This is a genomic window from Neobacillus cucumis, assembly GCF_023715505.1.
The window spans coordinates 1-115,343 of sequence record NZ_JAMBOH010000013.1 but is presented as its reverse complement, the minus strand read 5'-3'; the positions used below and the strand labels follow the sequence as shown (position 1 = coordinate 115,343).

Sequence of the window (115,343 nt, the reverse complement as noted above, 5' to 3'; positions counted from 1 at the left end):
TTTAATTTTACCATTCCCATAAGTTAATTCAATCATTTATTTTAGTAGAATTAATGTATTTAAATTTTGTCAATAACCCAGATTGGAGTACAACAGACTGTCGTTATTTCTTGAAAAAAGTGAAAAAAATATAAGACATAAGGCAAAGGGAGTCCTTTCTTATGTCTTATATTCTCGTTAATAATTGTCTGTTCTAATTAAATACGCTTGGTTATAGAAAATTTCCCAATTGTGCCTTATAGTGAATCAGAATATAATCGACATTAAGATAATACTATTTACCTGATCAGATCTTCTTCGAGATAAACATTATTTCCTGATTCGAGTGTGCATTGGCCGTTGGTCAGTTCGGTCATCCATAGCTTGAAGGCTTGGACCTGACCTTCGTCTACATATGTTTCAACCTCGACAGTATCTAAGTAATGAATTTCTTTTATTTTATAATCAGCGGCACGCAATTCTTTTTCAATTTTCCCAAGCCAGGTATAATCAAATTTCACATGGATGATTCGGGAAAGTCTTCTTTCAACAATGCCCACAGCCTCAAGTCCTTCTGAAGTGGCTTTGCCGTAAGCACGGATAAGACCGCCGGCTCCCAATTTAATGCCGCCAAAGTAGCGGGTAACAACAACGACCGTGTCCTTTAACTTTCGTTTTTTTAAAACCTCAAGAATCGGTACCCCGGCTGTCCCGCTTGGTTCACCGTCATCGTTAGCTTTTTGGATTTGGTCGTGCTCGCCAATCAAGTAGGCTGAGCAATTATGAGTAGCATCCCAATGCTGCTTCTTAATGGTTTGTATGAACTCTTGCGCTTCCGTTTCGGTTTCAACGCGTTTTAAATGGGCAATAAATCGGGATCTTTGGATGGCAATCTCGTGTTCGCCTGTCTGTTTAACAGTAAGATAACGAGGCAGCATAGTAGTCTCCTTTCATTTTTAAAAAATATTGTTGTAATATACCTTTAATATGATGGTAACGTTCGAATGATATAATAGTAATAGTTCAATACGTCTTCTTAAAGAGAATGTAACACTATTATTATATTACTTTCACCCCAGTAGAAGGTCAATATGAGTGTTATGGTTCGCTAAATACGTACATTCAATGTAAAATAAGTGTTAAAGGCCTAAAGGGAAAGCCCTGGAGGGAATGAAATGAAACTTAAAAAAGTGAATACGAAGTCTATTGATGAAATTCGTGAAGAAATGATTGATCGGGTTACAAACAGTAAAAGTGATATTTTTCGAATTGGCGAGCAATGCCGTCAAGATTACGAAAGTATGACAACTGAACTCCGAAATATTAAGGAAATGATGGTTAACCTCATCGAAGAGGGGAACCAGCTAGAAGAACAGGTTCACCAAGCACGGCTTATGCTCTCAGAAGTGAGTATGAATTTTAAGAATTACACAGAAGAGGAAGTTCGTGAGGCCTACGAAAAAGCTCACCAGCTCCAAATGGACCTCTCTATCAATTGGCAGTATAAGAAACAGCTTTTGGAAAAAAGAGACGATTTGGAACGCAGATTGATTGGGTTAGATGACACAATTGACCGTGCCGACCAGCTTATTTCCCAAATTTCTGTTGTGATGAATTACTTAACAAGCGATTTGAAACAAGTAGGGGAAGTTATCGAAACCGCGAAGGCCAAACAAGATTTTGGTCTAAAAATTATCGAAGCCCAGGAAGAAGAGCGAAAACGGTTGTCCCGGGAGATTCACGATGGACCCGCCCAGATGCTGGCCAATGTCATTATGAGATCTGATTTGATTGAACGTGTGTACAGGGACAAAGGTCCGGAAGAGGCGTTTGCTGAAGTGCACAGTTATAAAAAAATGGTCCGTGCCGCGCTTTATGAGGTGCGGAGAATTATTTATGATCTTCGTCCAATGGCACTTGATGATTTAGGTCTTGTCCCTACTCTCAGAAAATATTTAAAAACTATTGAAGAATATCATAACCACTCGAGGATTGAATTTGTGAATATTGGTCTGGAGCGCCGCCTTCCAACTAAGTATGAAGTCGCATTGTTCCGGATGATCCAAGAGTCTGTGCAAAATGCGCTCAAGCATGCCAACGCCTGCGAAATCAAAGTCAGATTGGAAATTACCAAAGATGCCGTCACCGTCCTCATTAAGGATAATGGTGTTGGATTTGATCCATCGATTAAGAAACCTGAATCTTTTGGGATGATTGGGATGAGAGAGCGTGTCGACCTGCTTGAAGGCGAAATTACCTATGATTCAAAAATTGGTAAAGGAACATCGGTTTTAATCCGTGTTCCATTAATTAACTAAAGAAATTCTTGCGGCAAATGATAAAATTGTAATAAGGGGGAAATCCAAATGATAACCAAAATTGCTATTATTGATGATCACCAACTATTCAGAGAAGGTGTGAAGAGAATACTAGAATTCGAAAAGTCGTTCCAAGTTGTGGCTGAAGGCGATGACGGCAGCGATGCTTTAGGACTGGTGGAGCAGTACCAGCCTGATGTGGTAATTATGGATATCAATATGCCGGGAATGAATGGTGTCGAGGCAACCCGTGAGCTGATTGAAAAATACCCAAACACCAAAGTCATTATTTTATCGATTCATGATGACGAAAACTATGTGACCCATGCTTTAAAAACTGGAGCATGCGGCTACTTGTTAAAAGAAATGGATGCCGACGCTCTTATTGAGGCGGTTCGTGTAGTGGCTGATGGCGGTTCTTACTTACATCCAAAAGTGACCCACAACCTCGTTAACGAATACCGTAAGCTGGCAGCAACAGTAGGACATACTGGAGGCGGCTATGTGCCAACGCTTGAAATCCGCCGTCCATTGCATTTGTTAACCCGCCGTGAGTGTGAAGTATTACAAATGCTTGCCGATGGTAAAAGCAACCGCGGTATTGGTGAATCTTTATTCATCAGTGAAAAAACAGTTAAAAATCATGTAAGTAATATTTTACAAAAAATGAACGTAAATGACCGGACCCAGGCAGTTGTGTCTGCCATTAAAAATGGCTGGGTAGAAGTAAGATAGATTTGTTAAGGAGCACGCCTTCAATCGGTGTGTTCTTTTTTTGTGGTTTCATATAAAATAAAGCTTAGTTCAAGAGACAAGGATGGTACACTTTTATGAAAACGGCAATTGTCACGGATAGCACCGCGTACATACCGAAACAGTTACGAGAAGAATTAACTATACATATGATTCCCTTAAACGTCATTTTCGAAACGGAAGTCTATCAGGAAGAAATCGACTTAACCGCAAATGCGTTTTATGAAGAGATAAAAACAAAAAAACTGCCGACGACCTCTCAGCCCCCGATTGGGAAATTTGTGGAGTTGTTTGAAGAATTGGCAGCTGACTATGATGCGGTTATTAGCATTCATTTATCAAGCGGCATTAGCGGCACGTATCAAGGGGCGGTTACCGCTGGCTGTATGGTGGAGGGAATTAAGGTTTATCCGTTTGATTCTGAGATCAGCTGCATGGTTCAGGGGTTTTATGCGCTAGAGGCTGCCGCGATGGCGGGCCGCGGGGAATCGGCTGAAGCAATTATGAATCGATTGGACGAGCTAAAGAAAACGGCCGATGCTTATTTTATGGTAGATGATTTGTTGAATCTTCAGAGGGGCGGACGGCTGTCGAGCGCCCAAGCCTTTATTGGCAGCCTTCTGCAGGTGAAGCCGCTGCTGCATTTTGAAGATAAGGTTATTGTTCCGTTTGAAAAAATCCGGACGCGGAAGAAGGCTATCAAACGGATTATGGATTTACTTGGTGAAGTGGTGTCAGGCGGCGGGGAATACCGGGCTGTCATTATTCATGCGAATCGTGAGGCGGAGGCAGAGGAGTGGCAGCAGGAGTTGGGTGCACTGTACCCTAATGTTGAGTTCGTGATCGGTTATTTTGGTGCGGTTATTGGTACCCATCTTGGTGAGGGTGCGATGGGGCTGGGCTGGATGAAAAAATAGAGTTTTAGTTTTGCAGCCATACCGGTTTATGGGCCGGGATGGCTTTTTTTATGTTTTAGCAGAATTTTAAAAATGTAACTGAAAAATAAGTTGGCGGAAATAATGGGAATATCGGCGGAAAAAAGGAAGAAGTGCGCGGAATAAAAGAGAAAACCGGCGGAATTCCGGCCCAAAATGGCGGAAACGGAGCCCTAGTAGGGATTTAAAAAAGGTAACGGAAAAGTAAGATGGCGGAAATAATGGGAATATCGGCGGAAAAAAGGAAGAAGTGCGTGGAATAAATTAGAAGGTCGGCGGAATAAAAGAGAAAACCGGCGGAATTCCGGCCCAAACTGGCGGAAACGGAGCCCTGGTAGGGATTTAAAAAAGGTAACTGAAAAGTAAGATGGCGGAAATAATAGAAAGATAGGCGGAAAAAAGAGAGAAGTACGCGGAATAAATGAAAAAGTCGGCGGAATTCCGGCCCAAAATGGCGGAAACGGAACCCTGGTAGGGATTTAAAAAAGGTAACTGAAAAGTAAGATGGCGGAAATAATAGAAAGATCGACGGAAAAAAGAGAGAAGTACGCGGAATAAATGAAAAAGTTGGCGGAATAAATGAAAAAGTCGGCGGAATAAATTCATAAACAGACGGAATCCTCAAAAAAATCCTCAAAAATATTTTATCAATCATGTAGGAAAATTGTATTTTATGTAGAATTATAGACAAAAAAGGAGTGATATATCTTGGCAATAAAAGAACTAACTCTCCCCCAGAGACTCATCTTGACCGAGATCTTAAAAAAATACTTAAACCGCAGCCACTCAAAGTATCCTATTCTAGAAAAAGACCTAGCCAAAAGATGGGCGGGATATTGGGGCGAACTGGCCTTAGCCAACTACGTAAAAGAACTGCCACAAGAAAAATACCTAATCCTCCACGACCTTCAACTTAACCTTAACGACATCTACTTCCAAATCGACACCCTACTAATCTCCCAAACCCACATTCTAATCATCGAAGCCAAAAATATTATTGGAACCTTGTACTTTGATCATGTCTTTAACCAGCTCATCCGTAATAACCTTGACGGAACAGAAGAATCCTTCGAGGACCCGCGGACCCAATGCCGCAGACTCCAATCCCTTTTAGCTAGATGGCTAATCCAACATAAGCTCATTTTCTTGCCGATTGATTACCTTGTTTTTTTCAAAAGCACCAATAAGACGATATTAAAAGCCACCGGTACAAATACAGACACAACAAGAATTTGTAAAGGAAGAGACCTGTTTAATAAAATTGAGGACTCCGAAAAGCGATACAAACAGGTAAGAATTCAACCTGAAAAATTGAATGAAATAGCTCATTTCCTGTTAAGTAAACATAACCCAAAACCCATAGATATCTTAAAAGAGTACGACCTGACCGAAACAGACCTTCACTATGGAGTCCAGTGTCCATCGTGTACCCACGTCCCCATGAATTATCAAAGAGGAACCTGGATTTGCCCAAAATGCAGCAAGCCCTTCAAAACTGGCCATATCGAAGCAATCAATAACTACTTTCTCTTGATTAAACCAACCATCACCAATCACGAATGCCAGACGATTCTTCATCTCCCGACATCGGACATCACACGAAAAGTACTAATATCCCTTAAACTACCCACAACCGGACATACCAAAAAGCGATTATATCATCAATGGTCAGGTAGCAAAAGTTACTTAATAACAGAAGAAACCATCCGAAAGGAAAGGTGATACCCCCATGCGTTTTATTCAAAAAGACAACCTAATCATCCCAAGCAAAACAAAAGAAGATTCCCTGCCAATCGCACAAATCCTAATGATTCCGAATCCACCGCTTACCCCCTCATTCACCTACAACCCAGAGCTTCAACAGCGGCTTACCGGCAAGCAGCTCCTTCTCGATGATCTCCCATTCCCACTCCCTGACATTCAAGAACATTATCAACATGGCTATCTTACATACCGAAAAGGAATCGAAAAAAACGGAAAACAATCCAGCTGTGTCCGCTGTGGCAACAAGGATCCGCAGTGGTTCGGCGCATACCCTTGCGCGAGATGCGGGGAAAACTGCCTTTATTGCCGAAAGTGTCTCATGATGGGCAGAATCAGTGAATGTACCCCACTCATTGGCTGGAGCGGCCCAGCCCCTGAAATTCAGAACCCAGCCCAAATCATGGCCTGGCAAGGGACACTATCTGAGGGTCAAAAAGTGGCATCGGATCATGTTGTCGAGGCCATCCGCCAAAATCAGGAGCACCTTGTCTGGGCCGTGTGCGGGGCGGGGAAAACGGAAGTCCTATTTGCTGGAATCGAATCCGCACTCGCGGCCAAAAAAAGAATCTGCATCGCCACCCCAAGAACAGATGTCGTCTTAGAACTATCACCAAGATTAAAAGCGGCTTTTCCCGATATCCCGATTGCCTCCCTATACGGCGGGAGTGAGGACCGCCACCTTTTTGCCCCTCTAACCATCGCAACTACCCACCAGCTCCTCCGTTTTTACCATGCCTTCGATGCCATCATATTAGATGAAGTTGACGCCTTTCCGTATACAGTGGAAGAATCGCTCCAGTACGCTGCCGTTCAGGCCAGAAAACCAGCATCCGCCATGATTTACCTAACCGCCACCCCTAATTCCAATTGGCAAAGGGAATGCCGAACCGGTACAAGAGCATACACTACCATTCCGGCCCGGTTCCACCGTAAACCGCTCCCTGTCCCGGAATTCAATTGGTGTGGCAACTGGCAAAAGCAGCTTAAAAAAGGGAACCTTCCCGCAAATGTAATACGTTGGATAAAAACCCGAATCCAAGCGGACAAACAGATATTAGTCTTTTTCCCTCATATCCCGCTGATGGAAAAGGCACTATCAATCTTGCAGCAAATTCATCCCGAGATTGAGGCCGTCCATGCCGAAGATCCTGACCGAAAAAGCAAGGTACAAAAAATGCGGAACAAAGAAATACCTATGCTTCTCACCACTACCATTCTTGAGCGGGGTGTTACCTTTCCAAATATCGACGTAGCCGTAGTAGGAGCAGAGGACACTATTTTTACCGAAAGTGCCCTCGTCCAAATTGCCGGCCGGGCAGGTCGGAGCAAGGATCATCCCACGGGTAATGTCACCTTTTTTCATTATGGAAAAACCGAAGACATGTTAAAAGCAAGAAGGCAGATTGTCACCATGAACCTAGAAGGACTTAAAAAAGGGCTGCTTGATAAACAAGAGGCAGCCAAATGACTATCTTTCAGCAAGACCGTTGTCTCTATTGCCACAATGTTATAGCTCCGAACATCGGATGGATTGCACTTTTCTCTAGAGAAAAAGAACAACTCCTTTGCCCAACTTGTGAAGAAAAGCTGGAAAAAATTAATGGGGAAACCTGCCGCATCTGCAATCGTCCATTCCACCACTTAAATGAACAATTCCGTGATGGTGATTTGTGCCATGATTGCACGCGATGGGAGGAGGACCCTGATTGGCAGGGTTTTCTTGAAAGAAATCACTCTCTCTATCTCTATAATGATTTTTTAAAAGAACTAATTGCCACCTATAAATTCCGAGGTGATTATGTATTAGCAAAGATTTTTGCAGAACTTCTTAAAAAGGAAATCACAAAAATTAATCCAGATTTATTGGTTCCAATTCCTTTAAGCGAAGAGCGCCTATATGAACGCGGCTTTAACCAGGCAACTGTATTGATAACCCTTGCCGGCTTCCCGTCAGCTGGACTCCTTACGCGGGTCCATTCTGAAAAGCAATCGAAAAAATCAAGAGCAGAAAGAATCCACATTCCCCAAGTCTTTAAGGTGGATCCCGACTGTGAATTAGAGGGAAAAAGGGTTTTGTTGGTCGATGATATTTACACAACTGGCTCGACATTGAGACACGCTGCGAAGCTTTTAAAAATGGCGGGGGCAGCGAGCATCCAATCCTTGACAATCGCAAGGTAAAGCCCGCCGTCGCCCCTAAAAAATTAGAATCTCATTCTTAGCGCCTTTTGAGCATTTTCAATGTCATGGCCGAGCAGGCGCCCTAAATCGTATGAAGGATAGTAGCCATGCTTGTGCATATAGTTATATACCCTCTCATGACCTTGGATGGCTCCCATTAACTGATTTGTAAAGGTTCTTCGTAGAGCTGGTGTCGCTGTTTCTGTAATCGCAACAGAAAGATTCCGTACCATTGTCTTTGATAATGCTAAAAGGTCACCGGCAAAAAAGCCGATATCTTCGCGGACCTCTTCCTCTTCCCGGGCTTGATAGCCTTGGGCCGAAGGATAATATTTTAAGAGTTCATTTAGATTTTTTTCAAGATCTTGAATACATAATCGGTATAATTCTCTAAGCTCAGAATCCGTTACTTTTTTAATCGACATTTTTAGTTTCATTAATCCTAATGATTGAAAGGCCACTAACTCATGTAATTCCAAGGTCTCATGCCAGGCCAGCAACTTTCTATTTTCTTGTTCCAAAATTGACATCCTCCATTCCTGTTCACATCAATGTAACGTATTCAATAAGCGTTCTAGTGGCAAATTGTCCTCCAAAATAATACAATAAATATATGAATAACTATTCATTTTAGTAAAAAAAACCTATTAAAGTCAACGAGTGTAACCGCTATTGTCACTATTTCCTTATTGTTTTTGTCAATAATTCGACAAAATTTTAGTTCTGTTTTAGCAGGAATCTCATAGGGTAAAATAGAATTATAATTACATAGCCTTAACAAAAGGAGGAGTCCACATGAAATACAACGTACGTGGCGAAAACATTGAGGTTACTCCAGCAATTAGAGAGTATGTTGAAAAGAAAATTTCTAAATTAGAGCGTTATTTTACTGAAGCACCTGATGCAAAGGTAAACGTGAATCTAAGATTCAATCAAGATAAATCGTCAAAAGTAGAAGTCACTATTCCACTGCAGCAATTAGTCTTACGTGCTGAAGAAACAAACATTGATATGTATGCGGCGATCGATTTAATCACCGACAAGCTTGAGCGTCAAATACGCAAACATAAAACAAAAGTAAACCGTAAATTCCGTGAAAAAGGGGAACTATCTTTCACGTTTACAGCACCTGAAAGCCCTGAAACTCACGATTATGCTGAAGAAGATCTTGAATTAGTCCGGACGAAGCGTTTTGATTTGAAACCAATGGACAGTGAAGAAGCGATCCTGCAAATGAACATGCTTGGCCACAGCTTCTATGTCTTTACAAATTCAGATACTAACCGTACTAATGTTGTCTACAAGCGTAAAGATGGCCGCTACGGCTTAATTGAGGCACAATAATAAAAAACACTGCTCCGGGTGACTGGAGCAGTGTTTTTGTAATAGCAAATTTACGAGAAGACTAAAACTTTCAAAAGAAATAAAGAGTTATCCACATGGGGATAACTCTTTATAATCATGTTTATCCACAAAATTCTGAATAGTTATACACATTAACCACAGGAGTTAATTATATTTTCTGAAGTTTGTGGATAAATTGCGAAAAAGATTGGGGATTGATGGTGTTTTAGAAAACAAAGAGGCCAGCACCACATTGCTGGCCTCTAATAAATATAAGAAATAATAAAAATCTTAGAGGCGTGTCCAGCTCCAGCGCCAAGTCCTCATGGTCTACAGCCAATCCGTCCAATAGGTTAAAAAGCAACCTATCGGCCGGCTCGTGTTATGCTTGTCGCCGATAGGCGGGCGCCTTGCACTTTTCTTGAAAGATAAGAAAGTATAAATGTTTTTGACTTCGAAAATTGTCCAGCTCCAGCGCCTAGCCCCTCGAGGTCACAAGCCAATCCGTCCAAAAGGTTAAAGAGCAACCTTTCGGCCGGCTCGTCTTGTGCTTGTCGGGGCTGACCAAGGCGCTTGCGCTTTTCTTATTATTTCCCCGCTCCACAGCAGTTCTTATACTTCTTTCCGCTGCCGCAGATACATGGGGCATTACGTCCCACATCAAGCTGCTTCACTTTTGGCTTCTGCTTAACAGGTTCGCCATCTTCCTTCGGGTTCACCGCTTGACCTTTAGCCACCTCTTGACGCTCAAGGTTATTGCGAATTTCTGCCTTCATGATATACATCGCCGTTTCATCTTCGATCGATTGTATCATCGCTTCAAACATCGCGAAACCTTCATGCTGGTATTCACGAAGCGGATCAATTTGTCCATAAGCACGCAAATGAATTCCTTGACGAAGCTGATCCATCGCGTCGATATGGTCCGTCCACTTAGAGTCAACCGCTCTTAGCGTGACAACCTTCTCAAATTCACGCATTTGTTCAGGGAACAGAATCTGTTCTTTTTCCTCATAGCGCTCCCTGACTTTTGCAAAAATCGTTTCAACCATCTCTTCCGGCTCTTTGCCTTTTAGGTCATCTATCGTCATATCACCTTCATGAAGAAGGGTGGCCTGCACATATTCGATAATCGCTTGAAGATCCCATTCTTCCTCATCCTCATGGCGAGGGGCATGGACCTCCACATTACGCTGAATCGAATTTAGTATCATTTTTTGAACGATCTCGCGCAGGTCTTCAGATTCTAATACTTCATCACGTTGTGAGTAAATAATTTCACGCTGCTGACGAAGTACATCGTCATATTGTAAAAGCTGTTTACGGGCATCGAAGTTGTTCCCTTCAACCCGTTTTTGTGCAGATTCAACAGCACGGGAGACCATTTTACTTTGAATTGGCTGGGTATCATCCATACCAAGTCTTTGCATCATGGCTTTCATATTGTCAGAGCCAAAGCGGCGCATCAATTCGTCTTCCATTGATAAGTAGAACTGAGTAATACCAGGGTCCCCTTGACGCCCAGAACGTCCACGGAGCTGGTTATCAATCCGCCGGCTTTCGTGACGCTCGGTACCAATCACAGCAAGGCCGCCTAGTTCGATGACACCTTCACCAAGCTTAATGTCCGTACCACGGCCTGCCATGTTGGTCGCAATCGTAACCGCGCCCTTATGGCCTGCTTCAGCAATAATTTCCGCTTCACGTTCATGGTTTTTCGCATTTAAGACATTATGCGGAATCCTTTTTTTAGATAAATAGTTTGAAATCAATTCTGATGTTTCAATGGCCACAGTACCAACCAAAACAGGTTGTCCTTTTTGATGGCGTTCTGCAATATCCTCGACAACCGCACGGAATTTGCCGTCCATAGTAGCGTAAATTAAATCGGCACGGTCATCACGGGCGATTGGCCGGTTCGTTGGGATCACAATAACATTCATATTATAGATGTTACGGAATTCTTCTTCCTCCGTTTTCGCTGTACCGGTCATACCAGCCAATTTTTCATACATACGGAAGTAGTTTTGGAACGTAATGGTTGCCATTGTCATGCTTTCATTTTGAACTTCGAGTCCCTCTTTTGCTTCAATCGCTTGATGCAGGCCTTCGCTATAGCGGCGCCCTTTCATCAAACGGCCAGTAAATTGGTCAACGATGACAATTTCGCCGTCTTGCACGACATAGTCGACATCAAGGTGCATGCTGACATTCGCTTTTAATGCCTGATTAATATGATGGTTTAAGGTAACATGCGCCATATCAAAGAGGTTTTCAATACCAAATGCTTTTTCCGATTTACTAATCCCTTCTTCTGTGAGCATAACGCCCTTCGTTTTCTCATCATAAGTGTAATCCACATCTTTTGTCAGCGTCCTAACAAACGCATTGGCTTGGATATAGAGTGCAGCTGATTTTTGTGCTGAACCTGAGATAATCAAAGGTGTACGGGCTTCATCAATTAAGATGGAGTCAACTTCGTCAATGACCGCATAAAAAAGCGGGCGCTGAACTTTTTGCTCTTTATAAAGGACCATATTGTCACGAAGATAGTCAAAGCCAAATTCGTTGTTGGTTCCATAGGTAATATCAGCAGCATAGGCGGCCTGCTTTTCTTCACTATCCATACTGTTAAGGTTCAAGCCAACAGTAAGACCTAAAAATTCGTATAACTGGCCCATCTCCGTGGCGTCACGGCTAGCCAAGTATTCATTGACGGTAACAACGTGAACACCCTTGCCAGAAAGGGCATTTAAGTAAACGGGCATGGTCGCTGTTAAGGTTTTACCCTCACCAGTCTTCATCTCGGAAATGTTACCTTCATGTAGAGAAATACCACCCATTAACTGAACGTGGTATGGATATAAGCCAAGTACACGGCGGGCACCTTCACGGACAACCGCAAATGCTTCTACAAGCAAGTCATCAAGTGTTTCGCCTTTTTGATAGCGCGCTTTAAATTCTTCTGTTTTTTCGCGAAGCTGATCATCTGTTAATCTTTCTGTTTCGGTTGCAAGCTCGTCAATCTTGGCAGCCAGCTTGTCTAACCGTTTTAGTTCGCGTTTGTTCAAATCAAATACTTTATTTAAAATCCCCATACCTGATGAACGCTCCTTTATCTGAGACTAATTCACAAAAAAAAATTCATGTCAAAATGTTCGATAATTTTCCTTTTCATCTTACCATTTACTCATTACAGTGACAACAATGTTAAAAACAGTGTAAAAATGGTGATTCTACTATTATATATTATCTATCATCGAACTACTAATAAAGCGGTGCCAAGGATTCGATTTTCTGTCAATTATGACAGACTGATGGCATTTAGCTGAAAGGAAAGGTAATTATACCTAATGGTGAATAAAAATTGCATAAAAACAACTATATATTTATAAAAATACATAGATTTATCATTTAACATCACAATCGTAGTATTAATGAAACCTTTAGATAACAACATTTTTATGTTGTTTTTAGGTGTAAACTCAACCTAGGGAAGTATGAAAAAATATTCACAAATTGTACATTGGAATATACTCTTGCAATGTTAGATACTACCTTTAGAGAGGTTAATATGGAAAATAAATAGATAAAAAGTCCGAAATGGGAAGGGTGAGTTAAGTGGCCATTTGGGGGAAAAAGAAAAATAGAGAAACAGATCCCGAATCTAGAGAAAAAAGAAAAAGGACGGGCCTAATACGTAAACTCTGGCAAAAGTTCAGAACCATTGATTGGAAGAACCCAGTTAATAGATGGAAGTTATTATTTGTTTCACTAGTTGGTTGTATAGTTATTTTTGGCGGAGGATATGGGGTGCTTTCCTTTACCAATTCACCGTCATTCTGTTCCAGCTGTCATGAAATGCAGCCTGAATATACATCTTATACAGCTAGTGCCCACAACCAGATTTCCTGTGTTCAATGTCACATTAAACCCGGTACGGTTAATATGCTGACACACAAAATGAAGTCGTTGAAAGAAGTTTACTATCACGTAACAGGAGTACCAACACAAATTGTTCAAACTGAAGAAGAAGCAGTTTCAAGTCAGAACTGTTTACAATGTCACTCTAAAAACCGTCTGGTTACCGCCTCAGGAGACTTAAAGGTTAATCACAAAGGCCATATTGAGGAGGGCATCCCTTGTATTACCTGTCACTCTGGTGTCGTTCACGCGAAAATGGCCTCTCGAGGAATCAATACAGAAGATGTTCGCGGTGATTGGACACAGGCAAGTGCCGAAAAGTTAATGGAAGAAAAATACTTGAGACCTAACATGGGTACCTGTATTAATTGTCATGACCAAGTAAATAACGGGGTGAAACCTTGGAAGGAAGATTCATACAACGTACCACAAAACCCTGAAGAGGTAGAGAAGAAACTTGAGGAAAACAAAAATACATCATCAGGTGAAGCAACAACTGCAACAGATGCCACTGATACGGTAAAAACAGAAACAGCCAATAATGAAACAGATGCAGCTGCATTAGCGGCGCACGATCAAAAAACACAAGACATCATCCTTCAAGCAATTGGTAAGCAGCAAAAAGACGTTAAGCTGTCCATGGCCTGCGAAACTTGTCATAAAAAGATTAAGGTACCAAAGAGTCACAAAGTGGAAGGTTGGAATGGAAACCATGGAAAGACAGCGATTCAACATGTAGATAAGTGTGTGAACTGCCACCAAGATTCTAAGTGGGTAAGAGAAATCCCGAAAGAAGATATTATTTCACTCCTTAAAATGAAAGAGATAAAAACAAAATACGTGCCAAACCTAAATGTGGTTAAAGAGCAAGCACGGATTAATAAGTTCTGCAGCGCCTGCCATTCAGACCGCCCATCCGGACACGGTGAAAGCAATCAATGGTTAACAGGACACGCTAAAAAGGCATTAACAGCAGAGCAAAAATCTGAATGCTTCGTTTGCCATGATAATCAAAAACCTGCCGCAGGTTCAACGACTCCAAAAGCAGCTACAGATGTCTATTGCCAATATTGTCATAGAACCGGCTTTAAGTCTGCAGTAAATAACTAATTAAACCACAAAGGAGGGTCGCTTTTATGGAAGAGGAGCACAAGCAAGAGCTGCCGACCCCTCCAAAACTTCGGTATAAATTGATTAAAATTGCCACTTTAACACTGTTGTTTCTAGTCCTATTATCCTTTGCCGGATTTTTCGGACTAGAAACAACCTCTAGCTCAAAGGTATGCTCATCCTGCCACGAGATGAAACCGGAGTATTATACGTGGAAAGCTTCCACACATAGTGAGGTTGAATGTACTAGTTGTCATACTGACGGAGTGTATACGGATTTAGCGAAAGATAAGACCCAAGAATTAGTGGCGCAATTGAAAAAGCAATCAACAGGCACTTCAGCTGCACCAATACGAATGCCTAATGAGATACCAAATAGTGCATGTGAATCTTGTCATGACGTGCTAACTAGGGACGTAACACCTTCGGGGGATATCATTATTCCCCATGACAAACATGAAAATAAAGGTGTCGAATGTGTCCAATGTCATAGTGGAGTCGCCCACGGAAAAGTGGCTGATCGAAAAATGACTTACTCAACAGACCTTGACAAATGGGATAGCCAAGTCGGAACAGCAGCAATGGCTGATATTAAATTCATCAGGCCAGATATGGATACCTGTATTGAATGTCATAAGGCCCGTAAAGTAACAACAGAATGCAGCGCTTGCCATAAAACGGGAATGGTTCCAAAAAGTCATAAAAAGGAAGATTTTGCAACGAAGATACACGGCAAACAAGCCGCTGCTAATTTACAAAAGTGTAATCAATGCCATAAGGATATGTCATCTGTTCCGCTTGAGGGATATGAGGATATACCTACAGTAACAAAGTATCTAAATAAGGGTCAAGTTACAACTCAGAATACAAAGGGCCAATACGACTATGCAAAGGAAAACACATTCTGTAAAGATTGCCATAGCAAACGTCCTGAAAGTCACAGTAGTAGTTGGATGAAGGAGCATGGCAATCAAGCATCAAAAGATAAACAGGAATGTTTGGCGTGTCATAGTTACCAACAAGCAGGTGGTATAAGCACCTCTATGGTTGCTTGCTCATCCTGTCACCCTGCGATGCACAAAGGGTTTGATAAACAAAGACATCCTGTCCCGCTCGCTGAAAAACAGAGTGTCACGGAGTATTGTTATACCTGTCACGTCAAAAATAAATGTACCGCCTGCCATAAATAATAGATAGGAATATTGCTAGATTAGGAGGGTTCGTATGGAAGCTCAAGAACAACCACTCAGTCAAGAACAAGAGACACGTACAAAACAAGAACCTGAAAAGAAGAAAAAGAAGTTGAAAAATGAAAAATTTAAATGGTGGCAAACACTTCTCCTTTTAACTCTGACATTAGTTATTTCAGTAGGTGCTGGCTACTATGTAAGCAGTAAGTACTTATGGTCGGGTTATGATAAGGATCAGCTTAAACAGCAGTTAGAAAGTGCAAAAGATTCTGTTGATCAGAAGCCTAATGACCCCAAATCTTATGTATCACTGGGTTATGCCTATTTTTTAAATGGTGATAACGACGAAGCCATTAAACAATACAAGATGGCGATAGATTTAGATAAAAATTATTTCGATGCCTATTTCAACCTTGGGCTTGTTTATAACAAAGAAAATCGACTAAATGACTCTGTGAAAATGGCCCAAAAGGCAACGGAAATATCACCTAAAGACTATAAAGGATTTCTTTTAAAAGGTATGTCATATCGGAAGCTAAAGATGTACAGCGATTCGATTGAGGCATTAAATGAAGCTAATAAACTAATGCCAGGAAATACTGACATTCTCTTTGAAATTGGTCGTGTAGCTGAAGACCAAGGTGATAAAAAGAATGCTGAAGAAATCTACAAAGACGCATTAAATTACGACCCAATGTACAAACCAGCCTTAGAAGGTCTCAAAAGAATCGGAAAAAAATAGCTAACAAGGGGTGAAGACCAATGAAAAAGAAAACCGTATACATGTGGATGGGCGGGATTGTGATTCTAGTAATTGCAGCGTTTACTGCCATCTATTTCTTGAATATGGAATCAACTGTAAAAAAGGCATCGAATGTGATTGATCCCAATTCACCTCCAACCTTTAGCCAGCTTATTTACGGTGACTTTAATAATGCATTAGATAAACCAATGGATGTAGCCAAAATTGGAGAATTTATCTATGTTTCCGATACCAATAATAAGAGGGTTCAAGTTTTTGATACTTCAGGAACCCGAGTCTTCATGTTTGGTAAAGAAGGAGAAGGAAAAGGTGAGTTTAAATTTCCATATGGGATTGCTGGTGATAAAAAAGGCGAAGTCTATGTGGCAGATTTATATAACGGAAAAATCTCTATATTTGATTCAAAAGGTAAATTTATTAAATACTTTGATGATAAAGAAAAACTAATAAAGTCTCCTGCTGGAATTAGAATCTTTGATGAAAAATTATATGTAACAGATGTACAACAAAACAAGGTATTTGTTTATAAACTATCCGGTGAAAAGCTTCAAGAAATTAGTACTGCTGTAACGAAAGACGATACATTTAAAGCTCCGAATGCAATTGCTTTAGATAAGAAAACAGATGAACTGTTTGTGTGTGATTCCGGAAATCAAAGAGTTTTAGCTTATGATAAAAAAGGAAAATATCTACGAACTATTAATGGATCAAAAGACGGAAAAGGATCTTCTGTGTTTGTTAATCCACGTGGAATTGGTGTTGATTCAAGAGGTGTCCTCTATGTGGTAAACAATTTATCTCATACGATTTATGGTTTTAATGAAAAAGGCGAGCAAGTCTTTACGTTTGGGTCAATGGGAGACCAAAACGAACAGTTCTACCTTCCAAATGGTTTATATGTTGATGATAATGACCGGGTATATATTACCGATACGTTAAATCAACGTGTGGCGTTATACTATTAAACTATCTTTATATTAAGGAGGTGGTGCTGAAAATAAGGTTGAATGTTTTTTCATAGGCTAGATCAAAAAAGAGAGAGAAACACAAAAAGAGAGAGTTACATGGGAGGTTTTTTGGAATGAGTAAGATTAAATTAAGCTTTTCGTTCCTGCTAACATTAATGTTATTAGCAATGTTTAGCATTGTGGCTTCTGCTGCTGGCAGTACTGGCACACAACCAAGTGACACTGGTGGTGTTAAGGCAGGAGTCCAAACAACTGATGAAGGTAGAGATAATAACTATAATACTGTTAACAAAAGTAACGCCAACCAAACTGGTTCTAAAGTAGGGACTAATGATGGAACTACTTTTGGTGATGTTATTAAATCTGATGATATAGTTAAAGGAACAGATGGTTCACACGGAACACAACGTACACACGGCGAGTACATGAACAATACTAACTCTTGTGCCAGCTGCCACCAAACACATACTGGTGCATCTGAAGGTTTATTGTTTAAAGACGGTGAATATGCAACTTGTACTGCATGCCATGATGGTACATTAGGCTTTTATAACGTAATGGGAGCTGGTTCTAACTCTGCTGGTACTTTTGGCGGAACTCATGATGGTAACATGTCTGCCCACTTAGCTAATGGATCTGTTAAATTAAGTGCAGCTCCTGGTGGAAATAATAAAGAAATTGCTGGAGTAGGCGGAGAATGGACAGAAGAATTCACTTGTGCAAACTGTCACGCACCACACGGTTCTTATTCTGACCGTTTATTGCATGAAGATCCAAACGGAATGGGTAACACCCTTATTGAAGATGGTGGTAAAAAACTAGAAGGTGTTCCTGTAATTGACAAGGATGATATAGCCAACTTGACTACTAAATACACTGGTACGGGTGCAAATGTAACATATTCAGATGCTACAGGTACTAGTCATACTGAAAACTATATCGTTTTCCGTTTTAATATTGGAGACACTGTACAACCTACTAACAAAAATTTAGTAAAAGATCCTGTTACAAAAAAATGGGTTGATGGCCCTGTTAACTATTATAACGAAGCTGGATTGCAATCCGGTGATGTAGTACTACAATTAATGAAATGGGTTCCAACTCTAGATCATGATGGAAAAGATACTGGAGAAGGAAAATATGTAAGTGTTCAAGATCCATTTTTACATGAATATGATTTTGACTCGTCTCATACTAAACACTATTGGACTGCATTCTATGATGGTTCAGTATTCCAAAATACCGACCCAACCAATACCACTACTTATAATGAAGACGGGAATTTTGATGGTAAGCTTATCGATATAGTCCATACTGATAGCTTGAAAAACGGTGAAATTTTAGGCAAAGGATTCTTAGGGGTAAGAGATGACTCAACTAAATATACTAAGGTCAGCGAATTAAAAGCTGCTGTTAATAGTGTTACAACTGGTAATATTGCTCGTGGTTATGTAGTCAAATTCGCAAAAACTGTTGACGATGCTTCTAAAAACACAATTACTACTGATGTATCTGCATTATGGAATAGCCAAAATGCAAAATACATTTCAGGTAATGGTGTAGCAATATCTACATGGTGTGCTTCTTGTCACACTGATTACCTTGCTTCTTCTGGTCAAAAAACTGGTACATTTGATCATGCTTATCGCCATACTACAAATTCTGATAGCTACACTTGCGTACGCTGTCACTATGCACACGGTACGGACGTAACAATCATGCGCGATGCCTGTGGTTTAACTTACAATGATATCTTAAAAGGACTAAATGGTGGATCAAACTACTTCACTTCAAAACCATACAATGCAACAACTGGTGCTGATAACTCTCAACGTGAAGCTTTAGTTAAAGATTATCTAATCGACAAAAACCCAGACTCTGCATTAAAACGTTACACTAACATGGCTGTATGTTGGGGATGTCATACTTCTTCCCACTCTGGTGGTACAAGAAATACCGACTCTTACCAATACAACCCAACACCTGGTGTAGATACAGATCGTAACGGTATTACTGACTATTAAAAAAAGCTACCAAATAGCCCCACTATTTGATAGCCCTGAATGGAATATTTAAGTAACGAAATGACAGCTCACTTCTGTGGGCTGTTATTTATTTAAATTGAACCATAAGTTCACAATACTGTCAATTATTAGGTTCACAATTTTGTCGAATTATCTTCACAGTTCTGTTACCCAATTAGTTTTTTAATAAAAGTATAATAATAATGTAGGTTATAGATAAAAACTTAGAAAAACCACTTACCTTAAAAGATATTTCTACATCTAGAAGCCTCAAATAGCTTTTATGTCAAAGCAAAAAAAGGAAGACCGACCATGACTCCATTCAAACTTAGTAAGAAAAATACAATATTAATTGTATTTATAATTTTTTTCCTAACCACCATTATTCCTTTAAAAACATCTGCGGAAGAACAGATACCAGCAGCTAACTCTTCTCCAGTTGATAATACAGTAACTACTGCGCCTGTTACAGTTGAAGAAACAGTGCCAGCCTCTCCTAATGGACCTGAACTAATTCAAGCAACTACAGCAGTGGCGGATACCGTTAAGCCTTTGATATTTGTAAAAAGTATAACCATAAAAAGCGATGGAATTACGGTTACAGGAACGGTTTCGGACAATCAGCCAACAACTGACCCATTAACAATGAACGTAATCTATCCCGATGGTCATAAAGAACCATTAGTTCCAAACTCCGAGGACTGGTCTTTTAAAACAGCCATTACTGCAAAACTCAATCATTACAAAATAGAAGCAATCGACGCATCAAATAACATCTCGGAAATCTTTGTTCAACGTCCCTACATCCAATCAATTACTATGAATGTTTTTAAATACCGTCAGAAGGTTTATGAAAGCCCTGAACCCTATAAAGAAGAGGATGTAACTGCAAGTGTAAATATCTTAGAAAAAGACGTCATTACCAGAGTCTCGTTAAATCAAACGATTATAATTGAACTTAGTGATACATTATCAAATGCTATAGATAACAATAATAATCCTTTTATCATCTATGATAAGAATCAAAAAGAAGTTCCATTTGATGTCAACTTTACACCGCCTTCTAACAAAATAACACTTACTAATCAAGGGGCGCTTAATCCGGGTGAAACCTATTATTTAAGGTTTAACCCGAGCTTAATTAGTCTTGATTATAGTGATAGTACGAGAAAGCTAGTAGATAATTTGGATAACCCGTTCTTTTCCATTACCAAGCAATTTACGACTGTAAGCAGCGCAGCCAAAAACTTCGCGATAAATGGATACACGGTTCAAGAAATGACTAATTTACAACAGCTGCCGCACGGGGCGTACAACAATAATGTCAATAACTGTGCAATTTGCCATAATACTCACGAGGGTGCAAATAGTAGTTTGGAAGATAAAGATATTGCCCAAGGTTACTGTATGGCTTGCCATGATGGAACAACTGGACCTAAAATGGTGAATTTTGATTCAGGAAATAAATCCAAGCACGAAACACAAAAGATTATCGACCACGACCCGAAGTCTGGGTCCTGTACAGCCTGTCATAATCCACATCTAACCTGGAGTGAAGACAACCCTAATTTATTAAATGATCATTATGTATATGATCATAAAACAGGAGATACTTTGGAAGGGAAACCAGTAGGTAAAATCGACAGCAATGTTCAGATGTGTGAAGCTTGTCATGGTAGATTTACATATTCCTATAAGTCATTAGCGGAGAACAGTGGTGGTTATAATGTCCTCCATTACCGCCAAGAGACTACGGCGATTGGAAATATATCAGAAACTGAAGAAGTGAAAAATGGGGTTACAAATAAAGTTTTACAAGTGGATGATTATAACTTGTGTTTTACTTGCCATAATAGTGAAAAACAATCTAAAGATGGCACGAAAGATATTTTTACCTACTATACTAATAGTAATTCCCAGCATAAATTGACCGCGTTGGACGGGAGTAAACTAAATGGTTCGCTCCCATGCTCAGAATGCCATGATACGCACGCTTCTACAAATATACTTTTATTAAAGGAAAAACTGGGCCATGAAAATCAGCAGGTATTTTCTTTAACTAAAATCGATGATTGGACGGATCAAAAGAAAAGAGAGTATTGTTTAACTTGCCACAACGGTAAAACAATTATTTTCGGTGTAACAGGAAAAGCTATTTTTGATGAAAATGGACAATCACTGATTGCTACAAGCGATTCAGTAAAGGCGGGCCATGCAAAGAGTGGTACACAGGTTTGCTCAGAGTGTCATAGTCAAAGCAAGTCATTTACCGAAGCTGTGCATTCACCCATAATTACTCCATAGAAAAATCGAGAGGTTTCCGACCTCTCGATTTTTCTATATATAATAACTCCAGGTATGAATAAAAATGCCTGAATATTTGATGAAACGTAAATGTAGGTTGCTGTAGGGAAAAGCCTCCTAGTATTCCAAATGAATCTTCGAAGGTTTTTTCGAACTAATCTATTTCCCCTTCAACCACTTCTCCAACCCATCAACCTTCCTCCACAAATGCAAATGCATATCCGCATAAACAATCGCTTCATTTTCATCCCCAACACCATAAAAATCAGGAGGGTAGGCAGGCAATCGTTTTTTACCGGTTAAATAAGGAATCACATACTTGTTTTCCTTTTTAGCACCTTTCAAGAGCATCTCTGCCTTAGCTGTAAACCCGTGCTTAGTGACCTCTAGCAATAGCTTATTGTATAATTCATGGGCACTTGTTTCATAAAATTGTGTAAGGAGCGCATGGGCCTTGTCGAAGTCTTCTAAATCCATATAAGCAACAAACAACGAATAGCGTACACCCTGGTTGTCCATTGGATTTAATTCAAGCAATTCTTCGTATTGCCGGGCTGCCTCTGCTATTTTACCCAGAACCGAAAGGGCCTCGGCATAATGAAGTTTTGCCCGCATGAATGGTCTTGTTTCGAGCAATCCCCAAAAATAACCCTTATTCTCCTTGAAAAAGTTCTTTCCTAGCTCACGCTCGCCGGCTTGGATTCCTTTTTCATATAATAATATCGCTTCCTCTAAGCTCTTAGTTTTTTCGGCAAGAATTACGTAGGCGTCCACACAATTCGGATTGAGCTTTAACGCTTTTTCTGCCAATTTATACCGCTGCTTACCATCAGTTTGGAAGGCGTCATAAATCAAGTTGCGTGCATGTTCCTCATCACGCCTTGATACTTTCCGCACGGTGGTTTTCTTCGTGTGCTTATCTGCAGCACTTGGAAGTGTCTTAACAGTAGAGGTGCTATCCGTTTTCTTCGCATCTCGAGCCGCCTTATTAACTGGGAATTCTATCACAGGTGCTATTTTAACGAGAGGTGTCTCGATCTCATCATCTTCCCCATGGAGGATCCCGATTAACTCGGTCATTTCTTCTGCTAATTCAAATTCTAAATCAGATACAACAGACGAAATACTTCCGGCTGAAACCCCATATTGTTTTGCCAGATCCTTTTTTGTAAAGTATTCTATTGGAGCAACCGTTGCCAATAAATAATGAAGAGCGGCTACATATATATTTGGATTTTGGATTCGCTTTTGTTTCTTTTGACAAAAATGATGCCAAAGAATCAAGCCTGTATCTAAGACTTGTGGCGGCAGCTGCATTTGCAGCTTGTCCTTAAAAAGATCTGCTACTTCCTTGTAAATAGGAGCGGGCCAATCCATTTGGTCGACTTCCACTAAACTTCCAACCATTGGCAGCTCGCTTAGCACCAACATAAAAAGATTTGTCATATACTCTTGAGGTGTGTCGTACTCTTCCTCAAAACTGGATTCCTCGATGTAGGAAATAGCAAGCTCTGGTTTGAGTCCCTCCAGTTCTAATGGTGCTGGGAAAAATACATACTGATGTTCAAATGGGAGCAGAATCCCCGTAAAAAACGAGCCTTCTTTTACTTGAATGGAGTCTGTTAAATTAATGGCCTCAAGTTGTTCCGAGGTGAAACCGTCTTCGATTGTTAGTGTGTTATTGCCGATAGACAAAACTTTTCCTGCGATGGTTCTTGCATCTGTCCATGTTTGTAAAATATGTCTTAATTTAGGACGTTTCATTTTACCAGCTTCGGCATGAATGAATTTTTCAATAATGGTTTCCCCGTCCTCCAACCCTTCAAACAAGGAAAACCATACGGCATGAATCATTTCATAGAATTCCCGTTCTTGGTCTGTTTCGATGTCTAGCATCTCTTCAAGCAGTTCAAAATCCTCAGTTATTTCATGACCAAAGTGGTAGTAAGAAAAATGGAGGAACTGTTTTTGCAACTCCTCTATTTCATTAACAAGCACCTCAGTGATCGAAATGGCGTCATTCGCTCCGCAGCACTTTTTATACTTTTTACCACTCCCGCAAGGACAAGGTTCATTACGATTTATTTTCTCCATTTGCCTTTGCTCCTTCTCAATAAATTGGCTCCCGTACTGTAGTTATTTATGTATGTATAAGTTCTGGTTAAAATCCGGATTATTCCTATTTAATAGTACCATCTTTGACACAATGAAATATATAAATACTAAGGATATTTAATGGATTTTTATGATTTTTAATGGAGTGATTTATGAAAAATAAATGGGGACGAATGGCCAAATTTTGAATTTATTTAGGTTAACACGCTATAATGGATAGGGACTGACTAATTAAAGAAACGTAAATGATTAATGTTTATAGAGGTGAAGAAAATGGAATTAGCAGAAATTCGGAATGAACTTGAGAAAACAGCTAAGACATTAGCGGACTTTAGGGGGTCTCTTTGACCTTGAAAATAAAGAAGCCAGAATTGCTGAACTAGATGATGAAATGCTCCATCCTGACTTTTGGAACAATCAGGAAAAGGCACAAGCCGTTATCAGCGAGTCCAATGCTTTAAAAGATCAAGTGAACGAGTTCATGGAGTTAAATGACTCCTATGAGAATCTTGAACTAACCTACGAACTTGTCAAGGAAGAAAATGATGAGGAATTAAGGGCAGAGCTCGAAGAAGAGCTGGAACAATTAACAAGCCGTTTAAGCCAGTTTGAACTTCAGCTCCTTTTAAGTGAGGAATATGATAAAAATAATGCCATTCTTGAGCTGCATCCTGGTGCCGGCGGGACGGAATCACAGGACTGGGGCTCGATGCTGCTGCGGATGTATACCCGCTGGGCGGAGAAGAAGGGCTTTAAAGTGGAAACACTTGACTATCTTCCTGGTGATGAAGCAGGAATCAAGAGTGTCACATTGTCCATTAAAGGCCATAATGCTTATGGCTATTTGAAAGCAGAAAAAGGGGTTCACCGGCTTGTCCGGATTTCGCCATTTGACGCTTCAGGGCGGCGTCATACCTCATTTGTTTCCTGCGAAGTGATGCCTGAATTTAATGAAGAAATTCAGGTTGAAGTCCGTACGGAGGACTTAAAAATTGATACGTATCGTGCAACGGGTGCAGGTGGACAGCATATCAACACAACAGATTCGGCGGTCCGGATTACCCATCTTCCAACGGGAGTTGTCGTGACCTGCCAATCGGAACGTTCACAGATTAAAAACCGTGAGTCAGCGATGAAAATGTTAAAAGCGAAGCTGTATCAGCTGGAAATTGAGCGTCAGGAGCAAGAACTTTTGGAAATCCGCGGCGAACAGAAGGAAATTGGCTGGGGAAGCCAAATCCGTTCCTATGTCTTCCATCCTTATTCCATGGTAAAAGACCATCGGACGAATACGGAAAGTGGAAATGTGCAGGGTGTTATGGACGGAGATTTAGATCAATTCATTAATGCTTATTTGCGTTCACGAATTTCATAATCATAAAAAAGCCTTTGCCGATTTGCTCAGCAAAGGCTTTTTTGCCGGTAAATAGCTGCCATGCGCCAGAAATCGGCCGCCATGCGCCAGAAACCGGCCGCCATGCGCCAGAAACCGGCTGCCATGCGCCAGAAACCGGCTGCCATGCGCCAGAAACCGGCCGCCATGCGCCAGAAACCGGCCGCCATGCGCCAGAAATCGGCCGCCATCGCCAGAAATCGGCCGCCATGCGCCAGAAACCGGCCGCCATCCGCCAGAAATCGGCCGCCATGCGCCAGTAAAGTAAGCCAGGAATCTCCAGGAACTATGCCCAAAATGAATATTAAATCTAATCCTCTCATGAAAACACAAATAAAGGCAAAAGCTACAACTAGCTAATGAAATTCACCACAGGGAGTTTTACTTTATTACCACTTTACCACGTTAACTTAATGCCATTTACACCAATATTTATGAAATGCTATACTCACTTTCAGATTTAGATAGAAAAGAAAATAGAGGAGAATTTGTTGTATGAACGTATTAAACAACCTAACACAAACCTATCCGAAACTGAGAGTGGCGTTTGAATATTTGTTCGTGTTAATAGGAGCAGCAATCATCGCAATAACCTTTAATGTGTTTTTGCTTCCAAACCAAGTCGCTTCAGGCGGAGTAAGCGGAATTAGTACCATTTTAAAGGGCGTATTTGGATGGGAACCAGCCTATGTTCAATGGGCCTTTAATATTCCGTTATTTATTGCAGGTGTTTTCTTTTTAGGAAAACAATTTGGAGTGAAAACCCTTGCCGGAACCATCTTTCTGCCATTTGTTGTTTTTCAGACGAAACATCTTGAACCTTGGACACACGATGCCCTTCTGGGAGCTTTATTTGGAGGAATAGGCGTTGGACTTGGGCTTGGAATTGTTTTTCGAGGAAATGGCTCCACTGGCGGTACCGATGTAGCCGCTCAAATCATTAATAAATATACCGGTTTTACCCTTGGCAGATGCGTGGTAATAATTGACGGGCTGATTGTTCTTACAGCTGCGGTTGTTTTTGATATTGAAAAGGGATTGTATGCGTTAATTGCCCTTTATGTGACCAGCAAGACAATTGACCTTGTTCAGGTTGGTTTTGGACGCTCGAAAATGGCTATGATCATAACGAATAATCAGGATGAAGTTCGTGAAGGTATCTTGAATAAAATTGACCGTGGAGTGACAAAACTATCAGCATATGGTGGTTTTACAGACCATGAACGGCCAGTGCTCATGTGCGTGGTAGATCAAACGGAGTTCACAAAATTGAAACATTTGGTTAAAACCCTTGACCCAACTGCATTCGTAATTGTTATGGACGCTGCCGAGGTGCTTGGTGAAGGTTTCAAACGTGCATAGGATTGGTATAATAGTACATTGATGGAAACATTTATTTAAACGGGGGTAATGTGATGATGAAGAAATTGTTAACCCTATTACTCGGAACCTCTCTTGTGATGGGACTTGCAGCTTGTGGCGGCGGTAACAACAAGGATACGTCAAAAGATAATGGCGGCGGTACAGAGCAAACCTCAAATGCAGGTGATGCCCAAAAGATTTACGATCAAAAGTGCTCTAGCTGTCACGGCGGCGATATGAAGGGTGCGATGGGGCCAAACTTAACGAAGGTTGGTTCAAAGTATTCAAAAGATGAAATCTTAGACATTCTTAAAAACGGTAAATCAGGCGGAATGCCGGCAAAAGTGGTAACCGGCGATGATGCTGAAACCATGGCAACATGGCTTGCAGCGAAGAAATAAGGAATAAAGAAAACGTTCTGTTACAATAAAACAGGGCGTTTTTTATTTTGTGATTGACTTTGAGAATTGTCTAGCTCCAGCGCCTAGCCCCTCGAGGTCACAAGCCAATCCGTCCAAAAGGTTAAACAGCAACCTTTCGGCCGGCTCGTCTTTTGCTTGTCGGGGCTGATCAAGGCGCTTGCGCTTTCCTAAGTAAGTTGTGAATAGTGAAAATTTTGTCAAGTTTTGTTTTTTGATTGAAAAGAAACTGTAATACAATTACCACTTTTTTTAGCAAATTATGATGTTATAATAAAAATATGCGAGATTATGCACATATTGTTTGTTATTTTGGTCCATTGTGTAAAAAATACGAAGATTATTGTCGAATTTTATTCGAACAAACTTCCAATATAGGTGATAATAAATGATTGAATTACAAGATGTATATAAGAAGTATCCCAATGGTGTAACAGCCATAAACGGTATAGATGTCCGAATCAATCAGGGCGAATTTGTTTATGTTGTTGGTCCAAGTGGTGCAGGTAAATCAACCTTCATTAAGATGATGTACCGCGAAGAAGTACCGTCTACAGGAACGATCACGATGAATGGCGTCAACCTTGCCAAATTAAAAATGAAAAAAGTACCACTGTTTAGACGGAATTTAGGCGTCGTTTTCCAGGACTTTAAACTCCTTCCTTCCCTAACGGTTTATGAAAATGTGGCATTTGCACTTGAGGTAATTGAAGCGCAGCCTAAATACATCCGCAAACGAGTAATGGAAGTACTCGACCTTGTTGGGTTAAAGCATAAAATTAAAATGCTGCCAACAGAGCTGTCCGGTGGTGAACAACAGCGTGTTTCAATTGCCCGCTCGATTGTGAACTCTCCAAAAGTGGTTATTGCGGATGAGCCGACTGGTAACCTTGACCCGGAAACGTCATGGGAAATCATGAAGATTTTTGAGGAAATCAATAATCGAGGAACAACTGTTGTGATGGCAACGCATAACAGAGAAATCGTAAATGCAATAAAACATCGCGTTATTGCTATTGAAGGCGGCAAGATTGTTCGCGATGAGCAAAGAGGTGACTACGGTTATGAAAATTAGAACAGTTGGCCGTCACGCACGTGAAAGTTTAAAGAGTATTAAAAGAAACGGCTGGATGACTTTTGCCTCCATTGGTGCCGTTACCGTTACATTAATCCTAGTCGGTGTCTTTTACGCCATTATGATGAATCTTAACAGGGTGGCTCAAACGATTGAAGAGGATGTAGAAATCCGTGTTCATATCGATGTGGCTGCTAATCAACAAAATCAGCAAACGTTAAAAAATGAGATTGCTAGTATCCCAGAAGTAAAAAGTATTGAGTTCTCGCCAAAAACAAGGGAATTGGATAATTTAGTAAAAAACCTTGGTGAGGACGGAAAAGCGTTTAAACTTTTTGAACAAGATAATCCACTAAATGATGTCTTTATCGTCAAGACGAAAGACCCTGCTGATACGATGAAAGTGGCGAAGCAGATTGCAAAAGACGATTTTGTCGCAAAGGTTAAATATGGTCAGGGCAAAGTTGAAAAATTATTTAAGTTTATCAATGCGGCTCGAAATGTTGGGATTGTTCTTGTGATTGGCTTATTCTTTACGGCAATTTTCTTAATCTCGAATACGATTAAGATTACGATTATTGCGAGAAGAAGAGAAATTAAGATTATGAGATTAGTAGGAGCAACGAATAGCTTTATTCGCTGGCCATTCTTCTTAGAAGGTCTGTGGCTCGGAATTGTTGGTTCCATTTTACCAATTGTACTGATTTCGATTGCCTACTATCGTGCCTATGATTATTTAGGACCTAAGCTTCAAGGGACTTTTATTAAGGTATTGCCGTTTGACCCATTTGTCTATCAACTTTCAGGCATATTGATTCTAATGGGTGCCTTAATAGGTGTTTGGGGCAGTGTCATGTCCGTACGGAAGTTTTTAAAAGTTTAATTTGTGAGGAAGGACGGCACACTCTGTCCTTCCTTCAATTATGAATGAAGATGGTCGATTTAACGATTTACCTGTGTAAAGAGACATGGAGGGGAACATTTCAGATGAGGAAATCAGTAGTAACACTTGCCGTTACGGTAACGGTAGGGTTTGGAACCATTTTTGGAGGAACATCTGTTATAACGGAAGCAGCATCAATCTCCAGCTTAAAGGGCGAACAAAATAAACTTCAGGAACAACGCTCCGATCTAAATTCTACTATTAATCAAAAAAACAATCAGATTAGTGAATTACAGAATCAGCAGGCAGATGTAAAAAGTGAAATCACAAGACTAGATTACGCGATTACCGACTCAACCAATAAGATTAAAGAAAAAACAGCTAAGCTTGAAAGCACGAAGGCTGAAATTATGAAACTTCAAGGTCAAATGGAGGTCATCAAAGACCGGATTGAAAAACGGAATGTTTTGTTGAAGGATCGGGCCCGCAGCTATCAAGAAACAGGCGGTATGGTCAACTATATCGATGTTTTAATGGGGTCAGAAAACTTTAGTGACTTTGTTGATCGTGCCAATGCGGTCGTGACGATTATGCAGGCGGACCAGGCCATCTTAAAAGAGCATGAGGCAGATAAACAAGAATTAGAAACAAAACAAAATGAAGTCAAAACAAATCTTGACAGCTTGGAAAAAATGGTGTCGGATTTACAAACATTGAATCAACAATTAAGTGCCCAAAAGGCAGAAAAAGATAAATTATTAGCAAGCCTAAAGGAGCAGGAAAACGAAGCACATGAAGGCGTGATGGATTTACAAGAGCAAGATGCCCTTCTTGCAGCCCAACAGGCAGCTATTCAAAAAGCAATCTCGATGGAGCAGGAAGCACAAGCGAGAGCGGCTGCAGAAGCGGCAGAGGCTGCAAAGCGCAAGGCGGCTAGCAGCAGTAGCAGCAGCAGTACAAGTTCTAGCAGTAGTTCTAACCAAGTAAGTTCCGGAGCGACACCTGGCGTATCGAGCGGCTATTGGACACAGCCAGCTGTCGGTTATTTAAGCTCTGGTTTTGGAACACGAGGCAGTGAGAGACACGTCGGTGTAGACATTGCCAATCGTGCAGCAGTGCCAATTGTTGCCGCAGCTGATGGTGTCGTCATTCGTTCCTATTTATCTAGCACTTATGGAAACTGTATTTTTATCTCTCACTCTATTAATGGACAAGTATATACGACAGTCTATGCCCACATGACTACCCGTTTAGCCGGCAGTGGTGCAGTCGTGAAAAAAGGCCAGCAAATTGGCGTCATGGGTAACACCGGCGCATCTCATGGTCAGCATTTACACTTTGAACTTCATAAAGGTCCTTGGACACAGGATAAGCGCTTTGCAATTAATCCTGTCGGTATTGTGCCGCTGCCATAATATTAAAAGGAAGGAACCAACTGGTTTCTTCCTTTTTCGTTGTTCGAAAGTATAAATTTCACTTCGAGAATTGTTCAGCTCTAGGCGCCATCGGCTCGAGGTCACAAACATATCCAGTTTCGGCTCCTTGGGACTCGAAGCCAAAGCCCCCCTGAAGAAGGAAAAAAGCGCCTTCTTGCAGGGTCCGTCTTAGTCTAGAGTCCTCGGACAGTCGCCTTGCGCTTTTCTTGTTTCATCCCGCTTTTCTAATCATAACTCGTCCTTTCCTTACATATAAGTTAATAATCGGGCAGGAGTTCGGTGGATTTTTGAGAAATAGATAGGACAGGCATTTTTTTACTTGAGGAGGATTCTGGATGAATCGTAGATGGATTGCCCTGTTAATGACAGGTTCACTCCTGACAGGAGCAGGCGGTACTTATGCTGGGATGACTTATTTTAATAAAACAGATGCCACATCCAAATTGGAGCAAGCAGTCAGTCCTAAAGAACAGGCTGCCACTGCCGAGGAAAATACAGACAATCTTGTAAAGGTAGAACAGGCCTATGATCTCATTTTAAACCGCTACGTGGAGAAAGTGGATCGGGATCAATTAGTGGAAGGAGCCATTCAAGGGATGCTGTCTGTTCTTAAGGACCCATACTCGGTTTATATGGACAAGAATACCGCTAAGCAATTCACGCAAACATTAGAATCATCTTTTGAAGGTATTGGTGCTGAGGTTGGTATGGTGGACGGTAAAATTGTGATTGTCTCCCCTTTTAAAAATTCACCCGCTGAAAAAGCAGGCATCAAGCCGAATGACCAAATTTTAAAGGTTAACGGAAAAAGTGTGGAAGGTCTCGATTTAAGTAAAGCAACTCTCAAAATTCGTGGAAAAAAGGGTACCACTGTTGAATTAGAAATAGCCAGAAAAGGCCTTAAAGATCCACTGACCATCGATGTTAAGCGGGACGAAATTCCCCTCGAAACGGTTCATTCTTCGATCAAGAAACAGGATGGAAAGAAGGTCGGCTATATTGAAATTACCACGTTCTCAGAGGATACTGCTGCCGATTTTAAGAAGAATTTAAAGGCGCTTGAGAATGACAATATCAAGGGATTGATCCTTGATGTGCGCGGTAACCCTGGCGGCTTGTTAGACAGTGTCGGAGAAATCTTGAAAGAGTTCGTTCCAAAGGATAAACCATATGTGCAAGTAGAGCAGCGCGATGGTAAAAAGCAGCGTTTCTTCTCAACCCTTTCCAAGAAAAAGGATTATCCAGTCCTTGTCCTTGTTAACAAAGGGAGTGCGTCTGCATCAGAAATACTAGCCGGATCCCTGCAGGAGGCAGACGGGTATAAGCTTGTAGGGGAAACGACATTTGGCAAAGGGACTGTCCAGCAGGCGATCCCAATGGGAGATGGCAGCAATATTAAGCTGACATTGGCCAAGTGGCTGACACCTGATGGAAACTGGATTCATAAGAAAGGGATTAAACCGGATGTAGCGATCCAGCAGCCCGCTATCTTTGATACCCATCCCATTCAGGTTGATGAACCGCTTGCGGAGGATATGAACAATGAACAGGTGAAGAATGCACAGGAAATCTTAGATGGATTGGGATTTGAACCTGGCCGCAAGGATGGTTATTTTAGTGAAGAAACAAAGGTAGCGGTGAAGGGCTTCCAGCGGGAACATGATCTGCCGGCTAATGGGAAAATTGATGAAAGGACAGCTGCCAAGCTGGAAGAGGCCGCTGTGAAGGAAATGAAAAAAGAGAAAAATGATTTGCAGCTGAAAATGGCATTAAAATTAATTACAAAATAAACATTCCTGGCAGGGGCTAATAGCCTCTGCTTTTTTATGGGAGTGAATCACGGTTCAGAGCTGGTTTGACAGGAATATTGTCTAGTTAGGCGGAATTATTGAGAATTTCCGCGGAAATAGTAACAGATTCCGCGGAAATACTTCAGAAATTCGCGGAATTCCTACAAAAGTTGGCGGAATCTGCCTACGTGAGACCAAAACAGGCCTAATCTTTTAATATTTTAGCAGTTTCTAAAAACTAGCAATTTGTTTTATGTTATTAATTTGGTAAAATAAAGTTTAAGAGATTTTTATTTCATATATTTCTAGAAATTTTTAATAGAGGCAGGTGGCAGGAAATGGTAGAGACATGGCTTGTGGAGCTTTTGAAAGGGACAGGCAGGTTCTTTCTTCATCCTGTTTTATACTATCTCGTTTTCCTGGCAGGGATATTAGGAGTCAAAAGGGTGAAACGTGAGCGTAAAAATTTTCATATAAGAGCGGAGGACGCTTATTTTGAACTTCGGCAGCTATTTCCAATAGGAATGGTCATTGGGCTCGTGCTGTCAATTATCACCATTACAGCAGGTGTTGCTGTTCCGTTTGCGGCAATCTTGTTGATCGCGTTTTTCACACTTATTTGGTCGTTAACCACCAATATACGTCTGATGTCACCGGTGTATACCATTGGGGCTGCATTTTTCGCAATCATTATCATTGCCCAAAATAACTGGTCGGTTCCGCTTTTTTCACAGGCGTTTTCTTCAATTGGTGATAAAGTCTATCCCTCAATGGTTGTCATTCTCGGATTATTGTTACTGGCAGAAGGTATCTTGATTTTTAAAAATGCCAGTAAAGGTTCTTCCCCTAAACTGGCAAAAAGTAAGCGTGGACAGGTAGTTGGGGTCCATGAGGTCAAACGCCTTTGGATGGTGCCCTTGTTTTTGCTGATCCCCGGAAATGTCCTTCATCTACCTTTTGATTGGTGGCCTGTTTTCCATTTAGGGACGAAAGAGTATTCACTAACCTTTGTTCCTTTTCCGATTGGTTTCCACCAGCAAATTAAAGGAATGCTTCCAAAGGTGGCGATTCAGCTTCACGGACGCCGGGTTATCATCCTTGGTGCGCTAATTTCACTGCTTTCTGTGATTGGCTATTGGTATCCATTGATTTCGATTGTTGTAGCCGCACTGGCTGTTATTGGCCGTGAACTGTTAGCACTGTTTGCTTATTTGAAAGATGACAGTATGACGTCTTATTTTTCCAAGAAGAATAACGGTGTCATGATTATTGGGGTTATTCCGGAATCGCCGGCGAGTAAGATGGGACTTCAGGTCGGGGAAATTATCTCGAAGGCCAATGGAGTTGTTGTCCGCGACGAACAAACCTTTTATGAAGCACTGCAAAAAAATCGCGCCCACTGTAAGCTCGAAGTATTCGACACAAAAGGCGAAATCCGCTTTGTACAGCGTGCTCTATATGAGGGAGACCATCATGAGTTGGGCGTCTTGTTTGTTCAGGATGAACGGAAGTATGATGAAAAGATTGGCTAGGTAAATCTATTTGTTTGTAGGCTATGACCTAAGAGGAACCAAATTGGTGCCTCTTAGGTTTTTTTCTTGCCATTACCCCGAAGCAATCTGATTATTGTTTTTTGAGTACTTTTATTAGCTCACTTTGTTCCTCTTTTAACGACTGTATTTCTGCCTCTAACCTTTCTATCTTCTCTATAAAAGGTGACAATGCCTCTTGTAGCATAGAACGTAGACGATCACTTTTTTCGATATCCATTTTGTCCTCCTTAAATCCACTGTTTTTTTCATTTCAATCTTTTCTTATTTGGAAAGCTTATTTAATACTACATACAAACTAACAGGTTCACTGCTTGTATTGATAAAAGAAAGTTCTTCATCATCACTGGTATGGATTACATCCTTTTCTGTTACCTCTTTTTCTTTCCCGTCAATGATAATAGTGCCGTTTCCGGTCACCACAAGCAGATAGACCTCTGCACCAGGGTGCTAATGTACAGGCAGCTTTTGTCCGGGAAGGAAATTTAGGACAAATGCAGTACTGCTGTCATTATTATAAATAACCCGTTTTCTGAATCCTCACCCTATTGAAATAGGGTGGTTCTAAAAGATTAGACCTTCTTTGAATGAAGGGTACATGTACTTTTCCCTTTCCTTACTAAACAAGAACATAAGATAATTCTTGCCGTTTTGACTCATGAGTTTTCCATGCAACATTCGCGAACGAACAGCTCTTCCACGCAAAAGAAAGACAGTCTTAGACATGGAGGAACCCGGTGGTTTTCCAGTCGCCGTTTAGTATTCGCATCCGGCTTTAACCTGCCAAACAAGAGATCTCTAAAACTAACGTCATAGATTGCCTGTTCTTCCGTGGGATTCAACACGGCAAAGGTTTGAATTTTAAATAATTAAAATCCGATGCTAGATATAAACTTTTTATTTAATGACCGAAGCAACTCTTCGGTCTTTTTGTAGTTTTCAAGAAACGATAAATATTCGGTTATACACTTCTTTCTGTTTACTTTATTTTTTGCATTATTTACGTTTTTAATTAGCCAAGCGGAGTAACAATCTCTCTGTATTTTTGTTCCGTCCGGTAGGACGTGAAACCGTTGAGACAACTTCTTCCTCTGATAATCATTTAACACATGGCAATACTGGCTAGCTCTCACCGTCCACGTATTTACGTACTCAATTTTTTACTCCTTGATAAGATAGTTTTTTATTAACAATGGATAAAAACATGCTTGGTGCTTTGTATCCAATTCTTTTGCCGAACTTTGTTTTCTGGAGCCCCTTGTAATTCATTTTTTCGCAATATACCTGGTTTCCCATATTGAGAATGGTATTAGCTAGTTTATTGTGCATAATTTTTCGAACAGAGGCGATCTTACGGCAGATTTCTTTTAGCTTAAACAACTGTTTCCAATAATGTTTAGAGCGTATCCATTTATCTCTGTTCCCCTTTTTTGTAGTCCCGTTTTCATTGTACCTATTAGGGTTGGTCGCCCTCCTAGACCTATCCATTTTTCTAAAAATTCTCCGTTTTTCTTTCTCCATCATTTCCAAGCCATCACAAAATTCCTCAATCATTACCTCTTTATCCGATACAGCTGCAATGGTTGATATACCAATGTCTAATCCGACTTCACCATCACAAGTTTTGTGTTTTTGTGGAGGAGTACCTTTAAATACTAACTGCAAATAATATTTGACTTGCCCCCTAATAGTCTTTCGAACCAGGCGACAATAGGTAATTTCATCGTGTAGAGCCTTCTGGATGTATTTATCTTTCATTGGAATATGAACTTTCATTTCTAAACCATTCCAATATAAAACTCCGTTTTCGTAGGTTAAACCAGCTTTGTTGTTTTTTCCTTCAACCGAATCAAACTGTCCGTACTTTTTAAAATGCACCTTTTTACCTTTTCCGAAAAGATAGTCAGAAATAGACTTCCAAACTTGAAGGGCAATTTTCTGTACCAAATGAGAATCTAAATGTATTTTTTGTTTATGCTTCGAATTATTAGGTTTCTTTTGTTTAAAATGTTTGCCCATTTCTTTGACGATTCGCTCAGCCCCTGTCTGAGAGACATCATATTTTTCTCTTATTTCTCCTAGTGCAGCCGACCGTACTTCAGATTTTTCTTTCTTCAACCATGATTGATATTCTTCATCAGCTCTCATAAGAGCAATATTTTCTAGCATTTTTCCTTTACAAGCATTTGAGATATGACGAGCAATTTCAAATCTAGTTTCTAGTATATGGAGTTGAAATGTCTCTAAAAGTACATCTAACTCAACTATATAACGTATTTTCCTCTCCTTTGACATATCTCCCACCCCGAACGTATATTCTATATAATAAATTATATGGAAAACTATAGAAATAATCGATCGAAGTGACTTGAAATCAAAAAACGGGCATTCATCACCTCATTGAAATAAGGTGATGAATGCCTGTGGAATCGTAAATTTGTCCTCACTAAATTCCTGATAGGTATTAATCGATTGCTTCTCCATAAAATACCTCCTTATGTTCTCTATCTATAATATAAATGAAAAACATTATCAATTAAGTGAACTAAATCACGCATTTATATATTATTCTCTGGAATAAATTCCAATATGTAAACTATGTTTAATATGCGGATTAAGCAAATTATAATAATTAGTCTACAAAATCCATCCTAATTATCTTCAAAAAAAAGTTGACTTGTTAAAAATAATGTTATATGATTATCTCGAATTAAAAATAAACAACTTTGAGATACTCACATCTAAGATATAACATCAAGAAGGCGGTGCTAACAATGGGTTTTTTAAATCGATTATTTGGTAACACACCAGAGGAGGAAAATAAAATGACAAAATTAAATATCGGGATTATTTTAGGAAGTACACGTCAAGGACGCGTTAGTCCACAAGTAGGCGAATGGGTAAAAGGAATTGCTGACAAACGCGGCGATGCTAATTACGAAATCGTTGATATCGCAGACTTCAACCTACCATTCTTAGGAACTACTGATGGAACAGAACCAGGGATTGCTGCATGGAACCAAAAACTAGCAAGCCTAGATGGTTTCGTATTCGTTGTTCAAGAATACAACCACAGCATCACAGGCGCTTTGAAAAATGCTCTTGATTTTGCACGTGAAGCTTGGAATGACAAAGCTGCTGGTATCGTAAGCTATGGATCAACTGGCGGTGCTCGTGCAGCTGAACACTTACGCGGCATCTTAGGCGAATTAAAAGTGGCAGACGTTCGTACACACCCAACCTTGTCATTATTCACTGACTTCGAAAACGGCAGTGTCTTCAAACCAGCTGAATTACACCTTACAAATGTAACTGCAATGCTTGACGAAGTAGTAAAATGGAGCGGAGCATTAAAAACAATTAGATAATAAGTTTCTAACAATTGAAACAAATATAAAGGTGTCTGATACCTAAATGGTGTCAGGCACCTTTTGCATTTGACGGCTGTTATAAACCGGATTTTTTGGTATAATCTCCATCTTCACGGTTAATCCTAAAATGGGAAAATCTTATCCTTGAAAGGTGGTTTAGCCATGACTCATAGTTGGTTAAAAGGCTTGGAACTTCAATTTGTAGAAGTACTTACGATGGAAGGAGCCGCTGCCATCCTCTTTTATTTCACCTTTTATTCATTCATTGGCTGGCTGCTCGAAAATAGTTATAACTACGTCACCAAACGGGAATTTTTTAAGGAGAATTTTTTATTTGGCCCCTTTAAACCGATGTACGGGATGGCGCCTGTGCTATTGGTCTACTTAACTCCACAGGGTTCCCATTGGCTATACGTACTTAGTCTATGTTTTATCATCCCCACTCTTGTTGAGTATGCAAGCGGGTCTCTGCTGCAGAAATTATTTCAAAGACAATGGTGGGATTATTCAGAAACACGGTTCCAGCTGCATGGTCATATTTGTTTGCATTTTTCCATCTGCTGGGGATTTTTATCACTACTTTGTATAAAGTGGATTCACCCCGGAATTATTTCGCTATATGGCAGCATAGAGCCTCTTTGGACCTGGATCTGGTCAGCTGTAGGACTCTACTTCCTTGCCGATCTCGCCCTCACGATTCGAAAACACACCCTCCAGGAAATCGTTGGTGCCTGACACCATTTCCATTCTAAACACTCCTTCTATGATAAATAATGGAAGGGGTGTTTTACATTTCCGTTTCCATTTACAGTTCCGACGGACGAAGGACTCCCAGTGTTTTAGGGAATATTTCTAGATTGAAATCATATAATCTATAGTTCAGATAAGCGTTGTAATAAGATGACTTTCTCCATGTAACCATCAGGATTATTCAGAGGGAGGAAGAAAGATATGCTAGATGTATTTTTGCTTGAAGGTCAAATGGTGTGGAATACCCCATTAATGGCAGGTCTTTTTTGTATCGGTGTTTTATATGTTGCTTTATTACGTACACATCCAGAACTCAAAGTCCATCCGGCCCAGCCATTATTATTCTTTTCCTCTTTATCCTTACTCTATCTCACCATTGGCAGCCCCTTATCAACACTCAATCATTTATTATTTAGCTTGCATATGATCCAGATGAGTTTATTATACTTTGTCATCCCACCACTTTTTTTACTAGGTATTCCAGAAGCCCACACGCCCATTATTAAAGGAATAAGTCTGTCCCCATTTGCTGCTTTAGTTACCTTTGCCATTATGTTTTTCTTTTATCATCTTCAAGCTGTTTTAACGTTTCTAACCTTAAATCCGTTCATCCACAATAGTTATCTGTTCCTGTTATTACTTTTATCCTTCATGATTTGGCTCCCGATTGTAAGGGAACAGAATAAACAATTTGCCCTCTTAAGCGGAATTTTACTGCTGCCGGCCTGCGCCCAGCTCATTTTAAGCGGACTTTTTGGAAGTGTAACTAATCCCCTCCTAGGCGAAATGATGGCAAGTCTATGCATTACACCTGCTGGGTTAAATTCACTTGGGTTTTTTTCGTCAGCATTCAACTCAAGGGTTGACCTCATCATTGCCGGAATACTGATGATGGGCATGCATAAATTCGCCTTATTCCTAACGGCTCGGTTGAAAAATAAAGTAGTAGAACGTGATTTGACTGGGAATGGCTGAGGGCCGTTCTTTTTTTATGAGATTGGACAAAATATAAAATCATTAACTTTGAGAATTGTCTAGCTTCAGAGCCCAGCGACTAGTGGACTTCGCTCTTTTCCCTACGATAAGTCAACATCGAATCGCTATCGCCCTTCGTGTTGTCTAGCTACAGCACTTAACCAAGGCGCTTCCGCATTTTGGTTTTCCTTTATCTCATTCAAAGCGCTCCAGTCCTGTCGTGCGCTAAACGGGCACTTTCGCTTTTCTAGATTAAAATTTAATTAAATCAAGTAAACTAATAAAAAATAGTGCTAAATTGAAGAGGATGGAACAAATAAAGTTTCTCTACCTTACTAAAAAAGGGGGGCTTCCAATGCAGCAACAACAGCAAATTTTGGTGATTGAGGATGAACGACATATCGCCAAAATCTTAAAAATTGAACTCGAATACGAAGGGTACGAGGTAGTAGTTGCCTATGACGGGAAAGAAGGCTTACAGGCGGCATTCACCGAAAAACCGGATCTAATCCTATTAGATGTCATGCTTCCTGAAATGAATGGGATTGAGGTGTTAAGAAGGATTCGAAAAGAAAACAATCTCATTCCAATTATTTTGTTAACAGCCCGAAACCTGACAATGGACAAAGTAACGGGTCTTGACCAAGGGGCCAATGATTATATAACAAAACCGTTTGAAATGGAGGAACTATTGGCGCGAGTCCGTTCCTGCCTCCGACAAAATACAATTGCTTTGAAGGCGTCCCAACCGGAGGAATCGATTTTATCATTTCAAGACCTAACCGTAAATCGCGAAACACGAGAAGTGACCAGGGGGGATGCATCCATTACCCTAACCCCGAAGGAATTTGATTTGCTGGTTTATTTGTTAATCAATAAAAATAAAATTGTCACCAGAGAAAATATTCTTTTTCATGTCTGGGGATATGAATATGAGGGAGAAACAAATGTCATCGATGTGTTTATCAGACATTTACGAAAGAAAATCGAAGAAGACTTCGGAGGCCCAACCATTATTCAAACCGTGAGGGGAATTGGCTATACCATAAAGGAGAATTAAGCAATGAAGATTACAACCAAAATAAACATCATGACAACTGCTTGGATTCTCTGTGTATTAGTGGCTGTGAATGCGGTTGTCTTTTTCTCATTTATGAAAATAACGGTGAACATGGAAGATCAGGAGCTTTATCAAAAAGCAGATACCCTGATAAAGGAGATGAACCTGGACAAGTCCTCTGCTCTAAAAAAAGATCAGTTAACACCTTATTTAACCATGCATTCTTTTATTAGGATTGTTCAACCGGGTTCAAAAATGACAAATGAAGTAACCAATGATAAAGAATTGGCATCAAAAATCAAGCCGAAATTTGTCAATGAAAGAGAAGCCGTAAGAAAGACAATCAGTCAAAAAGATCGTGAAGAGCAAATTTTAATGGTCAGGGTCCCGATCCATTCCAATGGTCAAATTACGGGAACACTGGAGATCGGCGAGAAATTGTCAGGACTCGAACTGGCGAAGGATGTATTACTATCGATACAAATCTCTAGTACCATTTTAGGAGCCTTATTAGCGATGCTTGGCGGACGATGGCTGTCCAATTTAATTATGAGGCCGATTTCTAACATGATTAACACGATGGAGGACATCGAACAAAGCGGCACTCCGAAAAAAATTGTCATCCAGCATGATACACGTGACGAACTGCAAAAAATGGCGGTAACCTTCAATCGAATGATTGGCAGATTAGAAGAGAATCTCGAAAAACAACGACAATTTATTTCGGACGCTTCGCATGAATTAAAAACCCCGCTGACCGTGATCAAAAGTTATGCGGACCATCTATTAAGACGGGGAATCCGTAATGAGGCTGAGGCGCTGGAAGCTATTGAAACCATCCATTCGGAAGCGACAAGGATTCAAAAAATGACCGAAAGATTTCTGAACCTAGCTGACACTGAATCAGGGAATCACTTGGATGCCAAGCCCATTGATTTAGTTGTTTTATGTCAGAACATCATCAAGCAGCTTAAAAGTGCTTATAAGCGGGAAATTAATCTTTACTTTGCAAATCCATCCATTACGGTGTCTGCGGATGAATTAAAGCTGAAACAAGCCATCATTATTATCATTGATAATGCCATCAAATATAGTACAGACAAAATTGATGTGTATCTGAACGAGAACGAACATAATTCCATCATTAAGGTTAAAGATTATGGAATTGGCATACCTGATTATGAGATTAAAAACATCTTTGAACGATTTTACCGAGTGGACAAGGCCAGAAGCCGCGAAACTGGGGGAACAGGCCTAGGTCTAGCCATTGCGAAAAATATCATGAAACAGCATCATGGTGAAATTAAAATCAGCAGTACGGAAGGTGTAGGAACAGAGGCAGAATTATTTTTACCGAAAAGCTGAGAAAGGAACAATAATGAAAATATTATGCTTGAGAATCGGGTTCATGATCTTGTTCATACTGGTTTATGCGATATTACCAACGGTGCTGATTCGTATAAACGGTTGGGGCATCAAGAAAAGACTTCAGTCTGAGAAAATTGCGATTACTTTTGACGATGGCCCAAATCCCATTTATACCCCACAGTTGTTAGATCTTTTAAAAAAATACGGGGTCAAAGCTACCTTTTTTGTGGTCGGCAGTAAGGTAGACCGCTACCCGGAGATCATAAAACGGATGAGCGAGGAAGGACATACGATTGGGATTCATCATTTTCATCATGTCTCAAGCTGGATCTGCTCACCGTTTCGCATCAAAAGAGAGCTTGCCTTAACCGAACAGGCTATTAATGGATGCACCAATGAAAAGGTGACTTTTTATCGGCCGCCATGGGGGCATTTCAACCTTTTTAGCTTGATAATTAGCAAACCTTATAAAAAGATTATGTGGTCGCATATTTTTGGAGATTGGAAAGCAGAGAAGGCCAAAGACGGCCTGTTGAAGGAGCTGCGGACAGCCGTAGAACCAGGGTCAATCCTGTTGCTTCATGACTGCGGGGAAACGCTCGGGGCCGATCAAGATGCACCTGGCTATATGATTAAAAATCTCGAAATCTATTTAAAGGAAGCAATGGCTAAAGGGACGAAATTTATTACCTTAAAGGAATTATAATATGACTATTGAATCGATCCTACATTATATAAATTTATATGGTTATGTCGTAATCTTTATCTGCTTATTTTTTGGCATCGTCGGGATTCCCGCCCCGGAGGAATCTCTGCTCTTTTTAATTGGGATATTGTGTGGAGAGCATAAACTTTCATTTGAATTAAGTATGCTGGTCTCTATCCTTGGAGTGTTTACCGGTATGCTTTCTGCCTACGCCTGCGGGAAAAATCTAGGCTACCCATTTGTTAAAAAGTTTGGCAAGTACGTAGGGATTACCGATGAACGCTGGGAAAAAGCCGTTGGTTTTTACTCGAGAAATGTCCAGAAAACAATCCTATTTGGATTTTACATGCCAGGACTAAGGCAAATCAGCCCATATTTTGCCGGTATCACCAAGATCCCTTTCCGGAAGTTTGGACTGCTCTCCCTAGCAGGCACGCTTTTATGGACGATCCCGGTTATGTCGGCAGGATTTTTTGCAGGAAAGGCCTTTTATATTAATCCAGCGTATATACCCTGTGTAGGAATTGTTTCGTTTTTATTATTTATTACTTATGTTTGGTTTCGGAAACGAAAAAGGGCACGTGTAACATCATAAATAAACAGCCTGAGCCCTAGATAGATTATGGACTCAGGTTTTTTTGATGGAAAAATAAGAAAGCTTAAATTTCAAATTCGAGAATTGTCCAGCTCCAGCCGCCTAGCCCCTCGCTGGTCTACAGCCACTCAGGGAATGAAGGCAAAGAACGCCTTCTTTCCCTGAGCGTCTTATGCTTGGCTACAGAAAGCTATTGCTTTCTGCACGCATTAAGGGCGACTAGTCTTTGGCCTTGCTTTCGCTGGCCAGTCGAAAAGTCTCCCTATATCAGGGCTGACCAAGGCGCCTTCCCCTTTTCTTATTAATTTGGAGGAAATAGGTAAAGTTTGTCGTAAAAGTAATGGTGAACAAAAAAGTGAGAGTTGTTTCTGATGAAGAATTTTATTGTGATCAAGTAATAATGGGTGAGGCAGCAGTAGAAAAAAGTTTGGGAAGATATTTATAAAAGATATTTTTGGAGGGATTAAAAATAATGCAGGCTTATTTATTTGTTCACTTTAAGGAAAAGAGAACACCGGATGGGGAGCAGGTTTACTTCGGAATTAGTAAGGATGGCTTTATTTGGGAAGAAGTGAATGATGGAAATCCTGTTTTATGGAGTTACTATGGTGATAAAGGCGTTAGAGATTTTACCATTATAAGAACCAAAGAAGGTAAATTTGTTATTTTAGCAACAGACTTAAGTTTGTCATACGGTATGCTGAATCAGTATCAGCATTCATGGGATGAAATCGGCAGAAACGGAAGCAAATGTCTGGTTCTTTGGGAGTCTGATGATTTGATTCACTGGTCGGAGCAGCGAATGATTAAACTGGGAGATGAAAACTTTGGCTGTTTGTGGGCACCGGATGTTATTTATGATAAGAAAAATGATGATTACGTCATTCATTGGTCCTCATCCCATAGCATCAATGACTATGGAGAAAAGGGAATATACTATTCGCGAACAACAGATTTTGTGAATTTTACAAAAGCACAAGTTTTGTATCGGAAAGAAGACAGCGGTGTCATTGATTCTGCCATGTATGAGGAAGAGGGAAAGTATTATTTATTCTTAAAGAGTGAAAAGAATCCTTCTAGAATTATTCTTATGGAATCAGAGAATATTACTGGACCATTTAAGAAGATTGAAGACTTTGACAAAAGCATGGAGTCACTGCAAGAAGGACAATATGAAGCTCCAACTGCAGTTAAATTAGAAGATGACAGATGGTGCTTATTCTTGGATTATTATGGTTGTTCTGCAGAAGAACAAGGTTATGTTCCGTTCATAGCAGACAAATTGTCAAAAGGAAACTTCATTCGTTCGGATCAATCGTTTAAGTTCCCATATGGCTTTAAACATGGTACCATCTTGACGATTACCATGGAAGAATATGAAAGATTGAAATCTTATAAAAAGATGCCATCAGAGTATTAGGTATATAAAGGAACATAAAAATTAGATCTGTTATACTTTATTCTGTTTTTTTACACGCTGTTGATTGGAGCGGAAGGCGGCGAAGACTCCTCGAAAATGCTATCGTATTTCCTTCGTGCGCGGGCGGATTCGAGGATGTAAAATTATGTTCTGAAGGAGTACGGGGCAGGGGCCCACAGGCGCTAAAGCGCCGAGGAAGGCTCCCCGGCAAGCCCGCGGAAAGCGAAGCCGCCTGGAAGTGGAATCAACAGCCAAGTTTAAAGCACCTAAATTTAATTTAACAGAACAAAAAATTTAAAAAACTGTTGAGAGCCTAGTTCAAGTTGAAAACTGGGCCATTTTACTTAAAAAATTACTGAAGGCTTGATTAAAAATCTATTAAAAACCCATCTTTTACAAAAATGAGTGGTACAGTAAATGGGACGTAAAGTAAGGAGATGGACAAAATGAAAAAAATCTTGTTTTTACCACTCTTACAAATGCCTTCAGGCCATCATCAGGTTGCCGAGGCATTAATGGATGTATTAAAAAATCATAATGACAATCTTATAGTTAAAAAAATAGACCTACTAAGCTACACCAATAAATCGCTAGAAAAAGTGATCTCCAATGGTTATCTAAATTGGATCCGCTATGCACCTGAAACCTATAATCGGGCCTACAAAAGCTTCTTTTATTTGCCTGATGCTAAGAAACAGACCTTTAAATGGTATCAGCCGTTGTTTTTGAAAAAAATGGAACAATTGCTGCTGGAAGAAAAGCCTGATTTACTCGTTTGCACGCACGGATTTCCTTCACAACTTCTTAGCATTTTAAAAAAGAAAGGGAAATGCGGTATTCCGGTAATCAATGTCTATACAGATTTTTTTGTGAATAGTGTTTGGGGGAAAACAGGGATTGATGCCCATTTTGTTCCCAGCCAACAGGTAAAAGAAACACTGTACAAGAAATTTCAGATACCAAAGCATCAGATGATGGTAACAGGCATTCCCGTTCATGGAGAAATTACAAGGTACGACGAGGCTCATAAACCTAAGCATGCCCGGCCTAAAATATTAATTGCCGGTGGAAATAGCGGCTTAGGCGGGATAGGCAAGCTGCTGGATGAGTTAAAACAGTCAAGTGAATTAGATTATCTTGTGTTATGCGGCAAAAATAAAAAATTGTATGAAGAGATTCTTTCCTGGAATCTCGAACATATTCAGCCACTGCCTTATCTTACTTCAAGGTCGGCCATGAATGATCTTTATGAAGAAGTGGATGCGGTGATGTCAAAGCCTGGCGGTGTAACGGTAAGTGAAACATTGCACAAAAAGCTTCCTACCTTTGTTCATTCCATGCTCCCTGGCCAGGAAAAAGTCAATATGCGCTTTTTAAAAGAACAAAAGCTGGTATTTGTCATTGATCAGGAACAACCAATCGAACAGCAATTATTAACGGTGCTGCACGATCCTAAAAAAATGAAAGAATGGGAACAAGCCATCGATTCCTACCAAAAAGGGATCGAGCTCGATGGCCAGGAAGCAGTGGTAGAAGCGATTCTAGATGTATTGTACCAGCAGCCGCAAAGTGTAGCATCGGAAGTCATCCGTACGTCGGCCGTTTTACAACGTGCTGGTGCACAATAAGGAAGGAGGATAAAGATGTCTCATTTAGATTACTCAGCTTTTCAAATCATTAATCATCTGGCGGTAAGTGACCGCTTTTTAAATCCATTGATGATTTTTTTAGCTGAAAAAGCGCAATATCTCTTTTTTATAGCCATTATTTTTTATTGGTTTTATCCAAAAGCTAATAACCGAAAAATGATCGTGGAGGCGGTCCTGTCCGCCTGTATCGCCCTTACTCTCAACGGGGTGATCGGTCACTTTTATTATCGGGCCCGTCCCTTTGTGGCCCATCATGTTAACTGGTTGATTCCCCATGCGAGGAATGCTTCGTTTCCAAGTGACCATGCGACAGCTGCATTTGTGATTGCAACAGCCATATGGATCTGGATCAAACGAGATGGCTGGATCTGGTTGATTTTAGCAGCAGGAATTGCTTTGTCCCGTGTGTGGACAGGCGTCCATTATCCATTAGATGTTACTGCAGGAATGTTAATTGGGGTTAGCGTTGCCTTTGGTGTTCACTATTTATTTATTCATTTTGAGAGAATGAAAGAGTTTCGAGCAAGAATCATTGGGGTGTATGAAAGTGTGGAAGGGACGATCCTAAAAAAGACCAATATGCTTAGAAAAAGATAGGCATAAGGAGGAAATGTTCTTTTAGCCATGAACAAGCTTTGTAGAAAAATAAAACTAGGTTCAGAAAACAAATCTATCATGTTGGCCATCTTTCTCATCATGGTATATGTGTCCCCCCTATTTATCTTGGGGGAAAATGCCCATATTAGGGTCCATGATAATTTGGACTCGAATATCGCTTGGTACAAAGTATTAAAGAATAGCGGCCAATTATTCGGCGGTATTCATTCCGTCATTCCGCAAGTCATCAACGGCCTGCCGCGAAATGCATTTGGGACGGAGTTTAGCGGGATACAGTGGCTCCATCACCTTTTTCCATCGATGCCCGCCTACGCGCTAAGTCAAATCATTACAAGACTGTTTGCCTTTCTCGGAATGTATCTTTTGCTAAAACGACATTTTGTCAAAACAGATGAGGCCCGTCCAATCCGTGTTTGGGTATCGCTTGCGTTTGCCTTAACTCCCTTCTGGCCGTCAGGGATGTTGAGTACACTGGGAATGCCGCTTGCTCTGTGGGCATTTATGAACATCCGGGAAGGACGCTATTCGTGGAAAGAATGGCTGACACTGATTCTGCTGCCGCTCTATTCCAGCTTTGTGTTAGGATTTTTCTTCTTTTTATTTATGATGGGACTACTATGGTTGAGAGACCTGCTCGTCAAGCGGAAACTCAACGGAGTGTTCTTTAGCAGTATTGTATTAATGACGGCTATTTACTTATTAATTGAATACCGTCTGGTGGCATCATTAGTATTTCCGGATGCGCCAACGAGCCGAAATGAGTTTGTCAGTTCGACGCTGGGTTTTTGGCATACTATCCGACTCATAAGTAAGAATTATTTTCTTGGCCATACCCATGTATTAACGCTTCATACCTTGGTGATTGTACCGCTTTCCTTCATTGTTATCGGTTTACTTTGGAAAAAGAAGGAACCTAACGAGACAGACAAACGATTTGTATACCTATTTATTTTTAATATTCTGCTCTCTACCTGGTATGCCTTTTGGTTTTACAAAGGGTGGCAGCCGCTTAAAGAGAAGTTCTCTTTATTAAATACCTTTAATTTTGCCCGGTTCCATTTCTTAAGGCCGCTCGTCATCTATCTGATGTTTGCGGTCGGGGCGTTTATTTTGTGGAAAAAAGGAAATGGTTGGAAAACATTCGTAAAAATATGTCTAATTGCTCAATTAATTGTCTTGTTCTGTGCAAACGATGAAATTGTCTATCGTGTCGCCGGGAAGCCATCTGTTAAACAGTTTTATGCGACTGAGCAGTTTAAAGAAATCGCTGATTATATTGGCAAACCGAAGAGCAGTTACCGGGTCGCAAGTATCGGAATTCATCCGGCCATCGCCCAGTATAATGGCTTTTATACATTGGATACGTACAATAATTTTTATCCGTTAACCTACAAACATGAGTTTAGAAGAATTATTGCAGGAGAATTGGACAAAAGCCCGACATTAAAGAAATACTTTGACCAGTGGGGCGGAAGGTGTTATCTATTTGTCGCTGAACTGGGGAAACACTATGAATTTAAAAAAGATTCGAAAGTGAAAATACATCATTTGCAGCTGAATACCAACGTTTTTAAACAAATGGGCGGAAGATACATCTTTTCGGCCGTGCCCATTTTAAATGCCAAAGAAAATCATCTAGAACTGAAAAAGACCTTCAATCAAAAAGATTCAGCCTGGAAAATTTACCTTTATCAAGTTATGTAAGGAGGGAAATTTCAGATGAAGAATAAACCGATCTTAACGATTGTGGTTCCATGCTATAACGAAGAAGCGGTATTAAATGAAACCATGTTGCAATTGACTAAGGTAATGAATCATTTAGTCGAGGATTCGCTTGTTTCAAAAAATAGTAAACTATTATTTGTTGATGATGGCAGTAAGGATCAAACCTGGAATATAATTGAGAGCGCGTGCGAGAAAAATAGCTTTGTTACCGGGCTGAAGTTAGCCGGCAATGTTGGTCATCAGAACGCACTCATTGCCGGTCTCGAAACTGCCAATCAATACTCTGATTGCGTAATTTCAATCGACGCCGACCTTCAGGATGATATCAATGTGATTGAAACCTTTGTTGAGAAATACTGGGAAGGGATCGATATTGTATACGGCGTGAGGGATAGCCGCGAGACAGATACCTTCTTTAAGCGGAACACAGCACTGTTTTTTTATCGCTTCATGGAGCGGATAGGAATTAAACTGATTCCCAACCATGCCGACTTCCGGCTGATGAGTAAACGGGCATTGGATGAACTATTGAAATATAAGGAGACCAATTTGTTTTTGCGCGGTCTGGTTCCCTTAGTGGGATTTACCTCAGCAAAAGTCTATTATGATCGAAAAGAAAGGCTGGCTGGGGAATCAAAATACCCGTTGAAAAAGATGCTCGCCTTCGCCTTTGATGGAATGACGTCCTTCAGTGTAGCGCCGATTCGCTTTGTTACCTTTTTAGGTTTTCTCGCTGTAATCGTTAGTGCCTTGGTTGGCGGCTACGCGATTGTTCAAGAACTCTTGGGGCATACAGAGTCTGGCTGGACATCGTTAGTGATTTCAATCTGGTTTGTTGGCGGGCTGCAGTTAATGGGAATCGGAATAATTGGGGAGTATATTGGTAAAATTTATCGTGAAGTGAAACGCCGTCCAAGGTATGCGATCGAAGTGGACCGTTTCACATCTAAGGTTAAGGAAAAACTACGAGAGCCTGTTTTTAAATAATCAAAAGGACCCATTGGGTTCTTTTTTTTGTGTTTAAAGGGTACATGTAATTGTCATTCTCCTAAAGTTCGGACAGGACAAGTCAAAAATTCAGGAGTCGAGTCTGAAGTGGGCAGAGGTTCGGACAGGACAGGTGAAAAATATAGGAAGCGAGTCTGAAGTAGCCTCAGCTTCGGACAGGACAGCTCAAAAATTCAGGAGACAAGTCAGAAGTGGGCGGAGGTTCGGACAGGACAAGTCAAAAATTCAAGAAACGAGTCCGAAGAAGCCAAAGGTTCGGACAGGACAAGTCAAAAATTCAGGAAGCGAGTCCGAAGAAGCCCAAGGTTCGGACAGGACAAGTCAAAAATTCAAGAAGCGAGTCCGAAGAAGCCCAAGGTTCGGACAGGACAAGTCAAAAATTCAGGAAGCGAGTCCGAAGAAGCCCGAGGTTCGGACAGGACAAGACAAAAATTCAGGAAGCGAGTCCGAAGAAGTCCAATGTTCGGACAGGACAAATCAAAAATTCAAGAAGCGAGTCTGAAGTAGCCTCAGCTTCGGACAGGACAGCTCAAAAATTCAGGAGACAAGTCAGAAGTGGGCGGAGGTTCGGACAGGACAAGACAAAAATTCAGGAAGCGAGTCCGAAGAAGCCCGAGGTTCGGACAGGACAAGTCAAAAATTCAAGAAACGAGTCCGAAGAAGCCCAAGGTTCGGACAGGACAGCTCAAAAATTCAGGAGACAAGTCAGAAGTGGGCGGAGGTTCGGACAGGACAGGTGAAAAATATAGGAAGCGAGTCTGAAGTAGCCTCAGCTTCGGACAAGGTGGCTCAAAAATTCAAGAAGCAAGTCCGAAGAAGCCCAAGGTTCGGACAGGTCAAGTCAAAAATTCAAGAAGCGAGTCTGAAGTAGACTCAGCTTCGGACAGGACAGCTCAAAAATTCAGGAGACAAGTCAGAAGTAGGCGGAGGTTCGGACAGGACAAGTCAAAAATTCAGGAAGCGAGTCCGAAGAAGCCCCAGTTTCGGACAGGACAAGTCAAAAATTCAAGAAGCAAGTCCGAAGAAGCCCCAGTTTCGGACAGGACAAGTCAAAAATTCAAGAAACGAGTCCGAAGAAGCCCGAGGTTCGGACAGGAGAAGTCAAAAATTCAGGAAGCTTGTCCGAAGAAGCCCCAGTTTCGGACAGGACAGCTCAATAATTCAAGAAGCTAGTCCGAAGAAGCCTAAGGTTCGGACAGGGCAAAGACTTAAAATAAAAAGTTCTTATTCAAATGAATAACCAACTAAACAATTTATTAATATCCCCAATATTAGTACACAATTTTATTGACATTCAAACACTCATTTGAATATCATATAATCAAACGATCATTTGAATGAAGAAGGTGACTAGAAATGAAAGAACAGGATATTTGCGAAGTTACCTGTGTCGATAGCGAGAAAACCACCCGAGTCAAACAGCAGATCACGAACGGAAATATCTTCGATGTAACCAAGCTTTTTAAAGCCCTATCAGATGAAACCCGTTTAAAAATTGCCTATGCCCTTACGCTTGAAGAAGAGCTATGTGTTTGTGATGTTGCCCATATTGTCGGCGCGACCACCGCAACAGCTTCGCACCATTTGCGTCACCTAAAAGGCCTCGGCCTTGCGAAATACCGTAAAGAAGGAAAGCTTGTCTATTATTCCCTTGATGATGATCACGTCAAACAATTAATCCATATTGCTTTTGCACATCAGAAGGAGGTGGCCGGCCGTGAGTGAAGCGACTGAGAAACAAGTCTATCGTGTTCAAGGATTTTCCTGAACAAGCTGCGCCGCCAAGTTCGAAAAGAACGTACAGCACCTGGATGGTGTTGTTGATGCTAAAGTTAATTTCGGAGCTTCCAAGCTCACAGTCTATGGAAACACAAGCCTTGAAGAACTGCATAAAGCAGGTGCTTTTGAAAAATTAACACTTGTCCCTGAAAAAGAAAAGCAAGCTGTTATCCCAAGAGAACCGTTTTGGAAACGCTACTTTCTTTTAGGATTATCACTATTATTCCTGCTCGCAGGCTATATTTTTTCTGAAAATATCCTGTTTGCCGCCGCTATTTTAATAGGTGGATATCCACTGTTTAAAACCGGCTTAACAAACCTTTTCCGCTTTGATTTTGACATGAAAACACTCATGACGATTGCCATCATTGGTGCCGCCATTATTGGTGAATGGAGAGAAGGGGCAGTCGTTGTCATCCTTTTCGCGATTAGCGAGGTCCTCGAGGGCTATTCCATGGATAAAGCCAGAAATTCGATTCGCGCACTGATGGAACATGCTCCGACAGAAGCACTTGTCGTCCGCAACGGAAAAGAACTTCTTTTAAAAGCGGAAGATATCCAAATTGGTGACACCATGCTGGTGAAACCCGGCCAAATGATAGCGATGGATGGGGTAATTATAGAGGGAACATCCACGATCAATCAAGCTGCGATCACAGGTGAATCAGTTCCGGTTGAAAGAGGCGTTGAGGATGAGGTATTTGCCGGTACCCTCAATGAAGCAGGCTTTTTAAAAATAAGAGTAACGAAACTGGTGGATGACACAACGATTGCGAAAATCATTCATTTAGTTGAAGAAGCACAGGCAGAAAAAGCCCCGTCACAACAGTTTGTTGACCGCTTTGCCAAGTATTATACGCCAGTTATTATCCTTGTCGCCGTGCTTGTAGCCGTTGTGCCTCCCCTGTTCTTTGGTGCAGACTGGCAGGAATGGATCTATCAAGGGCTCGCGGTTTTAGTGGTTGGCTGTCCTTGTGCATTAGTCATTTCCACACCTGTTTCCATTGTTACCGCGATTGGCAACGGAGCGCGGAATGGAGTGCTCATTAAAGGTGGAAGTTTTTTAGAAGAAGCAGGAGCATTGAAGGCTATTGCGTTTGATAAAACCGGAACACTAACCAAAGGGGTTCCAATAGTGACGGATTTCGTGAACTTCACATATGATGAAAACCTCCTAGGAGTGGTTGCGGCGCTTGAAAGTAAATCGCAGCACCCACTTGCTTCTGCCGTAATAAAAAAAGCAGCGCATCTTCATCAGAACTATGTGGTGGAGGATTTCTTGTCGATTACAGGGAAAGGAATAAAAGGGGTTGTAGATGGGACGGAATATCGTGTTGGCAACGTGAAGTTATTTGAGAAAGTGCCTGAAGCTGTGTTAGAAAAGGTTTCGTACCTGCAAGAACAAGGCAAGACCGTTATGATTGCCGGAAATGGTCAAGAGATCCTTGGGTTGATTGCGGTTGCCGATGAGGTTCGCGATAGCAGCCGACTCGTGATTGAACGACTCCAGCAGTTAGGCATTAAGCAAACCATATTGCTTACAGGAGATAACCATATCACCGCTGAAGCGATTGGCCGTGAGACGGGAGTTCATCAAGTAGAATCAGAGCTGCTTCCGGAAGATAAATTAACGTTTATAAAAAAATTAAAAGCTCAGTACGGAAGGGTTGCTATGGTTGGTGACGGCGTGAACGATGCGCCGGCACTGGCTGCTGCTACCGTTGGAATTGCGATGGGCGGGGCAGGGACCGACACAGCCCTTGAGACTGCCGACATTGCTTTGATGAACGACGATTTAAAGAAACTCCCGTTCACCATTAAGTTAAGCAGGAAAACACTGCAAATTATTAAGCAGAATATTACTTTATCGATTGTTTTCAAATTACTTGCTCTCCTCTTAGTCGTTCCAGGCTGGCTGACCTTGTGGATCGCCATTTTTGCGGATATGGGTGTCACATTGCTTGTGACCCTAAACGGGTTACGATTATTAAGAGTTAAAGATAAAGAAATGATGAATTGAAAAATAAAGATTAGAAAAGACTAGCCGTAATCGGAATATTTTCGTTTTAGAAAGAGAAAAGAGCAACTTAACTTTTAAGAGCTCTGGGGGGATCTACATGGGTCATCATCACCATCATGGCCACTCACACGGCCACTCACATGGACATTCACATACAAGTAATAAAAAGGCACTATTAAGTTCTTTCCTATTAATAGCTGCCTTTATGATAGTAGAAGTGATCGGCGGTATTGTTACAAACAGCCTTGCACTATTGTCGGATGCAGGCCATATGCTGAGTGATGCAGCTGCACTTGGATTAAGCTTTTACGCTTTAAAGCTTGGGGAGAAAAACGTCTCACAGGAAAAAACCTACGGCTATAAGAGGTTTGAAATTATTGCCGCCGCCTTAAATGGTTTAACGCTTGTGATTATCTCTATTTATATCTTTTTTGAGGCCTTTCAACGCTTTTTCAATCCGCCGGAAGTCCAGAGTACCGGGATGCTAATGATTTCTGTGACCGGATTATTAGTCAATATCATTACAGCTTGGATTTTGATGAAGGGTGACAAGGAAGAAAACCTGAATGTCAGAAGCGCTTTCCTTCACGTACTAGGTGATATGCTTGGTTCGGTAGGAGCGATTGCTGCCGCCTTACTGATCATGTTTCTAGGCTGGGGGATTGCCGACCCGATTGCCAGTATCATTGTTGCTGTACTCATTCTTATCAGTGGTTACCGGGTAACAAAGGATTCTTTTCATATCTTGATGGAAGGGGCTCCTTCCGAGATTGATATATCTCAAGTGAAAAAGGCATTGTGCAAGATCCCTAACGTCAAGGAGGTTCATGACCTCCACATTTGGACCATTACTTCAGGATATCCTATTCTAAGCTGTCATATGACGATTCTAAATGATGGCGTGCACGATAAAATCTTGTCACAATCCCAAAAAATACTTCATGATGTATTTCATATTGAACACAGTACGATTCAGGTTGAAAAAGAAGCTAACGGATGTCCTAGTCCACATGGGACGTGTAATTAATTAGATTACTCACTAAATTACCTTTTAACATCGCCTTTCTTTAAATAAGAGGGCGATTTTTTATCGTTTAGCTCATTTGTGAATTGACTTCTTCTTAACCCTTGTTTACCATTAAGTATTCTCATTGACTATGTCCTCCTTGTCCGGGTGGGTGATTGAGTTAAACTTGGTTAAGTACTTCAATCGTAACATAGTCACTGGGACATTTTTATTTCTAAAGTAATGATTTCATACACGGAAAATTATAAAATTTTCGCTTGTGGATAACTGTTAATAAAAGGACTGTCGACGTCCAGCTCCAGCGCCTAGCCCCTCGATGGTCTACAGCCACTCAGGGAAAGAACGCAAAGAACGCCTTCTTTCCCTGAGCGACTTATGCTTGTCTGGGCTATTCAAGGCGCTTCCGCTTTTGTTCGCAAGATAAGTTAGTATAAATTTCAACTTTGAGAATTGTCCAGCTCCAGGCGCCATCGGCTTGTGCTTGTCGCCAGTAGGCGGGCGCCTTGCGCTTTTCTTATTACGCGCTTTGAGGAAATTGTTCCTTCCCAGCTTTTTTAAAGAACCATTTCTGCAGCATTGGAATCACCCAACGATCTACTCCAATTTTTCCAGCGTTCGTTCCTGCCACCAGAATAAACATTCCTAGTAAAACCATTTGAGGATTCGTACTTGTTGTGCCAGACAACATATAAGCAAAATTCATTGTAAGTCCCATAAGGGCAGAAAATGAAGTGAATATTCCTAAAATTAATGCAGCCCCTACTAAAAACTCTCCCCATGGAACCATGACATTAAATAAATCAACGTAGGGAATAGCAAACTCATTTAAAAAATGTCCCCACCAAGGTTGAACAGAAGGGTGATCACCTGACATATTTTTTACTGCTCCAACCATAAAGCCGCTTGCATCAAATTTCCCACCGGAGATTTTCCCCCAGCCAGCAGTTAACCACTCCCATCCAAGATAGAGTCGAAATACAGTAAGTAAAAATGGGACATAACGGTTTTCCTTTAAAAATTGAATAAACATAACAAACCTCCTAAGTTAATGATATTGATAATCATTATCAGTTATCTTATTGTGTTTATCAATAAGAAAATAGTACTGATTAATTTTCTCAAATTACAGTAGATTTTTCCCATTAGATAGTAACCAAATTGTTTTAATGAACGAAATGATAACTAATAAAAATTAATGTCAAATAATCATTTTCAAAAGTATGCTAGTAAGTTTTTCTCCATATTTGTGGTAAAATGTTCTAACTTGGTAAAAAGTTAGATTAAAAATGCATACATACTAGGGGTGTAAAAGTGTGAAGAAATCTGTGGATTCAATGGACAAGCGTTTTAAAATTGCCCATAAAGAAGCACTAATTGGCGTTATTCTCGTTATCATCAATTTTATCATTTGGTATGGATTTGGCTACGGACTCGGCTCGGCTAATGTTAAGGACTATACATACGTATTTGGTCTGCCGGCCTGGTTCTTTTACAGCTGCATTCTCGGCTCCATTGTCATGATTATCCTTGTGATTTTCACAGTAAGATACCTCTTCCAGGACATCCCCTTTGATGTAGAGGAGGGGAACAAGTGAACTGGGCTGTTATTACACCATTAATTATTTTCTTATTGATTATCTTTGCGGTAGGAATCTGGTCAAACAAATTAGTACTCAAATCCGAATCTTTTTTAGAAGGGTATTTCTTAGGGGAACGTCAAATGGGCGGGTTCATCTTGGCCATGACGATGGTGGCCACTTACGGGAGCGCCAGCAGTTTTATCGGCGGACCTGGAATTGCCTATACCCAAGGGCTAGGCTGGGTTCTACTTGCCATGGCCCAGCTTGTAACCGGTTATTTTACCTTAATGGTTCTCGGGAAAAAATTCGCGATTGTCGCCCGTCAGTATAAGGCGATTACCTTAATCGACTTTTTGAAGGAACGGTATAAAAGTAAAACGGTTGTGATCTTATCAGCGGCAAGTATTATCATTTTCCTTTTTTCATCAATGACGGCGCAATGGATTGGCGGGGCGCGCCTGGTAGAATCGCTGACTGGCATGCCTTATTCAACCGCCTTACTGATTTTTGCTTTTTCTGTTCTAGTGTTTGTCATTGTCGGCGGCTTCCGAGCGGTAGCGCTCACCGATACGGTCCAAGGTGTCGTGATGTTCGCAGGAACATTGATTCTATTGATAGCGACGATTAAAGCAGGCGGAGGGGTTTCAAACATCATCACTGATTTAGCGGCGGAGAACCCGAATCTCATCAGCCCGTTTGGTGCACAGCACAATTTAACCCCTGCCTACGTTTCATCGTTTTGGATCTTGGTTGGCGTTGGGGTTGTCGGACTGCCGCAAATTACAGTCAGGGCGATGTCTTACAAAAATTCAAAAGCGATGCACAATGCCATCATTATTGGGACGATTGTGGTCGGCTTTATCATGCTCGGGATGCACCTGATTGGCGTGTTTGCAAGACCAGTACTCCCAGGAGTAAAAATCGGTGATACAGTGATGCCATTGTTATCAATGAAAGTTTTGCCGCCGTTTGTTGCGGGAATTGTACTAGCAGCCCCGATGGCTGCGATTATGTCAACAGTCGATGCTCTGCTGATCTTGGTGAGCTCGGCTTTAGTAAAGGATATCTATTTGAATTACATCAAGCCGGATGCAGAAGACAAACTAATTAAAAAGGTGAGCTTCAGTGTAACCGCCATTATTGGGGTTATCGTAATTATTTTCGCATTAAGTCCACCTGACTTAATTGTCTGGCTGAATCTATTTTCTTTTGGCGGACTGGAATCTGTGTTCATTTGGCCAGTGATTTTAGGCTTGTATTGGAGTAAAGGCAATAAGTACGGAGCAATCACGTCAATGATTATTGGAATGGGTTCTTATATTTTGTTAGATCGTTTTTATCCGAATGCCTTTGGCATGCATACGGTGGTCATGCCGATTGTTCTGTCATTGATAGGGTTTATCATTGTAAGTCTAGTATCACAGCAAAAGGGGACGGCTGGTTTTGAGAAGGCTAAGGCTTAAGGAATATTTTAGTTGCAATCTTATGGATTAGTTTTTAAAATAAATAATTAACGAGATTAATAAATGAGGTGTTCCCATGTTTGAGATTATTAGGATATTTTCAGCACTAACTATGCCAGGATTAATGGTTTTGCTTTTTTCACGGGTCACTTACAATCGCGTTATCGGCCTTGTTTTAACCGTAGCACTGATTGCTGGGTCAGTTTACAAAGGCTATACCGACACCTTTTACCTAATTGTTATTGATGCCTTTTCACTTACCGCGGGCTTCTGGCTGGCAGCCAAGATGAAACCGCGCGCAGTTACAAATAGCTAGAACCTATTCACAAATGTAAGTCTGTCGATTAACGGCAGGCTTTTTTAGTGAATTCAATTAGAACCGTTCTTTGTACTTTGTTTTTCTCTAGCTCCAGCGTCCAGCGGCTAGTGTCCTTCGCCCTTTTCCCTACGATAAGTTAAAGTGCTACAGGCCATACGCCGCTTAACCGATGCTTCCGCTTTATTTGTAAAAAAACGAATGCTAGTTCGCATATTATTGGTTTGTTTTTGGTGGATTGTGGTAGAATGTTAATAGGAAATTTACGAGTAGACACTTTTTAGCACCATCCCGGACAATAAACAGTTTTTTAGCTCGAGAGTGACTTTTTTAACGGGAGGAAGAAATGTGAAAGACCAATTTGAATTAGTTTCAAAGTACTCGCCCCAAGGTGATCAGCCCGAAGCGATCCGCCAGTTAGTAGAAGGGATTAAAAATAATAAACGTCATCAAACTCTGCTTGGTGCAACCGGTACAGGGAAGACCTTTACGGTTTCGAACGTCATTAAAGAAATAAACAAACCAACTCTTGTGATCGCCCATAACAAAACATTAGCCGGACAGCTCTATAGTGAGTTTAAAGATTTTTTTCCAAATAATGCGGTAGAATACTTCGTCAGTTACTATGATTACTATCAGCCGGAAGCCTATGTGCCGCAAACTGATACCTTCATTGAAAAAGATGCTAGTATCAACGATGAAATTGACAAGCTGCGCCACTCGGCGACCTCATCCTTATTCGAACGGAAAGATGTCATTATCATTGCCAGTGTGTCCTGTATCTATGGTCTCGGTTCGCCGGAAGAATACCGCGAGATGGTATTATCGCTTCGCACAGGCATGGAAATCGAACGGAATCAGCTCCTGCATCGTTTAGTGGATATCCAGTATGAACGAAATGATATCGATTTTAAAAGGGGAACCTTCCGTGTCCGCGGGGATGTCGTTGAGATATTCCCAGTTTCCCGCGATGAACATTGTGTCCGTGTCGAATTCTTTGGAGATGAAATTGATCGCATCCGTGAAGTTGATGCGTTAACAGGTGAAATCATCGGCGAACGTTCGCATATCGCGATTTTTCCGGCATCTCACTTCGTTACACGTGAAGAAAAAATGCGTTTAGCCATTGAGAATATTGAAAAAGAACTCGAGGAACGGCTTGCCGAATTAAGAGCAGAAGATAAACTGCTCGAGGCACAGCGGATTGAGCAGCGTACCCGTTATGATTTAGAAATGATGCGGGAAATGGGCTTTTGCTCAGGGATTGAAAACTACTCCCGTCATCTGACCCTAAGGCCGGCCGGTTCGACTCCTTATACATTGCTCGACTATTTTCCAGAAGATTTCCTTATTATCATTGATGAATCGCATGTTACCTTACCGCAAATCAGGGGTATGTTTAATGGAGACAAGGCCCGTAAACAAGTGCTGGTCGACCACGGCTTCCGCCTGCCCTCCGCACTCGATAACCGACCGTTAACTTTTGAGGAATTTGATAAGCATGTCCGCAATGCCATTTTTGTCTCGGCCACACCAGGCCCATATGAACTTGAACATACACCGGAGATGATTGAACAAATTATTCGCCCGACAGGATTGCTAGATCCAACAATTGAAGTCCGTCCAATCGAAGGGCAGATTGATGATTTGATTGGTGAAATACAGGACCGGGTTAAGAAAAATGAGCGTGTCCTCGTGACGACGTTAACGAAAAAAATGTCAGAGGACTTAACCGATTATCTCAAGGAAATTGGGATAAAGGTTCAATATCTACATTCAGAAGTCAAGACACTCGAGCGGATTGAAATTATCCGAGAGCTGCGTCTTGGTAAATATGACGTTTTGATCGGGATCAACTTGCTCCGGGAAGGACTCGATATTCCTGAGGTTTCCCTTATCACGATTCTCGATGCTGACAAAGAAGGCTTCCTGCGTTCGGAACGGTCGTTAATTCAAACGATTGGCCGGGCCGCCCGAAATGCCAATGGCCATGTTATTATGTATGCAGATAGAATCACTAATTCGATGGAGCTGGCGATTAGTGAAACGAAGCGGCGCCGGGCCATCCAAGAAGAATACAATCGAAAACATGGCATTACACCGCAGACGATACAAAAGGAAATCCGTGATGTTATCCGTGCGACCCAAGCCGCAGAGGATCAGGAAGAATATAAACCATCAGCATCCTTCGGCAAGATGAGTAAGAAGGAACGAGAAAAACTAATTATGACAATGGAAAAAGAAATGAAGGAAGAAGCAAAGGCACTCAACTTCGAACGTGCTGCCGAGCTTCGTGATTTATTATTGGAATTGAAAGCGGAAGGATGACGGTTAGATGGCAATGGAAAAACTGATTGTGAAAGGCGCCCGCGCCCACAATTTGAAAAATATAGATGTCACCATTCCGAGAGATAAGCTTGTGGTACTGACAGGACTTTCCGGTTCAGGAAAGTCCTCGCTCGCATTTGATACGATTTATGCAGAAGGACAGCGCCGTTATGTGGAATCCCTGTCTGCTTATGCCCGCCAATTTCTCGGTCAGATGGATAAGCCGGATGTCGATATGATCGAGGGATTATCCCCGGCAATTTCGATTGATCAAAAAACAACCAGCCGAAACCCGCGTTCTACAGTGGGGACGGTTACGGAAATCTATGATTATTTACGATTACTTTTTGCAAGAGTCGGACATCCCACTTGTCCGAATCATCATATTGAAATCTCCTCACAAACCATTGAGCAGATGGTCGACCGGATTCTCGGCTACCCGGAACGAACCAAAATGCAAATCCTTGCCCCTGTTATATCGGGACGAAAAGGAGCCCATGTAAAGGTATTGGAGGACATCAAAAAACAAGGGTTTGTCCGAATACGTGTCGACGGAGAAATGCTTGATCTTGGTGATGAAATTGAATTAGACAAAAATAAGAAACATTCGATTGAAGTTGTAGTGGACCGAATTGTCGTCAAGGAAGGTATTTCAGCCCGTGTCGCTGATTCCCTCGAGTCGGCTTTAAAACTAGGAGAAGGAAACGTCATCGTCGATGTAATCGGTGAAGAAGAGCTGTTGTTCAGTGAGAACCATGCTTGTCCGATTTGCGGTTTTTCGATTGGTGAATTAGAACCACGAATGTTTTCCTTTAACAGCCCATTCGGGGCCTGCCCTGACTGTGATGGACTAGGATCAAAAATGGAAGTCGATCTTGATTTAGTCATACCTAATAAGGATTTAACACTAAAACAGCATGCGATTGCCCCTTGGGAGCCTACCAGCTCACAATATTATCCACAGCTGCTTCAGGCGGTCTGTGATCATTATGGAATCGATCTGGATGTACCTGTTAAAGACATCCCCGACCACCAAATGGAAAAAATTCTCTATGGCTCCGGCAAGGATAAAATTTATTTCCGTTATGAAAATGATTTTGGGCAGCTCCGTGAGGGACATATTCAATTTGAAGGCGTTATGCGCAATGTCGAGCGCCGCTTTAAGGAGACAAGCTCAGACTTTATCCGTGAACAAATGGAAAAATACATGGGTCAGCAGCCATGTCCAACCTGTAAAGGCTACCGTTTGAAAAAGGAATCGTTGGCCGTGTTAATTAACGGATCCCATATTTCTCAAGTAACAGACCTATCGATTAAGGATGCCCAAGAATTTTTCTCAGAGTTAAAGCTTTCGGATAAAGAAATGCAAATTGCAGCGTTAATCTTCCGTGAGATCAGTGAACGGCTAGGCTTCTTAATTAATGTTGGTTTAGATTATTTGACCCTCAGCCGTACCGCAGGGACACTCTCTGGCGGTGAAGCACAGCGGATCCGGCTGGCGACTCAAATTGGCTCGCGCCTGACCGGCGTATTATACATTTTGGATGAGCCGTCCATTGGTCTCCATCAGCGGGATAATGACAGGTTAATCGGTACAATGCAAAGCATGCGTGATATCGGCAACACCTTGATTGTCGTCGAGCACGATGAAGATACGATGCTTGCTGCTGATTATCTCATTGATATTGGTCCTGGTGCAGGAATCCATGGCGGTAAGATTGTTTCCGCGGGAACCCCTGCAGAAGTAATGGCCGACCCGAACTCACTGACAGGTCAATACCTGTCCGGGAAAAAGTTCATCCCACTTCCGCTTGAGCGTCGTAAGCCTGATGGCCGCTATATCGAAATCAAGGGTGCATCTGAAAATAATCTAAAAAATGTCAATGTGAAGTTTCCACTTGGCATGTTTATTGCTGTGACTGGCGTATCCGGATCCGGGAAAAGTACCCTGATTAACGAGATCCTGCATAAATCACTGGCGCAAAAGCTAAATCGTGCAAAAACCAAGCCCGGAGCCCACAAGTCCGTTAAGGGAATGGAACATTTAGAAAAGGTCATCGATATTGACCAATCCCCGATCGGCAGAACGCCGCGTTCGAACCCCGCCACGTATACGGGGGTGTTCGATGATGTTCGTGATGTGTTTGCGTCGACGAATGAAGCAAAAGTGCGCGGGTATAAGAAAGGCCGCTTTAGTTTTAATGTCAAGGGCGGCCGTTGTGAAGCCTGCCGCGGTGATGGGATTATTAAAATCGAAATGCATTTTTTACCTGATGTCTATGTTCCGTGCGAGGTATGCCACGGCAAACGTTATAACCGTGAAACATTAGAAGTGAAATATAAAGGGAAAAATATTGCCGATATCCTCGATATGACCGTTGAGGTGGCAGTCGAGTTTTTCGAAAACATTCCAAAAATCAGCCGTAAGCTGCAGACCATTTTGGATGTAGGTCTGGGTTATGTGAAACTAGGCCAGCCGGCAACAACTCTGTCAGGCGGGGAGGCCCAGCGTGTTAAGCTTGCCTCAGAACTGCACCGTCGTTCAAATGGTAAAACGTTCTATATTCTAGATGAGCCGACGACCGGGCTTCATGTGGACGACATTTCCCGTTTGCTTGTTGTCTTACAGCGCCTGGTTGAAAATGGAGATACTGTTCTGGTCATTGAGCATAATCTCGATGTGATTAAGACGGCCGATTACCTTGTCGACCTCGGTCCTGAGGGCGGAGACAAGGGCGGCACCATCGTCGCGACCGGAACTCCTGAAAAAGTAGCAGAGACTCCAGAATCTTATACCGGAAAATATTTAAAACCAATCCTAGCGCGTGATCGCGAGCGGATGAAACAGCAAATTGAAGAGAAGAGTGCGATTAAAGCATAAAAAGAGTTGAAATCAGCTGGTTAAAACCTGGCTGGTTTCGGCTCTTTTTTTGTTTTTCGCAGAAAAATAGGAAAGTGGGCGGAATAAAGTTTGAAGTTGGCGGAATAAATCTGAAAACGGGCCGAATAAAATAGAATGTTAATGAAATAAATCAGCAATTATTGAGTTTCGAGCCAGCAGGAATTAGGTTGCGCGGAAAAATTCAAAAATGAGCGGAATAAATCCGAAATCAGGCGGAAATACGCCCAAATTAGACGGAATAAATTCGTAATTAGTCGGAAAAAACACTAAATCCGACGGAATCCAGAACCGCACCAGATTAGGCTGGCGGAATAAAACCAGAATTAGCCGGAATTAATCCGAAAATCAGCGGATAAAACCAAAAATACGACGGAATCACTCTAAAAAGTCCGCGGAATCAAACCCAAATCCCCCCACACCCACCCAATCCGCGCTTAAAAATAACAAATATAAAAGAAACCTTTTCGATACTAAACTCGTAATAAAAGATAGAGGTGATGAACGTATGGAAACAAGAAAAGTTTTATCCAGTCTATGCTATTTTAGTATCTTCTTCGCCGGATTTATTTTCCCTTTAGCCGTCTATTTAGCCACGGGAGACAAAGAAACCAAAAGGCATGCTAAAAAATCACTATTATCACACCTAATTCCATTAATCCTGACACCACTCCTAGTGTTGGCGGTATTCTATGATTTTACTTCACAACAAGACGCCATCCCTGTTTTTACGGTTATAAGTATCATCGTTATGATCCTACTTTGCCTCGCAGTGGTCATCTGGAACATTGTCAAAGGCGTAAAGGTATTAACAGCTGAATAAACTGAAAGTGACAAATTCATTAGGGTAGAGGTGGAAAAAATGAAAGAGGAAAGAAAACGGATTTTACAAATGGTCGAGGAAGGAAAACTAAAGGCCGATGAAGCCTTAAAGCTTCTTGAAGAACTGGAAAAAGCAGAGCAATCCATGGAGCAAAAACAGGCGCAACTTGTCAATGAGCTGTCCACCACCGTCCAATTTGAGGAAGCCAAAAAGGAAGAGCCGTTCCAAGCCAAATATCAATCTACAAAGGACAAAATCTTTGAATTTGTTGATTTTGCTTTTAAAAAAATTAAAGACTTAGACTTAGATCTTAACTTCGGCCAATCCGTGGATATCTCGCATATATTCCATCAAGGTGAAGCCGCTATAAAAGATATCGACATTGACGTCGCAAACGGAGCCATCAAGCTCGTTGGCTGGGAGCAGCCTGATGTCAGAGTTGAGTGTCAGGCAAAGGTATACCGAGTGGAAAACCAGGACCAGGCTCGGCAAAATTTTTTACGGGATGTCCTTTTCACTGTGGAACATGAGAAATTACGTTTTAGCACCCAGCAGAAATGGATGAAGGTCGAAGCAGTCGTGTACGTACCAAAAGCCGTTTATAACCGGGTACGGGTCAGGTTGTTTAATGGTCCGATTACTGGGGAACAAATGAATGTAGATGAACTGCGTGTAAAAACGGCTAACGGAAAAATCTCCCTTGACCGCTTCACCGGTAAGAATACAGAACTGGAAACAGCGAATGGAAAAATTAAGCTGAAAGGCAGCCAATTTGATAAAGTCGAAGCAGAAACAATTAATGGTGCCATCCAACTTGCCGGAGAGTTTAAAAAGCTTGAAATGGAGTCGTTTAAAGGAAATATCAGTGTAAATCTTCATGGAAACCAAGCTGAATTGATTCAGGCCAAAACGGCTGCGGGAGGAATCGACCTCTATATCCCTGATGGCCTCCCGGTAAATGGGAATTTAAGAACTAATCTTGGCGGATTTCACGTCAACTTAGTCGGCATTCAGGTGCTGGAGGAGAAAAGTGAAATGATCCAAAAATCACTGCGCTTCCAATCGATTAATCACCCAGAAAAACTAGCACACATTTATGCCGATACGAAAACAGGTTCCATCACGATCCACCAATCACAAGAAGAAAAGTAGGAGATTTACCTAAATGAGATGGCTGCTAGGTTGTTTGATAAATGCGGTATTATTTATGGCACTCGCCGGTTATTTTCATGAAAGCTTTCAATTAACCGGCTTCGTGGCCGCACTAGAAGCGAGCGTTTTATTATCAATCTTAAATGTACTCGTCCGTCCGCTGTTGATTTTATTTACCTTACCGGTCACAATCTTAACCATGGGACTTTTCCTGTTTGTCATCAATGCCGTTACACTTGAGCTAACGGATTATTTGATGGGAACAGCCTTTGAAATTAATGGTTTTGGCATGGCCCTGTTTTTTGCTGTGCTGATGTCGCTCGTTAACGTCCTCATTCAAAAAACACTGTTCGAGCCATCAAGAAAGGCCAAGAAATAACCTAAAAAGGTGCACTCCTTTCCAATGGGAGTGCACCTTTTTCCTTTTTTACGCAACTACCATTTGGTTCTTTTTCAAAAAATGCTAAAATAGGAGGTATGAATTCTTCTTATTCTAATTTTTTTAAAAATACATCCGTTTGAGGAGGAAATCTTCTTGCCAAAAGTACGTACCAAAGATATCTTTGAAAAATTTAATCTCGAATTAGTTAGTGGTGAAGAAGGGATTAACCGCCCGATTACCATGAGTGATATATCTCGTCCAGGGATTGAAATGGCCGGATATTTCGAGTTTTATCCGGCTGAGCGGATCCAGCTGTTAGGGAAAACAGAATTATCCTTTTTTAGTGAACTATCTCCGAAAGACCGCGCCTCACGAATGGAACGACTTTGTACAGATGTGACTCCGGCAATCATTGTCACAAGAGGTATTGATGTGCCTGAAGAATTAATTGAGGCATCCGAACGAGAGTCTGTTCCCGTCCTAAAGACAAACATGGTAACGACCCGTTTCTCCAGCCGTTTAACCAACTTTTTAGAAAGTAAGCTTGCGCCGACAACCGCTGTTCATGGTGTTTTGGTCGATGTTTATGGGATTGGCGTGTTAATTACAGGGAAAAGCGGCGTTGGTAAAAGTGAAACGGCGCTCGAACTAGTAAAGCGCGGGCACCGGCTCGTGGCCGACGATTGTGTGGAAATTCGCCAGGAAGACCAGGATACATTGGTCGGGACTTCACCGGACTTAATTGAACATTTATTAGAAATCCGCGGTTTGGGGATCATCAATGTGATGACCTTGTTCGGTGCAGGAGCGGTCCGCAGCAATAAGCGAATTACGCTTATTATGAATCTGGAAATTTGGGATGCAAAGAAGCAATATGACCGCCTTGGCTTGGACGAGGAAAAAATGAGGATTATTGACACCGATATTCCAAAACTAACGGTTCCAGTTCGTCCGGGACGAAACCTGGCTGTTATTATTGAAGTAGCTGCGATGAATTTCCGTTTAAAACGGATGGGTGTAAATGCGGCGCAGCAATTTACCGACCGCCTGTCAGATGTAATTGAAGAGGGAGATCACGAGTAAGGGGAGAATGAGATGAACGAAACCATACAGCCATTAAATCCAATTGCTTTTTCACTTGGCCCGATTCAGGTGCATTGGTATGGGATTATTATCGGCTCCGGATTGGCACTTGCCTTGTATCTGGCGATTAGAGAGGCCAACCGAAGAGGATTACCTAAGGACACATTTGCCGATTTAATGCTATGGGCCATCCCCATCGCGATCATTTCGGCGCGGATATACTATGTGATATTTGAATGGGATTATTATGGCAGTCATCCCGCAGACATCCCGAAAATTTGGAATGGCGGAATTGCTATCCATGGAGCGCTAATTGGTTCAGTTATTACCACCATCGTTTTTGCCAGAAAAAGAGGGATTTCTTTCTGGAAAATTGCTGACATTGCTGCTCCTAGCATCATTTTAGGACAGGCGATTGGCCGCTGGGGTAATTTTATGAACCAGGAGGCTCATGGCGGCGAAGTAACAAGGTCATTCCTTGAGGGCTTGCATTTACCTGACTTTATCATCAATCAAATGTATATTAATGGGACCTATTATCACCCAACGTTCTTATATGAATCAGTTTGGGATTTCATTGGCTTTTTATTATTAATCCTGCTGCGCCGCGTGAATTTCCGCCGCGGGGAACTGTTTTTATCTTATGTTATTTGGTATTCGGTCGGCCGCTTTTTCGTCGAAGGACTTAGAACAGATAGTTTGATGCTTGGAAGCCTTCGGATGGCGCAAACCATTTCGATTGTGTTGATTGTAGTAGCTTTGGGAATTTTGGTTTATCGACGCACAAAAAATCCTGCCGAGGCGCATTACTTAGATCAAACGAATTAAAATAGCTGGCATTAGCTAATGAGAAAGGAATTCAGCAATGAACAACAAAATCACAACGATACTCTTTGATTTAGATGGGACTTTAATCGATACGAATGAATTAATTATTTCGACTTACTTGAACACGCTGGAAAAATATTTTCCAAGCAAGTATAAACGCGAGGATGTGCTCCCTTTCCTTGGCCCCACACTCCATGAGGCGTTTGGCAGTATGACTCCGGACCCCGAACAGGTCGAGGAAATGATTGCGGCCTATCGTGAGTATAATATCTCCAAGCACGATGAACTTGTAAAAGAGTTTGTCGGGGTGACCGAAACGATCCAGACGTTGAAGCAGCGCGGGTTTAAGTTAGGCGTGGTGACAACCAAGCGCCTTGATGTAACGCTAAAAGGCCTTCGGTTAATGAACTTAGAGCAGTTTTTTGAAGTCATTGTTGCCTACGAACATGTGAAAAAGACGAAGCCGGATCCGGAACCGATTTTTAACGCCTTGGAGCAGTTGAAGTCAACTCCTTCTGAAACGATGATGGTCGGCGATAATTACCATGATATTTTGGCGGGTAAAAATGCCGGTACGTTAACAGCCGGTGTGGCTTGGTCGATTAAGGGCCGTGACTACGTAGCAAGTTATGAACCTGATTATATGTTAGAGAACATGACTGACTTATTAACCATTCTCGGAGAGTGAGAAGGATGAGAAATACGACCCGCTATCCTGTCGATGGGGCGAACTCTTTGTGGCACGTTTACAAGACGGTGCCATTTTGGAAGGTTGTCAGAAATTTTATTGTCATTCAGCTTGCGAGATATACACCATTCTTGAGTATGAAAAACTGGTTATACCGTACCTTTCTAGGGGTTGAGGTGGGGGAGCAAACCTCCTTTGCTCTAATGGTGATGCTCGATGTCATGTTCCCAGAGAAAATTAGTGTCGGCCGCAATACGGTTATTGGTTATAATACGACCATTCTCGCCCATGAGTATTTAATTAAAGAGTACAGGCTTGGGAATGTCGTAATTGGGAATGAAGTCATGATCGGGGCCAACTCGACGATTCTTCCTGGGATAATGATAGGGGATGGTGCGATCGTCTCAGCTGGGACGTTAGTTCATAAGGACGTACCGCCTGGATGTTTCGTCGGAGGAAACCCGATGCGGGTCATTTATACGAAAGAAGAACTAGAGGAACGCTGGGCAGAGGACCCTATCTATCGAAATGTAAAAAAGTCTGGTCATACTTGATCAGACTTTTTTACATTGTTCAAATTAATTTTACAAAAATTAGGAAAAAGGACACGTTTTTGTTCTTGGTTTGGAACTTTATAATAATAGAGAATGCATACAATTAGATTCAGAAATTAATAGAAACTAGTTTAGTGCTAAAAATTCTATTAAAAAAAATGTTGAAATTTGGCTGCTATTAAAGAGAGAGAATGAGAACCAAATGCCGGGATTTTTCTGAATCTTAAAAAAGGAGAGGGTTATTAGAAAGATAGAAAATGGAGGTCTTAGCTAGAAAATTTAATCAAAGGGGATAGGTGAAGAGGCAAATGAAAAAGAAGAATATTAGTAGATATAGTAAACTAGCCGCAACAGCTTTAATACTCAGCACAATGGTATCACCGTCAATACCTTACAAGGCAATAGCAGCGGAGACAGCTAATACCGCTACTCTTAGGATTTTGGAAACAACGGACCTGCATGATGCCGCAATGGCTTATGATTACTACCAAGATACAGCGACTGGAATTAACTATGGTTTATCAAAGACTGCCACATTAATCCAGCAAGCAAGAGCAGAGGTAGATCCAAGTAACTCGATGCTGTTTGATGCTGGTGATTTACTCCAGGGAAATCCAATGGCAGATTACGCAGCAAAGGTTAATCCTATCACAGAAAACGATGTCCACCCAATGTTTAAGGCGATGAAGCTATTAAAATACGACGGGGGGATCGTCGGGAACCATGAGTTTAACTATGGTCTAAAGTTTCTAGATACTGCCTTAAAAAATGCTCCATATCCAATCGTCAACGCAAATATCTATAAAGATGATCATGACAGCGATCCAACCAATGATAAAAACTATTTTACTCCATATCAAATCATTCCTAAAAAAATAAAAGACAAAAACGGTGTCGAACAAACAGTCCATGTAGGAATTGTTGGGTTTGCACCGCCGCAAATTCTCCAATGGGATAAAGATAACCTTCAAGGAAAGGTTATTGTCAAAGATATCGTTAAAACAGCTGAAAAATATGTTCAAGAAATGAAGGCAAAAGGTGCAGATGTGATTGTAGCCATTGCCCACTCCGGCTGTGATGTAACAAATGATGGACAAGCGGATGCCGAAAATGCCGTATATTCATTAAGTAAAGTCTCTGGCATCGATGCCCTATTATTTGGGCATGCCCACTATGCGTTCCCAGCAGGTAAAGAGTTCCATCAAGGCAGCAAACTTGAAAATCCAGATTTAGCAGGCCTTGATACTACTAAAGGCACGATTAATGGTACACCTGCAGTAGAAGCAGGGTTTTGGGGTAATAACTTAGGTGTTCTTGACTTGGCATTAGTTCAAAAAGCAGATGGAACATGGACAGCCGATAAGGCTGCTTCAAAATCAGTAGATATGCCAGTAATAGGTACAACTACAGAAGATCCTGATATTGTTAAGGCCGTAAGTGCAGAACACGAGGCAACACTTGCATATGTACGCGGGAAAATTGGTGAGACAAGTGCACCAATGTCAAGCTACTTCTCTCGTGTAATGGATGACCCAACGATTCAGATAGTCAACAATGCACAAACAGATTATGTGAAGAGTTGGATTGATAAGAACCGTCCAGACCTTAAAGATGTACCAGTCATTTCTGCCGGTGCACCATTCAAAGCAGGCCGCCAAGGGGCAACAGATTATACAAACATTGCAAAAGGCGACCTTTCCATAAAGAGTGCCAATGACCTTTATTTGTATAACAACACATTAAAAGCTGTAGAATTAACGGGCGCAGAAGTGAAAGAATGGTTAGAAATGTCTGCGTCACAATTCAACACCATTGATCCTAATAATGCCAACGCACAAGAATTAATCGATTATGGATTCCAGCCATTCAATTTTGATGTCATTGATGGAGTTAAATACCAAATCGATGTTACACAGCCAGCAAGATATAACTATACGACAGGTGTGGTTTCTAACCCAGATGCTCACCGTATTATTCATTTTACTAATATGGATGGATCAGCGATTGATCCAAATCAAAAATTTATTGTTGCGACTAATAACTATCGTGCAAGCGGCGGCGGGAACTTCCCAGGAACGAAAGGTGGAAAGGCAACCATTGTAGTTGATTCGCCTTTAGAAAACCGTCAGATTTTAATGGATTATATTAAGGCACAAGGGGTTGTAAATCCTGTTGCGGATAATAACTGGAAAATCGCTCCTGTTGGTGGAGTAGCGAAGACATTAACCTTTAAATCTTCACCAGCGGCAAAAGATGTTTTAGCATCATCACCTACTATTAAAGATGTTGGTCCGACTTCTGATGGCTTTGAACAATATGCGCTTGAACAAGACGTTCATGTTCAATTACTAGGTATTAACGATTTACACGGACAACTAGACTATAAAACCACTGTAGCAGGTAAACCTGCCGGCGGAATTGAATATTTAGCGGGTTACTTAAAGGAAAGAGAAGCAGCAAATCCTTCGAACACGTTAATGGTCCAAGCAGGAGATGCAGTTGGTGCAAGCCGTCCTGTGTCTGCTTTATTACAAGATGAACCTACGATCCGAATTCTAAATGAAATTGGCTTTGATGTCGGTACGATTGGTAACCATGAATTTGATGAAGGCGTCACCGAGATGCTTCGTTTAATTAATGGCGGTTCTCATCCTAAGACCGTTGAGAAATATGGTGAATTTGAGGGCGCAGACTTCCCATACGTTGCAGCAAACGTGGAGAAAGAAGATACAGGTGAGTTAATTTTGCCTCCATATGTGGTTAAGGAAGTAGACGGGGTGAAAGTTGGCTTTATCGGTGTGGTAACAACCGAAACACCAAGTATTGTTACGCCAAGTGGTGTGGCTGGAGTTAAATTTACAGATGAAGCTGAAGCGATCAACAAGTATACAGCTGAATTAAAAGGTCAAGGTATTAAATCGATTGTCGTTCTTGCTCATGACCCTGGTACTTCAGCGACAGACGGCTCCAACCCAACTGGTAAAGTAGTCGATATTGCCAAGGCAGTCGATGATGAAGTGGATGTTATTTTTGGAGCGCATGACCATAAATATTTAAACTCCACAGTTGATGGAAAACTGCTAGTTCAATCGTATTCTTATGGAACAGCTTTCTCTGATGTCGATTTAACTATTGACCCGGTTACGCAGGATATTGTTGAGAAAAGAGCAGAAATTGTGACCACGTTCCAAGATGCTGCCCATCTTGATGCAAAAATTAAAGCAGAGATGGACAAATATCAGGCGGATGTGGCTCCAATAACAAATCAAGTAGTAGGGAATGCAGCGGCGCCAATTTCACGTACTACTAATGAAGCAGGGGAAGCGCCACTCGGTAACCTGATCGCTGATGGAATGAGAGCGGCAACCAATACCAACTTTGCCTTTATGAATGTCGGTGGTATCCGTGATGATATCAAAAAAGCAGGGCCAATAACATGGGGTGATTTATTTGCAATCCAGCCATTCGGCAACGATATTGTTACAATGAAAATCACTGGTGAGCAAGTAAGAATATTACTAAATCAACAGTTTGCAGCCGATCGAAACCGAATTATGCAAATTTCTGGTTTGAAGTACACTTGGTCCAATAACTTACCACTAGGACAGAAAGTAATCGATATTTATCTGCAAGATGGATCAAAAATTGATCCCAATGGAATCTATTCTGTAACTGTCAATAACTTCATGGCAGACGGCGGCGATGGATTCGTTGTTCTTAAGCAGGGCACAAACCGAACGACATGGTCATCTGACCTTGATGCATTTGTAAACTATATTAAGTCCTTTACCGCGCCAATTTCAGCACAAATTGAAGGCAGAATCTTAATTGATAAGGTTGCACCTGCCGCGCCAGCTGTGAATGAAGTAACCGATCAATCTACAAAAGTTACCGGAAAAACAGAAGATGGTGCAAAGGTGGAAGTAAAAGCTAATGGTCAAGTCATTGGGACAGCGACCGCAAACTCTGATGGAACGTATGAAGTAAGCATTTCACCATTAAAAGCTGGTACGGAAGTAATCGTCATAGCAACTGATGTGGCAGGAAACACAAGCACTGAAACAAAAGTGGTTGTTAAAGATGTTACAGCTCCAGATGCGCCAGTAGTTGGACAAATCATTGCTCCAGCAAAGAGTGTAACTGGAAAAGCGGAAGCAGGTTCAACCGTAAACGTTTATAATGGAAAAACACTGCTAGGCAGTATTTCAGCCGGTCAAGATGGAGTATTCACCATCCCATTTAAATCGGCTCAGACACATGATACAGTGTTAACCTTTACAGCCACAGACGCAGCTGGAAATACTAGTAAAGCAACTTCTGTAAAGTTAGTAAAAAGCAATCCGAAATTCCAGTAATAATACAAAATGCACTCCTGATCATATTCAGGGGTGTTTTTTTGCTATAATAAAACAAATTCTGCTGAATCTCGTGAAAATTCGATAAATTTATTGCGTACTAGAAGGAAAACTAGTTTAAAATATAAGAAACTTAAGTGTTTTTGATTGACGGAGCGTGAGGAAAAAGGTAAACTTTAGTTTATTAGCACATTAGCAGACTAAAGGATTTTGAAAAATAAAAGCAAATCTGAAGATAAAGGATGAGCATAATGAGCCGCTTGTTTATGTTTGAAAAGCCGCTGGGGATGCGGGACACATTGCCAGAACTATATGAAAAAAAACATCAAGTCCGCACCGGGGTGGCAGATACCTTGAAACTGTGGGGGTATCAATTTATCGAAACCCCAACACTTGAATATTACGAAACCGTTGGAGCAGCATCTGCAATCGCGGACCAGCAGTTATTTAAACTGCTCGACAAAGAAGGGCATACAGTCGTACTAAGACCTGATATGACCGCTCCGATTGCCCGGGTAGCTGCCTCAAAGCTTTTAAATGAGGACCTTCCCGTTAGATTAGCCTACTCGGCCAATGTATTCCGTGCCCAGCAGCGCGAAGGCGGACGTCCGGCAGAATTTGAACAAATCGGCGTGGAATGCCTCAATGAGGAAACTGTTTCTTGTGATGGAGAGGTTATTGCCCTCTTGATTTCTTCATTAAAAAAAGCAGGACTTGAGCAATTTCAAGTCTCAATCGGACATGTAGGCTTTGCGAACGAACTGTTTGTTCAAATCCTTGGAACAAATGGCAGAGCCACCACATTACGAAAATATTTATTTGAAAAAAATTATGTAGGCTACCGCGAGCACGTAAACTCGCTTCCGCTATCATCCATTGATAAAAAAAGACTCTTGCAGCTTCTCGAATTACGAGGGGGAGAAGAAATCATTGGCTTGGCTCTCGATATCATCGAGAATGACAAAGGCAAACAGGCCATCCTTGAACTCAAGGAATTGTGGGAGGTTATTAAAGACTATGGCGTGGCAGAATATGTGAAATTTGATTTTACGATTGTCAGCCATATGAGCTATTATTCCGGTATCCTTTTTGAAGCCTATGCCGGAAATGTGGGTTTCCCAATCGGAAATGGCGGCCGCTATAGTTTAATAGAGAAATTTGGCAAAACGGCGAGCGCCACTGGTTTTGCCGTCCGAATGGATATGCTCCTAGAAGCACTTCAAGGCGGGCAGCTAGAAAACACCACACACTGCATCTTCTTCAGTCAGGAACGGCGGAAGGAAGCATTCGAATTGGCTGCAAGCATGCATGATCAAGGGAAAAAAGCTGTCCTGCAGGATATCACCGGCGTAAGAAATCTTGATGCGTTTACGAAACGGTTTGCCGAGACAACCTATTTAATTGGAGGGCGCGCCAATGAGTAACCTATTAACAATTGCGATGCCAAAAGGGCGGATTTTTATTGAGGCCGTAGAACTGCTCCGAAAAGCGGGTTATAAGCTGCCGCCGGAATTTGATGATTCGCGAAAACTAATTATTGACGTTCCCGAGGAGGGCTTACGGTTTATTTTAGCAAAGCCGATGGATGTCGCTACATATGTAGAGCACGGTGTGGCTGATGTCGGAATTGCCGGCAAAGATGTATTGCTAGAAGAAGAGCGCGATGTCTACGAACTTCTCGATCTAAAAATCAGCTACTGCTATTTGGCAGTTGCCGGCCTTCCGGATACAAAAATGAATGACGTCGCACCTCGAGTCGCCACCAAATATCCGAATGTGGCTGAGGCTTACTTCCGTGAGCAAGGGGAACAGGTTGAAATTATAAAACTAAACGGTTCGATTGAGCTTGCTCCAATTATCGGGCTATCTGACCGGATTGTTGATATTGTGTCAACCGGACGGACATTAAAGGAAAATGGACTTGTGGAGTATGAACGAATTAAGGATGTAACGTCACGGATTGTGGTCAATCCTGTCAGTTACCGCCTTAAGGATCAGCAGATTGATGATATGGTGAAACGACTTAGCGAAGTAGTGTAATGGGGGCTTTAGTTATGAAAATATTAAGAGTAAACGAATTGGTTTCCATCAAACGGTCGATTGAAGCAGGCACCTCCGAGCAGCTCGCCGTTGTAAAGGGAATCATTACGGAAATTCGCAATCGCGGCGATGAGGCATTAAGAGAGTTTACCGAAAAATTCGACCGCGTCCAACTATCTTCTTTTTCGGTGACCGAAAGTGAAATAGAAGCGGCCTATGCTGACGTAGATCAGGAGTATATCGAAATCGTACGCGAAGCAGCAGAGAATATTAAATCTTTTCATGAGAAGCAGCTCCGCCCTTCCTGGATGACAACCGAAGAAAATGGAACAATCCTGGGTCAAAAAATCACCGCGCTTGATTCAGTGGGTGTGTATGTACCAGGGGGCACGGCGGCCTATCCATCATCCGTTTTAATGAATGTGATTCCGGCGAAAGTAGCTGGAGTGAAGCGGATTGTGATGGTATCTCCTCCAGATGAATCAGGGAAACTTCCTGCAGCGGTGTTAGTGGCTGCAAAAGAAGCAGGCGTCAAAGAAATTTTTAAAGTAGGCGGCGCTCAAGCGGTTGCTGCGCTTGCTTACGGAACAGAATCCATTGCTCCTGTTGATAAAATTACCGGACCTGGAAATATCTTTGTCGCTCTGGCCAAACGCGAAGTCTTTGGCGATGTCGATATTGATATGATTGCCGGTCCTAGTGAGATTGCCGTTCTAGCAGATGATTCAGCCCGTGCTGATGAAGTGGCGGCTGATTTGTTATCACAAGCCGAGCACGACCCGCGCGCCTGCAGTGTTCTTGTGACCCCGTCACTTGCGTTAGCAGAAGCGGTTGCCGAGGAAGTGGAAAAACAGCTTGCTGTACTGCCGCGCAGGGATATCGCTTCTCGTGCGATTGCCGATTACGGTGCGATTTATGTAACAGCTGATCTCGACGAAGCGGTCGAAACGGTCAATCAATTAGCACCGGAACATCTGGAAGTGATCACCGAAAATGCGATGGAGCTGTTGGGGAAAATTCGTCATGCCGGCGCCATTTTTATTGGCCGGTATAGTTCAGAGCCAGTCGGCGATTATTTTGCCGGACCGAATCATGTTCTGCCGACAAATGGAACAGCACGGTTCTCCAGCCCGCTGAATGTCGATGATTTTCAGAAGAAATCTAGTGTAATTATATATAGTGAAAAGGCTTTGAAGGAGAACGGAGCAAAAATCGCAGCCTTCGCCCGGATGGAAGGGCTCGAGGCCCACGCTCGTGCGGTTGAGACAAGGCTGAAGAACGATAAATAAATTGCTCATTGAAGACAAAGCCGGCAGGGAAACCGAAAGGACTGTCCTTAAGAGGGATTGATGAGGACAAATCTAGTTGGGAATCCAAAGGAACTGTCCTCAAGAAGGGTTCATGAGGACAAAACTAGGGAGAAATCCAAAGGAACTGTCCGCATGAGGGGTTCATGAGGACAAAACTAGGGAGAAAGCCAAAGGAACTGTCCACATGAGGGGTTCATGAGGACAAAACTAGGGAGAAATCCAAAGGAACTGTCCGCATGAGGGGTTCATGAGGACAAAACTAGGGAAAAATCGAAAGGAACTGTCCACATGAGGGGTTCATGAGGACAAAACTAAGGAGAAATCCAAAGGAACTGTCCACATGAGGGGTTAATGAAGACAAAACTTACAGAAAAACACAAGGTATGATCCTCAATCCCCTACACCAACTATTTAAAAGAGTAAAAAGGAGAGCGCATATGGAAAGATCTGCAAGTATTGAACGATATACAGGCGAAACACAAATTAAACTAGCGTTTGATATTGATGGAGAAGGCCAGTCCAATTTGGAAACCGGCGTCCCGTTCATGACCCACATGCTTGATTTATTTACCAAGCACGGACATTTTAATTTAACCGTCGATGCCAAAGGGGACATTGAAGTCGATGATCATCATACAACTGAAGATATCGGTATCTGTTTGGGCCAGGCCCTCCGAGAAGCCCTTGGTGATAAACGCGGCATCAAGCGTTACGGAAATGCATTCGTACCAATGGATGAGGCGCTTGCTCAGGTAGTCGTCGACCTTAGCAACCGCCCGCATCTTGAAATGCGTGCAGAATTCCCAAGTCAAAAAGTCGGAACGTTTGATACTGAGCTAGTTCACGAGTTCCTCTGGAAGCTTGCCCTTGAGGCCCGGATGAACCTCCATGTCATCGTCCATTATGGTCAGAACACCCACCATATGATTGAAGCCGTTTTTAAGGCATTAGCGAGAGCATTAGACGAGGCAACGACCGTTGATCCACGCATCAAAGGTGTGCCATCAACCAAAGGAATGCTTTAACAGCGAGCGCGGACAAATCGACTTAAGGAAGGTGACAGAGATGATTGGAATCGTAGATTACGGGATGGGAAACCTGTTTAGCGTCAGCAAAGCCCTTGAGCGGCTAGGAGCAGATTATTTCATTTCCGCTGATAAAGACGAGTTACTTAGTGCTGATGCGTTAATTCTCCCGGGAGTAGGTTCCTTCCGTGATGCAATGGAACGCTTACAGGTAGAGACGATAAAGGAATTCGCTGCAACCGGTAAGCCGTTATTGGGCATCTGCCTTGGCATGCAGCTGCTTTTTGAAGAAAGTGAAGAAAATGGTCTGACAAAAGGACTTGGGCTGCTTCCGGGTAAGGTCCGCCGTTTTCCAGGTACTACACCGGCAGGCGAAACCTACAAAGTGCCGCATATGGGCTGGAACAGGCTAGAATTTGTTCAAGATTCCCCTCTTTTAAACGATCTAACTGAAGATTACGTTTATTTCGTGCATTCCTATTTTGTCGATGCTGACAATAATGATGCCCTTCTGGCAAAGGCTGACTACCATGAACAAGTCTCAGCGGTCGTAGGAAGAGATAATATTTTTGGAATGCAATTTCATCCTGAAAAAAGCAGCAGACTTGGGATGGCTCTCTTGGATAACTTTTTAAAATTGGCAGCGGAAAGGGATGCGGTTCGATGAGTTTAACGATTTACCCGGCAATCGATATGCGGGGCGGCAAATGTGTCCGTCTCCTTCAAGGGGACTATGATAAAGAAACCATTTACGGGGATTCCCCTTTTGAAATGGCAAAAAGCTTTGCAGCTGCGGGGGCCGAATGGATCCATATGGTCGACCTTGATGGTGCGAAAGACGGCAAGCGCGTAAATGACCGTTTTGTCATTGAAGCAGCGCAAAACCTAGATGCAAAAGTTCAAATTGGCGGCGGGATCCGCACAGAAGAGGATATCCTCCACTATTTGGAAAATGGCGTCGACCGCGTGATTATTGGCAGTATTGCCGTTTCCAATCCAGAGTTTGCGATCGAAATGATAGAAAAGTATGGGGCAAAAATTGCCGTAGGCATTGATGCGAAAAACGGTTATGTCGCCACACATGGCTGGCTTGATACATCATCCGTCAAGGCGATTGAGCTTGGCAAGCGATTTGCCGATGCAGGTGCCGAAACGTTTATTTTTACCGATATTGCTACAGATGGTACCTTAGCCGGCCCGAATATTAATGCGGTTTGGGAACTGGCTGAAGTGACAGGGAAAAATGTCATTGCCTCCGGCGGTGTCAGCAGTCTTGCCGACTTACAGGCTATTGCGAAAAAAGGGATTCGAGGAGCGATTGTAGGAAAGGCCCTTTACGAAAATCGCTTTACCCTTAAGGAAGCATTGGAAGAGGTGGGAGTAAAGTGACATTAACCAAGCGAATTATTCCCTGTCTTGATGTAAAGGATGGCCGGGTTGTTAAAGGCATCCAATTTGTCCAGCTCCGCGATGCCGGCGATCCTGTTGAACTAGCGCGATTTTATGATGAGCAAGGTGCAGACGAATTGGTTTTCCTCGATATTTCCGCATCCGTTGAGGGCCGGAAAACAATGGTTGAGGTTGTTAAGGCTGTAGCATCTGAGCTTGCGATTCCGTTCACCGTTGGCGGTGGCATCAATGCCTTAGAGGATATGAAAAAAATTCTCCGGGCCGGTGCCGATAAAGTGTCGCTGAACACAGCGGCAGTCTTAAATCCCGGCTTGATCAAGGAAGGCGCCAGTTACTTCGGCTCCCAATGCATTGTGGTGGCCATCGATGCGAAATTTGATCCTAAAATCGGGACCTGGCGTGTCTATACCCACGGCGGCCGAACACCGACAGAGAAAAAAGTAGTCGAGTGGGCAGTTGAAGCAGCTGAACTTGGCGCAGGGGAAATCCTCCTTACAAGTATGGACAGTGACGGCGAGAAAAATGGATTTGATTTAGAACTGACCAAAGCGGTTAGTGAAGCTGTAACCATTCCTGTTATCGCTTCAGGCGGTGCTGGAAATGCCGGCCATTTTGCTGAATCCTTTTTAGCTGGAAAAGCCGATGCAGCTCTTGCTGCCTCCATTTTTCATTATAAGGAAACATCCGTAGATGAGGTTAAAAGCTTTTTAAGGGAAAAAGGAGTGAGCATACGATGAACGTGAAATTTGATGAAAAGGGGCTTGTCCCCGCGATTGTACAAGATGCTGATACAAAAGAAGTGTTAACTCTCGCTTATATGAATGAGGAATCTTTGAAAAAGACGATCGAAAGTGGCGAAACTTGGTTTTACAGCCGTTCCCGCCAGGAATTGTGGCATAAGGGAGCAACCAGCGGCAATACCCAGACAGTAGCCAGCATCAATTATGACTGTGATCAGGATGCGTTATTAGTACAGGTTTATCCGAAAGGACCTGCCTGCCACACTGGCGCCGTCAGCTGTTTTTCAGAACGGATTGTGGACCGTGAAGCCAATTTTGCTGACTATCAGATCCTGCAATCACTAGAAAAGGTCATCTTAGATCGTGAAAAAGAGCGTCCAGAAGGTGCGTATACAACATACCTGTTTGAAAAAGGCGTCGATAAGATTTTGAAAAAGGTCGGCGAAGAAGCGGCAGAGGTGATTATTGCCGCCAAAAACCGTGACCATGAAGAACTTCGATGGGAAGCGGCCGATTTGCTTTATCACCTTCAGGTTTTATTGGTAGAACAGGGGCTTCCGTTTAAAGAAGTTTTAAGAACTTTAGAAGAAAGACACAAAGACCGGTCCTAATAGGGCTCGGTTTTTTTTTTGATAAATCCCCTTGAACCAACATTTGGTAATAAAATCCTCTCTTTTATCACACCATTTATCCATTTGTGCTTATTTTTCGAGAAAAAATAGTGAAGTTTTGGTTAATTATTGATAATATATTTGTATAGATGTTAATCAAAATGAATCATAGGGGGGGTGAAATGAATTGATTAAAGAAAAACGCATAAAAAAAATTCAAGAGTATGTTTTAGAATATGATTCAGCCTCATTAGATGAATTAGTGAATATTTTTAATGTATCTAAAAATACGATCAGACGTGATATACAAGAGTTAGTAGATCGAGGGGAGCTTAAAAAGGTTTATGGCGGGGTATCGGTCATTCATAAAAAACTTGAATCCTTTCAAGATAGAAAAAGACGTAACCAAGAACAAAAAGGATCCATCGTGAAAAAGGCCGCAAGTTTTGTGGAAAATGAAGATATTATCTTCATCGATTCAGGAACCACTACCATTGAAATGTTTGAGTATTTAAAGGACAAACACCTAACCATCTTTACAAATAGTATTGACTTGATTATCCGGGCCTTTCCGTTTGAGCATTTAAATGTCATCTCAATGGGTGGGATGCTTGACCCTAAAACCAATTCGTTTGGCAACCCGCGAAATCTTGATCTACTTAAAGATTACAATATAAAAAAAGCGTTTATGGCTTCTACCGGTATATCACTATCAAATGGAGTCACGAATGCATCGCCACTAGAAAGTGAATTAAAAAAGACCATTGTCAGCAGGAGTAGAGAGGTCTATTTATTGGTAGACCATGATAAATTTGATAAGTATGGTTTAATGACCTATTGTAGTTTAAGTGAGATTGATTATATCGTTACCGATACGATTCCAAATGGCTCCTATCAAAAATACGCTAAGGAAAATGGCATCCAACTTGTCATTGCTAATTAGAATGTAAAACATGATCGGTAATTAAAGAATCATTTCATCCTTTTAAAAAAAAGAAGAGAAGTTTTGGTTATTTGTTGGTAATATATATGTATATATAATATAATGAAATGTAAACGATAACAAAAAACTTATTGCAAGACTAGGGTGAAATAGATGATAAAGGAAAAGCGTATCAAAAAAATTCAAGAATATGTATTAGAACATCAATCAGCTTCACTTGACGAATTGGTTAAAGTGTTTGATGTATCTAAAAATACAATCAGACGCGATGTACAAGAGTTAGTAGATCGCGGGGAACTGAAAAAGGTCTATGGAGGGGTATCTTCTATTCACAAAAAGCTTGAATCTTTTCAAGATAGAAGTGTGCGTAATCAAGAACAAAAAGAGTTAATTGCAAAAAAAGCCGCAAGTTTTGTGGAAGATGGAGATTTTATTTTCATAGATTCAGGGACCACTACGATTGAAATGTTTGAATATATAAAGGAAAAACACTTGACTATTTTTACAAATAATATTGATTTAATTGTTTGTGCAATTCCATATGAAAATTTAAATGTCATCTCCATCGGCGGAATGCTTGAACGGAAAACAAGTTCGTTTGTTAACCCGCGAAATATGGATTTACTAAAGGATTACAATATTAGGAAAGCCTTTATGGCTTCTACTGGTATTTCACTCTTAAACGGCGTAACGAATGCATCACCACTAGAAAGTGAATTAAAAAAGACCATTGTCAGCAGAAGTTCAGAGGTCTATTTATTGGTAGATCACGATAAATTTGATAAATATGGGTTAATGACCTATTGCAGTTTAGATGAGATTGATTACCTAGTTACCGATAAGATTCCGAATGAGATGTATCAAGAATACGCAAAAAATCATGCCATTCAACTTGTCCTTGCTGACTAGGTATCTAGCTGAATCCCCTTCTTTATTGGCTAATGCCACGTATTGATGGGGATTTTTTATGTCACTTTTTCTAAAAAAAATGGAAAAAAACATTGATTGTAAGAACAATTCGTATTAATATGTACTTATAGATAACCAAAAGTTAACCAACATATTATAAAAAGTTGGTTATCTGAAGTTGATTAAATTGAAAGCGCTTTGGCCTACAAAAGAAAGGGGAACATTAGAATGCGTTTAGCATACGATCCATCACATTTTCGTGACAATACTAATTTAAAAGAGACTATCGATGCAGTTGCTAGATTAGGGTATGAATGGGTAGAGTTATCTCCGCGTAAAGATTTTATTTGGTTTTATGAATATCCCAAGGTTGATAAACAGCTGATAAAAGATTTAAAAAGATATTGTTCAGATGCCGGCGTTCAAATCTCGTCCGTACTTCCTGTGCAGCAATGGTCTTCACCAAACGAAGCAGAACGCCAAGCTGCGGTTAGAAATTGGAAGCGTTGCATTGAAATTACTTCTGAATTAGGAGTAGATTTAATGAACAGCGAATTTAGTGGGGACAAAAGTCGTCCGCTAGAAAGTGAAGCTGCTTTTGTAAGATCAATGGAAGAGTTAATGCCGATTTTTGAAAAAGAAGGAATTAACCTAAATTTACAATCTCATCCAAATGACTTTATTGAGTTAAACACAGAAGCCATTCGAATGATTCGTGCATTTGATAAGGATTGGATTAAGCTGGTATATTCTGTAGCACATGCTTTCTTTTATGATGATGGTATTGGCGATGTAGCCAAACACTTAGATGAAGCAGGAGATTTACTTGCCCATGTTTTAATTGCGGATACACTTAATCATAAAGCAGCATTTGGCTTGCGATATATTATTAATCCACCAAATGCGAATGTAACCATCCATCAGCATTTAAATCCTGGTGAAGGGGAAGTAAACTTTGATGCCTTATATCGGAAATTAAGAGAAATGAGATTTGATGGAATTGTAACTAATTCAGTATTTGCCTATCCTGATAGACCAGAGTGGTCCAATGAACTAACATTGAAATCTATTAAAGAGGGATTATATATTTAGAATAAAAAGCCTTTCTTCGATTAAGAGGAAAGGTTTTTTTGATTTTAGCCTTATTATTAATTTTGAAAATTGATTTCCACTCCATGCGCTTCGCTTTCCGCTCCAATCAACATGTTATAAATCAACAATAGGCTTTAACACAGTCTTTATTATAAATCTGTGTTCTTTTGCCTCTAAGGTCTTCTTAATTATTTAAAGTAAGATGAAATTATCGGTTGAATCTCAAATTAATATTATGATATAATCACAATATAACCAACATATACTCAATAGTTAATAAAAAGTTGGTGTTGAATATAAAGCTAATTGGAGGGGATCGAATGCCGTTAATTAGATTTGACTTAATAGAAGGCCGAAATGAAAACGAGTTGAAACAATTATTAGATGTTTCTCACCGTGCTGTTGTGCAGGCGTTTGGAGTCCCTGAAAGAGATCGCTACCAAATCGTAACCCAACATCGAGCAAATGAGCTTATCATTGAAGACACTGGTTTAGGATTTGAGAGAAGCCGCAATGTAGTGATTGTATCTGTCACAAGTACCCAACGAAGTGATAAGCAAAAAAAGGATTTTTATCATCTATTAGTACAAGGGTTAGGAGAAGAGTGCGGAATCGAACCGAATGATATCATGATTTCGATGGTAACGAACGGGGCAGCTGACTGGAGTTTTGGGTTTGGTGAAGCACAGTTCTTAACTGGTAAACTGTAAACAAATTCGCCAAATAATATTAAAAAAACAGTTGACTGAAAGCGTTTTTAGTATTAAGATGTAATCAAAGATAACCAAAATATAACCAACATATGATAAAGAATTGAAAGAGATTTAACAGTTCTATCAGTCAACTAGATGATTTTACACTCTAATATACTCAAAAACTACAATGGATTTTTCTTAAGGAGGAAGAACATATGACTAATGTAATGGTGAAGGTAGAAAAACTAAAAAACTATATAAATGGTGAATGGGTCGAAAGTAAAACAACACAATTTGAGAATGTCTATGATCCTGCTAAAAAAGAAATTATTGCCCAAGTTCCTCTTTCAACAAAAGAAGAAGTTGATTATGCTGTAGAAGTGGCAGCAAAGGCATTTGAAAAGTGGAAAAACGTACCGGTGCAAAAGCGGGCAAGAGTTTTATTTGACTTCCACCAACTTTTACAAAAAAATAAAGAAGAATTAGCCCGTATTATCACGATTGAAAATGGCAAAAACCTATCTGAAGCATTAGGTGAAGTAGGACGCGGAATTGAAAATGTGGAATTTGCTGCTGGTGCTCCAACACTCATGATGGGAGATTCGCTTACTAACATTGCAACAGATGTAGAAATCACGAATTATCGTTATCCAATTGGTGTTGTTGGCGGGATTACCCCATTTAACTTCCCGATGATGGTGCCATGCTGGATGTTCCCAATGGCCATTGCGGTTGGTAACACCTTCGTTCTTAAACCATCTGAAAGAACACCGCTTTTAGCGCAAAAACTTGCTCAACTATTAGAGGAAGCCGGTCTTCCTAAAGGTGTCTTCAACGTTGTTCACGGTGCACATGATGTGGTAAATGGATTGTTAGACCACCCGGAAGTGAAAGCTATTTCCTTCGTTGGTTCAAAACCTGTCGGAGAATATGTTTACAAACGCGGAAGTCAAAACCTAAAGCGTGTTCAAGCCTTAACAGGAGCTAAAAACCATTCAGTCGTTTTAAATGATGCGGATTTGGAACTTGCTACAACCAACGTTATTGCGTCTGCCTTTGGTTCAGCTGGCGAACGCTGCATGGCTTGTTCTGTTGTAACCGTAGAAGAAGGAATTGCCGATGCATTTCTTGATAGATTAGTAGAAAAGTCAAAAGAATTAAAAATCGGTCACGGCTTGGATGAAGGCGTATTCTTAGGCCCAGTGATCCGCGAAGAAAATCAGCAGCGGACATTAGGGTATATCCAAAAGGGTATTGAAGAAGGTGCGACATTAGTGTGTGATGGAAGAGGAAACCTTCCTGAAGAAGGATATTTTGTAGGACCAACTATTTTTGATGATGTAACAACCGATATGGCGATCTGGAAAGATGAAATTTTTGCGCCAGTCCTATCGATCGTGCGTGTTAAAAACTTAAAAGAAGCGGTGGAAACAGCTAATCAATCAGAATTTGCAAATGGCGCATGTCTCTATACATCAAACGCTTCGGCCATTCGTTACTTCCGTGAAAATATCGATGCAGGTATGCTTGGAATTAACTTAGGTGTTCCAGCTCCAATGGCATTCTTCGCATTCTCTGGATGGAAATCTTCCTTCTACGGAACATTACCTGCAAACGGGAAAGACAGTGTAGACTTTTATACACGTAAAAAAGTAGTTACAGCTAATTATAAAGCTCCATCATTTGAATAAGTTACGAGCAACTGGAACATTCGGCTATTATCCTGCTAAATGCTGCTAGGATAATAGCCATTACTAGAATTCACATAAAGAGGAGGAAACTACAAAGTGAGTAAATTACTCCGAAAGCCAAATCTTAAAGAAACGTCACCAGGTGTAACCATCGTTCATGAAGTAACAAGTGAAAATTCTTCATTAGAATATGTGGGATTTAAAGTAATCGACCTAACTCCAGGCAGTACATATACAGAGGAACTAGCAAAAGTAGAATGCTGCATTGTCGCCCTAACAGGTAAAATAAATGTGTCTGATCATGAACAAGAATTTTTAAATATAGGCACTAGAGAAAGTGTATTTGAAAAGAAACCGACCGATAGTGTTTACGTATCCAATGATCGTTCTTTTGAAGTGAAGGCTGTGAGTCAAGCTCGTGTCGCTCTTTGCTACTCCCCATCTTTTAAACAATTGCCTACTAAGTTGATAAAAGCGGAAGACAATGGAATTGAAAATAGAGGGAAGTATAGCAATAAGCGTTTAGTTCATAATATCTTACCAGATTCAGACCCTTCTGCAAATAGTTTACTAGTGGTCGAAGTATTCACAGAAAGCGGAAACTGGTCAAGCTATCCGCCGCATAAGCATGATCAGGATAACTTGCCGAATGAGTCCTTTTTAGAAGAAAGCTACTATCATGAAATGAACCCCCGCCAAGGATTTGTCTTCCAGCGTGTCTACACAGATGACCGTTCCATTGATGAAACCATGGCAGTAGAGAATGGCGACGTCGTGCTAGTACCAGCCGGTTACCATCCTGTTGGGGTTCCAGATGGGTATGAATCCTATTACTTGAATGTAATGGCAGGACCAACACGTATTTGGAAATTCCACAATGAGCCAGCCCATGAATGGATCTTAAATCGCAAATAAGAGGAGATGTTATAAAAAAATGAACCTTCAATTTCATTCTGATAGAGAATTTGACCTAATCGCCATTGGCCGTGCATGCATGGACCTAAACGCGGTGGAATACAACTGTCCAATGGAAGAAACGATGACATTTAAAAAATATGTCGGCGGTTCACCTGCCAATATTGCGATTGGATCCTCGAAGCTTGGACTAAAAGCAGGATTTATCGGCAAAATTGCCAATGACCAGCATGGACGATTTATTGAGCAGTATATGCGCGGTGTTGGTGTGGATACATCCAACATGGTGATTGATCAAGAAGGACATAAAACAGGACTAGCTTTTACAGAGATTAAAAGTCCGGAAGAATGCAGTATTTTAATGTACCGTGATGAAGTAGCTGACCTTTATTTACAGCCATCTGAGGTAGATGAAGACTATATTAAAAAAGCAAAAGTTCTTCTTGTTTCAGGGACAGCTTTAGCAAAAAGCCCTTCCCGTGAGGCCGTTTTAAAAGCCATTCATTTAGCCAAAAAACATGATGTGAAGATTGTTTTTGAATTGGACTATCGTGGTTATACATGGGCATCTCCTGAAGAAACATCTGTTTATTATTCATTAGTGGCAGAGCAGGCAGATGTAGTGGTCGGTACTCGTGATGAGTTCGATGTGATGGAAAACGTGACAGCGGGCAGCAACTCTGAGACGATTAATCATTTGTTTAAATACTCTCCAGAACTAGTTGTGATTAAGCACGGTGTAGAAGGATCTTATGCATATTCAAAATCAGGCGAAACATTCAGAGGCCATGCTTACCTAACGAAAGTATTAAAAACGTTTGGTGCAGGCGACTCTTACGCATCTGCTTTCTTATACGCTTTAATCACAGGCAAGGATATTGAAACCGCTCTTAAATTTGGCAGTGCCTCTGCAGCGATTGTGGTAAGTAAACACAGTTCTTCAGAAGCGATGCCAACCGTTGCCGAAATTGAACAATTAATTGCTGAAAGATCAGAAAAAGCTGAACAAACAGTTTGAGGTGAGAATAGCCATGGGGAAAATTAGATTAACGACCGCGCAGGCACTAATTAAATTTTTAAATCAACAATATATCTATGTGGATGGTAAAGAATCTTTATTTGTTGAAGGAATCTTTAATGTATTTGGACATGGAAATGTTTTGGGGATTGGGCAGGCACTTGAGCAATACTCAGGACATTTAAAAGTGATTCAAGGGAAAAACGAACAAGGGATGGCACATGCAGCGATTGCTTACAGTAAACAAATACTTCGTCAAAAGATCTATGCCGTCACGACATCTGTTGGACCAGGTTCAGCCAATTTGGCTGCAGCCGCCGGGACTGCCTTGGCAAATAATATCCCTGTATTGTTTATCCCGGGTGATACCTTTGCAAGCAGACAGCCTGATCCTGTTTTACAACAAGTAGAACAAGAATATAGCTTAGCTGTAACGACAAATGATGCCTTAAAGCCAGTGTCTAGATATTGGGATCGAATTACACGCCCAGAGCAGTTAATGCCAAGCTTGCTTCGTGCCTTTGAAGTGATGACCGACCCAGGAAAAGCCGGTCCGGCAACAATTTGTATTGCGCAGGATGTAGAAGGGGAAGCGTTTGACTATGACGAAAAATTCTTTGAAAAACGCGTCCATTATGTGGATCGTAAAGCACCGGTAGAGCGAGAGCTTAAGGGAGCTGCTGAACTAATCCGTGCAAGTAAAAAACCAGTCATTTTAGTGGGCGGTGGAGCAAAATACTCCCAAGCACGTGATATTTTGGTCTCGCTTTCGGAAAAACATAATATCCCATTAGTAGAAACACAAGCAGGTAAAGCAACAGTCGAGTCCAATTTTAAAAATAATCTGGGTGGAATGGGAATTACCGGTACACTGGCAGCCAATAAAGCAGCACGTCAAGCCGATCTATTTATTGGAATTGGAACACGATATACCGATTTTGCCACTTCTTCCAAAACGGCCTTTGACTTCGATCAAACCAAGTTCTTAAACATCAATGTCAGCCGTCTACAGGCATATAAAATGGATGCCTTCCAAGTTGTCGCAGATGCAAAAACAACATTAGAGCAATTGGCTCCATTATTAGAAGGGTATGAAAGTGATTTTGGCAGTGAAATTGCTGAATTAAAAGAAGAATGGAATGCTGAACGTGACCGTTTGGGTCAAGTAACATTCAAGCGTGAGAATTTCGTTCCGGAAGTTAAAAATCATTTTTCTCAAGAAGTATTGAATGAATATGCGGACGCACTTAACACAGAGCTTGCTCAGACGACGGCCTTACTAGCCGTGAATGAAACCATTTCACCTGATAGCGTGATCATCACGGCAGCTGGGTCCCTTCCAGGAGACGTACAGCGGATATGGAATACATCTGAGCCTAATACGTACAATGTCGAGTACGGCTACTCATGCATGGGGTATGAGGTATCCGGTGCATTAGGGGTAAAATTAGCGGAGCCAACGAAAGAGGTCTATTCACTTGTAGGGGATGGCAGCTTCCTATTGCTGCATTCTGAATTCATTACGTCTATTCAATATGGACAAAAAATCAATGTTGTCCTCTTTGATAATTCAGGATTTGGATGTATCAACAATTTACAAATGGATCATGGCGGCGGCAGTTATTTCTGTGAATTTAGAACCCATGATAATAAAATCTTAAATATTGATTATGCAAAAGTGGCGGAAGGATATGGTGCAAAAACCTACCGCGTCAATACAGTCGAAGAATTGAAAGCAGCTTTAGAGGATGCCAAGAAACAGGAAGGCTCAACCCTAATCGATATTAAAGTTCTTCCTAAAACGATGACTGACGGCTATGAGAGCTGGTGGAATGTCGGCGTGGCAGAAGTATCTGATAAAGAAAGCATTCAAAAGGCATTTGAGTTAAGAAAGCAAAAACTAGAAACGGCAAAACAATACTAATAAGCGAAAAACAACGTGAGGTTGGATCAAATTCACATGAATTTGATCCAGCTTAATTAGTTTGAAAATTCCGACAAGAGGGGTGGGATGGAAATGATCGCAACATCAAGATTAGTTCCGATGAAAGAAATGCTTGAAAAAGCAAAAAAAGAACAGTATGCAGTAGGCCAGTTTAATATCAATAGCTTTCAATGGGCAGAAGCGATACTGGAAGCGGCTAAAGAGGAGCGGTCTCCTATCATTGTCGCCTCATCCGATAGACTAGTAGATTATTTAGGCGGATTTAAGACGATCGCTATGATGGTAAATAGAATTGTAGAGGAAAAGAAGATTACGGTACCGGTTGCCCTGCATCTTGATCATGGGAATAGTGTGGAAAGATGTAAAGAGGCCATTGACGCTGGATATACCTCTGTTATGATTGACGGTTCGCACCATTCGATTGAAGAAAACATTGCTATGACAAAGCAAGTGACTGACTATGCCCGACTTCACGGTGTGACAGTGGAAGCTGAGGTCGGAACTGTGGGCGGTAATGAGGATGGTCTTATCGGCGGTATTAATTACGCGGATCCACAGGAATGTTTACGGCTTGTCCAAGAAACAAACATCGATGCACTGGCAGCGGCCCTTGGCTCTGTACATGGACCGTACCAAGGAGAACCGAAATTAGGGTTCGCTGAAATGAAGGAAATTTCAGAATTAACTAATGTCCCGCTTGTTTTACACGGTGGTTCAGGTATCCCATTACACCAAATTCATCAAGCGATTGAATTAGGTCATGCCAAAATTAATGTGAATACAGAATGTTTACAGGCATGGGCAAAAGCCGTCAGAAATGTGCTCGAGAACGATAAAGAAGTGTATGATGCCCGGGCAATTCTTACACCAGGTAAGGAAGCTGTGAAAGAAACGGTCAAAGCGAAGATTAGAGAGTTTAAATCAAGCTATAAAGCATAATTTCGCCCGGCGATTTTGTTTACGGGTTCCGTCACAATGGCAAACCATAAGAATATAAAGGAAGGTGACTATCAAAATGTATACTAATTTGATAGTCATTTTTTATTGAGATATAGCATTCCGATAGAAAAAATACTGGAAATTTGAATAAGAAATTGGGCATAAAAAATGTTTGGGTACAATGGCTAGAATATTTCTACAAAGTAACATACATGTTACTTACAAATTTTAATACAAAATGGTAATTGGCTACCCAGTTGGATCATTTTCAAGGCCTACAGTCGTTAATAGGGTCTATTGGCTACCCAGTTGAATGATTTTTGTGGCCTTCGGTCGTTAATAGGGTCTATTGGCTACCCAGTTGGATTATTTTCAAGGCCTTCGGTCGTTAATAGGGTCTATTGGCTACCCAGTTGAATGATTTTTGTGGCCTTCGGTCGTTAATAGGGTCTATTGGCTACCCAGTTGGATCATTTTCATGGCCTTCGGTCGTTAATAGGGTCTATTGGCTACCCAGTTGAATGATTTTTGTGGCCTTCGGTCGTTAATAGGGTCTATTGGCTACCCAGTTGAATGATTTTCGTCGCCTTCGGTCGTTAATAGGGTCTCTATTGGCTACCTTCCACCTAAACAGAGCACCGCAAAATGAGAAGCAATTAGTCAGTTAATTTCCTATTACATTTCTAACTGTATTTGTAATAGGAAGCCGAGCCCGTTACGATCCTTGCCCGGTTTTTTCTTAAAAATGATTAAAATGGAGATGGTATGTCTGGGTAGATTACGATCAAATAGAAACAAATATCTTTTTATTATTGTTTCCTTTCTATTATGGTTTCCGCAATTTCTCTATGTTCCTATTTTTTCACCTTATATGGAATCATTGGGCGGAAAGTATACATTTATTGGGATTGTATTGAGCAGCTACGGGATCATGCAGCTTTTATGCAGACTTCCGATTGGGATCTTTTCTGATGTTAAGAAAGTTAGGAAGCCATTTATCATTTTTGGCATGTTGATCAGTATGTTAAGTTGTGTAATTTTTTTACTAACAGATAGTTTAGGTTGGATTCTGGCAGCCCGCGCACTTGCAGGAATTTCAGCGGCTACGTGGGTCGCATTTACAGTCCTATATCCAAGGTATTTTGCTGATCATGAAGTACATCAGGCAATGGGGAGTATTTCATTTATTGTCGTTCTTGCCCAGTTCTTAGGGATGAGTTTTAGTGGTTCGATCGTAAGTGAATGGGGATGGAAAGCCCCCTTTTGGATAGCCGGATCTTTTAGCATCCTCGGTGTGTTCCTATCTCTTTTTATTTTTGAACCAAAAGAAGGAATAGAGAGGGAACCGCTAAAGGTGAAGGAATTAGCGACCGTTATAAAAGAACCATCATTGTTGAAGGTCGCTCTCTTATCGATTTTGGCACATAGTATTATTTTTTCAACCATGTTTGGCTTTACATCCAACTATGCCCTATCTATTGGTTTTTCGGCAAGTGAGCTAACCTTGATCGTGTTTGCGTTTATGATCCCTCATGCCATTGCCACTCTATTTATAGGGAGAGTCCTGGTTCCACTTTTGGGTGAATGGAATGCCCTAAAAACGGCCTTTTTCTTTGCTTCTGTTTTTACGTTACTGATTCCGTTCGTTCAGAGTAAAGAGTTATTTTTGGCCGTTCAGATTTTTAGCGGATTTTCACTGGGCTTAATTTTTCCGTTGCTGTTAGGTTTGGCCATCGAAAAAATTGCACCCGAAAAAAGAGCGACCGCTATGGGTGCCTACCAAGCGATTTATGCTATTGGCATCTTTGCGGGGCCGTTTTTTGCAGGAATATTTAATTCACTAATGGGAATTAAAGCAGGATTTTATTTTGTCGGGGTACTGGGACTAATGGCTACGTTCCTCATCATGATTTGGGGGAAAGATCATGATGAATTTGAAAATGAAAAATCTATTAAAAAAAGTAAGGCTGGTGCCTAGTTAATGTCGATGTGTCCTTAACAACAAATTCCTAAATTTTGATAGGGATAATGGTGGTCAAAAGCTATTTTTTATAAAATAAGGATGGAAAGTTAATGAAATATATTGATGTAATCTATGGAGGGAAAGAATATTTATTGTTATTCGAGTACGCTTCCGGTTATTGTGAAATACAAGAAAAAAACAATCATTATAATATTAAATTAGTACATGTTTCCGAATTAGAACAACTTGTCCGGCTAGATTTTTAATAATTCGAACATCGTATTGTAGTAATAAAATAGATTCGAATTGATAATGGATACAAAGTTAAAAAACTTTGTATTTTTTTTATAACGACAATGGCAAGAAAGAAAGGTAGTGTTTTTAGTTAGGAAAGAACTTTCCTAAATGAATCCTCCGGAAAAGGTATGTTCTTAAAAAACTTAAATCCGGTATTGTTTAATTACTTTCCCTTCAATGCAAGAAAAGCATATGATGTTTCGAAGTAGAAAAGTAACGAAACTTTTAAAAAGATCGGTATTGCATGGAAAATACTTAAGGTCCAGCCTTTTTGCTTTAAGTGTCTAGTAAGTTATCAATCCCAATTTTAATTTCAAAAATTTTCTCAAAAATAGAATAAAAGTGATTGACGATTTTAATGTAAGTGATTACAATAAAAATAAGTTAGGAAAGAACTTTCCTAAATTATTTCTTAGGATGATGAGGAGTGAGTGAAATGAGTCAATTAAAGGTTGGGTTATTAGGTGCTGGCAGAATGGGGGCTTTTCACGGGGAAAGTATAGCAAAACGAATACCAGATGCTATTCTATATGCAGTAGCAGATCCATTTCCCGGTGCCGCAGAGAAATTTGCAAATGAATTAGGATTAAATATAAAAACCTATACAGATCCACTTGAAATGATGCAGGACCCAAATGTAGATGCAGTTATTATCGCTTCACCAGCACGAACACATGCAAGTAATGTTATTGCTGCTGCAAAAAACGGAAAAGCTGTTTTTTGTGAAAAACCAATGGCGATAACACTAGAAGAAGCAGATGAAGTTCTTCAAGTTGTTAAGGAGATGAAAGTGCCCTTACAAGTTGGATTTAACCGTCGCTTTTCAAAAGGCTTCAAAGACGCGCATGAAGAAATTGTTGCCGGAAAAATTGGTACACCACAATTATTACGGTCTTTAACAAGAGATCCAGAATTAGGTAATCCGAATAAACCTGAGTGGACTATTTTTTTGGAAACACTTATTCATGATTTTGATACACTTTTATACTTAAATCCAAATGCTAAACCAGTTGAAGTATTTGTCATGGCAGATGCCCTTGTAGCGCCAGAATTTAAGGATAAAGGTTTACTCGATACAGCTGTTGTAAGCATTCGATTTGATAATGGCGCTATTGCTGTGGCAGAAGCAAACTTCCAAGCAGTGTATGGGTATGACGTCCGTGGGGAAGTCTTTGGTTCTGAAGGAATGTTACAGGTGGGAAGCATTCGCGAATCAAGTATGACTAGGTATACAAAAGAGGGAGCGAGTTATAATACTTTGCGCTACGATCAGGACTTGCTTTTTGATGCTTATGTAGATGAATTAAAAGATTTTGTTGATGCAGTAAAGAACAATAAACCGACTTCTGTTACTGGAGAAGATGCCCGTTCTGCATTGTTAATCGCTCTTGCATGTATAGAGTCGTATAAGGAGAAAAAGTCAGTTAAAGTAGAAAATGATGTTTTAATGACCGTTTAAACGGATAAAAATTGCCCTTTTTCCTAATAACTTTGTTTATAATGAAAAATAGAAATTGGGGAAAGGGAGATTAGCATTGAAGCCAACCATTTATGATGTTGCAAAAAAAGCAGATGTTTCTATATCGACTGTATCAAAAGTATTAAACGGAACGGGAAGTATCAGTGAAAAGACTAGGAAACGAATTTGGGAAGTAATTGATGAATTACAGTTTCAGCCAAGTATTGCCTCTTCCGTTAAAAAGGCAATGAAAACAATCGGTTTGTTGATTCCTGATATTTCTAATCCATTTATGGCTGAAGTGACAAGAGCAATTGAGGACAACGGTCGTAAAAAAGGGTTTAATGTCATTATATGCAGCACTGATAATGACAGTACCAAAGAAGATGAATATATTTCCATGTTGAAACAAAAATATGTAGATGGAATGATTATTGCAACTGGTTTAAAAAATAGGCGCGCTTTTCAACAATTAATTGAGGGTGATATTCCAGTTGTGATGCTTTCGCGTGATGTTCCTAATTTACCCATTCATATAGTAATGGTAGACGACTTTCAGGGTGGGTATGAAGCTGGTACATATTTAGTACAGTTAGGCCATCGAAAAATAGCCATGATCGTAGAAAACATCAATATTCCTTCCATAAAAAACCGAGTAAAAGGGTTTAAAGAAGGATTAATAGATTCTGGGCTATCTTCTGATGATTTAACCATCCTATATAGTTCCTTAGATTTGGATGAAAGTGGACGAGTGTGCTTAAATTTATTGGAAAATCAAGAAAACAGGCCTACAGCCATTTTTGTTTCGACAGAGTTACTTGCTTTTGGTGTTTTCCGTGCAGCAAGAACTCTAAAGATACAAATCCCTAATGAGTTATCTATTGTAGGATTTGATAATAGTATTTTGGCAAAACTTAGTGACCCGCCATTAACGACTATCGCTCAACCTATAGAAGAAATGGGAGCCAAAGCAGTAGAGTTGCTTGTTGATGAAATTACCAATAAGAAAGAGAGATCTAATAAAGTGATGCAACGGGTAGTTATGTCTCCTCTCTTGATTGTTCGTGATTCAACGGCTCCAATTTCTATGAATGAAAGATAAGATCTTCTCCATTTTCCTGGCATGATGTCAGTTTCACATTAGAACAGGATTTCATTCCATTTTACATAGAAAAGGGAGATGCCTTAAAAGAAATTTGTAAGCGCTGCACAGATTGAAAACCAATGGAAGTTTTACTATTAGGATTTTTATGATCTTAGATAGAATTTACAGTCGCTTTGCCCAAGAGTTAATCACTGATAAATATAAGGGGAATTTCTATATGGAGAATATTTCAAATAAGGGTGTGCAATTGGATCATTTTACGAAAAAGAACCCAAAAAAGTTTTTGAAATTAATTACCACTGTATCAACATTTGGGGGGCTATTATTCGGATATGATACTGGTGTTATGAATGGTTCACTCCCATTTATGGCAAAGCCCGAACAATTAAATCTTACCCCTCTTACAGAAGGGCTTGTAGCAAGTTCTCTAACGTTAGGAGCAGCTTTTGGTTCAATAGTGGGAGGTCAGTTATCAGATCGAAAAGGGCGCAGGAGCCTAATACTCTATCTCGCTATTATCTTTTTATTTGCAACAATGGGCTGTGTTACTGCACCAAATGCAACAGTAATGATTATTTTCCGCTTCATTCTAGGCCTTGCTGTCGGCGGTTCTTCGGTAATCATACCATCCTATCTTTCGGAAATGTCTCCGTCGGAACATCGGGGCAGGATGGTTACACGAAATGAATTAATGATTGTTACTGGGCAATTTCTAGCTTATGTATTTAACGCCGTTATTGGAAATGCCTTTGGTGATACAGGACATGTTTGGCGTTATATGTTAGTTGTTGCAACCTTACCGGCAGTGGCATTATGGTTTGGAGTCGCTGTTCTACCAGAAAGCCCTCGATGGTTAGCCTCAAAAGGAAAAATGGCTGAAGCACTGAAGGTCTTGAAAATGATTCGTAATGAGGGTATTGCGCAACAAGAATTAAATGAAATAAAAGCACATATTCAAGAATCGCAAAAAGTAGCAAAAGCATCACTAAAAGATTTAAGGGTTCCTTGGGTTCGATATATGGTAGGAATAGGGGTTGTAGTTGGGTCAGTAGCTCAGTTAGTAGGAATAAATTCTATTATGTATTATGGAACTCAAATTCTTGAAAATGCTGGTTTTGGGACGAAGACAGCTTTGATTGCAAACGTAGCAAATGGATTAATTGCTGTTATTGCCGTTATTGTTGGTATGTCCCTTCTTAACAAAGTGAATAGACGGACGATGCTGCTTATAGGTTTTACTGGTGTTACAGTGGTTTTAATAGCGATTGGGATTACTAATCTTGCGCTAACCGACTCACCGATTTTACCATTTATCGTATTAACATTGACAGTAACGTACTTAGCCTTTTTTCAAGGGTTTATTGGACCTTTAGGCTGGCTCGTAATAGCTGAAATTGCGCCAGTTCGCCTGCGTGGTCTTAGTATGGGGATTGCTACATGCTCCCAATGGATTTGCAATTTTCTAGTAGGACTATTTTTCCCTACTCTTTTAAGTATACTCGGACTGTCAGGAACATTTTTCTTATTTGCTTCGTTTGGATTCATTGGAGTATTATTTGTTGCGAAAAACTTGCCAGAGACAAGAGGGCTGACATTGGAACAAATAGAGGATGAGTTTAGAGATAAATTTGATGTAAATCAGAGTAAGGTTAGTAAGATAGGCTAAAGACCGTTTATAAATGTGAGTATTCGGGTTTGCATTTTGAAGTAGTACTAGAATGTATATGAAAATTGCACTGAAAATTTTGTTTATTTTTAAATATAGTAGTGTACTAGACTTTATAAAAGAAATATTAAATAAAATTAGTAACTTGGAGGAATTAAAATGAGTAGAGAATATGGTTTATGTTTATGGACTTTTGGTGATATTTCTGTAGAAGAAAAGTGTAAATTAGCTAAGGATGTTGGTGTAGATGGAGTAGAAGTTCAAGGAGATCTTACGCAAGATCCAGGGGAACTTGCAAATATCTTGTCTAGATACGGGTTAAAGGTCTTATCTGTCACACCTGATAATGTGGATATCTCCAGTGAAAATGAAGGTATAAGGCTAGAAGCAGTGGGCTACTTTTTAAATCTATTGGATTGGGCAAGCGATCTAGGTGCAAAACGAATATGTTTACATGGCGATGTGGGAAAAATAGCTGGAAGTGGAGATCATGCGAAGGATTGGGAGCTTCTTGTAGAAAGTTCTAGGATAGTGATGAAGAAAGCCGAAGTTTTAAATATTGAAGTAGTGTTCGAAGTGTTAAATCGCTATGAAAACCATCAAATTATTACTAATCAAGAGGCTATGAAACTACTTGATTCTGTAAATAGTCCGAATTTATCTATTCTTTTAGATGCCTATCATATGAATATTGAGGAAGCAGACCCTATTAATGCATTAAGAAAAGCAGGAAGTAAGTTAGGAGTTTATCATGTTGCTGACTCTAATCGTCAAGCTGTTGGAAATGGCCATTCAAATATAAAAGGCCAAGTTGAGGCATTACATGAAATTAATTATACCGGGCCAATCATTATGGAGATGACTGCGGAAGGTCCAAATCCTTTTACAGCTGTTAAAGGACCAGATTATCTTCAGGTTCTGACCGATTACTATAAAACTTCATTAGAAAAACTAAAGGCATGGGATACTTCGAAGGTAGAAGTATAATCATTACATCACTATAAGTTGACCGCTATATCCCAAAATATAATAAGAGTATGTATCAATATTTAAGCAAAATAACACTAACTTTATCACTATATACCAAAAATACAATAAATTTTTTATTAATTTGGAAAAATAAGAATTGAAATCCCCAATAGGAGTAGGTTACAATATAAGCATAGGGTAAGCGCTTACCTAGATAAAACAAATGGTCTCTTATTTAAAATATAATAATCCCATTCTCTTGTTTGAGTAAGCGCTTTACCACCAATCTATTAAAGCGAAAATGGATAATTGCAGAAAGGAGACCATATATGGTTGTACGTGGAGGGACCCTCCTTGAAATTAAAGGAATTAAAAAAAGTTTTGCTCAAAACCATGTATTAAAGGGTATCGATCTTGACGTAAAACCGGGTGAAGTACATGTTCTGCTGGGGGAAAACGGTGCAGGTAAATCTACTTTAATTAAAATTTTAACAGGCGTGCATCAAAAGGACGCAGGCGAAATCTATTGGGAAGGGAACTTGGTAACACTAACTAACCCAGTTGATTCCATGAAACTAGGCATTGCTACCATTTATCAAGAACTAAATGTCATTCCTGAACTGAAAGTCTATGAAAATATCTTTCTTGGCAGAGAATTAAAACACGGCGGAAAAATGTCCTTGCTTAACCATAAAGCAATGCGAAAAGAAGCCGAGCGCTGCTTGGAGATGCTTGGCCAAAGCTCGGAACTTGCCGATAAACAACTGGGAACACTGGGGATTGGACAGCAGCAGCTAGTTGAAATTGCAAAAGCCATTACGTTAGATGCGAAATTAATTATTATGGATGAACCTACTTCCAGTTTAAGCGCCCAGGAAGTAGAACAGCTCTATAAAGTAGTCGAAGAGCTTAAGAAAAAAGGCATCGCCATCATCTTTATTTCCCATCGCCTTGAGGAGATTAAACAGCTTGGTGATCGGATAACTATTCTTAGGGATGGATTTAAAATTGAAACTTTACCAGTTAAAACAACAGATAGTGATTACTGGATTGAACTGATGGTGGGACGATCATTAGATGAAAAGTTTCCAAAGCAGTCCTTTACCCTTGGAAAAGAAGGCTTTCGAGTTGAAGATTTAATCGTAGCAGGCACGACCGAACCCGTTAATTTTTCAGTCCATTATGGAGAAATTGTTGGAATCTCTGGACTTGTAGGTGCGGGCCGTACAGAATTGGCCAGATCCATTTTCGGTGTTGATCATAATAAAGGCGGGAAAATCTTTATTGACGGTCAGGAAATAAAGATCAAATCTCCACGCGATGCCATAAACGCAGGGATCGCTTTTATTACAGAGGATCGCAAAAGTGAAGGTCTACTGCTTGACATGACGCTTGACTTTAATATTGCTATTGCAAATATGGACAAGTTTAAAGGCAGTACAGGTTTGCTGGATGTAAAAGAAATGCGTAGGGAAGCACAAAAGTATGTAAAAGAATTAAAAATTCGTCCTGGTAACATTGAACTTCACTCTAGGAACTTGAGTGGTGGAAATCAGCAAAAGGTTGTTATTGCCAAGTGGTTATGCACACATGCGAAGGTATTTATCTTTGATGAACCGACAAGAGGGATAGACGTAGGGGCAAAAGTTGAAGTTTATCGCTTGATGAATCAGTTGATTGAAAACGGCTCCATTGTAATAATGATTTCTTCGGACCTTCCTGAAATCCTCGGGATGTGTGATCGAGTACTGGTAATGAGTGAAGGGAAATTAACTGCAAATTTGCCGATTAAAGAAGCTTCACAGGATCGAATAATGAAAGCAGCTACAGGGGGATGAGAAAATGAGTCAAGTTCAATTAGTGACCGAATCAGAAAAGAATCTTTCAGTGAATACAGATCCAAAAGAAAAGATTACTTTAAAGAAAGTAATTGGTAAGCTGGGACCTCTATTAGCTCTTGTCATCTTGATTGTCATCCTGACCTGCCTATCAGATAAGTTTTTAACCGTAAATAACCTTATGAATATTGCCAGTCAATCATCCATTAATGCATTAATGGGGCTTGGAATGCTATTAGCCATCTTAACAGCAGGGATTGACTTGTCAGTTGGTGCAATTCTTGCCGTATCGATCATGTTAATGGGGATCATTACCGTTAACCTTCATATGAACCCATTTATTGGTATGATCGTTTGTCTGGGTGTAGGGACTTTATTAGGATGGGTAAACGGAGTGTTATTAACGAAGCTGCATTTACCGCATCCGTTTATCTCTACGCTCGGTACACAATTCATCGGACGCGGAATTGCTCTTATTGTAACGGCAGCCGCACCGATTGCGGGTTTTCCAGCTGCCATTCAATTTGCCGGAAATCAATTTGTCGGTCCAATTCCGGTGAGCTTTCTTCTTGTCATTGCTGTTTATGTTCTGTTCCACATTTTCCTTACAAGGTCGAAAACAGGCCGCTATATTTATGCAATCGGGGGCAATAAGGAAGCCGCCCGTCTGTCTGGGATAAACGTCGACCGAGTGCTGATGATCGTGTATTCACTTAGTGGTTTGATGGCGGGACTTGCGGGATTAGTAATGGTAGGGCAAGTTAACTCGGCATTCCCACTTGCAGGACTAAACTATGAAACGAATGCCATTGCAGCTGTTATTATTGGCGGCGCCAGCTTTTTTGGCGGGGTTGGTACAGTTTCCGGCACATTAATCGGGGCGCTAGTAATTGCTGTCCTTCAAAATGGCCTTAACCTTCTTAACGTTTCCGCAGATGCTCAACTGGCGGTAATCGGATTGGTTATCATTGCGGCAGTGTATGTTGACGTTCTTCGTCAACGCAAGAGTAAGAAAAACTAATTCTGTGTGAAAAAGTTGTTTCAAAAAAATATCATCAAAGAATAATGCTCGGGAGAATACGATTTCTTAAACTTAAATTTTAAGGGGGCAGAAATGATGAAAAAACTTAGCGGGATTTTAATGATTAGTGTATTAGGGGCCGGATTAGTAATGGGGGGATGCAGTAATTCGGCTTCTTCAGGGGCAAGCAAGACTGCTTCTGGTTCTAATAAGTCTGCTTCAAATGAAGAGGTAAAGGTCTCTGTTGTTCTTAAAGCTTTAAATAGTGAATATTGGAAGCTGGTTCAGCGTGGTGCAATGGATGCGGGTAAAAAAGATGGGGTTACTGTAGAAGTAATGGGGCCTAGTGCTGAAACGGATGTACAAAAACAAGTTACGCTGATTCAAGATCAAATTACCAATAATGTGAAAGCTTTGGTTGTTGCACCGAGTCAACCCGCTACCGTACTTAATGTTCTTCAACAGGCCAATAGAAATAAGATTCCTGTCGTTTTGGCAGATACAGATGCAAACTATTCTGAAAAAGTTAGTTTCGTAGGAACAGGAAATTTAGTGGCTGGTCAAGAAGGTGGAAAATACATGGCCAATAAACTTCATAAAGGAGATAAGGTAGCCATCATACGTGGAGCTTTAGGTGATAAAACCCACGATGACCGGAGTAATGGAGCAGAAAAAGCCCTGAAAGCGGCTGGTATTAAAGTCGTAACGATTCAACCTGCAGATAGTGACAGAGCGAAAGCGATGAATGTAATGCAAAATATTCTTCAATCAAATCCTAAAATTAAAGCAGTATTCGTAACAAGCGAGGATATGGCATTAGGTGCATTACGTGCTGTTCAATCAAAAAACAGCAAAGTAATGGTGGTTGGTTTTGACGGAACATCAGAAGGATTAAATTCGATCAAAGCAGGCGGGCTCGATGCGGAGGTAGCCCAGGATCCTTATAAGATTGGTTATATGGCGGTAGATGCAGCGGTTAAAGCAATTCATGGACAGTCAGTTGACAAACGAATTGATTCCGGTGCTAATGTGATTACTAAAGAAAATGTGGATGAGTCACTTTCTAAGATTAAACAATATATAGGTAATTAATTGCTAATGTGATTTCAAAAATATTTGTGAAGTTTAAAAATAAGACGAGAAATTTGTTTATAAAGAGATTCCAACATAGCATCGCATCCCCTGGTAATCCTTTGTGGTAAAATAATATCAACATAAGGATTTTGGAAAGGGAGTTTGGAGCAAAATGAAGCCTACGATCTATGATGTAGCTGGAAAGGCAGGAGTCTCGATTGCAACCGTTTCCAAGGTAATTAACGATACAGGCCGTATCAGTGAAGAAACGAGAAACAAAGTTCTGAAAATAATGAGGGAGCTTGAATATCAGCCAAGCAGTGTTGCTGCGGCATTAACAGGTAAGCAAACCTTTACAATCGGTGTTCTTGTTCCTGATATTTCTAATGCCTTTTTTGCCGAAGTTGCCCGTGCGTTGGAAAACAACGCCAGGGAAATGGGCTATTCCATTATTTTGTGCAGTACAGATTACCAGATTGAACGCGAACATGATTATTTAGAATTATTACAAAAAAAACAGGTTGATGGGATTATTATTGCGACAGAGCCTGAAGATTGGAAGGCCTATAAAAGTCTTCAAAAAAGGGACATACCGCATTTAATGTTTTCTGTTGACAGCCTCCGTTTCTCATCACATATTGTAACAACAGATGATGTACGAGGGGGATATATGGCAGGAAGGTACCTCCTTGATATGGGCCATAGAGAGATTGCTATTATCGCAGAGCAAAACAGGGCCAGCGGCAGAATGCGTCTTGAAGGCTTTAAAAAATCCCTGGCTGATGAAGGGGTTGTCTTAGAGAGTGAATGGACTTTAAATGCCATGTCTAAAATAGACGATGCAAAAGCTGCAGCAAGGAAGATATTGCAAATGGTGAATAGGCCGACAGCAGTGTTTGCTTCAACCGATTTAATTGCGGCAATATTCATCAAGGAAGCACGAAAAGCACATATTCGCATACCAAATGATCTATCAATAGTAGGCTTTGATGATTCGATTTACGCGGAATTAACCGAACCCGGCTTAACGACGATTGCCCAGCCAAAGCAGGAGCTGGCAAAATTTGCGATGGATCAGCTTTTAAAGCTAATAAAAGACCCAAAGCTCCCGCAGCAGCGAATCATAATTTCACCTAGGTTGGTCGAACGTAAATCTGTAAGAAACTTAAATAATCTTTAATCACGCCGATCGACTTATCGGCGTGGGTATTGAGTAAGCGCTTAACCAAACATTACCTTTAATAAATCGGAGGAATCACAATGACATCATTAACAGTAGGAATTATTGGCGCAGGCCGGATTGGTAAATTACATGTAGATAATTTAAGAAAGATACCACAAATTCGTATTAAAAGTGTTTCAGATGTTGTAATTGATCACCTAGAGGCATGGGGGAAGGAAAAACAAATTGAAGTACTGACAACCGATTATCATGAATTGCTCGAAGACCCGGAGATCCAAGCAGTTTTCATTTGTTCACCAACCAATACTCACGCAACAATCATTAAAGAAGCAGCACTTGCCGGCAAGGATATCTTCTGTGAAAAACCAGTAAGTTTTTCCGTAGAAGAAACAGAAGAAGCATTAGCTGTGGTTGAAAAAGCGGGAGTAAGGCTGCAAATTGGTTTTAACCGCCGATATGATCCAAACTTCCGGAGAATTCAAACTCTTGTGAAAGATGGTAAAATTGGTCAGCCGCATATTTTACGAATTACTTCGCGTGACCCAGAGCCTCCAGGTATTGACTATGTGAAAGCTTCCGGCGGATTGTTTATGGATATGATGATCCACGATTTTGATATGGCACGCTATGTAATGGACAGTGAAGTTGTCGAGGTTTCTGCTGCCGGAGCAGTGCTGGTGGATCCGGCAATTGGTGAAGCTGGCGACATTGATACCGCTATTGTTACATTGAAATTTGCCAATGGTGCACTGGGAGTCATTGATAACAGCCGTCAGGCGGTGTACGGATATGATCAGCGCCTTGAAGTTTTCGGTGAAAAAGGGGCAGCACAAGCTGATAATAATCGTCCAACTACTGTTGAAGTATCAACCACTGAGGCTGTTACGTTAGATAAGCCGCTTTACTTTTTCCTTGAGCGTTACAATCAGGCATATATTGATGAAGTAGTAGAATTTACTCGCTCTATTCTTGAAAAGAAAGAAGTTGCCTGCACAGGCTTCGATGGCTTACAAGCGCAAAAAATCGCGAAGGCAGCAAAGGAATCGCTTGAAAAGGGTGCCCCAGTTCAATTAAATCAAGCAGTTCCAGTCATTTAATAGAATGTAGAAATGATACTACGAACCTCCTACTTGTAGAAGAGCGATCCGTTTGATCTGATGCAGCTAGGAGGTTTGTATTAAATTACACGGTAATGAGAGAATAGTCCATTATGGCAAAGCACATGACAATGAATGATGGAGGATAAGACAATGTTTAACGCAAATCAAGTAAAATTAGCGATTGCCCCGATAGGCTGGACGAACGATGATATCCCTGAACTCGGCTGCGAGGTTACCTTCGAACAATGCATAAGCGAAATGGCGCTTTCCGGTTTTTCGGGAAGTGAAGTGGGAAACAAGTATCCGCGAGACACAGAGGTTTTAAAAAAGGCACTTTCTTTAAGAGGATTAGAGATTGCAAGTGCTTGGTTTAGTTCCTTTTTAACATCAAAGCCATATGAAGTAACGGCAAAAGCTTTTTTAGAACACCGTGATTTTCTTCATGAAATGGGTGCAAAAGTAATTGTTGTCTCAGAACAAGGAAACAGCATCCAGGGCCAAATGGAAACACCGCTATTTGCAAATAAACCTGTAAATACTGAAGAAGAATGGAAGCTCTTAACGGAAGGGCTGACTCGCCTTGGCGACCTTGCTGCTGAAAAAGGCATGAAAATTGTCTACCATCACCATATGGGTACAGGCGTGCAAACCACAACAGAAATCGACCGCTTAATGGAAGGAACCGACCCTGAAAAAGTATCCCTTCTTTACGATACAGGCCATCTTGTATTCTCTGGCGAAGATCACTTGGCAGTGTTAAAAAAATACGTTGATCGGATTCATCACGTTCACTTAAAGGATATCCGTTTGGAAATTGTAGAAAGAGTACATAGTGAAAAAATGAGCTTTTTGCAGGCTGTAAAAGCAGGGGTTTTCACCGTACCAGGAGACGGCGTCATTGATTTCAAACCCGTATTTGAGGTACTAAGCGAAGCAAGCTATAAAGGATGGTTTGTAGTCGAGGCCGAACAGGATCCGGCAATTGCCAATCCTTTTGAATATGCAGTGAAAGCAAGGAAGTACATCAGGGAAACAGCCGGGCTGTAAAGGAAAGAATACCTCTCTAAGAAACAGTAACGGTGAAATAAGAGGTTAAGGTCTGGGGAAGAACTCTTAAAGGGTTCTTCTCCACAAAGCGCAAAAATGAGCTTAGAACTGTAGTTTCGGAGCAGGTCTGGAAAAGTAAACACAATAACGATAACATAGTTACATTTTTCGTTGATAATGGGTAAACCTTTAGTGATTTAGTTGATATTTTAGAAGAAAATGATAAAAATTTTAAGTAAATATTGAAATATCTATTGACTGAAAGCGCTCTTAATATTAATATTTACTCATAAGTTATTCAATAGTTAACCAATGGAACAGGGGATAACTTTAAACTAGTTGAAAGGGAGGGATTGACTAAAAAGGTAAAGGAATTTACTACTTTCTTCCGTACAGCCAAATGGTAAAACAAGTAACTTCTAAAAATGATTTATCGGCAATTGTATTCTGTCACATGGACAAAAAGTGAACTCTTTATTGATTTTATAGACTGAATATTATAAACTATAAATTAAATCGCATACGTATGCGTAGTCTAATAAAAAATAGATCATAAAGAGGCGAGAATGCTATTATGGCAATTACAACAAAAGATATTGCAAAAATGGCAAATGTAAGTCAATCTACCGTCTCCAGATGTTTAAATGACAGTCCAATGATTTCAGAGAAAACCAAGAAAAAAGTTTTGAAGATCGCACAAGAGCATGGCTTTCAATTTAATGCTAATGCAAGAAGCTTAAGTGCGAATAAAACCAATACAATAGGTGTCATTTTACCTCAGAGTTTATTTGGACAGGGGATAGAAGTATACTTTAGCTCATGGCAGAATGAAATTATCGAAAGTCTAGAACGGATGCAAATGGATGTTATTATCTCATTTTTTGAGAATCGGTTTACAAAACAGAATAATATTGAGAGATTCATTGCCGCAAAGAAAGTAGATGGACTGATTATTATGGAGCCGTCTTTAGACGATAAAGCCATAGCAACCCTAGAAAAAACTGAAGTTCCTTTTATCTTCTGTAAGTATTTACCGCCCTTTTATAAGACAAAGGATGTAGATTTTGTTTGTGTAGACCAGTACAAAGGCGGGTATATTGCGGGTGATCACTTAATTAAACTTGGTCATAGGAACATCATGTGCATCTCAGCTGATATTATTGGTGGTGAGTTTCAACAAAGGATTGAGGGCTTTAAAGCTGCGTTTAAAGATCATCATCTCCAATATGATGAGGATAAAATATTTTATGGGGACACGACTTTCCATTCGGGTTACCGCTTGATAATGGATAATATTGATATCTTAAAAGATGTGACGGCCATCTTTGCTCAGAATGATTTGATGGCACAGGGGGCAATCACGGCAATGAAGGAACTTGATATAAAGGTTCCTAATGAGATAGCCGTAATCGGATTTGATGATATTGAGTTATGTACATTCTATAAACCATACCTATCAACCATCCATCAACCTATAAAAGAAATTGCCACACTAACATGTAAACGGTTAATAGAGAAATTAAATTCAACATCAACCATGAAACAAAAACTTGAAATTAGTCCTACATTAGTTATTAGAGAATCTTGCGGGGGAAAAGTTTAACTTACTCCTTTTTCTCCCATTAATGCAAGCGTATGCATAAACCTAGATTTTTTATAAAATGAAACTTGGTAACTAACTATTTTTTTAGTAACAAATGCAATCGTATGCATTAAACAAAGATACTTAGAAGGATATATATGAAAATTAGTAAAAAAGCGTTACTAAATTAACCATTTTTTTAAATATCAAAATGCAAGCGTATGCGTAATAAGAAGGATAATCATGATTGTTTAGTGTTTTGTTTCGTAAGTGTTGTGGTTAAAGTAGCTAGCTTCATTTTTAAAAGATAATTGTATTGAGTCTAAGGAAACCCCAGGAATCATACATTAATGGCTCGAAAGTTCATTTTAAACATTGAAATGTGGGGGAGAAATACTTATGGCAAATCAGGTAACTGAGAAGGGGCGTACTCCAAAGGCATTTTTACGAATCATTACTTTAGTATCAACATTCGGGGGACTACTGTTTGGATATGATACCGGTGTAATCAACGGTGCACTTCCTTTTATGGCTAAACCCGACCAGCTCAATCTTAATGCGGTAACAGAAGGACTTGTTACGAGTTCACTTCTTTTCGGAGCAGCGCTTGGGGCAGTGTTTGGCGGCAGGATGTCAGATCGTAACGGTCGCCGAAAGAATATTCTTAGTCTGGCATTATTATTCTTTATTGCAGCGCTAGGATGTACCCTTTCACCAAATGCAGGTATTATGCTTGTTTTTCGTTTTCTACTTGGTCTGGCTGTCGGAGGGGCTTCAGTTACAGTTCCAACCTTTTTAGCAGAAATAGCACCAGTCGAACGACGGGGCAGGTTGGTTACTCAGAATGAGTTAATGATTGTTACTGGACAATTTCTAGCATTCGCGCTTAATGCCACTATTGCTTCAACATTGGGTGAAAATGATCACGTTTGGCGTTACATGCTAGTTGTAGCAACACTTCCAGCAGTTGTCCTTTGGTTTGGAATGCTAATAGTACCTGAAAGCCCGCGCTGGTTGGCATCGAAAGGAAAAATGGGGGAAGCTTTACGTGTTCTCCAACAAGTACGTGAAGAGAACAGGGCCAAAGCAGAATTGCAAGAAATTAAAGCGGCAATTGCTGGAGAATCTGAAATTCAGAAAGCAACAATGAAAGATTTGGGAGTGCCTTGGGTGCGACGCATAGTTGTTCTAGGGATTGGAATTGCCATGTCGTCACAACTTACAGGTGTCAACTCGATTATGTATTATGGTTCTGAAATTCTGAGAGAAGCTGGGTTTGCTACTAAGGCCGCTCTTATTGGTAATGTTGCAAATGGGGTAATCTCGGTATTGGCAACTTTTATCGGAATTTGGCTGCTTGGAAAAGTTGGCCGTCGATCCATGATGCTGAGCGGTTTGACTGGAACAACAACGGTACTTTTGCTTATTGGAGTGTTTTCGTTCCTTCTAAAAGGGGCTGCAATTCTTCCTTATGTTATGCTTTCCCTGACAGTCACCTTTCTAGCTTTCATGCAAGGAGCCATTGGTCCGGTATTATGGGTTTCGCTCTCAGAGATATTCCCGTTAAGACTGAGAGGCCTTGGCATGGGGATTAGCGTCTTCTTCCTCTGGATAACAAATTTTGTAATTGGCTTGATGTTCCCAATATTACTCGAAAAAGTTGGTTTATCAGGAACATTCTTCGCTTTCGCGGCAGTAGGATTGGTTTCTATCACCTTTATTTGGAAAATGATGCCTGAAACGAAGGGCCGTTCTCTTGAGGAGATTGAAAGTTACTTCCGTACCTATGATGAAGTTCAAGTTGATGAGAAAGCTGTAATATCAAAATAACAACTTCTGTTGTCTAAAAAGAAAAAAGGCGAGTTACATTTAAATATGTATGCGTCTACAAACTCTTTTGTTTTATAGATTGCTGCCTTTCCTATAAAAATACTACTTAGATTTTTATAGGAAAGTGCTTAATTTAGGAAAATTATTAATAAGGAGTGTTTATTGTGGAATTAAAGATTGGTGTTATTGGTACCGGTGCAATTGGGATGGATCATATCCGAAGAATTACATATAAAACCAAGGGAGCAAAGGTGGTTGCAGTCTCTGATATTAATGTTGAAAGAGCTCAACAAATTGCTCAAGAAGTTGGTGCTAAATTTGTAAAATCTGGAGAAGAGCTAATTAAATTGCCAGAGGTTGATGCAGTAGTCGTTACCTCTTGGGATCCAACACATGAAGGTTACGTTTTAGAAGCAATAAAAAATAAAAAATATGTATTTTGTGAAAAACCTTTAGCTGTAGAAGCGGAGGGCTGTAAAAGAATCATTGATGAAGAAATAAAACTGGGTAAAAAATTAGTTCAAGTAGGATATATGAGAAGATATGATCAAGGATACGAAGAAATAAAAGAAATGCTTGATAGCAGAAAACTTGGAGAAGTACTAATGCTTCACTGTGCTCACCGAAATCCTGGAGTAGATGAAAGCTATACTACCCCTATGGCTGTTGAAAATTCAGTTGTTCATGAAATCGATGTATTAAGATGGTTACTGAAGGAGAACTATGTAGCAGCACAAGTTATTTTGCCAAAAAGAACAACTAGTGCACATAAGGAGTTACATGATCCTCAGATTGTCATTTTAGAAACAGAGTCGGGCATTCATATTGATATTGAAATCTTTGTGAATTGCCATTACGGCTATGATATAAAATGTGAAGTAATGTGTGAAGAAGGAATGGTATCTTTAACGGATCCAGCTTTTTCAAGTGTTCGTACGGAAGGTAAGGATTTTACAAAAGTATCATCCGATTGGAAGGATCGCTTTGTAAAGGCATATGATAGAGAAATTCAGCTTTGGGTTGATTCCGTGAAGGCAGATGAATTAAATGGTCCAAATGCTTGGGATGGTTATGTAGCTGCGATTACTTCTATGGCTTGTTCAAAGGCGAGAGATACGGGGGAACGTGTACAAATTCAACTTGATGAATGTCCAGCTTTATATAATGATAGCTTAGTTTTGGCATAAAAATAAACTAGATTGAGAGAGGTTTTTAACATGCGATTGTCATATGTAACCGATAGCTTAGGACACTTACCTTTTGAAAAAATGTTGGATGCTGTTGCTGAAATGGGTATTGATACGATTGAGATGACAACAGGAGGTTGGTCACCGGCTCCACATTTGCGTTTAAATGAATTGTTGGAAAGTGAAGCAAAAAGAAGTGAATTTTTAGGTGAATTGGAGAAACGGAATATTAAACTTTGCGCACTGAATTGTTCCGGGAATCCTTTAGATCCTGGTGAACTCGGAAAAGAGCACAGAGAAGTAACAGAAAAAACAATGGAATTAGCCGGATTACTTGGTGTTAAGAAGGTCATTATGATGAGTGGTCTGCCGGCAGGAAGCCCGGAAGATAAAATTCCTAACTGGATTACCTATACAGTTAGTTGGCCACCAGTATTAAAAGATATTTTAGATTATCAATGGAATGAAGTAGCCATTCCTTATTGGAAAGAGTTAGTGAAAAAGGCTGAGGCTAGCGGTGTTGAAAAAATTGCCCTTGAAAATTTCAGTTCGCAATTAGTATATAATCCAGAAACATTATTTAGATTGCGGAATGCAGTCGGACCTATGGTTGGTTTGAATTTAGACCCAAGCCATTTACTCTGGATGGGGGCAGATCCAATTATTGCAGCAAGAGAATTAGGAGCTGCCATTCATCATGTTCACGGTAAAGATGTAAGACTTGAAAGACATTTATCAGCTATTAATGGCGTATTGGAAACAAAAGAGGTTACGGATACAGCAAATAGAGCATGGAATTATGTGGCTGTCGGCTGCGGCCAAGATTTGCAATGGTGGAAAGAATTCTTCTCTGTTGTTCGCATGATGGGATATAACGGTGAAGTTTCACTTGAAATGGAAGATCTTACAATGTCCGTTGAGGCAGGAATCAGAACATCAGTTGATGCTTTAAACCAAACTCTTAGTTTTTGAGATTAACATTTATTTCTTCCAGTTAGATGGAATTATTAAAATTCAGTTACACCTAAAAAAGTAGAGATGACATGACATCTCTACTTTTTTAGGTGGGATTCCATTATGTCAAGGTAGTTATGTTATATTATTTTAGCTTTCATCTAAAGAATATGTTTTTTATAGTCTTTGTAAAATGAGATTATTTCTTTTCGCCTAAAGCAGATATACTTTCATAAAAAGTGATTCGTGCATTTCCATATTGATCCATAGAATCTTTAAAAGATTGCATTGTATGTTGAATGAATTCCATTATTCTTTTCATCATGATTCCTCCCTAGGAATAAATTGGTTAATTTAATATTGTACCTTGTGAGTCTCTTTAGCAATCATGATGAAAACGACAACATGTATGAAAAAAACGCTGACATTCATAATGAAAGCGGCTAAATATCAATTATTCTCAATATTTCTCTTTTTTTTATATGTTCAATAAGGGCTTAGTTGAAAGATGGGGTTAAGTATGAAAAGCCTCAGGAAGGCCGTGTGATTTTTGAAGAAGAGTAGAGTGATAAAATAAGTTGTCATTTGTGGTATTCATCGTTTAAAGTCTAGTTAGTAGGTAATTAAAACTTTGGGTTAACAGTCTCATTTATAAAGAAAGCTACAGCAATGTTTCAGGAGGGAAAATCATGACTCAGTATTTTGTAAAAAAAGACTTTAATCCAACATTCGAAAATGATTCAATTCCCAAATTGCTCTATATTTGTAATGTTGATCCTACTCACACAAGCTTACCTAGAACGATGCATATGCACAATGATCTATTGGAAATCATTTTTATAAAAGCGGGAAATGGCAGTCATTTGATTGGTGAACGGCAATATAAAACCCTTAAAGGTGATATTTTAATATATAATGAAGGCGTTCTTCACGATGAATATGGGAATCCGGATACAAATATGAGCGTTTTTTGTTTAGGTATTACAAATGTGAAGCTCTCTTGGTTACCCAAAAATCATTTGGTTTCAAAGGAATCTTCATACGTTTTGCGTAGTGGAAAGGATGCTTCGAAGATTGAATCATTGTTAGAAATCATGTATTCCCAAATTTCTGAGGAAAAAGCTGGGGCAGAGGAAATGTGCAGTTATCTGCTTCGTGCACTTCTTATGCATATCTTACAAATCCCGCAGGAAAACCATGTCTTAACAAAATCAGAAGAATCATTATTATCAAACAATATAAAAGCTTACATTGATGAACATTATCTGGAGGAAATTTCATTGAATTCTCTTTCGGAAAAACTTCATATAAGTCCCTATTATTTGGCACATGTTTTCAAGGAATCGACTGGTTTTTCTCCGATTCAATATATTATTCGACGTCGAATTGGGGAAGCACAGTCATTACTTATTAACACAAACGAAAGTGTTACAAATATTGCTGGTATAGTTGGCTACGATAATACCAGCTACTTTACGACCCTCTTTTCTAAAACAGTCGGCATGTCTCCCAAAAAATACCGACAGCTATGGATTAAAAGTGAAAAGTAGAAGGTTTACTATAAAAAGCAATAGTGACTATTGCTTTTTATTTTTTTTCCTCATTTCTCCTCCAATGTCCCTTATTATCAACTGTATAACAGGATTCTACATTTCTCGGGAAATTTAAAGAATCTCTCGTTAAAATATCATTCAAAATCTCACAAAAACTACGAAAAACAAGATAGTGAAACTTTTTATTATTTATGTAGAATAAACCGCTTAAATTAAACAAGATAGTGAAAGCGGTTAACTTAGGCTGGATTTATAATTAATTTATAAGTTTTGGAGGTGTTTCAATTGAGTATAAAAATTTCAGGAGCGCCTTGCTGCTGGGGTGTGGATGATCCAAAAAATCCTTATCTGCCGCCATGGGAGAGAGTTTTAAAGGAGGCATCGCAAGCTGGTTATAAAGGTATTGAGTTAGGTCCATATGGCTATATTCCAATGGATATTGAAAGAGTAAAAGCAGAGCTTGCCAAAAATGATTTAACGATTATCGCAGGTACCATTTTTGATGATGTGGTATCCGAAAGTAATTTGGAAAATTTATTAACGCAAGTAGACGATATCTGTACTTTGATAACAAAACTTCCGCCTTCTCCAAAGGAGGAAGATCAAAAATTCCCCACTCCCTATCTGGTTATTATTGATTGGGGGCATGATGAAAGGGATTATAATGCCGGCCATCCAGATCGGGCACCAAGATTACCTGCAGAGGATTGGAATAGAATGATGAGACATATTCGTGCTCTTTCAGAGCGGGCCAGCAAGTTTGGTGTGCGGGCAGTGATCCATCCGCACGCAGGCGGCTATATTGAATTTGAAGACGAAATTAAGCAGCTTTTAGAAGATATTCCTTATGAAATAGCAGGACTTTGCTTGGATACAGGACATCTTTATTATTCAAAAATGGATCCGGTTCAATGGCTTAAAGACAACATGGAGCGGCTGGATTATATCCACTTTAAGGATATTGATCTGGATGTTTACGATCAAGTTATGGAGGAACATATTCGATTTTTCGAGGCTTGCGCCAAAGGAGTTATGTGCCCAATTGGACAGGGCATCATAGATTACAATTCCATTCATTCTTTGTTAAAAGAGATCAATTACCATGGCTATATCACAATTGAACAGGAACGGGACCCTAGAAACGCTGATACCAGTTTACGCGATGTAAAACAAAGTGTGGATTATTTAATGAGTGTTGGATATTAATAGATTTTGAAAAAAGGAGAATGAAAACATGATTAATGGTGAAAAAAACGTTGAGCAGCCAATCCGCTGGGCAATGGTAGGCGGTGGACGCGGAAGTCAAATTGGCTATATACACCGTTCAGCTGCGTTACGTGATCATAATTTTGAATTGGTTGCGGGTGCCTTTGATATTAATCCAGAACGCGGGAAAGACTTTGGAATGAATTTACATGTTGATCCAGAACGTTGTTATCCTGACTACAAAACAATGTTTAAAGAAGAAGCAAAGCGTGAAGATGGGATTCAAGCGGTTTCTGTTGCTACTCCAAACGGAACACATTATGAAATCACGAAAGCAGCTCTAAATGCAGGACTTCACGTTGTGTGTGAGAAACCTCTATGTTTTACCACTGAAGAAGCACTTGAATTACAAGAAATTGCGACAGCAAAAAATCTTGTTGTTGGCGTTACATATGGTTATGCTGGACACCAGATGATTGATCAAGCACGAAGAATGATTGAAAATGGAGATTTGGGAGAAATCAGAATTGTAAAAATGCAATTTGCACATGGTTTCCATTCTGCTGCAGTAGAAGAAAATAGTGAAAGCACGAAATGGCGTGTTGATCCAAAAGTTGCAGGTCCAAGTTATGTTTTGGGTGATGTAGGAACACATCCATTGTACATATCCGAGGTTATGCTGCCAAACTTAAAAATTAAAAAATTAATGTGTTCCCGCCAGAGTTTTGTTAAGAGCCGTGCTCCACTTGAGGACAATGCATTTACCATTATGGAATATGATAACGGTGCTGTTGGGTATGTTTGGTCTTCCTGTGTAAATGCAGGTTCAATGCATGGGCAAACGATTCGTGTGATAGGTTCGAAAGCTAGCATTGAATGGTGGGATGAACATCCTAATCAATTAAGATATGAAGTCCAAGGTCAACCGGCACAGATTTTAGATCGTGGTATGGATTATCTCTATCCACAAGCACTTACAGATGATCGTATCGGTGCAGGCCATCCAGAAGGACTATTTGAAGCATGGTCAAATCTATATACTCGTTTTGCCAAGGCGATGGTTGCAGCAGATCGCGGAGAAGCGTTTGATACATCTTGGTATCCAGGAATCGAGGCAGGGGTAGAAGGTGTTCGTTGGGTTGAGAACTGTGTACGCTCTGCAGATAATGGTGCTGTATGGATTGAATACCAATAAACATAAGGTTTCATTACAATCAAGGCCTTTGATGATCTAAAAGGCCTTATTGTATAAAACTATATGAAAACGCTTTAACAATTCTGTCAGTTTTATAGAATGAGAGGCTTAAGGGTAAAGATAAGTAAAAAATAAAACCTTGGGAGGAAAATGCATGGGTAATCAAGTAGGAAATTTTAAACGTAATTTACGAACGATTATGATTTCTGCAACATTTGGGGGACTTCTTTTTGGATATGACACTGGAGTTGTTAATGGCGCTTTACCTTTTATGGCAAAACGTGACCAGCTTAATCTTACACCAACTACAGAAGGGCTTGTGACAAGTTCGCTTCTTGCAGGTGCAGCAATTGGTGCTTTACTAGGAGGGAAGCTGCAAGACCGCTATGGCCGACGGAAAATGATCCTTAATCTTTCATTATTATTCTTGATCGCAACACTTGGAACTACATTTGCTCCCGATGTTTCAGTAATGGTTACCTTTAGATTCTTGCTTGGACTTGCTGTTGGAGGAGCATCATCAATGGTACCGTCCTTTCTGGCAGAGATGGCACCTGCCGAGAATAGAGGACGAATGGTGGCCCAGAATGAAATAATGATAACCGGCGGACAATTATTAGCTTATGTTTTTAACGCTATTCTTGGTGTAACAATGGGGGATACAGGACATGTTTGGCGTTACATGCTCTTTATTTGTGCAATTCCAGCCTTTATGTTATTTATAGGTATGCTCAAGGTTCCTGAGAGCCCAAGGTGGCTGGCATCAAAAGGGAAAAAGGATGAGGCGCTAAGCGTCCTTAAACAAATCCGTGACGAGAAACGAGCTATTGCAGAATTTAAGGAAATTGAAGAATCCGTAAAAAGAGACGCAGATCTCGAAAAAGCAACGATTAAAGATTTTTCTACACCATGGTTACGCCGTATTTTGTTAATTAGTATTGGAATTTCCGTCGTGAATCAAATTACTGGTGTTAATTCCATTATGTATTATGGTACGCAAATTCTAGAACAGGCTGGTTTTGGTACGAAGACTGCATTAATTGCAAACATTGCAAATGGACTTATTTCCGTTCTTGCTGTAATATTCGGTATTTGGATGATTGGCAAGGTGAACCGCCGTCCAATGTTGATAATTGGTTTGTCTGGCACAACCACCTCACTTTTATTGATTGCAATATTCTCAATGGTACTTAAAGGTTCTCCTGTACTGCCGTATCTTGTACTATCTTTGACAGTTCTATTTTTGGCTTTTATGCAAGGGTGCATTGGACCGGTAACATGGTTAGTTGCTGCGGAAATATTCCCACAAAGATTAAGAGGCCTTGGTAATGGTATTAGTGTATTTTTCTTATGGGCAGTCAACTTTGTTATTGGTTTTACGTTCCCTATTCTTTTAAGTACGATAGGTTTATCCGCTACATTCTTTGCTTTCGTTGTCATTGGCATATTGGGAATTGCTTTTGTTTACAAATTTATGCCAGAAACAAATGGACTTACGCTTGAAGAGTTGGAGGAGCAGTTCCGTTCCAAGTATGATAAAGGTAATATGAAAAAATCTTTTAGTCAGGCCCAGTAAGAAGAACTTTAAAACTAAAATTGTATCACTAGTGTTGCATTAAAAATGTCGTAATTTTCAGTTTAGTCATCTTTCTTATTTAGAGCCAAAAAAGTAAATACCCAATCAAAGGTGGCTCCATCCATTTGGAAATTTATTTACAATTAGACCTAT

96 protein-coding genes and 1 pseudogene (1 of these 97 running past the window's edge) are annotated in these 115,343 nt (G+C 40.6%); 85 read left to right on the top strand and 12 right to left on the bottom strand.

What is annotated here, in order from left to right; translation table 11 throughout:
• A protein-coding gene (locus M3226_RS18640) for an LCP family protein (RefSeq protein WP_251567957.1) crosses the window boundary here: on the bottom strand, window positions 1-14 show its beginning. The gene continues 1,036 nt to the left of window position 1, outside the view; only the first 14 of its 1,050 coding nucleotides appear in the window; its start codon is at window positions 12-14; its stop codon lies beyond the left edge, outside the window.
• Window positions 15-278: 264 nt separating this feature from the next.
• The gene (locus M3226_RS18635) at window positions 279-917 is read right to left on the bottom strand and encodes a YigZ family protein (RefSeq protein ID WP_251567943.1); all 639 of its coding nucleotides are present in this window, start codon (window positions 915-917) and stop codon (window positions 279-281) included.
• A gap of 237 nt (window positions 918-1,154) precedes the next feature.
• On the opposite strand from M3226_RS18635, the gene M3226_RS18630 reads away from it, so the two are divergent.
• The 6 genes from M3226_RS18630 to M3226_RS18605 all read left to right on the top strand — a co-directional run bounded on the left by M3226_RS18630 (window position 1,155) and on the right by M3226_RS18605 (window position 7,930).
• Window positions 1,155-2,297 (top strand): sensor histidine kinase, encoded by a 1,143-nt coding sequence (locus M3226_RS18630; RefSeq protein ID WP_251567940.1) that lies wholly within the window; start codon window positions 1,155-1,157, stop codon window positions 2,295-2,297.
• Between the two features lie 48 nt (window positions 2,298-2,345).
• Window positions 2,346-3,032: a response regulator gene (locus M3226_RS18625; protein ID WP_251567937.1), complete on the top strand. Its 687-nt coding sequence runs from the start codon at window positions 2,346-2,348 to the stop codon at window positions 3,030-3,032.
• A 95-nt stretch (window positions 3,033-3,127) separates the two neighbouring features.
• Window positions 3,128-3,967, top strand: a complete 840-nt coding sequence (locus tag M3226_RS18620) for a DegV family protein (protein ID WP_251567935.1) — start codon at window positions 3,128-3,130, stop codon at window positions 3,965-3,967.
• A gap of 726 nt (window positions 3,968-4,693) precedes the next feature.
• Window positions 4,694-5,707 carry a nuclease-related domain-containing protein gene (locus M3226_RS18615; RefSeq protein WP_251567933.1) on the top strand — a complete coding sequence of 338 codons (1,014 nt, stop codon included), beginning with the start codon at window positions 4,694-4,696 and terminating at the stop codon, window positions 5,705-5,707.
• A 7-nt stretch (window positions 5,708-5,714) separates the two neighbouring features.
• Window positions 5,715-7,217 (top strand): DEAD/DEAH box helicase, encoded by a 1,503-nt coding sequence (locus M3226_RS18610; protein WP_285857909.1) that lies wholly within the window; start codon window positions 5,715-5,717, stop codon window positions 7,215-7,217.
• Window positions 7,214-7,930, top strand: coding sequence for a ComF family protein (locus M3226_RS18605; RefSeq protein WP_251567931.1), 717 nt, complete (start codon window positions 7,214-7,216; stop codon window positions 7,928-7,930). Before M3226_RS18610 ends, M3226_RS18605 begins: the two co-directional genes overlap by 4 nt.
• A 23-nt stretch (window positions 7,931-7,953) precedes the next feature.
• Here M3226_RS18605 and M3226_RS18600 read toward each other — a convergent pair whose 3' ends face one another.
• On the bottom strand, window positions 7,954-8,451 hold the full coding sequence (locus tag M3226_RS18600) for a spore coat protein (RefSeq protein ID WP_251567929.1): 498 nt from the start codon (window positions 8,449-8,451) through the stop codon (window positions 7,954-7,956).
• Between the two features lie 274 nt (window positions 8,452-8,725).
• Between M3226_RS18600 and hpf the strand changes: the two genes are divergently transcribed.
• Window positions 8,726-9,274 carry a ribosome hibernation-promoting factor, HPF/YfiA family gene (gene hpf / locus M3226_RS18595; RefSeq protein WP_251567925.1) on the top strand — a complete coding sequence of 183 codons (549 nt, stop codon included), beginning with the start codon at window positions 8,726-8,728 and terminating at the stop codon, window positions 9,272-9,274.
• A 587-nt stretch (window positions 9,275-9,861) separates the two neighbouring features.
• Here the strand turns inward: hpf and secA are convergent.
• Complete coding sequence (gene secA / locus M3226_RS18590) at window positions 9,862-12,372, bottom strand: preprotein translocase subunit SecA (protein WP_251567924.1); 2,511 nt, start codon at window positions 12,370-12,372, stop codon at window positions 9,862-9,864.
• A 523-nt stretch (window positions 12,373-12,895) separates the two neighbouring features.
• Here secA and M3226_RS18585 point away from each other — a divergent pair.
• The 6 genes from M3226_RS18585 (at window position 12,896) to M3226_RS18560 (ending at window position 21,557) form a co-directional block, all read left to right on the top strand.
• On the top strand, window positions 12,896-14,308 hold the full coding sequence (locus M3226_RS18585) for a cytochrome c3 family protein (RefSeq protein WP_251567921.1): 1,413 nt from the start codon (window positions 12,896-12,898) through the stop codon (window positions 14,306-14,308).
• Between the two features lie 26 nt (window positions 14,309-14,334).
• Window positions 14,335-15,498, top strand: coding sequence for a NapC/NirT family cytochrome c (locus M3226_RS18580; protein ID WP_251567918.1), 1,164 nt, complete (start codon window positions 14,335-14,337; stop codon window positions 15,496-15,498).
• A 34-nt stretch (window positions 15,499-15,532) separates the two neighbouring features.
• Window positions 15,533-16,240, top strand: coding sequence for a tetratricopeptide repeat protein (locus tag M3226_RS18575; protein ID WP_251567916.1), 708 nt, complete (start codon window positions 15,533-15,535; stop codon window positions 16,238-16,240).
• A gap of 20 nt (window positions 16,241-16,260) precedes the next feature.
• Complete coding sequence (locus tag M3226_RS18570) at window positions 16,261-17,226, top strand: 6-bladed beta-propeller (RefSeq protein ID WP_251567913.1); 966 nt, start codon at window positions 16,261-16,263, stop codon at window positions 17,224-17,226.
• Between the two features lie 116 nt (window positions 17,227-17,342).
• Window positions 17,343-19,253 (top strand): cytochrome c3 family protein, encoded by a 1,911-nt coding sequence (locus tag M3226_RS18565; protein ID WP_251567910.1) that lies wholly within the window; start codon window positions 17,343-17,345, stop codon window positions 19,251-19,253.
• A 312-nt stretch (window positions 19,254-19,565) separates the two neighbouring features.
• Window positions 19,566-21,557 carry a cytochrome c3 family protein gene (locus tag M3226_RS18560; protein ID WP_251567908.1) on the top strand — a complete coding sequence of 664 codons (1,992 nt, stop codon included), beginning with the start codon at window positions 19,566-19,568 and terminating at the stop codon, window positions 21,555-21,557.
• Window positions 21,558-21,716: 159 nt separating this feature from the next.
• Here M3226_RS18560 and M3226_RS18555 read toward each other — a convergent pair whose 3' ends face one another.
• Window positions 21,717-23,651 (bottom strand): SEC-C metal-binding domain-containing protein, encoded by a 1,935-nt coding sequence (locus M3226_RS18555; RefSeq protein WP_251567906.1) that lies wholly within the window; start codon window positions 23,649-23,651, stop codon window positions 21,717-21,719.
• Between the two features lie 294 nt (window positions 23,652-23,945).
• Here M3226_RS18555 and prfB point away from each other — a divergent pair.
• A protein-coding gene (gene prfB, locus M3226_RS18550) for a peptide chain release factor 2 (RefSeq protein ID WP_251567904.1) occupies window positions 23,946-25,047 on the top strand; the annotation gives its coding sequence in 2 pieces (ribosomal slippage) (window positions 23,946-24,017 and window positions 24,019-25,047; 1,101 coding nt in all).
• A gap of 26 nt (window positions 25,048-25,073) precedes the next feature.
• On the opposite strand, the gene M3226_RS18545 is transcribed toward prfB, so the two are convergent.
• A complete protein-coding gene (locus M3226_RS18545; protein WP_251567902.1) occupies window positions 25,074-25,388 on the bottom strand; it encodes a hypothetical protein in 315 nt (104 codons plus the stop codon).
• A gap of 172 nt (window positions 25,389-25,560) precedes the next feature.
• On the opposite strand from M3226_RS18545, the gene M3226_RS18540 reads away from it, so the two are divergent.
• From M3226_RS18540 to M3226_RS18510, 7 genes are all read left to right on the top strand, one after another.
• Window positions 25,561-26,427 carry a YitT family protein gene (locus M3226_RS18540; RefSeq protein WP_251567900.1) on the top strand — a complete coding sequence of 289 codons (867 nt, stop codon included), beginning with the start codon at window positions 25,561-25,563 and terminating at the stop codon, window positions 26,425-26,427.
• Between the two features lie 53 nt (window positions 26,428-26,480).
• Window positions 26,481-26,828 carry a cytochrome c551 gene (gene cccB / locus M3226_RS18535; RefSeq protein WP_251567898.1) on the top strand — a complete coding sequence of 116 codons (348 nt, stop codon included), beginning with the start codon at window positions 26,481-26,483 and terminating at the stop codon, window positions 26,826-26,828.
• Window positions 26,829-27,234: 406 nt separating this feature from the next.
• Entirely contained in the window at window positions 27,235-27,921 is a 687-nt protein-coding gene (gene ftsE / locus M3226_RS18530; RefSeq protein ID WP_251567897.1) for a cell division ATP-binding protein FtsE, read from the top strand.
• The gene (ftsX, locus tag M3226_RS18525) at window positions 27,911-28,804 is read left to right on the top strand and encodes a permease-like cell division protein FtsX (protein WP_251567895.1); all 894 of its coding nucleotides are present in this window, start codon (window positions 27,911-27,913) and stop codon (window positions 28,802-28,804) included. Before ftsE ends, ftsX begins: the two co-directional genes overlap by 11 nt.
• A gap of 104 nt (window positions 28,805-28,908) precedes the next feature.
• Window positions 28,909-30,219 carry a murein hydrolase activator EnvC family protein gene (locus M3226_RS18520; protein ID WP_251567880.1) on the top strand — a complete coding sequence of 437 codons (1,311 nt, stop codon included), beginning with the start codon at window positions 28,909-28,911 and terminating at the stop codon, window positions 30,217-30,219.
• A gap of 356 nt (window positions 30,220-30,575) precedes the next feature.
• Window positions 30,576-32,030: a S41 family peptidase gene (locus M3226_RS18515; protein ID WP_251567878.1), complete on the top strand. Its 1,455-nt coding sequence runs from the start codon at window positions 30,576-30,578 to the stop codon at window positions 32,028-32,030.
• A 338-nt stretch (window positions 32,031-32,368) separates the two neighbouring features.
• Entirely contained in the window at window positions 32,369-33,562 is a 1,194-nt protein-coding gene (locus tag M3226_RS18510) for a PDZ domain-containing protein (RefSeq protein ID WP_251567877.1), read from the top strand.
• Window positions 33,563-33,653: 91 nt separating this feature from the next.
• On the opposite strand, the gene M3226_RS18505 is transcribed toward M3226_RS18510, so the two are convergent.
• The 3 genes and pseudogenes from M3226_RS18505 to M3226_RS18495 all read right to left on the bottom strand — a co-directional run bounded on the left by M3226_RS18505 (window position 33,654) and on the right by M3226_RS18495 (window position 35,875).
• Window positions 33,654-33,800: a GapR family DNA-binding domain-containing protein gene (locus M3226_RS18505; protein WP_251567874.1), complete on the bottom strand. Its 147-nt coding sequence runs from the start codon at window positions 33,798-33,800 to the stop codon at window positions 33,654-33,656.
• A 44-nt stretch (window positions 33,801-33,844) separates the two neighbouring features.
• Window positions 33,845-34,018, bottom strand: a pseudogene (locus tag M3226_RS32515) (cupin domain-containing protein); the annotation flags it as partial.
• 714 nt (window positions 34,019-34,732) lie between these two features.
• Complete coding sequence (locus M3226_RS18495) at window positions 34,733-35,875, bottom strand: transposase (protein WP_251567872.1); 1,143 nt, start codon at window positions 35,873-35,875, stop codon at window positions 34,733-34,735.
• Between the two features lie 479 nt (window positions 35,876-36,354).
• On the opposite strand from M3226_RS18495, the gene M3226_RS18490 reads away from it, so the two are divergent.
• The 15 genes from M3226_RS18490 to M3226_RS18420 all read left to right on the top strand — a co-directional run bounded on the left by M3226_RS18490 (window position 36,355) and on the right by M3226_RS18420 (window position 53,651).
• Window positions 36,355-36,948, top strand: a complete 594-nt coding sequence (locus M3226_RS18490; protein ID WP_251567870.1) for an NADPH-dependent FMN reductase — start codon at window positions 36,355-36,357, stop codon at window positions 36,946-36,948.
• Between the two features lie 165 nt (window positions 36,949-37,113).
• Window positions 37,114-37,686, top strand: coding sequence for a putative ABC transporter permease (locus tag M3226_RS18485; protein ID WP_251567868.1), 573 nt, complete (start codon window positions 37,114-37,116; stop codon window positions 37,684-37,686).
• A 216-nt stretch (window positions 37,687-37,902) separates the two neighbouring features.
• Window positions 37,903-38,676: a cytochrome c oxidase assembly protein gene (locus M3226_RS18480; protein WP_251567866.1), complete on the top strand. Its 774-nt coding sequence runs from the start codon at window positions 37,903-37,905 to the stop codon at window positions 38,674-38,676.
• A 355-nt stretch (window positions 38,677-39,031) separates the two neighbouring features.
• Complete coding sequence (locus M3226_RS18475) at window positions 39,032-39,736, top strand: response regulator transcription factor (RefSeq protein ID WP_251567857.1); 705 nt, start codon at window positions 39,032-39,034, stop codon at window positions 39,734-39,736.
• A gap of 3 nt (window positions 39,737-39,739) precedes the next feature.
• Complete coding sequence (locus tag M3226_RS18470; RefSeq protein ID WP_251567855.1) at window positions 39,740-41,101, top strand: sensor histidine kinase; 1,362 nt, start codon at window positions 39,740-39,742, stop codon at window positions 41,099-41,101.
• Between the two features lie 13 nt (window positions 41,102-41,114).
• On the top strand, window positions 41,115-41,810 hold the full coding sequence (locus M3226_RS18465) for a polysaccharide deacetylase family protein (protein ID WP_251567853.1): 696 nt from the start codon (window positions 41,115-41,117) through the stop codon (window positions 41,808-41,810).
• A gap of 1 nt (window position 41,811) precedes the next feature.
• The gene (locus tag M3226_RS18460) at window positions 41,812-42,405 is read left to right on the top strand and encodes a DedA family protein (RefSeq protein WP_251567851.1); all 594 of its coding nucleotides are present in this window, start codon (window positions 41,812-41,814) and stop codon (window positions 42,403-42,405) included.
• A gap of 472 nt (window positions 42,406-42,877) precedes the next feature.
• Window positions 42,878-43,825, top strand: coding sequence for a glycoside hydrolase family 43 protein (locus M3226_RS18455; RefSeq protein ID WP_251567849.1), 948 nt, complete (start codon window positions 42,878-42,880; stop codon window positions 43,823-43,825).
• 446 nt (window positions 43,826-44,271) lie between these two features.
• Window positions 44,272-45,453: an MGDG synthase family glycosyltransferase gene (locus M3226_RS18450; protein ID WP_251567848.1), complete on the top strand. Its 1,182-nt coding sequence runs from the start codon at window positions 44,272-44,274 to the stop codon at window positions 45,451-45,453.
• Window positions 45,454-45,468: 15 nt separating this feature from the next.
• Window positions 45,469-46,071, top strand: a complete 603-nt coding sequence (locus M3226_RS18445; RefSeq protein ID WP_251567846.1) for an undecaprenyl-diphosphatase — start codon at window positions 45,469-45,471, stop codon at window positions 46,069-46,071.
• Between the two features lie 27 nt (window positions 46,072-46,098).
• Window positions 46,099-47,796, top strand: coding sequence for a DUF6044 family protein (locus M3226_RS18440; RefSeq protein ID WP_251567843.1), 1,698 nt, complete (start codon window positions 46,099-46,101; stop codon window positions 47,794-47,796).
• Window positions 47,797-47,811: 15 nt separating this feature from the next.
• A complete protein-coding gene (locus M3226_RS18435) occupies window positions 47,812-48,804 on the top strand; it encodes a glycosyltransferase family 2 protein (protein ID WP_251567841.1) in 993 nt (330 codons plus the stop codon).
• A gap of 1,377 nt (window positions 48,805-50,181) precedes the next feature.
• Complete coding sequence (locus M3226_RS18430) at window positions 50,182-50,550, top strand: ArsR/SmtB family transcription factor (protein ID WP_251567839.1); 369 nt, start codon at window positions 50,182-50,184, stop codon at window positions 50,548-50,550.
• A complete protein-coding gene (locus tag M3226_RS18425) occupies window positions 50,522-52,624 on the top strand; it encodes a heavy metal translocating P-type ATPase (RefSeq protein WP_374110635.1) in 2,103 nt (700 codons plus the stop codon). The genes M3226_RS18430 and M3226_RS18425 overlap by 29 nt, the downstream gene beginning before the upstream one ends.
• A 97-nt stretch (window positions 52,625-52,721) precedes the next feature.
• Window positions 52,722-53,651 carry a cation diffusion facilitator family transporter gene (locus M3226_RS18420; RefSeq protein ID WP_251567828.1) on the top strand — a complete coding sequence of 310 codons (930 nt, stop codon included), beginning with the start codon at window positions 52,722-52,724 and terminating at the stop codon, window positions 53,649-53,651.
• A 517-nt stretch (window positions 53,652-54,168) separates the two neighbouring features.
• Here the strand turns inward: M3226_RS18420 and M3226_RS18415 are convergent.
• The gene (locus M3226_RS18415; protein WP_251567826.1) at window positions 54,169-54,681 is read right to left on the bottom strand and encodes a DoxX family protein; all 513 of its coding nucleotides are present in this window, start codon (window positions 54,679-54,681) and stop codon (window positions 54,169-54,171) included.
• Window positions 54,682-54,985: 304 nt separating this feature from the next.
• Here M3226_RS18415 and M3226_RS18410 point away from each other — a divergent pair, with 304 nt between their 5' ends.
• The 35 genes from M3226_RS18410 to M3226_RS18240 all read left to right on the top strand — a co-directional run bounded on the left by M3226_RS18410 (window position 54,986) and on the right by M3226_RS18240 (window position 96,862).
• A complete protein-coding gene (locus tag M3226_RS18410; protein ID WP_251568003.1) occupies window positions 54,986-55,246 on the top strand; it encodes a YhdT family protein in 261 nt (86 codons plus the stop codon).
• A complete protein-coding gene (gene panF, locus M3226_RS18405; protein ID WP_251567824.1) occupies window positions 55,243-56,694 on the top strand; it encodes a sodium/pantothenate symporter in 1,452 nt (483 codons plus the stop codon). The genes M3226_RS18410 and panF overlap by 4 nt, the downstream gene beginning before the upstream one ends.
• Before the next feature lie 76 nt (window positions 56,695-56,770).
• A complete protein-coding gene (locus M3226_RS18400; protein WP_251567822.1) occupies window positions 56,771-57,010 on the top strand; it encodes a CsbA family protein in 240 nt (79 codons plus the stop codon).
• 348 nt (window positions 57,011-57,358) lie between these two features.
• Entirely contained in the window at window positions 57,359-59,338 is a 1,980-nt protein-coding gene (gene uvrB, locus M3226_RS18395; protein ID WP_251567820.1) for an excinuclease ABC subunit UvrB, read from the top strand.
• A gap of 7 nt (window positions 59,339-59,345) precedes the next feature.
• A complete protein-coding gene (gene uvrA, locus M3226_RS18390) occupies window positions 59,346-62,219 on the top strand; it encodes an excinuclease ABC subunit UvrA (RefSeq protein WP_251567818.1) in 2,874 nt (957 codons plus the stop codon).
• Window positions 62,220-62,745: 526 nt separating this feature from the next.
• Window positions 62,746-63,060, top strand: coding sequence for a DUF4870 domain-containing protein (locus tag M3226_RS18385; RefSeq protein WP_251567814.1), 315 nt, complete (start codon window positions 62,746-62,748; stop codon window positions 63,058-63,060).
• A gap of 39 nt (window positions 63,061-63,099) precedes the next feature.
• Window positions 63,100-64,212, top strand: coding sequence for a DUF4097 family beta strand repeat-containing protein (locus tag M3226_RS18380; RefSeq protein ID WP_251567812.1), 1,113 nt, complete (start codon window positions 63,100-63,102; stop codon window positions 64,210-64,212).
• Window positions 64,213-64,225: 13 nt separating this feature from the next.
• On the top strand, window positions 64,226-64,591 hold the full coding sequence (locus M3226_RS18375; protein WP_098530397.1) for a phage holin family protein: 366 nt from the start codon (window positions 64,226-64,228) through the stop codon (window positions 64,589-64,591).
• Window positions 64,592-64,747: 156 nt separating this feature from the next.
• The gene (hprK, locus tag M3226_RS18370) at window positions 64,748-65,677 is read left to right on the top strand and encodes an HPr(Ser) kinase/phosphatase (RefSeq protein WP_251567810.1); all 930 of its coding nucleotides are present in this window, start codon (window positions 64,748-64,750) and stop codon (window positions 65,675-65,677) included.
• Between the two features lie 12 nt (window positions 65,678-65,689).
• Window positions 65,690-66,505: a prolipoprotein diacylglyceryl transferase gene (gene lgt, locus M3226_RS18365; protein ID WP_251567802.1), complete on the top strand. Its 816-nt coding sequence runs from the start codon at window positions 65,690-65,692 to the stop codon at window positions 66,503-66,505.
• Window positions 66,506-66,542: 37 nt separating this feature from the next.
• The gene (ppaX, locus tag M3226_RS18360) at window positions 66,543-67,193 is read left to right on the top strand and encodes a pyrophosphatase PpaX (protein ID WP_251567800.1); all 651 of its coding nucleotides are present in this window, start codon (window positions 66,543-66,545) and stop codon (window positions 67,191-67,193) included.
• Window positions 67,194-67,198: 5 nt separating this feature from the next.
• A complete protein-coding gene (locus M3226_RS18355; RefSeq protein ID WP_251567798.1) occupies window positions 67,199-67,747 on the top strand; it encodes an acyltransferase in 549 nt (182 codons plus the stop codon).
• A gap of 308 nt (window positions 67,748-68,055) precedes the next feature.
• A complete protein-coding gene (locus M3226_RS18350; protein WP_251567796.1) occupies window positions 68,056-72,102 on the top strand; it encodes a bifunctional 2',3'-cyclic-nucleotide 2'-phosphodiesterase/3'-nucleotidase in 4,047 nt (1,348 codons plus the stop codon).
• Window positions 72,103-72,353: 251 nt separating this feature from the next.
• On the top strand, window positions 72,354-73,526 hold the full coding sequence (locus M3226_RS18345) for an ATP phosphoribosyltransferase regulatory subunit (protein ID WP_251567794.1): 1,173 nt from the start codon (window positions 72,354-72,356) through the stop codon (window positions 73,524-73,526).
• Window positions 73,519-74,142: an ATP phosphoribosyltransferase gene (gene hisG, locus M3226_RS18340; RefSeq protein ID WP_251567792.1), complete on the top strand. Its 624-nt coding sequence runs from the start codon at window positions 73,519-73,521 to the stop codon at window positions 74,140-74,142. Before M3226_RS18345 ends, hisG begins: the two co-directional genes overlap by 8 nt.
• A 14-nt stretch (window positions 74,143-74,156) precedes the next feature.
• Window positions 74,157-75,431, top strand: a complete 1,275-nt coding sequence (hisD, locus tag M3226_RS18335; RefSeq protein ID WP_251567790.1) for a histidinol dehydrogenase — start codon at window positions 74,157-74,159, stop codon at window positions 75,429-75,431.
• A 458-nt stretch (window positions 75,432-75,889) separates the two neighbouring features.
• Window positions 75,890-76,477: an imidazoleglycerol-phosphate dehydratase HisB gene (hisB, locus tag M3226_RS18330; protein WP_251567788.1), complete on the top strand. Its 588-nt coding sequence runs from the start codon at window positions 75,890-75,892 to the stop codon at window positions 76,475-76,477.
• Window positions 76,478-76,517: 40 nt separating this feature from the next.
• Entirely contained in the window at window positions 76,518-77,144 is a 627-nt protein-coding gene (gene hisH / locus M3226_RS18325) for an imidazole glycerol phosphate synthase subunit HisH (protein ID WP_251567786.1), read from the top strand.
• On the top strand, window positions 77,141-77,866 hold the full coding sequence (gene hisA, locus M3226_RS18320; protein ID WP_251567784.1) for a 1-(5-phosphoribosyl)-5-[(5-phosphoribosylamino)methylideneamino]imidazole-4-carboxamide isomerase: 726 nt from the start codon (window positions 77,141-77,143) through the stop codon (window positions 77,864-77,866). Before hisH ends, hisA begins: the two co-directional genes overlap by 4 nt.
• Window positions 77,863-78,624 (top strand): imidazole glycerol phosphate synthase subunit HisF, encoded by a 762-nt coding sequence (hisF, locus tag M3226_RS18315; protein WP_251567782.1) that lies wholly within the window; start codon window positions 77,863-77,865, stop codon window positions 78,622-78,624. Before hisA ends, hisF begins: the two co-directional genes overlap by 4 nt.
• Complete coding sequence (gene hisIE / locus M3226_RS18310) at window positions 78,621-79,238, top strand: bifunctional phosphoribosyl-AMP cyclohydrolase/phosphoribosyl-ATP diphosphatase HisIE (RefSeq protein ID WP_251567780.1); 618 nt, start codon at window positions 78,621-78,623, stop codon at window positions 79,236-79,238. Before hisF ends, hisIE begins: the two co-directional genes overlap by 4 nt.
• 187 nt (window positions 79,239-79,425) lie before the next feature.
• Window positions 79,426-80,181 carry a DeoR/GlpR family DNA-binding transcription regulator gene (locus M3226_RS18305; RefSeq protein WP_251567778.1) on the top strand — a complete coding sequence of 252 codons (756 nt, stop codon included), beginning with the start codon at window positions 79,426-79,428 and terminating at the stop codon, window positions 80,179-80,181.
• A gap of 153 nt (window positions 80,182-80,334) precedes the next feature.
• A complete protein-coding gene (locus M3226_RS18300; RefSeq protein ID WP_251567776.1) occupies window positions 80,335-81,090 on the top strand; it encodes a DeoR/GlpR family DNA-binding transcription regulator in 756 nt (251 codons plus the stop codon).
• 228 nt (window positions 81,091-81,318) lie between these two features.
• Window positions 81,319-82,182 carry a sugar phosphate isomerase/epimerase family protein gene (locus M3226_RS18295; RefSeq protein ID WP_251567774.1) on the top strand — a complete coding sequence of 288 codons (864 nt, stop codon included), beginning with the start codon at window positions 81,319-81,321 and terminating at the stop codon, window positions 82,180-82,182.
• Between the two features lie 320 nt (window positions 82,183-82,502).
• Window positions 82,503-82,892: a tautomerase family protein gene (locus tag M3226_RS18290; RefSeq protein WP_251567766.1), complete on the top strand. Its 390-nt coding sequence runs from the start codon at window positions 82,503-82,505 to the stop codon at window positions 82,890-82,892.
• Window positions 82,893-83,104: 212 nt separating this feature from the next.
• Window positions 83,105-84,568: a CoA-acylating methylmalonate-semialdehyde dehydrogenase gene (locus M3226_RS18285; protein WP_251568001.1), complete on the top strand. Its 1,464-nt coding sequence runs from the start codon at window positions 83,105-83,107 to the stop codon at window positions 84,566-84,568.
• Window positions 84,569-84,664: 96 nt separating this feature from the next.
• Entirely contained in the window at window positions 84,665-85,483 is an 819-nt protein-coding gene (gene iolB, locus M3226_RS18280) for a 5-deoxy-glucuronate isomerase (protein WP_251567764.1), read from the top strand.
• 19 nt (window positions 85,484-85,502) lie between these two features.
• Window positions 85,503-86,501, top strand: a complete 999-nt coding sequence (gene iolC, locus M3226_RS18275; protein WP_251567762.1) for a 5-dehydro-2-deoxygluconokinase — start codon at window positions 85,503-85,505, stop codon at window positions 86,499-86,501.
• 13 nt (window positions 86,502-86,514) lie between these two features.
• A complete protein-coding gene (gene iolD / locus M3226_RS18270) occupies window positions 86,515-88,425 on the top strand; it encodes a 3D-(3,5/4)-trihydroxycyclohexane-1,2-dione acylhydrolase (decyclizing) (protein WP_251567760.1) in 1,911 nt (636 codons plus the stop codon).
• 93 nt (window positions 88,426-88,518) lie between these two features.
• Window positions 88,519-89,385, top strand: a complete 867-nt coding sequence (gene fba / locus M3226_RS18265; RefSeq protein ID WP_251567758.1) for a class II fructose-1,6-bisphosphate aldolase — start codon at window positions 88,519-88,521, stop codon at window positions 89,383-89,385.
• Window positions 89,386-90,139: 754 nt separating this feature from the next.
• On the top strand, window positions 90,140-91,363 hold the full coding sequence (locus M3226_RS18260; protein ID WP_251567756.1) for an MFS transporter: 1,224 nt from the start codon (window positions 90,140-90,142) through the stop codon (window positions 91,361-91,363).
• Window positions 91,364-92,081: 718 nt separating this feature from the next.
• Window positions 92,082-93,104 carry a Gfo/Idh/MocA family oxidoreductase gene (locus M3226_RS18255; RefSeq protein WP_251567754.1) on the top strand — a complete coding sequence of 341 codons (1,023 nt, stop codon included), beginning with the start codon at window positions 92,082-92,084 and terminating at the stop codon, window positions 93,102-93,104.
• A 76-nt stretch (window positions 93,105-93,180) separates the two neighbouring features.
• Window positions 93,181-94,206 (top strand): LacI family DNA-binding transcriptional regulator, encoded by a 1,026-nt coding sequence (locus M3226_RS18250; protein WP_251567752.1) that lies wholly within the window; start codon window positions 93,181-93,183, stop codon window positions 94,204-94,206.
• 220 nt (window positions 94,207-94,426) lie between these two features.
• Window positions 94,427-95,875: a sugar porter family MFS transporter gene (locus M3226_RS18245; protein ID WP_251567750.1), complete on the top strand. Its 1,449-nt coding sequence runs from the start codon at window positions 94,427-94,429 to the stop codon at window positions 95,873-95,875.
• Window positions 95,876-96,034: 159 nt separating this feature from the next.
• Window positions 96,035-96,862 (top strand): sugar phosphate isomerase/epimerase family protein, encoded by an 828-nt coding sequence (locus M3226_RS18240; protein WP_251567747.1) that lies wholly within the window; start codon window positions 96,035-96,037, stop codon window positions 96,860-96,862.
• Window positions 96,863-97,079: 217 nt separating this feature from the next.
• On the opposite strand, the gene cas5 is transcribed toward M3226_RS18240, so the two are convergent.
• Window positions 97,080-97,205, bottom strand: coding sequence for a CRISPR-associated protein Cas5 (gene cas5 / locus M3226_RS32760; protein WP_374110634.1), 126 nt, complete (start codon window positions 97,203-97,205; stop codon window positions 97,080-97,082).
• On the opposite strand from cas5, the gene M3226_RS18235 reads away from it, so the two are divergent.
• From M3226_RS18235 to M3226_RS18190, 10 genes are all read left to right on the top strand, one after another.
• Window positions 97,174-98,682, top strand: coding sequence for a sugar ABC transporter ATP-binding protein (locus M3226_RS18235; RefSeq protein ID WP_251567745.1), 1,509 nt, complete (start codon window positions 97,174-97,176; stop codon window positions 98,680-98,682). The two genes, cas5 and M3226_RS18235, sit on opposite strands and share 32 nt — an antisense overlap.
• A 4-nt stretch (window positions 98,683-98,686) precedes the next feature.
• On the top strand, window positions 98,687-99,703 hold the full coding sequence (locus M3226_RS18230; RefSeq protein ID WP_098530367.1) for an ABC transporter permease: 1,017 nt from the start codon (window positions 98,687-98,689) through the stop codon (window positions 99,701-99,703).
• A gap of 93 nt (window positions 99,704-99,796) precedes the next feature.
• Window positions 99,797-100,795: a sugar ABC transporter substrate-binding protein gene (locus M3226_RS18225; protein WP_251567743.1), complete on the top strand. Its 999-nt coding sequence runs from the start codon at window positions 99,797-99,799 to the stop codon at window positions 100,793-100,795.
• A 154-nt stretch (window positions 100,796-100,949) separates the two neighbouring features.
• Window positions 100,950-101,957 (top strand): LacI family DNA-binding transcriptional regulator, encoded by a 1,008-nt coding sequence (locus tag M3226_RS18220; protein ID WP_251567741.1) that lies wholly within the window; start codon window positions 100,950-100,952, stop codon window positions 101,955-101,957.
• Window positions 101,958-102,037: 80 nt separating this feature from the next.
• Window positions 102,038-103,057 carry an inositol 2-dehydrogenase gene (gene iolG / locus M3226_RS18215; protein ID WP_251567739.1) on the top strand — a complete coding sequence of 340 codons (1,020 nt, stop codon included), beginning with the start codon at window positions 102,038-102,040 and terminating at the stop codon, window positions 103,055-103,057.
• A gap of 153 nt (window positions 103,058-103,210) precedes the next feature.
• Window positions 103,211-104,107 carry a myo-inosose-2 dehydratase gene (iolE, locus tag M3226_RS18210; RefSeq protein ID WP_251567737.1) on the top strand — a complete coding sequence of 299 codons (897 nt, stop codon included), beginning with the start codon at window positions 103,211-103,213 and terminating at the stop codon, window positions 104,105-104,107.
• A 574-nt stretch (window positions 104,108-104,681) separates the two neighbouring features.
• Window positions 104,682-105,710 carry a LacI family DNA-binding transcriptional regulator gene (locus M3226_RS18205; protein WP_251567735.1) on the top strand — a complete coding sequence of 343 codons (1,029 nt, stop codon included), beginning with the start codon at window positions 104,682-104,684 and terminating at the stop codon, window positions 105,708-105,710.
• Window positions 105,711-106,088: 378 nt separating this feature from the next.
• Window positions 106,089-107,519 (top strand): sugar porter family MFS transporter, encoded by a 1,431-nt coding sequence (locus tag M3226_RS18200; protein WP_251567727.1) that lies wholly within the window; start codon window positions 106,089-106,091, stop codon window positions 107,517-107,519.
• A gap of 164 nt (window positions 107,520-107,683) precedes the next feature.
• Entirely contained in the window at window positions 107,684-108,706 is a 1,023-nt protein-coding gene (locus M3226_RS18195) for a Gfo/Idh/MocA family protein (protein WP_251567725.1), read from the top strand.
• Window positions 108,707-108,736: 30 nt separating this feature from the next.
• Window positions 108,737-109,678 (top strand): sugar phosphate isomerase/epimerase family protein, encoded by a 942-nt coding sequence (locus M3226_RS18190; RefSeq protein ID WP_251567723.1) that lies wholly within the window; start codon window positions 108,737-108,739, stop codon window positions 109,676-109,678.
• A gap of 181 nt (window positions 109,679-109,859) precedes the next feature.
• Here M3226_RS18190 and M3226_RS32275 read toward each other — a convergent pair whose 3' ends face one another.
• Complete coding sequence (locus M3226_RS32275; RefSeq protein WP_285857907.1) at window positions 109,860-109,985, bottom strand: hypothetical protein; 126 nt, start codon at window positions 109,983-109,985, stop codon at window positions 109,860-109,862.
• A 364-nt stretch (window positions 109,986-110,349) separates the two neighbouring features.
• Between M3226_RS32275 and M3226_RS18185 the strand changes: the two genes are divergently transcribed.
• The 4 genes from M3226_RS18185 to M3226_RS18170 all read left to right on the top strand — a co-directional run bounded on the left by M3226_RS18185 (window position 110,350) and on the right by M3226_RS18170 (window position 115,190).
• On the top strand, window positions 110,350-111,210 hold the full coding sequence (locus M3226_RS18185; protein ID WP_251567721.1) for an AraC family transcriptional regulator: 861 nt from the start codon (window positions 110,350-110,352) through the stop codon (window positions 111,208-111,210).
• A 288-nt stretch (window positions 111,211-111,498) separates the two neighbouring features.
• The gene (locus M3226_RS18180; RefSeq protein ID WP_251567719.1) at window positions 111,499-112,419 is read left to right on the top strand and encodes a sugar phosphate isomerase/epimerase family protein; all 921 of its coding nucleotides are present in this window, start codon (window positions 111,499-111,501) and stop codon (window positions 112,417-112,419) included.
• A 28-nt stretch (window positions 112,420-112,447) separates the two neighbouring features.
• Window positions 112,448-113,614 (top strand): Gfo/Idh/MocA family protein, encoded by a 1,167-nt coding sequence (locus tag M3226_RS18175; protein WP_251567717.1) that lies wholly within the window; start codon window positions 112,448-112,450, stop codon window positions 113,612-113,614.
• Window positions 113,615-113,768: 154 nt separating this feature from the next.
• On the top strand, window positions 113,769-115,190 hold the full coding sequence (locus M3226_RS18170) for a sugar porter family MFS transporter (RefSeq protein ID WP_251567715.1): 1,422 nt from the start codon (window positions 113,769-113,771) through the stop codon (window positions 115,188-115,190).
• The last annotated feature ends 153 nt before the right edge of the window (window positions 115,191-115,343 follow it).

Excerpts from the sequence above, each read along its gene's own strand:
- M3226_RS18290 (WP_251567766.1), top strand. The coding sequence starts at position 82,503 with ATGCCGTTAATTAGATTTGACTTAATAGAAGGCCGAAATGAAAACGAG.
- ppaX (WP_251567800.1), top strand. The coding sequence starts at position 66,543 with ATGAACAACAAAATCACAACGATACTCTTTGATTTAGATGGGACTTTA.
- M3226_RS18520 (WP_251567880.1), top strand. The coding sequence starts at position 28,909 with ATGAGGAAATCAGTAGTAACACTTGCCGTTACGGTAACGGTAGGGTTT.
- uvrA (WP_251567818.1), top strand. The coding sequence starts at position 59,346 with ATGGCAATGGAAAAACTGATTGTGAAAGGCGCCCGCGCCCACAATTTG.
- M3226_RS18455 (WP_251567849.1), top strand. The coding sequence starts at position 42,878 with ATGCAGGCTTATTTATTTGTTCACTTTAAGGAAAAGAGAACACCGGAT.
- M3226_RS18505 (WP_251567874.1), bottom strand. The coding sequence starts at position 33,800 with ATGGATATCGAAAAAAGTGATCGTCTACGTTCTATGCTACAAGAGGCA.
- M3226_RS18430 (WP_251567839.1), top strand. The coding sequence starts at position 50,182 with ATGAAAGAACAGGATATTTGCGAAGTTACCTGTGTCGATAGCGAGAAA.
- iolC (WP_251567762.1), top strand. The coding sequence starts at position 85,503 with ATGAACCTTCAATTTCATTCTGATAGAGAATTTGACCTAATCGCCATT.
- M3226_RS18475 (WP_251567857.1), top strand. The coding sequence starts at position 39,032 with ATGCAGCAACAACAGCAAATTTTGGTGATTGAGGATGAACGACATATC.
- iolD (WP_251567760.1), top strand. The coding sequence starts at position 86,515 with ATGGGGAAAATTAGATTAACGACCGCGCAGGCACTAATTAAATTTTTA.
- M3226_RS18510 (WP_251567877.1), top strand. The coding sequence starts at position 32,369 with ATGGTAGAGACATGGCTTGTGGAGCTTTTGAAAGGGACAGGCAGGTTC.
- M3226_RS18625 (WP_251567937.1), top strand. The coding sequence starts at position 2,346 with ATGATAACCAAAATTGCTATTATTGATGATCACCAACTATTCAGAGAA.
- M3226_RS18515 (WP_251567878.1), top strand. The coding sequence starts at position 30,576 with ATGAATCGTAGATGGATTGCCCTGTTAATGACAGGTTCACTCCTGACA.
- cccB (WP_251567898.1), top strand. The coding sequence starts at position 26,481 with ATGATGAAGAAATTGTTAACCCTATTACTCGGAACCTCTCTTGTGATG.
- M3226_RS18560 (WP_251567908.1), top strand. The coding sequence starts at position 19,566 with ATGACTCCATTCAAACTTAGTAAGAAAAATACAATATTAATTGTATTT.
- lgt (WP_251567802.1), top strand. The coding sequence starts at position 65,690 with ATGAACGAAACCATACAGCCATTAAATCCAATTGCTTTTTCACTTGGC.
- M3226_RS18190 (WP_251567723.1), top strand. The coding sequence starts at position 108,737 with ATGCGATTGTCATATGTAACCGATAGCTTAGGACACTTACCTTTTGAA.
- M3226_RS18175 (WP_251567717.1), top strand. The coding sequence starts at position 112,448 with ATGATTAATGGTGAAAAAAACGTTGAGCAGCCAATCCGCTGGGCAATG.
- M3226_RS18355 (WP_251567798.1), top strand. The coding sequence starts at position 67,199 with ATGAGAAATACGACCCGCTATCCTGTCGATGGGGCGAACTCTTTGTGG.
- M3226_RS18235 (WP_251567745.1), top strand. The coding sequence starts at position 97,174 with ATGGTTGTACGTGGAGGGACCCTCCTTGAAATTAAAGGAATTAAAAAA.
- hisA (WP_251567784.1), top strand. The coding sequence starts at position 77,141 with ATGAGTTTAACGATTTACCCGGCAATCGATATGCGGGGCGGCAAATGT.
- M3226_RS18185 (WP_251567721.1), top strand. The coding sequence starts at position 110,350 with ATGACTCAGTATTTTGTAAAAAAAGACTTTAATCCAACATTCGAAAAT.
- M3226_RS18230 (WP_098530367.1), top strand. The coding sequence starts at position 98,687 with ATGAGTCAAGTTCAATTAGTGACCGAATCAGAAAAGAATCTTTCAGTG.
- hisIE (WP_251567780.1), top strand. The coding sequence starts at position 78,621 with ATGAACGTGAAATTTGATGAAAAGGGGCTTGTCCCCGCGATTGTACAA.
- M3226_RS18420 (WP_251567828.1), top strand. The coding sequence starts at position 52,722 with ATGGGTCATCATCACCATCATGGCCACTCACACGGCCACTCACATGGA.
- M3226_RS18575 (WP_251567916.1), top strand. The coding sequence starts at position 15,533 with ATGGAAGCTCAAGAACAACCACTCAGTCAAGAACAAGAGACACGTACA.
- M3226_RS18465 (WP_251567853.1), top strand. The coding sequence starts at position 41,115 with ATGAAAATATTATGCTTGAGAATCGGGTTCATGATCTTGTTCATACTG.
- M3226_RS18375 (WP_098530397.1), top strand. The coding sequence starts at position 64,226 with ATGAGATGGCTGCTAGGTTGTTTGATAAATGCGGTATTATTTATGGCA.
- M3226_RS32275 (WP_285857907.1), bottom strand. The coding sequence starts at position 109,985 with ATGATGAAAAGAATAATGGAATTCATTCAACATACAATGCAATCTTTT.
- M3226_RS18580 (WP_251567918.1), top strand. The coding sequence starts at position 14,335 with ATGGAAGAGGAGCACAAGCAAGAGCTGCCGACCCCTCCAAAACTTCGG.
- M3226_RS18240 (WP_251567747.1), top strand. The coding sequence starts at position 96,035 with ATGAGTAGAGAATATGGTTTATGTTTATGGACTTTTGGTGATATTTCT.
- M3226_RS18495 (WP_251567872.1), bottom strand. The coding sequence starts at position 35,875 with ATGTCAAAGGAGAGGAAAATACGTTATATAGTTGAGTTAGATGTACTT.
- hisG (WP_251567792.1), top strand. The coding sequence starts at position 73,519 with ATGAGTAACCTATTAACAATTGCGATGCCAAAAGGGCGGATTTTTATT.
- M3226_RS18630 (WP_251567940.1), top strand. The coding sequence starts at position 1,155 with ATGAAACTTAAAAAAGTGAATACGAAGTCTATTGATGAAATTCGTGAA.
- M3226_RS18205 (WP_251567735.1), top strand. The coding sequence starts at position 104,682 with ATGGCAATTACAACAAAAGATATTGCAAAAATGGCAAATGTAAGTCAA.
- fba (WP_251567758.1), top strand. The coding sequence starts at position 88,519 with ATGATCGCAACATCAAGATTAGTTCCGATGAAAGAAATGCTTGAAAAA.
- M3226_RS18490 (WP_251567870.1), top strand. The coding sequence starts at position 36,355 with ATGGGTTTTTTAAATCGATTATTTGGTAACACACCAGAGGAGGAAAAT.
- hisD (WP_251567790.1), top strand. The coding sequence starts at position 74,157 with ATGAAAATATTAAGAGTAAACGAATTGGTTTCCATCAAACGGTCGATT.
- M3226_RS18605 (WP_251567931.1), top strand. The coding sequence starts at position 7,214 with ATGACTATCTTTCAGCAAGACCGTTGTCTCTATTGCCACAATGTTATA.
- M3226_RS18435 (WP_251567841.1), top strand. The coding sequence starts at position 47,812 with ATGAAGAATAAACCGATCTTAACGATTGTGGTTCCATGCTATAACGAA.
- M3226_RS18385 (WP_251567814.1), top strand. The coding sequence starts at position 62,746 with ATGGAAACAAGAAAAGTTTTATCCAGTCTATGCTATTTTAGTATCTTC.
- M3226_RS18445 (WP_251567846.1), top strand. The coding sequence starts at position 45,469 with ATGTCTCATTTAGATTACTCAGCTTTTCAAATCATTAATCATCTGGCG.
- M3226_RS18410 (WP_251568003.1), top strand. The coding sequence starts at position 54,986 with ATGGACAAGCGTTTTAAAATTGCCCATAAAGAAGCACTAATTGGCGTT.
- M3226_RS18245 (WP_251567750.1), top strand. The coding sequence starts at position 94,427 with ATGGAGAATATTTCAAATAAGGGTGTGCAATTGGATCATTTTACGAAA.
- M3226_RS18460 (WP_251567851.1), top strand. The coding sequence starts at position 41,812 with ATGACTATTGAATCGATCCTACATTATATAAATTTATATGGTTATGTC.
- M3226_RS18480 (WP_251567866.1), top strand. The coding sequence starts at position 37,903 with ATGCTAGATGTATTTTTGCTTGAAGGTCAAATGGTGTGGAATACCCCA.
- hisH (WP_251567786.1), top strand. The coding sequence starts at position 76,518 with ATGATTGGAATCGTAGATTACGGGATGGGAAACCTGTTTAGCGTCAGC.
- M3226_RS18565 (WP_251567910.1), top strand. The coding sequence starts at position 17,343 with ATGAGTAAGATTAAATTAAGCTTTTCGTTCCTGCTAACATTAATGTTA.
- M3226_RS18255 (WP_251567754.1), top strand. The coding sequence starts at position 92,082 with ATGAGTCAATTAAAGGTTGGGTTATTAGGTGCTGGCAGAATGGGGGCT.
- M3226_RS18545 (WP_251567902.1), bottom strand. The coding sequence starts at position 25,388 with ATGAGAGGATTAGATTTAATATTCATTTTGGGCATAGTTCCTGGAGAT.
- M3226_RS18380 (WP_251567812.1), top strand. The coding sequence starts at position 63,100 with ATGAAAGAGGAAAGAAAACGGATTTTACAAATGGTCGAGGAAGGAAAA.
- M3226_RS18555 (WP_251567906.1), bottom strand. The coding sequence starts at position 23,651 with ATGGAGAAAATAAATCGTAATGAACCTTGTCCTTGCGGGAGTGGTAAA.
- M3226_RS18540 (WP_251567900.1), top strand. The coding sequence starts at position 25,561 with ATGAACGTATTAAACAACCTAACACAAACCTATCCGAAACTGAGAGTG.
- ftsX (WP_251567895.1), top strand. The coding sequence starts at position 27,911 with ATGAAAATTAGAACAGTTGGCCGTCACGCACGTGAAAGTTTAAAGAGT.
- M3226_RS18350 (WP_251567796.1), top strand. The coding sequence starts at position 68,056 with ATGAAAAAGAAGAATATTAGTAGATATAGTAAACTAGCCGCAACAGCT.
- M3226_RS18635 (WP_251567943.1), bottom strand. The coding sequence starts at position 917 with ATGCTGCCTCGTTATCTTACTGTTAAACAGACAGGCGAACACGAGATT.
- M3226_RS18200 (WP_251567727.1), top strand. The coding sequence starts at position 106,089 with ATGGCAAATCAGGTAACTGAGAAGGGGCGTACTCCAAAGGCATTTTTA.
- M3226_RS18415 (WP_251567826.1), bottom strand. The coding sequence starts at position 54,681 with ATGTTTATTCAATTTTTAAAGGAAAACCGTTATGTCCCATTTTTACTT.
- hisB (WP_251567788.1), top strand. The coding sequence starts at position 75,890 with ATGGAAAGATCTGCAAGTATTGAACGATATACAGGCGAAACACAAATT.
- M3226_RS18300 (WP_251567776.1), top strand. The coding sequence starts at position 80,335 with ATGATAAAGGAAAAGCGTATCAAAAAAATTCAAGAATATGTATTAGAA.
- secA (WP_251567924.1), bottom strand. The coding sequence starts at position 12,372 with ATGGGGATTTTAAATAAAGTATTTGATTTGAACAAACGCGAACTAAAA.
- M3226_RS18570 (WP_251567913.1), top strand. The coding sequence starts at position 16,261 with ATGAAAAAGAAAACCGTATACATGTGGATGGGCGGGATTGTGATTCTA.
- iolE (WP_251567737.1), top strand. The coding sequence starts at position 103,211 with ATGTTTAACGCAAATCAAGTAAAATTAGCGATTGCCCCGATAGGCTGG.
- M3226_RS18285 (WP_251568001.1), top strand. The coding sequence starts at position 83,105 with ATGGTGAAGGTAGAAAAACTAAAAAACTATATAAATGGTGAATGGGTC.
- ftsE (WP_251567897.1), top strand. The coding sequence starts at position 27,235 with ATGATTGAATTACAAGATGTATATAAGAAGTATCCCAATGGTGTAACA.
- M3226_RS18295 (WP_251567774.1), top strand. The coding sequence starts at position 81,319 with ATGCGTTTAGCATACGATCCATCACATTTTCGTGACAATACTAATTTA.
- M3226_RS18485 (WP_251567868.1), top strand. The coding sequence starts at position 37,114 with ATGACTCATAGTTGGTTAAAAGGCTTGGAACTTCAATTTGTAGAAGTA.
- M3226_RS18345 (WP_251567794.1), top strand. The coding sequence starts at position 72,354 with ATGAGCCGCTTGTTTATGTTTGAAAAGCCGCTGGGGATGCGGGACACA.
- M3226_RS18610 (WP_285857909.1), top strand. The coding sequence starts at position 5,715 with ATGCGTTTTATTCAAAAAGACAACCTAATCATCCCAAGCAAAACAAAA.
- M3226_RS18440 (WP_251567843.1), top strand. The coding sequence starts at position 46,099 with ATGAACAAGCTTTGTAGAAAAATAAAACTAGGTTCAGAAAACAAATCT.
- M3226_RS18225 (WP_251567743.1), top strand. The coding sequence starts at position 99,797 with ATGATGAAAAAACTTAGCGGGATTTTAATGATTAGTGTATTAGGGGCC.
- M3226_RS18620 (WP_251567935.1), top strand. The coding sequence starts at position 3,128 with ATGAAAACGGCAATTGTCACGGATAGCACCGCGTACATACCGAAACAG.
- M3226_RS18400 (WP_251567822.1), top strand. The coding sequence starts at position 56,771 with ATGTTTGAGATTATTAGGATATTTTCAGCACTAACTATGCCAGGATTA.
- M3226_RS18220 (WP_251567741.1), top strand. The coding sequence starts at position 100,950 with ATGAAGCCTACGATCTATGATGTAGCTGGAAAGGCAGGAGTCTCGATT.
- M3226_RS18170 (WP_251567715.1), top strand. The coding sequence starts at position 113,769 with ATGGGTAATCAAGTAGGAAATTTTAAACGTAATTTACGAACGATTATG.
- iolG (WP_251567739.1), top strand. The coding sequence starts at position 102,038 with ATGACATCATTAACAGTAGGAATTATTGGCGCAGGCCGGATTGGTAAA.
- M3226_RS18450 (WP_251567848.1), top strand. The coding sequence starts at position 44,272 with ATGAAAAAAATCTTGTTTTTACCACTCTTACAAATGCCTTCAGGCCAT.
- M3226_RS18260 (WP_251567756.1), top strand. The coding sequence starts at position 90,140 with ATGGAGATGGTATGTCTGGGTAGATTACGATCAAATAGAAACAAATAT.
- hpf (WP_251567925.1), top strand. The coding sequence starts at position 8,726 with ATGAAATACAACGTACGTGGCGAAAACATTGAGGTTACTCCAGCAATT.
- M3226_RS18470 (WP_251567855.1), top strand. The coding sequence starts at position 39,740 with ATGAAGATTACAACCAAAATAAACATCATGACAACTGCTTGGATTCTC.